This is a genomic window from Flavobacterium sp. MR2016-29 (genome assembly GCF_015350695.1).
GTDB lineage: Bacteria > Bacteroidota > Bacteroidia > Flavobacteriales > Flavobacteriaceae > Flavobacterium.
In genome coordinates, this window is the sequence record NZ_JADKPU010000001.1 from 865,069 (window position 1) to 980,411 (window position 115,343).

At 32.2% G+C, this 115,343-nt stretch carries 102 protein-coding genes (2 of these 102 only partly in view); 36 read left to right on the plus strand and 66 right to left on the minus strand.

Annotated features, from left to right (window positions below):
- Positions 1 to 79: the 5' portion of a DUF1003 domain-containing protein gene (locus IR010_RS03930; protein WP_194601767.1), read on the minus strand. It extends 623 nt beyond the left edge of the window; 79 of the gene's 702 nt are visible here — the first part of the coding sequence; its start codon is at positions 77 to 79; its stop codon lies beyond the left edge, outside the window.
- Between the two features lie 189 nt (positions 80 to 268).
- Here IR010_RS03930 and IR010_RS03935 point away from each other — a divergent pair, with 189 nt between their 5' ends.
- From IR010_RS03935 to IR010_RS03950, 4 genes are all read left to right on the plus strand, one after another.
- Positions 269 to 1,060, plus strand: coding sequence for a serine O-acetyltransferase (locus IR010_RS03935; RefSeq protein WP_029269248.1), 792 nt, complete (start codon positions 269 to 271; stop codon positions 1,058 to 1,060).
- Between the two features lies 1 nt (position 1,061).
- Positions 1,062 to 1,949: a cysteine synthase CysM gene (cysM, locus tag IR010_RS03940; protein WP_194566855.1), complete on the plus strand. Its 888-nt coding sequence runs from the start codon at positions 1,062 to 1,064 to the stop codon at positions 1,947 to 1,949.
- Between the two features lie 115 nt (positions 1,950 to 2,064).
- Positions 2,065 to 3,051 carry an aldo/keto reductase gene (locus IR010_RS03945; RefSeq protein WP_194566856.1) on the plus strand — a complete coding sequence of 329 codons (987 nt, stop codon included), beginning with the start codon at positions 2,065 to 2,067 and terminating at the stop codon, positions 3,049 to 3,051.
- A gap of 155 nt (positions 3,052 to 3,206) precedes the next feature.
- On the plus strand, positions 3,207 to 3,617 hold the full coding sequence (locus IR010_RS03950) for a hypothetical protein (RefSeq protein ID WP_194566857.1): 411 nt from the start codon (positions 3,207 to 3,209) through the stop codon (positions 3,615 to 3,617).
- Positions 3,618 to 3,690: 73 nt separating this feature from the next.
- Here the strand turns inward: IR010_RS03950 and IR010_RS03955 are convergent, their stop codons facing one another.
- Positions 3,691 to 4,677 (minus strand): sensor histidine kinase, encoded by a 987-nt coding sequence (locus IR010_RS03955; protein ID WP_228515080.1) that lies wholly within the window; start codon positions 4,675 to 4,677, stop codon positions 3,691 to 3,693.
- A 222-nt stretch (positions 4,678 to 4,899) separates the two neighbouring features.
- Here IR010_RS03955 and rlmD point away from each other — a divergent pair, with 222 nt between their 5' ends.
- From rlmD to IR010_RS03970, 3 genes are read left to right on the plus strand one after another with little or no spacing between them, the layout of a single operon-like run.
- The gene (gene rlmD, locus IR010_RS03960) at positions 4,900 to 6,312 is read left to right on the plus strand and encodes a 23S rRNA (uracil(1939)-C(5))-methyltransferase RlmD (RefSeq protein ID WP_029269238.1); all 1,413 of its coding nucleotides are present in this window, start codon (positions 4,900 to 4,902) and stop codon (positions 6,310 to 6,312) included.
- An 11-nt stretch (positions 6,313 to 6,323) separates the two neighbouring features.
- On the plus strand, positions 6,324 to 6,881 hold the full coding sequence (locus IR010_RS03965; protein WP_029269237.1) for a DUF6452 family protein: 558 nt from the start codon (positions 6,324 to 6,326) through the stop codon (positions 6,879 to 6,881).
- Positions 6,853 to 7,668, plus strand: coding sequence for a DUF6048 family protein (locus IR010_RS03970; RefSeq protein ID WP_029269236.1), 816 nt, complete (start codon positions 6,853 to 6,855; stop codon positions 7,666 to 7,668). Before IR010_RS03965 ends, IR010_RS03970 begins: the two co-directional genes overlap by 29 nt.
- Positions 7,669 to 7,744: 76 nt before the next feature.
- On the opposite strand, the gene IR010_RS03975 is transcribed toward IR010_RS03970, so the two are convergent.
- The 3 genes from IR010_RS03975 to IR010_RS03985 all read right to left on the minus strand — a co-directional run bounded on the left by IR010_RS03975 (position 7,745) and on the right by IR010_RS03985 (position 9,963).
- Positions 7,745 to 8,437: an aspartate/glutamate racemase family protein gene (locus IR010_RS03975; protein WP_029269234.1), complete on the minus strand. Its 693-nt coding sequence runs from the start codon at positions 8,435 to 8,437 to the stop codon at positions 7,745 to 7,747.
- A gap of 6 nt (positions 8,438 to 8,443) precedes the next feature.
- Positions 8,444 to 8,680, minus strand: coding sequence for a hypothetical protein (locus IR010_RS03980; protein WP_029269232.1), 237 nt, complete (start codon positions 8,678 to 8,680; stop codon positions 8,444 to 8,446).
- A 125-nt stretch (positions 8,681 to 8,805) separates the two neighbouring features.
- Complete coding sequence (locus IR010_RS03985; protein ID WP_029269230.1) at positions 8,806 to 9,963, minus strand: class I SAM-dependent RNA methyltransferase; 1,158 nt, start codon at positions 9,961 to 9,963, stop codon at positions 8,806 to 8,808.
- 132 nt (positions 9,964 to 10,095) lie between these two features.
- On the opposite strand from IR010_RS03985, the gene IR010_RS03990 reads away from it, so the two are divergent.
- Together IR010_RS03990 and IR010_RS03995 are read left to right on the plus strand one after the other, a co-directional pair.
- Entirely contained in the window at positions 10,096 to 10,860 is a 765-nt protein-coding gene (locus IR010_RS03990; RefSeq protein ID WP_029269228.1) for a class I SAM-dependent methyltransferase, read from the plus strand.
- Positions 10,861 to 10,903: 43 nt separating this feature from the next.
- Positions 10,904 to 11,572 (plus strand): ZIP family metal transporter, encoded by a 669-nt coding sequence (locus tag IR010_RS03995; protein WP_029269226.1) that lies wholly within the window; start codon positions 10,904 to 10,906, stop codon positions 11,570 to 11,572.
- Between the two features lie 61 nt (positions 11,573 to 11,633).
- Here IR010_RS03995 and IR010_RS04000 read toward each other — a convergent pair whose 3' ends face one another.
- From IR010_RS04000 to IR010_RS04010, 3 genes are all read right to left on the minus strand, one after another.
- Positions 11,634 to 14,015 carry a TonB-dependent receptor domain-containing protein gene (locus IR010_RS04000; RefSeq protein WP_194601770.1) on the minus strand — a complete coding sequence of 794 codons (2,382 nt, stop codon included), beginning with the start codon at positions 14,013 to 14,015 and terminating at the stop codon, positions 11,634 to 11,636.
- Between the two features lie 156 nt (positions 14,016 to 14,171).
- On the minus strand, positions 14,172 to 15,341 hold the full coding sequence (locus IR010_RS04005) for a helix-turn-helix domain-containing protein (protein ID WP_228515082.1): 1,170 nt from the start codon (positions 15,339 to 15,341) through the stop codon (positions 14,172 to 14,174).
- A 39-nt stretch (positions 15,342 to 15,380) separates the two neighbouring features.
- Complete coding sequence (locus tag IR010_RS04010) at positions 15,381 to 16,520, minus strand: helix-turn-helix domain-containing protein (RefSeq protein ID WP_194601772.1); 1,140 nt, start codon at positions 16,518 to 16,520, stop codon at positions 15,381 to 15,383.
- A gap of 186 nt (positions 16,521 to 16,706) precedes the next feature.
- Between IR010_RS04010 and murQ the strand changes: the two genes are divergently transcribed.
- The 7 genes from murQ to IR010_RS04045 all read left to right on the plus strand — a co-directional run bounded on the left by murQ (position 16,707) and on the right by IR010_RS04045 (position 22,380).
- A complete protein-coding gene (gene murQ / locus IR010_RS04015; RefSeq protein WP_029269218.1) occupies positions 16,707 to 17,519 on the plus strand; it encodes an N-acetylmuramic acid 6-phosphate etherase in 813 nt (270 codons plus the stop codon).
- Between the two features lie 81 nt (positions 17,520 to 17,600).
- Positions 17,601 to 17,822 carry a DUF6095 family protein gene (locus IR010_RS04020; RefSeq protein ID WP_194601775.1) on the plus strand — a complete coding sequence of 74 codons (222 nt, stop codon included), beginning with the start codon at positions 17,601 to 17,603 and terminating at the stop codon, positions 17,820 to 17,822.
- Between the two features lie 45 nt (positions 17,823 to 17,867).
- On the plus strand, positions 17,868 to 18,440 hold the full coding sequence (locus IR010_RS04025) for a pentapeptide repeat-containing protein (RefSeq protein ID WP_194566868.1): 573 nt from the start codon (positions 17,868 to 17,870) through the stop codon (positions 18,438 to 18,440).
- A gap of 2 nt (positions 18,441 to 18,442) precedes the next feature.
- Positions 18,443 to 19,018 (plus strand): DUF1572 family protein, encoded by a 576-nt coding sequence (locus tag IR010_RS04030; protein WP_194601777.1) that lies wholly within the window; start codon positions 18,443 to 18,445, stop codon positions 19,016 to 19,018.
- 236 nt (positions 19,019 to 19,254) lie between these two features.
- On the plus strand, positions 19,255 to 19,626 hold the full coding sequence (locus tag IR010_RS04035) for a DNA topoisomerase IV (RefSeq protein ID WP_194601780.1): 372 nt from the start codon (positions 19,255 to 19,257) through the stop codon (positions 19,624 to 19,626).
- A 206-nt stretch (positions 19,627 to 19,832) separates the two neighbouring features.
- Positions 19,833 to 21,752, plus strand: coding sequence for a DUF294 nucleotidyltransferase-like domain-containing protein (locus tag IR010_RS04040; protein WP_194601783.1), 1,920 nt, complete (start codon positions 19,833 to 19,835; stop codon positions 21,750 to 21,752).
- 1 nt (position 21,753) lies between these two features.
- Entirely contained in the window at positions 21,754 to 22,380 is a 627-nt protein-coding gene (locus IR010_RS04045) for a PolC-type DNA polymerase III (RefSeq protein ID WP_029269206.1), read from the plus strand.
- Positions 22,381 to 22,392: 12 nt separating this feature from the next.
- Here IR010_RS04045 and IR010_RS04050 read toward each other — a convergent pair whose 3' ends face one another.
- The 26 genes from IR010_RS04050 to IR010_RS04175 all read right to left on the minus strand — a co-directional run bounded on the left by IR010_RS04050 (position 22,393) and on the right by IR010_RS04175 (position 48,910).
- On the minus strand, positions 22,393 to 24,249 hold the full coding sequence (locus IR010_RS04050) for a type VI secretion system baseplate subunit TssF (RefSeq protein WP_194601786.1): 1,857 nt from the start codon (positions 24,247 to 24,249) through the stop codon (positions 22,393 to 22,395).
- A 37-nt stretch (positions 24,250 to 24,286) separates the two neighbouring features.
- Entirely contained in the window at positions 24,287 to 24,622 is a 336-nt protein-coding gene (locus IR010_RS04055) for a hypothetical protein (protein WP_194601789.1), read from the minus strand.
- Between the two features lie 70 nt (positions 24,623 to 24,692).
- Positions 24,693 to 25,712 carry a DUF2931 family protein gene (locus IR010_RS04060; RefSeq protein ID WP_255526309.1) on the minus strand — a complete coding sequence of 340 codons (1,020 nt, stop codon included), beginning with the start codon at positions 25,710 to 25,712 and terminating at the stop codon, positions 24,693 to 24,695.
- Between the two features lie 73 nt (positions 25,713 to 25,785).
- The gene (locus IR010_RS04065; protein WP_194601795.1) at positions 25,786 to 27,183 is read right to left on the minus strand and encodes a T6SS phospholipase effector Tle1-like catalytic domain-containing protein; all 1,398 of its coding nucleotides are present in this window, start codon (positions 27,181 to 27,183) and stop codon (positions 25,786 to 25,788) included.
- 1 nt (position 27,184) lies between these two features.
- Complete coding sequence (locus tag IR010_RS04070) at positions 27,185 to 28,276, minus strand: DUF2931 family protein (protein WP_194601799.1); 1,092 nt, start codon at positions 28,274 to 28,276, stop codon at positions 27,185 to 27,187.
- A complete protein-coding gene (locus tag IR010_RS04075) occupies positions 28,276 to 28,449 on the minus strand; it encodes a hypothetical protein (RefSeq protein WP_194566881.1) in 174 nt (57 codons plus the stop codon). Before IR010_RS04075 ends, IR010_RS04070 begins: the two co-directional genes overlap by 1 nt.
- Positions 28,450 to 28,457: 8 nt before the next feature.
- Complete coding sequence (locus IR010_RS04080) at positions 28,458 to 30,311, minus strand: type VI secretion system Vgr family protein (protein WP_194601802.1); 1,854 nt, start codon at positions 30,309 to 30,311, stop codon at positions 28,458 to 28,460.
- Positions 30,312 to 30,329: 18 nt separating this feature from the next.
- Complete coding sequence (gene tssD, locus IR010_RS04085) at positions 30,330 to 30,722, minus strand: type VI secretion system tube protein TssD (protein ID WP_194566885.1); 393 nt, start codon at positions 30,720 to 30,722, stop codon at positions 30,330 to 30,332.
- A 137-nt stretch (positions 30,723 to 30,859) separates the two neighbouring features.
- Positions 30,860 to 31,246, minus strand: coding sequence for a type VI secretion system tube protein TssD (gene tssD / locus IR010_RS04090; protein WP_194601804.1), 387 nt, complete (start codon positions 31,244 to 31,246; stop codon positions 30,860 to 30,862).
- Between the two features lie 146 nt (positions 31,247 to 31,392).
- On the minus strand, positions 31,393 to 31,824 hold the full coding sequence (locus IR010_RS04095) for a GPW/gp25 family protein (protein WP_194566886.1): 432 nt from the start codon (positions 31,822 to 31,824) through the stop codon (positions 31,393 to 31,395).
- A gap of 5 nt (positions 31,825 to 31,829) precedes the next feature.
- Complete coding sequence (locus IR010_RS04100; RefSeq protein WP_194601806.1) at positions 31,830 to 32,543, minus strand: hypothetical protein; 714 nt, start codon at positions 32,541 to 32,543, stop codon at positions 31,830 to 31,832.
- Positions 32,544 to 32,602: 59 nt separating this feature from the next.
- Positions 32,603 to 33,121, minus strand: coding sequence for a hypothetical protein (locus IR010_RS04105; protein WP_194601808.1), 519 nt, complete (start codon positions 33,119 to 33,121; stop codon positions 32,603 to 32,605).
- A gap of 92 nt (positions 33,122 to 33,213) precedes the next feature.
- Complete coding sequence (locus tag IR010_RS04110; protein WP_194601811.1) at positions 33,214 to 34,581, minus strand: DUF5458 family protein; 1,368 nt, start codon at positions 34,579 to 34,581, stop codon at positions 33,214 to 33,216.
- Positions 34,582 to 34,598: 17 nt separating this feature from the next.
- Complete coding sequence (locus tag IR010_RS04115; protein ID WP_194566889.1) at positions 34,599 to 35,048, minus strand: hypothetical protein; 450 nt, start codon at positions 35,046 to 35,048, stop codon at positions 34,599 to 34,601.
- A gap of 49 nt (positions 35,049 to 35,097) precedes the next feature.
- Entirely contained in the window at positions 35,098 to 35,610 is a 513-nt protein-coding gene (gene tssO / locus IR010_RS04120; RefSeq protein WP_194601814.1) for a type VI secretion system TssO, read from the minus strand.
- Positions 35,611 to 35,632: 22 nt separating this feature from the next.
- A complete protein-coding gene (locus IR010_RS04125; protein ID WP_194601817.1) occupies positions 35,633 to 36,802 on the minus strand; it encodes a hypothetical protein in 1,170 nt (389 codons plus the stop codon).
- Positions 36,803 to 36,825: 23 nt separating this feature from the next.
- Entirely contained in the window at positions 36,826 to 37,992 is a 1,167-nt protein-coding gene (locus IR010_RS04130; RefSeq protein WP_194601819.1) for a tetratricopeptide repeat protein, read from the minus strand.
- A gap of 366 nt (positions 37,993 to 38,358) precedes the next feature.
- Positions 38,359 to 39,213, minus strand: coding sequence for an SH3 domain-containing protein (locus IR010_RS04135; protein WP_194601824.1), 855 nt, complete (start codon positions 39,211 to 39,213; stop codon positions 38,359 to 38,361).
- Between the two features lie 120 nt (positions 39,214 to 39,333).
- Entirely contained in the window at positions 39,334 to 40,263 is a 930-nt protein-coding gene (locus IR010_RS04140) for a hypothetical protein (RefSeq protein ID WP_194601827.1), read from the minus strand.
- A gap of 513 nt (positions 40,264 to 40,776) precedes the next feature.
- Positions 40,777 to 42,027 carry a hypothetical protein gene (locus IR010_RS04145; protein ID WP_194601829.1) on the minus strand — a complete coding sequence of 417 codons (1,251 nt, stop codon included), beginning with the start codon at positions 42,025 to 42,027 and terminating at the stop codon, positions 40,777 to 40,779.
- Positions 42,024 to 44,765 (minus strand): hypothetical protein, encoded by a 2,742-nt coding sequence (locus IR010_RS04150; protein ID WP_194601832.1) that lies wholly within the window; start codon positions 44,763 to 44,765, stop codon positions 42,024 to 42,026. Before IR010_RS04150 ends, IR010_RS04145 begins: the two co-directional genes overlap by 4 nt.
- Positions 44,766 to 44,776: 11 nt before the next feature.
- Positions 44,777 to 45,268, minus strand: a complete 492-nt coding sequence (locus tag IR010_RS04155) for a DUF4280 domain-containing protein (protein WP_194601835.1) — start codon at positions 45,266 to 45,268, stop codon at positions 44,777 to 44,779.
- Between the two features lie 60 nt (positions 45,269 to 45,328).
- Positions 45,329 to 46,390: a peptidoglycan-binding protein LysM gene (locus IR010_RS04160; protein WP_194601838.1), complete on the minus strand. Its 1,062-nt coding sequence runs from the start codon at positions 46,388 to 46,390 to the stop codon at positions 45,329 to 45,331.
- Between the two features lie 33 nt (positions 46,391 to 46,423).
- Positions 46,424 to 47,359: a TssN family type VI secretion system protein gene (locus IR010_RS04165; protein WP_194601842.1), complete on the minus strand. Its 936-nt coding sequence runs from the start codon at positions 47,357 to 47,359 to the stop codon at positions 46,424 to 46,426.
- 2 nt (positions 47,360 to 47,361) lie between these two features.
- Entirely contained in the window at positions 47,362 to 48,312 is a 951-nt protein-coding gene (locus IR010_RS04170) for a hypothetical protein (protein WP_194601844.1), read from the minus strand.
- Positions 48,290 to 48,910 carry a C40 family peptidase gene (locus IR010_RS04175; RefSeq protein WP_317174422.1) on the minus strand — a complete coding sequence of 207 codons (621 nt, stop codon included), beginning with the start codon at positions 48,908 to 48,910 and terminating at the stop codon, positions 48,290 to 48,292. The genes IR010_RS04170 and IR010_RS04175 overlap by 23 nt, the downstream gene beginning before the upstream one ends.
- Before the next feature lie 254 nt (positions 48,911 to 49,164).
- Between IR010_RS04175 and IR010_RS04180 the strand changes: the two genes are divergently transcribed.
- Together IR010_RS04180 and IR010_RS04185 are read left to right on the plus strand one after the other, a co-directional pair.
- Positions 49,165 to 50,220 (plus strand): PKD domain-containing protein, encoded by a 1,056-nt coding sequence (locus IR010_RS04180; RefSeq protein WP_194601850.1) that lies wholly within the window; start codon positions 49,165 to 49,167, stop codon positions 50,218 to 50,220.
- A gap of 5 nt (positions 50,221 to 50,225) precedes the next feature.
- On the plus strand, positions 50,226 to 52,685 hold the full coding sequence (locus IR010_RS04185; protein ID WP_194601853.1) for an AAA family ATPase: 2,460 nt from the start codon (positions 50,226 to 50,228) through the stop codon (positions 52,683 to 52,685).
- 83 nt (positions 52,686 to 52,768) lie between these two features.
- On the opposite strand, the gene IR010_RS04190 is transcribed toward IR010_RS04185, so the two are convergent.
- From IR010_RS04190 to ychF, 9 genes are all read right to left on the minus strand, one after another.
- Entirely contained in the window at positions 52,769 to 53,509 is a 741-nt protein-coding gene (locus IR010_RS04190) for a hypothetical protein (RefSeq protein ID WP_194601856.1), read from the minus strand.
- Positions 53,510 to 53,720: 211 nt separating this feature from the next.
- Positions 53,721 to 56,441 carry a DNA gyrase/topoisomerase IV subunit A gene (locus tag IR010_RS04195; RefSeq protein WP_194566913.1) on the minus strand — a complete coding sequence of 907 codons (2,721 nt, stop codon included), beginning with the start codon at positions 56,439 to 56,441 and terminating at the stop codon, positions 53,721 to 53,723.
- A gap of 71 nt (positions 56,442 to 56,512) precedes the next feature.
- Positions 56,513 to 57,703 (minus strand): DUF3298 domain-containing protein, encoded by a 1,191-nt coding sequence (locus tag IR010_RS04200; RefSeq protein ID WP_194601859.1) that lies wholly within the window; start codon positions 57,701 to 57,703, stop codon positions 56,513 to 56,515.
- Positions 57,704 to 57,707: 4 nt separating this feature from the next.
- Positions 57,708 to 59,576: a DNA topoisomerase IV subunit B gene (locus tag IR010_RS04205; RefSeq protein ID WP_194601862.1), complete on the minus strand. Its 1,869-nt coding sequence runs from the start codon at positions 59,574 to 59,576 to the stop codon at positions 57,708 to 57,710.
- Positions 59,577 to 59,738: 162 nt separating this feature from the next.
- A complete protein-coding gene (pncB, locus tag IR010_RS04210; RefSeq protein WP_194601865.1) occupies positions 59,739 to 60,914 on the minus strand; it encodes a nicotinate phosphoribosyltransferase in 1,176 nt (391 codons plus the stop codon).
- 86 nt (positions 60,915 to 61,000) lie between these two features.
- A complete protein-coding gene (locus tag IR010_RS04215) occupies positions 61,001 to 61,981 on the minus strand; it encodes a transglutaminase domain-containing protein (RefSeq protein ID WP_194601868.1) in 981 nt (326 codons plus the stop codon).
- 4 nt (positions 61,982 to 61,985) lie between these two features.
- Positions 61,986 to 62,510, minus strand: coding sequence for an NADPH-dependent FMN reductase (locus IR010_RS04220; protein ID WP_194601871.1), 525 nt, complete (start codon positions 62,508 to 62,510; stop codon positions 61,986 to 61,988).
- On the minus strand, positions 62,507 to 63,472 hold the full coding sequence (locus tag IR010_RS04225; protein WP_194566920.1) for a YihY/virulence factor BrkB family protein: 966 nt from the start codon (positions 63,470 to 63,472) through the stop codon (positions 62,507 to 62,509). The genes IR010_RS04220 and IR010_RS04225 overlap by 4 nt, the downstream gene beginning before the upstream one ends.
- Before the next feature lie 458 nt (positions 63,473 to 63,930).
- Entirely contained in the window at positions 63,931 to 65,025 is a 1,095-nt protein-coding gene (gene ychF, locus IR010_RS04230; protein ID WP_194601875.1) for a redox-regulated ATPase YchF, read from the minus strand.
- Between the two features lie 321 nt (positions 65,026 to 65,346).
- Between ychF and IR010_RS04235 the strand changes: the two genes are divergently transcribed.
- Positions 65,347 to 68,001, plus strand: coding sequence for a TonB-dependent receptor (locus IR010_RS04235; RefSeq protein ID WP_029269136.1), 2,655 nt, complete (start codon positions 65,347 to 65,349; stop codon positions 67,999 to 68,001).
- Positions 68,002 to 68,079: 78 nt separating this feature from the next.
- The gene (locus tag IR010_RS04240) at positions 68,080 to 68,826 is read left to right on the plus strand and encodes a class I SAM-dependent DNA methyltransferase (RefSeq protein WP_194601877.1); all 747 of its coding nucleotides are present in this window, start codon (positions 68,080 to 68,082) and stop codon (positions 68,824 to 68,826) included.
- A gap of 33 nt (positions 68,827 to 68,859) precedes the next feature.
- On the opposite strand, the gene IR010_RS04245 is transcribed toward IR010_RS04240, so the two are convergent.
- Both IR010_RS04245 and IR010_RS04250 read right to left on the minus strand, forming a co-directional pair.
- Positions 68,860 to 70,023, minus strand: a complete 1,164-nt coding sequence (locus tag IR010_RS04245) for a hypothetical protein (RefSeq protein WP_194601880.1) — start codon at positions 70,021 to 70,023, stop codon at positions 68,860 to 68,862.
- A 166-nt stretch (positions 70,024 to 70,189) separates the two neighbouring features.
- Entirely contained in the window at positions 70,190 to 70,543 is a 354-nt protein-coding gene (locus IR010_RS04250) for a 4Fe-4S dicluster domain-containing protein (RefSeq protein WP_029269133.1), read from the minus strand.
- 155 nt (positions 70,544 to 70,698) lie between these two features.
- Here IR010_RS04250 and IR010_RS04255 point away from each other — a divergent pair, with 155 nt between their 5' ends.
- From IR010_RS04255 to IR010_RS04280, 6 genes are all read left to right on the plus strand, one after another.
- Positions 70,699 to 71,772: an acyl-CoA reductase gene (locus IR010_RS04255; RefSeq protein WP_194601884.1), complete on the plus strand. Its 1,074-nt coding sequence runs from the start codon at positions 70,699 to 70,701 to the stop codon at positions 71,770 to 71,772.
- Positions 71,773 to 71,864: 92 nt separating this feature from the next.
- Positions 71,865 to 72,935 carry a 3-phosphoserine/phosphohydroxythreonine transaminase gene (gene serC / locus IR010_RS04260; RefSeq protein WP_194601887.1) on the plus strand — a complete coding sequence of 357 codons (1,071 nt, stop codon included), beginning with the start codon at positions 71,865 to 71,867 and terminating at the stop codon, positions 72,933 to 72,935.
- A gap of 123 nt (positions 72,936 to 73,058) precedes the next feature.
- Complete coding sequence (locus tag IR010_RS04265) at positions 73,059 to 74,009, plus strand: D-2-hydroxyacid dehydrogenase (RefSeq protein ID WP_194566929.1); 951 nt, start codon at positions 73,059 to 73,061, stop codon at positions 74,007 to 74,009.
- 102 nt (positions 74,010 to 74,111) lie between these two features.
- Positions 74,112 to 74,675 carry a hypothetical protein gene (locus tag IR010_RS04270; RefSeq protein ID WP_194601890.1) on the plus strand — a complete coding sequence of 188 codons (564 nt, stop codon included), beginning with the start codon at positions 74,112 to 74,114 and terminating at the stop codon, positions 74,673 to 74,675.
- Positions 74,676 to 74,879: 204 nt separating this feature from the next.
- On the plus strand, positions 74,880 to 75,320 hold the full coding sequence (locus tag IR010_RS04275) for a DUF6146 family protein (RefSeq protein WP_194566931.1): 441 nt from the start codon (positions 74,880 to 74,882) through the stop codon (positions 75,318 to 75,320).
- A gap of 33 nt (positions 75,321 to 75,353) precedes the next feature.
- A complete protein-coding gene (locus IR010_RS04280; RefSeq protein ID WP_029269122.1) occupies positions 75,354 to 75,656 on the plus strand; it encodes a DUF6787 family protein in 303 nt (100 codons plus the stop codon).
- Here IR010_RS04280 and IR010_RS04285 read toward each other — a convergent pair.
- Positions 75,653 to 75,952, minus strand: a complete 300-nt coding sequence (locus tag IR010_RS04285; protein ID WP_029269120.1) for a hypothetical protein — start codon at positions 75,950 to 75,952, stop codon at positions 75,653 to 75,655. The two genes, IR010_RS04280 and IR010_RS04285, sit on opposite strands and share 4 nt — an antisense overlap.
- Positions 75,953 to 76,244: 292 nt before the next feature.
- Here IR010_RS04285 and IR010_RS04290 point away from each other — a divergent pair, with 292 nt between their 5' ends.
- The 3 genes from IR010_RS04290 (at position 76,245) to IR010_RS04300 (ending at position 79,161) form a co-directional block, all read left to right on the plus strand.
- Positions 76,245 to 76,910 carry an ABC transporter ATP-binding protein gene (locus IR010_RS04290; RefSeq protein ID WP_029269118.1) on the plus strand — a complete coding sequence of 222 codons (666 nt, stop codon included), beginning with the start codon at positions 76,245 to 76,247 and terminating at the stop codon, positions 76,908 to 76,910.
- A gap of 25 nt (positions 76,911 to 76,935) precedes the next feature.
- The gene (locus IR010_RS04295; RefSeq protein WP_194566935.1) at positions 76,936 to 77,700 is read left to right on the plus strand and encodes a TIGR02757 family protein; all 765 of its coding nucleotides are present in this window, start codon (positions 76,936 to 76,938) and stop codon (positions 77,698 to 77,700) included.
- 102 nt (positions 77,701 to 77,802) lie between these two features.
- Positions 77,803 to 79,161: a DEAD/DEAH box helicase gene (locus IR010_RS04300; protein ID WP_194601894.1), complete on the plus strand. Its 1,359-nt coding sequence runs from the start codon at positions 77,803 to 77,805 to the stop codon at positions 79,159 to 79,161.
- Between the two features lie 148 nt (positions 79,162 to 79,309).
- Here the strand turns inward: IR010_RS04300 and IR010_RS04305 are convergent, their stop codons facing one another.
- Positions 79,310 to 80,422 carry a lactonase family protein gene (locus IR010_RS04305; RefSeq protein ID WP_194601896.1) on the minus strand — a complete coding sequence of 371 codons (1,113 nt, stop codon included), beginning with the start codon at positions 80,420 to 80,422 and terminating at the stop codon, positions 79,310 to 79,312.
- A gap of 285 nt (positions 80,423 to 80,707) precedes the next feature.
- Here IR010_RS04305 and IR010_RS04310 point away from each other — a divergent pair, with 285 nt between their 5' ends.
- The 4 genes from IR010_RS04310 (at position 80,708) to IR010_RS04325 (ending at position 85,017) form a co-directional block, all read left to right on the plus strand.
- Entirely contained in the window at positions 80,708 to 82,636 is a 1,929-nt protein-coding gene (locus IR010_RS04310) for a vWA domain-containing protein (RefSeq protein ID WP_194566941.1), read from the plus strand.
- Between the two features lie 68 nt (positions 82,637 to 82,704).
- On the plus strand, positions 82,705 to 83,958 hold the full coding sequence (locus IR010_RS04315; protein ID WP_194601899.1) for a dihydroorotase: 1,254 nt from the start codon (positions 82,705 to 82,707) through the stop codon (positions 83,956 to 83,958).
- A gap of 5 nt (positions 83,959 to 83,963) precedes the next feature.
- The gene (locus IR010_RS04320; protein WP_194601902.1) at positions 83,964 to 84,290 is read left to right on the plus strand and encodes a hypothetical protein; all 327 of its coding nucleotides are present in this window, start codon (positions 83,964 to 83,966) and stop codon (positions 84,288 to 84,290) included.
- An 82-nt stretch (positions 84,291 to 84,372) separates the two neighbouring features.
- Entirely contained in the window at positions 84,373 to 85,017 is a 645-nt protein-coding gene (locus tag IR010_RS04325) for an alpha/beta hydrolase (RefSeq protein WP_194601905.1), read from the plus strand.
- A 70-nt stretch (positions 85,018 to 85,087) separates the two neighbouring features.
- On the opposite strand, the gene IR010_RS04330 is transcribed toward IR010_RS04325, so the two are convergent.
- The 3 genes from IR010_RS04330 to IR010_RS04340 are packed head-to-tail and all read right to left on the minus strand — an operon-like array spanning position 85,088 to position 86,844.
- Positions 85,088 to 85,513, minus strand: coding sequence for a hypothetical protein (locus IR010_RS04330; protein ID WP_228515084.1), 426 nt, complete (start codon positions 85,511 to 85,513; stop codon positions 85,088 to 85,090).
- A gap of 49 nt (positions 85,514 to 85,562) precedes the next feature.
- Positions 85,563 to 86,066, minus strand: a complete 504-nt coding sequence (locus IR010_RS04335) for a hypothetical protein (protein ID WP_029269101.1) — start codon at positions 86,064 to 86,066, stop codon at positions 85,563 to 85,565.
- Between the two features lie 13 nt (positions 86,067 to 86,079).
- The gene (locus IR010_RS04340; RefSeq protein ID WP_194566946.1) at positions 86,080 to 86,844 is read right to left on the minus strand and encodes an MBL fold metallo-hydrolase; all 765 of its coding nucleotides are present in this window, start codon (positions 86,842 to 86,844) and stop codon (positions 86,080 to 86,082) included.
- A 90-nt stretch (positions 86,845 to 86,934) separates the two neighbouring features.
- On the opposite strand from IR010_RS04340, the gene IR010_RS04345 reads away from it, so the two are divergent.
- Positions 86,935 to 88,395: a nicotinate-nucleotide adenylyltransferase gene (locus IR010_RS04345; protein ID WP_029269097.1), complete on the plus strand. Its 1,461-nt coding sequence runs from the start codon at positions 86,935 to 86,937 to the stop codon at positions 88,393 to 88,395.
- 263 nt (positions 88,396 to 88,658) lie between these two features.
- Here the strand turns inward: IR010_RS04345 and bcp are convergent, their stop codons facing one another.
- Positions 88,659 to 89,111: a thioredoxin-dependent thiol peroxidase gene (gene bcp, locus IR010_RS04350; RefSeq protein ID WP_194566947.1), complete on the minus strand. Its 453-nt coding sequence runs from the start codon at positions 89,109 to 89,111 to the stop codon at positions 88,659 to 88,661.
- Positions 89,112 to 89,495: 384 nt separating this feature from the next.
- Between bcp and IR010_RS04355 the strand changes: the two genes are divergently transcribed.
- Entirely contained in the window at positions 89,496 to 90,152 is a 657-nt protein-coding gene (locus tag IR010_RS04355; protein ID WP_194601909.1) for an endonuclease III domain-containing protein, read from the plus strand.
- 17 nt (positions 90,153 to 90,169) lie between these two features.
- Here the strand turns inward: IR010_RS04355 and IR010_RS04360 are convergent, their stop codons facing one another.
- The 9 genes from IR010_RS04360 to IR010_RS04400 all read right to left on the minus strand — a co-directional run bounded on the left by IR010_RS04360 (position 90,170) and on the right by IR010_RS04400 (position 104,605).
- Positions 90,170 to 91,234: a tetratricopeptide repeat protein gene (locus tag IR010_RS04360; protein ID WP_029269091.1), complete on the minus strand. Its 1,065-nt coding sequence runs from the start codon at positions 91,232 to 91,234 to the stop codon at positions 90,170 to 90,172.
- A gap of 612 nt (positions 91,235 to 91,846) precedes the next feature.
- Positions 91,847 to 91,990, minus strand: coding sequence for a hypothetical protein (locus IR010_RS04365; RefSeq protein WP_194566948.1), 144 nt, complete (start codon positions 91,988 to 91,990; stop codon positions 91,847 to 91,849).
- A gap of 49 nt (positions 91,991 to 92,039) precedes the next feature.
- Positions 92,040 to 92,624 carry an RNA polymerase sigma factor gene (locus IR010_RS04370; protein ID WP_029269090.1) on the minus strand — a complete coding sequence of 195 codons (585 nt, stop codon included), beginning with the start codon at positions 92,622 to 92,624 and terminating at the stop codon, positions 92,040 to 92,042.
- Positions 92,625 to 92,930: 306 nt separating this feature from the next.
- On the minus strand, positions 92,931 to 93,689 hold the full coding sequence (locus IR010_RS04375; protein ID WP_194566949.1) for a family 16 glycosylhydrolase: 759 nt from the start codon (positions 93,687 to 93,689) through the stop codon (positions 92,931 to 92,933).
- Positions 93,690 to 93,770: 81 nt separating this feature from the next.
- Entirely contained in the window at positions 93,771 to 95,432 is a 1,662-nt protein-coding gene (locus IR010_RS04380; protein ID WP_029269086.1) for a family 16 glycosylhydrolase, read from the minus strand.
- Between the two features lie 12 nt (positions 95,433 to 95,444).
- Entirely contained in the window at positions 95,445 to 96,998 is a 1,554-nt protein-coding gene (locus IR010_RS04385; protein ID WP_194601912.1) for a hypothetical protein, read from the minus strand.
- Positions 96,999 to 97,010: 12 nt separating this feature from the next.
- Positions 97,011 to 98,510 (minus strand): RagB/SusD family nutrient uptake outer membrane protein, encoded by a 1,500-nt coding sequence (locus IR010_RS04390; RefSeq protein ID WP_194566952.1) that lies wholly within the window; start codon positions 98,508 to 98,510, stop codon positions 97,011 to 97,013.
- A gap of 11 nt (positions 98,511 to 98,521) precedes the next feature.
- Positions 98,522 to 101,563 carry a SusC/RagA family TonB-linked outer membrane protein gene (locus IR010_RS04395; RefSeq protein ID WP_194601915.1) on the minus strand — a complete coding sequence of 1,014 codons (3,042 nt, stop codon included), beginning with the start codon at positions 101,561 to 101,563 and terminating at the stop codon, positions 98,522 to 98,524.
- A 240-nt stretch (positions 101,564 to 101,803) separates the two neighbouring features.
- Entirely contained in the window at positions 101,804 to 104,605 is a 2,802-nt protein-coding gene (locus tag IR010_RS04400) for a triple tyrosine motif-containing protein (protein ID WP_317174425.1), read from the minus strand.
- Positions 104,606 to 104,994: 389 nt separating this feature from the next.
- On the opposite strand from IR010_RS04400, the gene uvrA reads away from it, so the two are divergent.
- A complete protein-coding gene (uvrA, locus tag IR010_RS04405; RefSeq protein ID WP_194566954.1) occupies positions 104,995 to 107,790 on the plus strand; it encodes an excinuclease ABC subunit UvrA in 2,796 nt (931 codons plus the stop codon).
- 92 nt (positions 107,791 to 107,882) lie between these two features.
- On the opposite strand, the gene IR010_RS04410 is transcribed toward uvrA, so the two are convergent.
- From IR010_RS04410 to IR010_RS04430, 6 genes are all read right to left on the minus strand, one after another.
- A complete protein-coding gene (locus IR010_RS04410; RefSeq protein ID WP_228515085.1) occupies positions 107,883 to 108,131 on the minus strand; it encodes a hypothetical protein in 249 nt (82 codons plus the stop codon).
- A 284-nt stretch (positions 108,132 to 108,415) separates the two neighbouring features.
- Positions 108,416 to 109,396 (minus strand): mechanosensitive ion channel family protein, encoded by a 981-nt coding sequence (locus IR010_RS20090; RefSeq protein ID WP_228515086.1) that lies wholly within the window; start codon positions 109,394 to 109,396, stop codon positions 108,416 to 108,418.
- Positions 109,333 to 110,064 (minus strand): hypothetical protein, encoded by a 732-nt coding sequence (locus tag IR010_RS20095; RefSeq protein ID WP_228515088.1) that lies wholly within the window; start codon positions 110,062 to 110,064, stop codon positions 109,333 to 109,335. Before IR010_RS20095 ends, IR010_RS20090 begins: the two co-directional genes overlap by 64 nt.
- A 94-nt stretch (positions 110,065 to 110,158) precedes the next feature.
- Positions 110,159 to 111,628, minus strand: a complete 1,470-nt coding sequence (locus IR010_RS04420; RefSeq protein ID WP_194601918.1) for an oligosaccharide flippase family protein — start codon at positions 111,626 to 111,628, stop codon at positions 110,159 to 110,161.
- 63 nt (positions 111,629 to 111,691) lie between these two features.
- Positions 111,692 to 112,978: a glycosyltransferase family 4 protein gene (locus IR010_RS04425; protein ID WP_029269068.1), complete on the minus strand. Its 1,287-nt coding sequence runs from the start codon at positions 112,976 to 112,978 to the stop codon at positions 111,692 to 111,694.
- Positions 112,979 to 113,035: 57 nt separating this feature from the next.
- On the minus strand, positions 113,036 to 115,343 hold the 3' portion of the coding sequence (locus IR010_RS04430; RefSeq protein WP_194601921.1) for a YfhO family protein. It continues 155 nt past the right edge of the window; only the last 2,308 of its 2,463 coding nucleotides appear in the window; its start codon lies off the right edge, out of view; its stop codon occupies positions 113,036 to 113,038.

Below are 115,343 nucleotides of genomic sequence, written 5' to 3' on the forward strand. Positions count from 1 at the left end.
TCGATTTGCCCCAAATTTTCTCACTTTCCGGAAAATCAAGATCAGAAATAGCACTTTTAAAAGTCAAATTGTTTTTCATTTTTATAAATTTTACTGGCTAATTTACGCATTTAACTTCTTAAGAATCATATAAAAAATGAGCATTTATAATTCTTTTATTTATCACAAATAGAATCGGCAATACAAAATTTCTTTAGTTAATTCGTGTCCTTATTTACAAAAAACGCCTTACTTTTAACGTTTCAAATATCCATTCAATTTTACAATTGTGACCAAAGACAATATCATACAAAATATTAAGGCTTTAAAAAGCCATTCTAATATAAATTACGGAATCAAAACCAAAACAGAAGATTTTACCGAGAAACTTTTCTATACCCTTTTTGATTCTAATGCCAATTTAGATTTAAGCATTGATGAACTCGAAATATGCTTTAAGGAAATTGCGGTTCTTGCCTGTAAAAAACCAGAAAATTTATGCGAATCGATTTGGGATCGATTTCTCGAAAAATTGCCAGGAGTTTTAGAAAAATTAAATCAAGATGCCGAATATATTTTAGAAAATGATCCAGCATCAAACAGCATTGATGAAGTTTATTTAGGATATCCAGGTTTTTATGCCATTGCTATTTATAGATTAAGCCACGAATTATACAAGTTAGATTTATTATTATTTTCCAGGTTAATGAGCGAATATGCACATAGAATTACCGGAACTGATATTCACGCCGGTGCTCAAATTGCATCGCCCTTTTTTATAGATCACGCGACAGGAATTGTTATTGGGGAAACTACGGTTATCAAAAAACACGTAAAAATTTATCAAGGCGTTACTTTAGGCGCTTTGAGTGTAAGCAAAGAAATGAAAAATGCAAAAAGACATCCAACGGTAGAAGCGAATGTCTGTATTTATGCCAACGCTACTATTTTGGGTGGAGAAACTGTCATCGGAAAAAATAGTATTGTTGGCGGAAATTCCTGGATTACCAAATCGGTTCCAGAAGATTCCATCGTTCTGAACACTACTACAACTGAAGTTAAAATAAAAGAAAAAAAATAAAATGGGTCCACAGAAATTGCTAAACCTAATTGGAAATACTCCATTGATGGAAACTGTCAATTTGGTTAAAAATAAAAACGTAAAACTTTTGCTCAAACTCGAAGGAAACAATCCCGGAGGAAGCGTAAAAGACAGGGCAGCATATAACATGATTGCTTCGGCTCTTGAAAGAGGCGAAATTAAAAAAGGAGACAAACTTATTGAAGCAACAAGCGGCAACACAGGAATCGCTTTAGCAATGATTGCGCAATTGTTTCAAATCGAAATAGAATTGGTTTTACCCGAAGATTCTACAAAAGAAAGAACACAAACCATGCGAGCTTATGGCGCTACAGTTATTTTAACGCCTGCTGAAGACGGAATTATTGGTTCGCGGGACTATGCCGACAAAAAAGTGGCAGAAGGCGGTTACATCATGTTAAATCAGTTTGCGAATCACGACAATTGGAAAGCGCATTATAAAACAACTGGACCAGAAATTTGGAATGATACCGAAGGAACCGTAACGCACTTTGTTTCGGCTATGGGGACAACAGGAACAATTATTGGAACTTCGACTTATTTAAAAGAAAAAAATCCAGCAATTCAAATCGTGGGCGCGCAGCCAAGCGATGGATCTCAGATTCCTGGAATTCGAAAATGGCCTCAGGAATATTTACCTAAAATATTTGATGCATCAAAAGTGGATACTGTTGTTGATGTAAGCGAAGAGGAAGCCCGCGAAATGACCAAAAGACTAGCACTAGAAGAAGGCGTTTTCGCCGGAATGAGCAGTGGTGGCTCTGTAGCAGTTGCCCTAAAAATTGCCGAAAAATTAGAATCCGGCGTTATTGTAGCTGTCATTTGTGATCGGGGTGATCGTTATTTGTCTTCGGATTTATTTGATTGAAAAAGAGGAACAAAGGTTCAAAGTTACAAAGGTTCAGAAACAGAAATAAGTTCTTTAAAACCTTAAAAAACTTTGAACCTTTGTCGCTTATACCTTTTAACCTCAAAAAAAAATTATGCTCTACAGAAAACTAGGAAAAACGAACTTTAACATCTCTGAAATTTCACTTGGTACTTGGCAAGTTGGAGGAAAATGGGGATCAGGTTTTAATGATAAAACTGCAGATGAGCTTATACATACTGCAATTGATAATGGTGTTAATTTTATTGACACTGCTGATGTTTATGAAAATGGATTAAGCGAAACTGCTGTTGGAAGAGTGGTTCGTTCTCGATCTGAGCGTATTTATGTAGCTACAAAATGCGGCCGTTTTATTAATCCGCATGTGAGTGAAGGCTATCAGCCAAAAGTGCTTCAAAAATATATTGAAGACAGTTTAAAAAGAACGGGATTAGAAACTTTGGACTTAATTCAGCTGCACTGCCCTCCTACTGAAGTTTTTTACCGACCTGAAATTTTTGAATTATTCGACCGGTTAAAAGATCAGGGCAAAATTTTGAATCTGGGCGTAAGTGTAGAAAAAGTCGAAGAAGCATTAAAAGCAATCGAATATTCGAATGTAACGACAGTTCAAATTATTTTTAATTTATTTCGTCAGCGCCCGTCGCAATTATTTTTCTCCGAAGCTAGAAAAAAAGACATTGGAATTATTGCCAGAGTTCCTCTGGCAAGCGGGCTTTTAACTGGTAAATTTGATGCAAAAACAACTTTTGATTCGCAGGATCATCGCAACTTCAATAGAAACGGAGATGCTTTTGATAAAGGAGAAACTTTCTCTGGAATTGATTATGAATTAGGTTTAAAAGCCGTTGAAAAACTAAAAGCTTTATTTCCTGAAACTCCAAACCTTGCTCCTATTGCCTTGCAGTGGATTTTAAGTTTTCAAGATATAAGCTGCATAATTCCAGGTGCTTCGAAAGCAAGTCACGTTGAGTCTAATTTATCGGTTTATGATTTACCTAAATTAACTTCTGAGAAGATTGCAGCTATGAATGCAATTTATGAAGAATATATAAAACCTTCAGTACATCATTTATGGTAGCCTTCTAAGATACTAAGATACTGAGGTTCTGAGATTTAAGTTTTTTTTAATCTCAGCGTCTTAGAATCTCAGAACCTTAGCATCTTTAAAAAAATCCACGCAACTATTTTTGGTTTTATACATCTATGTATAAAACTAACCTTCAATCACTAACCATGAAAAAATTAAGTTTTATACTAACAACTCTTTGTCTATTTTTTGTTTCGTGCAGTAATGACCGCACTGATAATTCTGATGCTAAAGAAAATGACATGCAACAATTAGAAAAAATGTATCAGGAAATTTTAACGCTTTCTAAAGTTAATTCAGAAACCTGTACAGATTCAAAAGATTGGGATTTTACTGCAATTGGCGCAAAAGCATGCGGTGGACCAGAAAAATTTATTGTTTATTCTAAAAAAATAAACACAGCCGAATTTTTAGCTAAAGTAAAAACCTATACTGATGCAAGAGTAGCATTTAATGGAAAATGGAATATTTTTTCGACCTGTGATATTGTCTCGCCACCCGCCGGAGTTGGGTGTGTAGATGGAAAACCTACGTTATTAAGAAATACCGCTTTTTAAAACAAACTGAATTTTCTCATTTTAATCTTAGCAACTCAGAACCTTAGAACCTTAGCAACTCCTAAAAAAAAAACTATACCTCAAATTCAATTTTAAATTCGGCTCCTCTATTTTTACCTTCGCTTTTAGCACTAAGATCGCCTTTATTTCTTTCGATGATTTTTTTGCACAAGTAAAGACCAATTCCGGTTGAAAGTTCATTTGCAGTTCCTAGTCGGCTCATTTTGGTGAATTTTTTGAATAATTCTTCAATCTGATCTTTATTAAAACCAATTCCTTTGTCAGCAACTGTTATAATTAATTTAGAATCTTCGTTATAAATTCGGACTTTAATTTCACTGTCAAAATAAGAGAATTTAATAGCGTTGCTGATTAAATTTACTAAAACCTGAACCAGCAATCCCTCATCAATTCTAAGTTTAGCTTCAGTTGTTTCTAAACTTAAATTCATATTTATGTTTTTATCAATCAGTCGCTGTTCGACTTGTTCATTAATAAAAGGTACAATATTTGAAAAATTAACAAGTTTTGCTTCCGGATTTAATTTTACAACCTGATCCTGTTCTTTTAATAGTTTGATAAAATTTTCTATGTATCGGAATTGAAGATTGGTCGATTCGCAAATTAACTCGGCTAAATGCTTTACCGATTCTGATGGATTCTCACTTAATATTAATTGTGCCAAACCTTGCGGATTTCCAGCAAAATTTTTCAAATCATGCGAAAGCATATAAATTAAATCCTGTTTTTCATTTATAAAACTTTCAGATTCATATATAGATTCCTGAATATTACACATCAGCAAACCTGCTTCGTCCGTATATTCCGTAGGCAAAACAGATAATTTTCGATTGTTTCTATAATCGTCTAACGATTTTGAGGCAACAGCAATAGGCTTAATCAATTGGTTTAATACCAAAAGAGTTACCAAAGTTGCCAGCAAAGTCATAATGAGAGAAAAAACTAAAATAGAAGTTGGCGAAATAGTATGACTTGAATAAAGCACAAAAAATAAAATTCCGATCAAAGGAATATGAATACCTATAAAAGCTACAAACAAAAATTTAAACGCATAACTTTTTTTTAGAAAGCTTATTTGTGAAAGATTATGATACAACTTCATAAAAAAATAACAATACTATAGGTTAAAAATGTAGCTTTTAGGGCAATTGCTAAAAACAAAGTTAACTTATAAACGCAATTAAACTAGTAAATTGAAGAATTTGATAAAATATTTTAAAATTTAAATTTATAAAAGTTTACAAACCCTTATTTTTGCGCTATGGGAAGAAAAAATACAGACAAAGTTGTCTTTCATCAAATCCAGGTTCTTGATGCTGGAGCAAAGGGAGTATCAGTAGCGAAGGCTCCTGACGGAAAAGTAATCTTTATTCCGAATGTAGTACCGGGTGATGTAGTTGACGTACAAACTTTCAAAAAAAGAAAAGCCTATTATGAAGGCAAAGCCGTAAAATTTCATGAATTTTCAGAACATCGCATCGAACCAATATGCGAGCATTTTGGAGTTTGTGGAGGATGCAAATGGCAAAATATGAAATACAGCCAACAATTGTATTACAAACAAAACGAAGTGAAAAATCATTTACAGCGTATTGGAAAAGTTGAACTCCCTGAATTCGAAAGTATTTTGGGTTCAGAAAAGCAGTTTTTTTACAGAAACAAAATGGAATTTTCGTTTTCTAATGCTCGTTGGTTAACAGAACAAGAAATTGGAAGTTCAGAAGATTTAGGAAACAGAAATGCGCTTGGATTTCATATTCCGAAAATGTGGGATAAAATTCTTGACATTCAAAAATGTTATTTGCAGGAAGATCCGTCGAATGCTATTAGAAATGAAATCAGAGATTTTGCTAACGAACATAATTTAGCATTCTTTAATCCAAGAGAACAATCTGGATTATTAAGAACTTTTATGATTCGTACGGCTTCTACTGGCGAAATCATGGTTTTGATTCAGTTTTATGAAAATGACAAGAAAAATCGTGAATTGATTTTAGATCATTTATATGAAAAATTTCCACAGATAACTTCATTGCAATATGTGGTAAATTCAAAACAAAACGATACCATTTACGATCAAGACATTAAATTATATAAAGGTAGAGATTATATCCTTGAAGAAATGGAAGGTTTAAAATTCAGCATCAATGCTAAATCTTTTTACCAGACTAATTCTGATCAAGCTTACGAACTATACAAAATTACACGTGATTTTGCTGGACTTTCTGGCAATGAAACCGTTTATGATTTATATACTGGAACTGGAACTATTGCACAATTTGTTTCTAAAAAAGCAAAAAAAGTAATTGGAGTAGAAAGTGTTCCAGAAGCAATTTTAGACGCTAAGGCAAATGCAGAACGCAATAATATTACAAATTGCGAGTTTTTTGTTGGAGACATGAAAGTTGTATTTAACGAAAGTTTTATTGCACAGCACGGAAAACCAGATGTTATTATTACAGATCCGCCAAGAGACGGGATGCATAAGGACGTTATTGAGCAAATCTTGAAAATTGCTCCTAAAAAAGTAGTTTACGTAAGTTGTAATTCCGCAACACAGGCGCGCGACTTGGCTTTAATGGATGAAAAATATAAAGTTACACGTGTTAGGCCGGTTGATATGTTTCCGCAGACACATCATGTTGAAAATGTTGTACTTTTAGAACTTCGATAACAAAATTATAGATGAAAAAAATAATTGCTTTTCTATTGCTCTTCACTTTTGGATTGTCAAGCTGCGAGAAAGATGACATTTGTGATCCAGATACACCAACAACGCCACGGTTAGTAATTACTTTTTATAATGCTAATAGTCCGTCAGAACTGAAAGAAGTAACTGATTTGAAAGTAACTGGAGAAGGACAGCCAAACGGAATTATTTTTAATGAAAGTGGAATTGATGACGCGAAATATCTTGCAAACGGAAGCACTATTTCTATCCCGCTAAGAACAGATGCCACATCATCGACTTTTAAATTTGTTTTAGATTCTGAAAATGATAATCCGGCAGCAATAAATGAAGATGAAATAACATTTAATTATAAAACTCGAAATGTATATGTTTCCAGAGCCTGTGGTTTTAAAACAATTTTCGAATTAAATCAAGATGAAGTTGGACCACCAGCAACTACGCCTTTTACGCAGATCGATTCAGACGCTAAGGGATTATGGATGCAGCAAGTTTATGTAAAACAATATAATGTTGAATTTGAAAATGAAACACACATTGAAATATATTTCTAGTTTTTGCTTATTGTTTTCAATGTTTTTGGGTCAGGCTCAAGAAACGTCAACTACAACAGTAACAAAAGAGATTGTTCCGGTTAAATCAAAAACAGAAGCTGCAAAACCAGTTTTGCAGGAAGTTAAACCTGACAGTATAAAAACGGATCGTTATGGTCTTCGCGTAGGTCTCGATTTGTACAAATTGACCCGCGGATTATACGACAATGACTATAAAGGAATTGAAGTTACAGGTGATTTTCGTTTAACAAAAAAATACTATTTAGCGGCAGAACTTGGGTTTGAAGACAAAACTACTGATGACGACAGATTAAATTCAACTGCAACAGGAACTTATATTAAAGGTGGTTTTGATTACAATTTGTACCAAAATTGGCTCGATATGGAAAACTTAATTACAATTGGTTTACGAGGCGGATTTAGTACTTTTAGTCAGGAATTAAATAGCTATAAAATTTACAATCCAAATCCATATTGGGGCGAACAGCCTGCAATTGCTGACGGTCAAAAATATAACGGATTATCTGCAAGCTGGATTGAGGTTGCAATGGGCGTAAAAGCAAAAGTTTTTAATAACGTATTTGTAGGCTTTGGCGTGCAGCTGAAAATGTTGGTTACCAATAGCAAACCTTCTGGTTTTGATAATCTCTATATTCCAGGATTTAATAGAACTTACGACGGAAGTTTTGGAATTGGCTTTAACTATACGGTTTCTTATTTTATTCCGATTTATAAGAAAAAAACAATAATACCAGCCGTAACTAAAAAGCCAGCACCTAAAAAATAATAGATTTTACAAAAAATAAAATCCCCGAATTCATTCTTTAATAATGAATTCGGGGATTTTTATTTTTATTTTTATTTTAAGATAACTGAAAAGCTACTGCAGCATTTGAATGTATTAAAGCAGTATCAAAAACAGGAACTTTTAAATCCTCAGGTTTAATTACTAACGGAATTTCAGTGCAGCCTAAAATAATTCCTTCAGCTCCTTCTTGTATCAATTGATTCGCTATTTCTAAGTAACGTTTTTTTGTTGCATCTGTTACAAGTCCTCTACCTAATTCTTCAAAAATTGTAGTGTGAATAAAATCTTTATCTTCTTGATTTTGCGGAATAATGGCTTCAATTCCTTTTGCCGCTAGTTTATCTTTAAAGAAATCAAGCTCCATTGTAAACTTGGTGCCCAATAAACCTACTTTTTTTATTTCTTGCTTTTGAATTTCAGCAGCCGTTGCCGTTGCAATATGAATAATTGGCAAATCAATAGCTTTCTCAAGTCGGTCAGCTATAAAATGCATTGTATTAGCGCACAAAACAATTGCTTCTGCCCCGCCCGATTTTAAGAACTCACAGCCTTTCAAAAGCATATTAAAAGTAGAATCCCAATCGTTGTTTTCGTTATTTCTTTTAATATCAGCATAATTGAAAGAGTAAATCAAACATTCTGAGAAATTTAAATCTCCCATTTTTTCGTTTATTCCCTGATTTATAAGTTTGTAATAATCTGCAGTAGAAACCCAGCTAATGCCGCCTATAAGTCCAATTATCCTCATAAAATTTTATTTAATTTCTTTAACTCCTTTTAAGAAAATCCATTTCATAAAAAGTTTCTCTCCGTCTTTCGTTTTCACAGCTTGAAATTGAGGTGAAATTAAAGTCGCCACAATAAAAGCGGTAATCGGAATCCAATAACCTGTTAATTCTGTATAAGCCGCAATTATATATCTTCCTGAAATAAACAAAATTGCGAAACATCCTAATTGATATAAAAAAGCTCTTACTTGTAGTTTTGTCATTTTTTTTTAAGTTACTAAGGTTCTGAGATTCTAAGATGCTAAGTTTTTTTCTTAGACCTATATTTCTGAACCTTAAAATTATTATTACAAATCTTAGTATCTTAGAAACTTAGCGTCTAAGAACCTTAAATCTGAAATTTCGTTCTCTTGCTTCCTTCGTACATTTCGTATTTTACTAGACGCGCTTCTAAACTTGCGTTGAAAAGTTTGATTTTACGTGAAGGTTTTAAACCTACAAATTTCAAGGCTTCTAGATTTGCTGTAATGAACCAAGCGTTTGTTCCTGGGTAGCTTTTCTTTAAAGTATCTCCAATATTTTTGTAAAATTCTTCCATATGAATATCTAAACGCTCATCATAAGGAGGATTGAAAACCATATGCAGTTTTCCTTCAACCTCTTTTTCTGAATCAAAAAAGTTATCTTCTGAAATCGTTACATAATCGTCAAGATTTGCATTTTTGATATTGTCTTTAGCTTTGTTTACTGCACTTGGTGCTTTATCAAAACCTTTTATAGTATAATGAAATTCCTTTGTTTTCTTCATTAAACTGTTTACAATCTGATCAAATAAATCGTTGTCCCAGTCTTTCCATTTTTCGAAGGCAAATTCTTTTCTGTTGATGTTTGCCGGAATATTACACGCGATCATTGCCGCTTCTGCTAAAAAAGTTCCAGATCCGCACATTGGGTCTAAAAAGTGACTTTGGCCTTCCCATCCTGATAACAACAAAATTCCTGCAGCTAAAACTTCGTTTATAGGTGCAATGTTTGTTGCAGTTCTATAACCACGCTGATGCAATGAATTTCCAGAAGTATCTAAAGCGACGGAAACCTGATCTTTGTCGATATGAATGTTTATTCGTAAATCTGGAAAAGCTTTGTCAATACTAGGACGCTGACCAGTTCTTTCTCTAAATTGGTCTACAATTGCATCTTTACATTTTTGAGAAACAAACTCAGAGTGATTAAAATATGTAGAATGCACGGTTGCATCGATAACAAAAGTCTGGTTGGCATTTAATAACTTCGACCAGTTTACGCCAGAAATACCTTTATATAATGCCTGTTCGTTATTTGCTCTAAATGAGTAAATAGGTTTTAAAACTTTAAGCGCAGTTCTAAGTGATAAATTGGCTTTGTACATAAAACCTTTATCTCCTTTAAAGCTTACCATTCTCACGCCTTTTTCTACATCCTGAGCACCAAGTGCACGCAATTCCTGTTCTAATATTTCTTCAAAGCCAAAAAAACATTTGGCAATCATTCTAAAATTTTCTTCCATCTTTATTTTTGTATTAAAAAACAACTCCAATCGCAGGCGTACTTAGATTATTCAGGTATCCTAACGAAATAGTTATTTTTCGGCAAAAATACACTAAATTTGCGGTACTTTGAATTAATTGAAATAGAATAAATGTCTGAAGCACCTAACTCACCAACACCAAATCAGGAGCGTAACACCGAAAACTGGTTTACTTCTTGGTTTGACACTCCGTATTATCACATTCTTTATAAAGACCGAAACTACCGAGAAGCCCAGATTTTTATGGACAATCTTACGCATTATCTAAACCTTCCTGAAAAAGCGAAAGTATTAGATTTAGCCTGCGGAAAAGGGCGTCACTCGATTTATTTAAATCAACTCGGGTTTAATGTCTTGGGAGCCGATTTATCTGAAAACAGCATTGCCGAAGCCAGCAAGAACAGTAATGAAAACCTGCATTTTAAAGTGCATGATATGCGCGAGCCGTTTGACGAAAAATTTGATGCAATATTTAATTTGTTTACGAGTTTTGGTTATTTCGAAAGCGATGATGACAATCTCACAACTTTAAAAGCAATCAAAGAAAGTTTATCTGAATACGGTTTCGCCGTGATTGATTTTATGAATGTTGCACAGGTTATCGATACTTTAGTTCCTGAAGAAGTAAAAACTGTAGACGGAATCGATTTTAAAATTAAAAGATATGTTGAAGATGGGCACATTCTAAAAGAAATTGATTTTGAAGATCAAGGCAGAAAATATCATTTTACAGAAAAAGTAAAAGCCTTAACTTTGAAAGATTTCGAAGAATTAATGGCCGAAGCTGGTATTTTTCTATTAGATATTTTTGGAGATTACAAACTCAAAAAATTTCACAAAACCGAAAGCGAAAGATTAATCATGATTTTTAAATAGGTTTAACTGTTAAATAATTAAACAAAACCGATTAAACAAAATAATGAACTACTTACTACCCTTATTCTCTGTACTTTTAGGATATATTGTGGCTTTGTTTATAAAACCAGAAAACAAAACCAACTTAAAACTGCTGCTTGCTTTCAGCGGTTCATTTTTGTTGTCATTAACTGTAATGCATCTTCTGCCAGAAGTTTATAGTACTCACAATCATAATATTGGTGTGTTTATAATGGTTGGAATTTTGTTTCAGATTATTTTAGAATTTTTCTCAAAAGGTGCAGAACACGGGCACGTTCACGGGCATGCAAAAATGTCTCAAATTCCGTGGTTGCTTTTTATCAGTCTTTGTATTCATGCCTTTTTAGAAGGTTTTCCCGTAAGCCATCATCATGACTTAGCTTTAGGAATTGCCATTCATCATTTGCCAATTGCCGTAATTTTGACGACATTTTTCATTAATGCCGATTTAAACAAAAAAGCCATTTTTGCCTTTATGCTGACTTTCGCCATTATGACGCCGTTAGGCACAATTGCATCTCAATATTTACCATTTTTAAACGATTATTATACTGAAATAACTGCAATCGTAATTGGTATTTTATTCCACATTTCATCGACTATTATTTTTGAAAGCAGTGAAGGCCATAAATTTAATATTGCCAAAGTTTCAATGATCGTTCTTGGAATTTTACTGGCATTCTTCTTATAATAAATTTAGATAATGTGTCAATGAGATAATTTTCTAATTGACACATTATTTAATTATCTAACTAATTCGCTCTCTTTTTCTCATCCTGATTTCCAAAAGCACGCTCTTTTACATTGATTTTTTTGTTTCCAAAATTATAAACCACAGATAAACGAACAAATCGGTTGCTTTCATTTTGGCTGTAGACTTGTTTTACGCCATTGACAATTGAAACATCGTTTTTTAAGTATGAAGTATTAAAAATATCGTTTACTAAAAAGGCAATCTGCATTGTTTTGTTTAGCAAATCTTGTTTAAAACCAATATTTAAACTTGACGTATATCCTGTATCATATAAACCGCTTTTATAAGGCGTTGTATAATTAAAATCTATTTGCAATTTGCTTGCTTTACCCAATGAAAAGGTGTTATTTGTTGAAAAATCAACCTGAAGACCATTTGCTGGTGTTGCATTAATATCTTTAATAAATTTAATTTTAGACCCTAGAAAATACAATGAATTCTCACTCTCCCACCAATCTGCAAAATTAACTGAGTACGTTTCTCCAATTCCAAAATTAAGACCTTTAAAATAATTTTCTCTCGTTATCACCTGTGTCATTGTTTCTGGGTTTGCAGTAAATATTACGCCATAACCATCTGTAATCGAATTTAAGAAAAAACTGGTTCTCAATATCTTTTTGTATGAATGTGAAAATTCAAAATTGTCGCTAAAAGAAGGTTTTAAAAACGGATTCCCTTCTGAATAACTATTACTGCTTATATAAATTCGAAACGGGTTTAACAACGAAAAACTCGGTCTGCGAATTCTCCTTCCATAATTCAGACTAAAACTGTTGTTTTCATTTTTATCATAAGAAGCATAAAAAGTCGGAAATAATTTAAAATAATTATTTATGGTTTCCTGATTCATGTTTTTTGAAAAACCATTTGTTTGCGTATTTTCTAATCGCAATCCCGCTTGAAAATTCCATTTTTCATTGATTTTTTTAGCTGCACTAATATAGATGGCCTGGTTATTTTCGGTATATTTGAATTGATTTGATTGATTCGTATCTAGTTCTGGAGTTCCCGTAATAGTGTTAAAAAAAACAGCATCACTATTACTTTTTGTAAAACTCACTTTCGCTCCATATGACAAGTTTAAAGCTTGAAATGGATGTTCCATATCAGCCTTAAAGCTCAAATTATCAATATTCTGATTCGAAATATTTCGTCCTGATTGATTTACGTCAACAAAAGTTCCATCTGATGTATAATTATTAGCTATAAAATTTCTGTCGAATTTTGAATTATAAGTAAAGTAATCTGCATCAAATGATAATTTTCGGTTTAGAGAATCAAGTTTAGTAATCAAATGCAAATTATATGTTTGATTGCCCGTTTTCTTATCTAAAAAGCTCTCATTAACTATATAACTCTCTAATTCATTTTGAGTATTGTATTTATTAATTCTAATGTCCGAGTCAAAATCAGGATTGCTTTTATCTTTTAAAAATTGAAAACCAATTGTTGTTTTTTCTGAAAAATCATAATCCAAAGCTAGTTTTCCAGATAGGTTTTGCTCATTTAATTTCGTTCTTGCATTCATTTTCGATGGTCCTTCAACAAAATACATATCTAAGGCCTCATCAATATTTCTATAACCCGTTTTTCCGTTAACGCTGGCCGAAAGCCGAAATTTATTTTTATTGTAAAAGAAATTATTTCTTAAGGTAAAAATACCATATTTACTTTGATCATATGAAGCAGTGGTTGTGTTTTTCCATGAATCGCGAGCACCTTTTTTCATAATAATATTAATCAATCCGCCAGTTCCTTCGGCTTCATATTTTGACGGAGGATTAGTTATTATTTCGATATTCTTAATATCACTTGCCGAAATAGATTTAAGGAAATTATTTAGCTCTTCACCTGTTAATTCAATCATTCTTCCATCGATCATAACGCGAGAAGTTCCTTTTCCTAATATATTAATAGCATTATTTTGCACCACAACTCCAGGTGCTGTGTTTATAGCGCTTAAAGCGTCTCCGCCAACGGTTGTAACATTGTTTTCAAGATTATAAACCAAACGATCTGTTTTTTGTTCGATGGTTTTTTTCTTCGTTTGAATAACAACTTCGCTAAGATTTGTCGTATTTTGTTTTAAAATGATTGTTCCTAAATCAGTATCATTTTCTATTTTAAATTCTTTTTCATAATCTGCAAATTCTGAAAGGCTGATTGCAATTTTATAAGACCCATTTTTAAGATTGATTTCAAAACTGCCATCTTGTTTAGATGTAGTTCCGTCGATAATTTTTCCTTCTGAATTTGATATAGAAACATCAGCCCATTGTAATGGAGTTGTTTCGCGTGCTATTTTCCCTTTTAATTTAAATGATTGTGCTAAACAAAATAAAGGCAATAATAAAAAGATAAGGAGGTTTGCTTTTTTCATGATTTCTAATTTTAAAACTTGTTTCGATTAATTTGAAGCAAAGTTGCCTTAGAAGTTTTGATAATGCGACCGACAAAAAAAAGTCGAACCAATTTCTATTCAAGAAATCAGTTCGACTTTATCAGGCATGAAGTACGACTTTTTACAAACCGCTAATTACGAAGCATTTCGGAAAGCTGTAGGCGTTAATTTGGTGTATTTTTTAAAATAAGTATTAAAGGATGATTTAGAATTAAAACCTACTTCATATAAAATTTCCAAAACTGTCAAATCACTTTTTAAAGGATTTTTCAAAATAGCCATTGCTTTTTGAATGCGATATTCATTTACAAAATCAAAAAAATGCTGATCAATATGATGATTGATCAAGACTGATAAATCCCGAACCGGAATATTAATTTGATTGGAAAGTTCCTGAATAGTCAGCGACGGATCAAGATAAGGTTCTTTTTCTGCCATATACTGCTTCAAAGTCAAAATTTGAGCTGTAATAACCTCATTTTGATTGTTTTTTATTTCAGTACTGTTTTCATCTCTCTTCGGAAGGATATCTCTTGCTAATTGCAATTTTGAATCGATTCCTCTAAAAAGTTCAGGATGGTTGAGTGCCTTTAATACAAACCAACAGGTTATTGTTAAAACCAGAAACTGCATAATTACATTTGCCCAGATCCATAATACCTCAAGATCAATATATCTTAAAACATTCTTTGCTATTGACAAATAATACAAAATAAAGAGCACAGTAGCTATTTGAAATAACCATTTAAAAATAGACGTTTTAGGATTAGCATAATTTTCCTGGTAGATTTCTCTATATTTTTTTAAAACCAAAAAAACTGCAATGCTGTAAAATACAATTTGCATACCCAGCATCAATTGAAAACCATACAATTCAGGCAACTGACTTCGGTGGTCATAAAATCGTATTTTTTCTGCATTATCTAAAAAGTACAGTCTGATTATAAAAACAGCATTTGTGATTAAAAATGGAATTGCGTGAAACAAATGCTTGATTTGCAATCTAAAATCGGTAAAACAGACTGATAAAATATAGAGATAAAAAGCGGGAATTATCAGGGCACAAGTACTCCATCTGAAAAACTCTAAATTAAAATGATTTCTAATAAAATCCTCATTGATAAAAATACCGATATTGTCGATTGCAAAAACGATCAAATAGGAAGCAAATAGTCTGTTTGCTAATTTATTTTGAGTTTTTACAGTAAATAAAAATAATGCCAGTAATAATGAAACAAAAACTGACATCCCGCTCATAATACTTAAAAGACCATCTACATTCATTACTTTTATATTATTAAACAAATATATATTTAGTTATTTAACAGAAATCAGAGAAATACATTATGCATTTCTGTAAGCTGTCGGCGTTAAATTTGTATATTTTTTAAAAGAAGTATTAAATGATGATTTTGAATTAAACCCAACTTCATATAAAATTTCTAAAACTGTTAAATCACTTTTTAAAGGATTTTTCAAAATACGCATTGCTTTTTGAATCCTATATTCATTTACAAAATCAAAAAAATGCTGGTTCATATTATGATTAATCAAAACCGATAAATCCCGAACGGGAATATCAATTTGATTGGCAAGTTCCTGAATAGTAAGCGACGGATCAAGAAAAGGTTCTTTTTGATTCATATATTCTTTCAATGCCAAAATCTTACTAGAAACTACATCATCTTGAATATTAGATGATTGTAATTTTTCTTCAACTTCAGGCAGAATATCTTTTGTTAATTTTAATCTGGAGTTAATTCCTCTAAAAAGTTCAGGATGATTTAAGGCTTTCATGACTAGCCAGCAAGTAATAAACAAGGCCACAGTTCCTACTATTACATTCAACCAAAGAAAGATTTGCTTATAATCGCTATAGCGTAATAAATTTTTTAATGCCACTAAACAGTGCGCGATAAGAAAAACAGTAGTCATCTGAAAAAGATACTTATAAGTTGATGTACTAGGATTGGTATAATTTTCAAGATAAATCTCTCTATATTTCTTCAAAATTAAAAATGCACTCACAATATAAAACACATATTGAAATTCAATCAAAATCTGAATTAAATATATTTCAGGCATATGATCAAGATCTCCGGATAAAAGTTTCAAACCTGAATCACTAGCCATATAAAATCTTGGAAGAAATACTAAATTAACTATTATAATAGGAAGCAAATGCCCTAAATGTTTCCACTTTAATTTAAAATCAGAATAGCAGACTGCCAAAACATACAAGTAAAATAAAGGCATTGCCAGCAGGCAAATCGTCCATCTAAAAATAAAAAGATCAATATAATGCTGAATAAAATCAAAAACAAAAAATCCGCTAAGATCAATAGCAGAGACAATAAAGAACCAAGCAAATAAACGGTTAGCTAATTTATTTTCGGTTTTAACGGTAAATAAAAAAAACGCCATCAATAAAGACACAAAAACCGAGATCCGTGCAATCCCTTGCAGCAAGCTTAATCTATCCATTAATTTTATATATTTAACAAATATAATATTTTAGTTCTTTTATTAGCAAGGATTCAAGAAAGTCATTGTTTAGATGAGAATTACGACAAAAAAGAGAAAAGAAATTAAATCTTTATGACTTTGCTGTCTAAATTTCGAGATTGCAATAAAAAAGATTAATTTTGGCTAGTCCAATAACAGCGAAAAATGACATTTACCAAAACAACTGAACAAGCATCAAAGTATGAACATTTAGAAAAAATGTCTGTAAATGAATTGCTTACCAATATTAATCAAGAAGACAAAACTGTTCCTCATGCTGTAGAAAAAGTAATTCCACAAATTGAAGCCTTAGTAGAACAAGTTGTAGCCAAATTAAAACTTGGTGGAAGAATTTTTTATATTGGTGCCGGGACATCGGGCCGCTTAGGCGTGGTCGATGCCTCTGAATGTCCTCCTACTTTTGGAGTTCCTTTTGATCTCGTAAATGGAATTATTGCCGGCGGTGATACTGCAATTCGACGCGCAGTAGAAAATGCCGAAGATAATGCAACACAAGCCTGGCTTGACTTAAAAGCCTATCATATCAGTGAAATTGATATAGTTATAGGTATTGCAGCTTCTGGAACTACACCTTATGTTATTGGCGGATTAGAAACCTGCAATCAAAATAATATTGTTACAGGATGCATTACCTGCAATGCTGGTAGTCCTTTAGCGTTAACAGCTCAATTTCCAATTGAGGTGGTTGTTGGTCCTGAATTTATAACAGGAAGTTCTAGAATGAAAGCCGGAACAGCTCAAAAATTAGTTCTCAATATGATTTCGACCGCAGCTATGATTCAGCTAGGAAAAGTGAAAGGCAATAAAATGGTCGATATGCAATTAAGCAACATCAAATTGGTCGATCGCGGTGTTAAAATGATTATGGAAGAAGTTCCTGTTTCATATGATGAAGCATCAGAATTATTAAAAAAATACGGCAGCGTGAGAAATGCTGTTGATAATTATTTAAAGTAAAAGTCTTCGGTGAAATGTAAGATGTTGTTAACACAAAGTTTGACAACCTAAAACCTGAAACTTTCAAAACCTGAAACAAAAATGGCAACAAATAAAGAATTATTAGAAAAAGGAATTAAATACTTATCAGGTTCTTTGCCTCTTTTGTTTATTGGGCCTACACTGATTTATAATGCTTTTATGAATCAGCATACCAACTGGCATTATTTGGTTTTAGGAATTGGAATCGTTGCTTGCCTGAGCGCAATGTTTTTAATCTTTTACGGATTGAAAATTATTATGAAAGGTTTGTTTAATGACTAATTTAGTTCTTTAGTCACTCTTATTTAAATATTTATCCAAAATAAAATGGAAAGTTTAATTCACATTCAAAAAACCTTCGAGAAAGTCATTTATATTGACAAAAAAATAAACAATCGGGAGTTTGAAGATTGTGTTTTTAAAAACTGTGATTTCTCTAACAGCAATTTTGCTTACAATACTTTTTTAGACTGCGAATTTATCGATTGTAATTTGTCGATGACCAGTTTATTAGGTACCAATTTAAAAAATGTTATTTTTAAAAACTGCAAGCTTTTAGGGATTGCTTTTAATGAATGCGACGATTTTTTATTTCAAGTTTATTTTGAGGAAAGTACTTTAGATTATGCTGCTTTTTCGAATAAAAAAATGCCTAAAACAAAATTTATCAATTCATCTTTAAGAGATGTTACATTTATTGGAACAAACTTAACAAGTTCTGTTTTTGATAATTGTAATTTAGAAGGTGCTATTTTTAATGATACACAGTTGGCATCTGTCGATTTTAGAACGGCTTACAATTATAAAATTGATCCTGAATTTAATCCGATGAGAAAAGCGCAATTTTCTACACAGGGAATCGTGGGACTTTTAGATAAATACGATATTAAAATTGTATAATTATGGAAACTAAAGAATCTTATTTAGAAAGCGTTAAAAAACAGTTTTTATATTATAAAATGCTGGGCGAAAAATCGATAGATCAATTAGAGCCACAACAGCTTTTTGTTTCAATAAATGAAGATACAAACAGCATCGCTACTATTATAAAACACATTTCAGGAAATATGCTCTCTCGATGGACAGACTTTTTAACTTCTGATGGAGAAAAAGAATGGCGCAACCGCGATGCAGAATTTGAAAATGATCTTCAAGCAAAGGAAGAAGTTCTTGATATTTGGAACAAAGGCTGGAAAGTATTTCTTGACACTTTAAATAGTTTGAAACCCGAACAGCTTTCTGATATTATTTATATTCGAAATGAAGGACATACGGTTATTGAAGCCATTAACCGCCAGCTGGCACATTATCCTTATCACGTTGGCCAGATTGTTTTTTATGCCAAACAATTAAAAAACACTTCTTGGGAGAGTTTATCAATTCCGAAGAATAAATCTGGAAATTACAACGCTGAAAAGTTTGCCAAGGAAAAAGAAATTAAGAACTTTACTGACGATGAGTTAAAAAGGCTGCAATGATAAAATTTCATTCTGACTTAGGTGGGATTTGGTATTGGATTTTAATTAAATTCTGCGAAACAAAATTATCAGATGAACAATCTGGAAAAAACACAAGACGAAATTTATTCTTCCTGAGTTTTCTTAATATCGCTTTTGTCTTAATTATCACTGTTTTTCTTATTTATACTCTATAGTACTAGCCCTAATTGAAATGGAAAGCAGTAAACAGCTTCAAAAAAATAACATAATTTAAAATGAAAAAAATAACATTTCTACTTCCATTACTGGCATTAATATCTTGTTATGATGCTGAACACAATTGCAAAGATTTCAAAAACGGAAAATTCAAATTTGAATTTGAAGTAAACGGTGTAAAAAAAACAACCTTTTTTGAACGCAAAGACAGTATCGAAATTGAAACTTTTGACGGTAAAACAGATACATCGGTTGTACGCTGGGTAAGTGACTGCGAATATATTTTGCAGAAGAAACATCCCAAAAATATGGCTGAAGAAAAGGCAATCAGCATGAAGATTCTAACGACTTCTAAAGATTCTTATACTTTCGAATTTGGAATGGTTGGCTCTGACCAAAAGCAGCGAGGAAAAGTCTTTAAAACTGAATAATAAAATTAAGTTCCCATTTTGGGACTTTTTTTTTGATATGCCACGAAGGCGCTAGGACGCAAAGTTTTATTCTCACAATGCAAAACCTTTGTCACTTTGCCTCTTTGTTGATTTGAACCTTATATCAACTTATATCACAAAATAATGAAAGGTGTTTCTTTTACATTTCTATTTTATATAGTATTTTAGAACTTTAATCTAACCTAATGAAAAATACCATTTCGCATAGAGTTGCCGACTTTTTAAAGGGCTTCCCTCCTTTTAATTTCTTACATCAAAAGGATTTAGAAAAACTTTCTGAACAAATTTCTATTGTATACAAAGATAAAGATGCTATTATTTTTGCTGAAAACGAAAAAACACATGACTCATTTTATGTTGTGCATAAAGGTGCTGTCGCTTTAAAGAAAAGTACAAAAAATACTGTTTTAGACATGTGTGACGAAGGTGATATTTTTGGATTACGTCCGCTTTTGGCTCAGGAAAATTATATTATGGAAGCTGTTGCACATGAAGAATCAATTTTATACGCTATTCCGATTGCGGTTTTTAAGCCATATGCACTGGAGAACAGAACGGTTGGCAATTTCTTGATCGAAAGTTATGCTTCAAACACTCGAAATCCTTATTCCGATATTCATAAAGATAAGTTGTATGGAGATAATTTAATTCATGAAAACCTGCATTCTAGCAACGACTCTTTTGATTTACAACCCATTAAATATTCTAAAAAAATTGTTACCTGTTCACCGTCAACCACTGCGAGGGATGTTGCCAAGATTATGAACAAGAAAAAAGTCGGGGCGATATTAATTGTAGATGAAATGCTGCCTATAGGAATTATTACTGATAAAGATTTACGAAACAAAATCGTTACGGGCGATTATTCGATTTTGACGACAGCAGAAACGATAATGACAAAACCTGTTATTACGTATCCGAAAAAGATGACTGTGACTGAAGCTCAAATGGCAATGATGAAAAGTAACATTAGCTATCTATGCCTCACTAAAGACGGGACAACAAATACTAAAGCGGTCGGAATTTTATCGAAACACGACGTTATGGTAGCGTTAGGAAATAACCCGGCAGTTTTAATAAAAGCCTTAAAGAGAGCAAAAAAGGTGAAAGAAATTAAACCTATTCGAAACCGAATTATGCAATTGCTCCAAGGATATTTAGATCAAAATATTCCGATGACATTAATTTCTAAAATTATAACAGAATTAAATGAGGCCTGTACAACTCGTGTGATCGAAATGTCGATTGAAAAAATGAGCAGTCCGCCTCCAGTTAAATTTTCTTGGTTAGCTCTCGGAAGTCAAGGAAGAAGCGAACAAATGCTGCATACAGATCAAGATAATGCGATTGTTTATGAAAATGTTTCTGATGTTTTTAAAGATGAAACAAGAATATACTTTTTAAAATTCGCTGCCCTTGTAAATAAAGGTCTATTTGAGATTGGCTATGATTACTGTCCAGCGGAAATGATGGCTTCGAACCCAAAATGGTGCATGAGCCTTGACGAATGGAAAAACCAGGTAAAACATTGGATCACAAATCCGGGGAAAAATGAGGTTCTGTTGTCGTTCATTTTTTTTGATTACAGCGTAACTTATGGTGATACGGAGATAGCGAGTCAATTATCTGATTCTATTTTTGAAAATGTAAAAGCAAATCCTATTTTTTATGTTCATTTAGTCAGCGGTGCATTGCAAAGTCCATCGCCAACAGGTTTTTTTAGACAGTTTCTAGTTGAGCAAGATGGCGCCAACAAAGATAATTTTGATATTAAAAGAAGAGCATTAATGCCTTTGACTGATGCAGCAAGAGTTTTAATTTTGTCACATTCTGTTAAATCGATTAGTAATACAGCAGAACGATTTGAAAAATTAGCTGAATTAGAACCTAATAATAGAGAACTATATTTATCATGTTCGTATTCGTTTAAAGCTTTATTAAAATTTAGAACGAAACAAGGGCTTTTAAACCATGATTCTGGACAATTTATTGCTTTAGAAACCTTATCGAAAATGGAAAAAATAAAACTGAAACGAACTTTTAAAACTATTAAGGAACTTCAGGAACTTATTTCCGTACGTTTTAATATTTCAAATTTGGTATAATATGAGTTTATTCAATTTTTGGAAGAAAGAAGAAAATGTCTTCGATGAAAATACTACAATTGAAGAAACACGCTTTGTTGTATTAGATACAGAAACTACAGGATTTGATTACGAAAATGACCGAATTTTATGTATTGGTGCACTTGTACTGCAAAACGGTATTATTTCGATTCAAGATAGTTTTGAAGTTTATATAGAACAAGATCATTACGATAAATCTACTGCTCAGATCCACGGAATTTTAAAGGCTTTCGTGATTCAACGCCCGAGTGAAATAGAAGCTTTACAGCAATTTTTAACTTTTTTAGGAGATTCGATTATTATTGCGCATCATACTATTTTTGATGTTACTATGATCAATAAAGCCTTAGAAAGAAATGGTTTGCCAGAACTAACAAATAAAAGATTAGATACTGCCATTTTGTATAAAAAAACTTTAATAAAATCTCACTTATTTGAGCGCAAAGATCATTATACATTAGACGACCTTGCAGACAAATTTGATATTTCTAAAAAAGATCGTCACACTGCTCTAGGCGACGCTTATATAACTGCAATTGCCTTTCTGAAAATTGTAAAAAAATTAAAAGAGAAGAAGGAGATTAATTTGAATCAACTTTTTAAGTAATAAAAGTTTGAATTAATTCAAACTTTTATTACTTAAATTATCTATAAACAAGCGATATGGAAATACATTTGAAGATCTATTCTTAAGATTTTTCATGAAGCTATCGCATAGATATTCCCACTCCGAATTTGACAAATTTTCCTTTTCTTCTGGCTTTGTTTTTATGAAAATATCTACTGTTCTGCTAAAACCTGCTTTTACAGAAATTTCTTTTCGAGTTCCTTTTTCTATTTTAATATCACTGATCGAATTCTTAAAATGATTAAATCCGAAAGCTTTGATATCAGCAAAAGTTACGATTCTGCCACGGGTTAGTAATGCATTTCTGTACGCTAAAATTCTGTCCTTATTATTCTGCTTGTTTACGCCTCCTACGGTATTAGTCATCAGTGTAACTTTATTGCTTATAAAAAATAAATCTTTGCAATCTAAAGCGGTTCCTGCTTTAATATCATTTCCCTCTTCTGCGCAGGTTGACCAGTAGTTTATTTGGAATGTATTATCTGTATTTTGATCAGATTTAGGTTTGATCATTAAATAGGGATCATTATTTTTAAGAAAGCTGCTTTCTTTAGCTTGTTGCTCTACCGAAGCCAGCAATTGATTGATCTGAACCAAAGAGCTGTTCATAAAATCTTTTCCAAGACCAGAAAATGAGGATGTTTCATCTTTTAATAAGTCCAGCAAATTTTGGAGTAATTGAGCTGCTGTTCTTGAGTCAAATCTTGAAACACCACCAGCTCTTAAAACGGCATTTCCTTCTTCTACTACCCCTTCTTTGAACTCTTTGATTTCATAATGGCCGTTAAAGGGATCAATGACCGACTCTATGTCGAGATAAATATTGTTGCCTGTTTCTAAGATCACGTAAGACAGGAAATTATCCAAGCTTTTGCTTATAGAATGTATTTTTTTATTGATAACTGGGAAACAATTTGCCGTAAAAGAAATATTATCTATAATTTGCGGAATTAATGATTCTGGAAAAATCATCTTTATCCAGATTATAGGATTTGAAGCATTTTGGGTTATTTCCTCAAAACACTTATATTCAGCCGAATATTCATTAATACTCTTATATTTTAGAGTTCCTTTTAAGGTATAAAAATTATCAAAGTAAAAATCATTGACTTCCTGCATTATTTCACTCAGATGTGTATAATTTCGATTGATGATATTTTCAATATCGAGACTGTTTACAGGAGTATTATACCCTTCTTCAACCTTAATTTCAATATCATCATGAAAACATTTTGCCTGTTTTAAATAATAGTGAAACATCTCTTTTTGATGGATATTTTTAATATCAATGTAAAGCATTAAATCTTCTAATTCTAAAACATTTTGATCGTTTAATTCTATACCTAAAATAATTTCTCCTGCAGGCAATGTATGGTCATAAGCTCTTACAGTCTCTTTATAAAAAAGATTGGATACCGTATATAAATTTCTCTCATAAGCAATATACTTTACTTCACACGAAGCTAATTTTACTTCTAAGGTTGGAGAAAGCGTAATTTCTTTCATAATTGGTTCCAGCGGATTATAGAGATTATGAATTCTTCTATTAATTGTCATCTGGTTTTGAAGAGAAACTTTGATATTGTTTTCGACAGGAACTGCGTGTACAATAGCACGAGCAGGTTTTGCTCCCGATGCAACTTCAGGAAACATAATTTCCAGCACTCTTTCCACTACACGGGTTTTAGAATCTTCTAACTCATTGGCAACTTTTTCAAGTTCATAAGATAATGCATTTAACATCATGGCTACTACAGGATCAAACGAAGATTCAATCTGTACATCGGAGAATCCCCATGATCGTGCAGCTCTTTTTAGCACCCTGTCTTTTATACGTTCTTGTCTCATGATTTTTTTATTCCGAAAATGGTTTTATACTTTGTAATTATCTGATTTTGTTTAAAAAGTCACTATCTTTTTTAAACATGTAAATGATATCCTTCTTTGCTCCTTTATCATCATTTTTTTCTGATGAGTCTGGTTTTCTATTTACTTCTTTATCTGCATAACCTTCTTTTTTTAGGTATAAAATACAGCTCGAATTACAATTTACGTTGCTATTAAAATAACCTAAACTATCTGTTTGTGTTGTATTTCCATTAATATTGACTAATACATTTTTTATGGGTTTATCGGTATCAAAATCACGTACACTGCCTGAAAATTTATTATTAGTACAGCTGCAGAATATTATTATTATTAAAATGAGATTTAGTTTCATGATTGTAGTAAATTTTAAACAATGAAGATATTTTATTCTGCATCTTCATATATTTTTTTGTAATAAAAAATTAATACGGAGTTGGCTTCGTATATGATTCCTGAGAAACAATTGCTTCTTCCATATCAATTTCAGATGATGCTGTTTTTAGTTTTATTCTAATCCCTTTAGTTTCTCTTGGTTTTGTTTCTCTATCTATATTTATTATAAATTTGATAACTTCATTGTTTGTGATTTTCTCAAAAATTGCTTTTGATTTTTTTTCATCAAAAAAAATATCTGTTTCCATTCTTCTATCATTGATATCATGCCAAACAATATTTATTTTTCTGGGAACTGCACGCTCCTTAGCAGGCATGATATTATTATTCAAACTCAAAAAAATAGATTCAAACTCCCCATTTATATAATTAATTTCAATAGTTTCTACTTTATCTTCGGATTTAACCATTGGCATGATATTATATTTTTTAAAAATAGTTTCCCAATACACAAAAGGCAATTTTCCTTGTTTTATTTGGTCTTTTATTTCTTGGGGCAATCTATTAACTACATCTGCAACATATTCATCTGAACCTGCTTTGTCAACCATCAATGGATGTGCAACTTTCCAATCTACATTTTTATCCTCATAAGCCTGATATCTTCCAATAATACTCATGTTGGCTGGACTCCATACATATATAACTACCATTCCGCCTGGGAATAATCCAACGTTAACAACAAAAAGGTAATTCTTGACTATACCTACTTTTTTGGTTTTAATATCCCAATACGGGCTTTCACTGCCATTTATCATCAGCTCCTCTATTTTATCAGAATCAAGCTTAAAAATTCCTGAGTAACTTTTATTTTCGGTATAAGACATCCATGTTATATCTAATATTTTTGGAGGAATTCCTGTGGCTTCATCTGAAGTTGAATTAGTGTTATCTCCAAGATTATAACTATCTATAACTTCATCAAACGGCATATAAACATATCCACTTTTAGGCTTGTTACTTAATAATAAATGTCCCGAAAATACTTCTGCAGGATAGTTTTTTGGCGTGCAAACAGCCGAAGACCAACTGTATTTTTTTTGTTTCATATTGTTTTGGCATGACTTTAATGTAATAATTAGTACTATTGTTAGTATTACTAATTTTAAAATATTATTCATATTATCCTGATATTACTTTTCTTTTCCAATCAATATCGATTAAATTATATTTCTTATTAGGCTCCATACCAGCACCGTCCATACTAGCCGAGCAATGCAAATATTTTCTACGTAAATTCATCAACATTCTATGATCTTCTATCTGTAAATTTAACTCGTTGGATTTATTACCTAATCGTTTCTCTTTTTCCTCTAATTCTTTTTTAGTAAAAAAAGTCATTTTAGGTTTTCCCTCAAAAGCATATTCATCTAAGCGTTTTTTTATAGACAGTAATAGAGATGGAATTTTATAATCTTTATCCAAAACATTTTTATAATTCCAAGGTATATTGTATTTCCGTTTTCCAAATTCAGCCATCAAATGTAAAATTACGAGGCTATATTCATTGCTTAATTTTTTACGGGTTCCCTTTAAGTATTTAGAGTGCTCCTCAAGTTGATATTCTTGATACCAGCCATGGTCTAATGCTCTCTGCTTTTCAAATTTTATGGTAGAGGATGTTTCTGTTAAAATTACAATTTCACCTTCGTCTGCGTTATCATTAGTTAAATTTTTATATCCTCCTCCAATATCAGAATGAACTCCTGGCAGAATTAATTCTTTACTATTATAACCTGCACTATCAATATTGGTAAGTGGAAACTTTTTTCGATGCTCATCTTCTGCAGTTAGATGCACTGTGAAGCCCACATTAGGAATATGCAATGGTAGTTTGTCTTTTGTAATATCATCAAAAACGTTACTTCCATACGACGAAACAGTATCATACAATCCTAAAAATCGAATTTTTATACGCAGGGGTTTTATTTTATAATCCAATTCCTTGAAGGCTTTACCTAGATAACCTAAATTGTAACTATCATTGTTTTTAGGATTTTTTGTTTTATACAATTCATTAACAAAAATACGTGCAGCCGTTGCGCCACGACTAAAACCAAAAATATCAATATATAATGAGTCTATCTTTTTTTCACCTTCTTTTTTTAATATTTTTACTATATCAAAACAACCTTTTTCAACTTTTTCAAAAAGTCCTGTTTCTCCTGTACCGTATCCTTGACCTCTTGTAAAGTCACCATAATATCTTAGCGAACCATCTTCATTTTCTTCAGGATTTTTTGTTCCAATTCCTTCTACATAAATTGAATAATAGTGTTTTTCTTTGTCTTTAGGATATGCTTTTTGAAGCTTGTCAACATTGGTATGATCATTTCCATAACTGGTATTTGAACCATCATTATCAGACATTAGTGTATTTTTCAGCATTGGATCTTTCCTGCGACCTTCTATATTTTTTCTATTATTTGAGGTTCCATCAAAGAACACACCTATATAAACATCATTGAGATCTTTATTATCTTCTTTACTAGGAGTATAATCTCCGAATACTATACTCATCTTAATTATATTTACCTGTTCTGGTTACTTTTTCTTTTATAAGATATTGGTTTTCTGATTGTTCTACATAGAGCTTTGTAACCCTTTCTGATTTTAACTCAACATTAGGGTCAATTTTTATGACTATTTCAGCTGGTTTGTTTTTATCAATATGCTCTTTAAACAATCTTCTAATTTCATTTTTATCAAAATCTACCGGCATTTCATTGTCTCCTCCACCATCTTGAAGATATTTTGCCCAATATTGTGTATCTTTGGTAAAAGTGATTCTGGAGACAAATTGTTGTTCTTGTTTTCCACTGCCAATTGACCAGTATATTTCAAACTGATAAGGAACTGCCCTTTTTTTTAACTCCATAGGTCTATTAAAAGAGTCTTCAATTTCTCCATTACACATTTTAATGTATAACGAAGTTATTTTACAGCCTTCTGGCAGAATTATTTTTGGCTTCCAACTGTATTTTTCACGATACTGTTCATAAACCTCTGGAGGTGGAAAACCGTATTGTTTAATCTGTTCTCTAAGGTCTTTTGAGATAACAAAATCATTATTAAGATTGTCTTTAGCATAGTCTTTTCTAAACATATACTTTTCATCTTCACTAATAAGTCTAGGGTCAATAACTGTTTCATGAGCTTGGAATCGGCCTACTTCAACTTGTTTTCCATTTCCGGCAACCCAAACTATTACCATCCCTTTTGGGGCAAAGCCGATATTTATATATTTGTAAGGCTCTATTACCTCTTTTCCTCCTACGGTAGAATAAAAACCCAGATCAAAAAGTTCTTCTATTTTCTCTGTGGGAAGTTTCCATTCACCAGTATAAAATTTATTATCAACATACGATAGCCATGTCATATCGAAGCTATCGGGTAGTGGCGCTTCTATAAAATCAACACTTCCTGCATTTCCCCAACCAGCATTAGTAAAACCTCCCATTTGGCTAAAGAAATAGTCTCCTACTGCTCCTGTATAAACTTCTATAGGATATTCTCTTGGTGCAGATATATCTGCTGACCATTCATATTTTTTTTCCATACATGAACTTAGCATTATTCCAAAAAACAATAAAATGCTTATTTTTTTTATCATTACTTTTCTTCGCCGTGAGCTATTATTTTTTTTCCACTAACTAAATTCAAATTCTCTTTTGTCGCTTCAAAATTTAATTTATTGGCACTTTTCTCCAGTTTTTCGCCAACTGTTAATTTATAAGCATCTGTCACTTTTATTTGAATATTTTTTGCCTGCTTTGTAATTGCCATAACTTAAATTAAAAGAGATTGGATTTTTCTGAACTATTAATTAAGACTTGTTTGCCACTTTGTATTGTCATATTTTCTTGATGGCTATAAAGAGTAGCTTCGGCAGCAACTTCATTAGAAATATCAGAAGTTCTTTTGAAATCTTTTTCAATTATTTCTGTTCTATTATCTGATTGTTCTAAAATATTCCCTCGCACATCTACATACATATCGTGATTTGCTTCTTGAAGAATATCATTCCCTGCTACAATCTCAATATTTTCTTTAGCATCTATTTTAACATTTCTTCCTGCTGTAATAGTGAAATCCTCTCCTGCTTCAAACTCAATATTTTTTGGAGCTTTAAATCGTATATTACCATCACCATGAATAACAGCTATTGTTTTACCTTTTTGACTCTCAATTGTTATATCACCAGTTGCATCATCTAAAATTGCTCTATTCCCGCTTCTAGTTTGCAATACCTTATAATCATTATTTGGTGTACTATAGCTGCTTTTTTCATTTCGGCTTGTCATAGTTCCAACGACAATAGGCAGTTCGGCATTTCCTCCTTGAAAATCAACAAACACTTTTTCTCCTATTTCCGGAATCCAGTGAAAACCTTTTCCGTCCCCGCCATGTGTTTGAACCATAGGGATAAACGGAGTTGTTTCTCCTTTTTCTTCCTGCCATGGCATTTGTACTTTTATACCGCTCAAGCCGTCTGGCTCGTCGTTTGCAATAACTACGGCAGTCTGGCTTTTGCAGTGTGGTACTAAATCAGGATTGGTTTTGGGAGAAAATACAGATCCATTGAAGTTTACGGCTGTAAAATGATTTTCATATCCGCCTCCGTCGTCGCAGGTATGTGTAATTTGGGTTACCCTGTAAGAGCTTTCAAGCTGCATATCGACACCGCTTATCTGCACTGTGTTTCCAATCGTTATTCCAGGAACTTCACTCGAAGCTTTTACCTGCATCATGCTGCTCATAAGAGAGCGCATTTTATTTTTGGTATATTCACCAGAGGCTTTACTTCCATACCCACCAACAGCGTTTTGATTAAGCTGTATGACTGTTTCTTTACTAAAAACTTTATTCGATTTATTGATATAATTCTGATGAAATCCATCAAGTTCTTTTCTGTAATTTAATGTCGTATCAACTGAATAATCTCCTTCGCGATTGTCATTTTCTATTGTCTTAAACAATGCCGGAACCAGCTTCATATTATAACTAAAATCCTGCATGTTTACCCCATATACTAGTTTAGGCTGTCCGCCAATACTTCCTGGGCTTCCAAAAACTGTTGTTCTTCCATTATAATAAAACCACTGCCCGTAACGCCTTGCCAAACGGTTTAGAAAACTAAAACTGCTTTCATTGTACTGTACTGTATACGGCAGACTTTCTTTGTAAAATGGTTTAGCATCCATGTCAATATCAAAACCTGACTTTACTTTATTTGTAATATCGGCTAAAGACATGTCTGTAAAAGAATTGCAGTCTTGTCCGTTTTCTAAAACTATAGAACTGCTTTTCCCTGTTATCAATAGGGTCTCTTCCATATCTTTAGTACGGGATTTTCTCAGTTTGACTTTAGTCACAATTCCGTAAAACTGCATGATATAATCCTTTGGGTTTGTAATTACCATAAGATCGTCAAGATCTGGAATTGGCTTGATTTCGATACTTACCTTCTCTCCGTACAATTGCTGTGAAACCGGCATCACGCTTTTAAATTCGTCTACCAATATATCTTGTCGTACTTCCAGAGAAAAAGTATGATGGTCATGAATTTTCTGATTTACCTTTAATCTGCAAAAATTTGTAATTATGGTTTCGCCAATTTTAATTGTTGTTGTAGTCTGTAAAGCCATCTTGATTATTTTTAAGATTTATCCGTTTTTCCAATTGTTTTCAAATATTGTATTTCCAATTTTGACTTCATTGGAAGTAATCAAAATCTCCGTAATCATGGGTACAGCGCCTTCGCTTCTAAAACTTTTACGAAAGGAGATGCAATAACCTTTTTTAAAAGTTATATTTTTCATTGTACTCATAGCATCTCGGCGATAAAAAATAACCTTGCCATCTTTAACGCTTGTCTGCGAAACCATCCAATCAGAAAATAAATCTGTCTGTGTACTTTCAACTACCAGTTTAATTTGTCCGCCTTTGGTTTTATTAGCCGGCTTCCCGTTATTATCAACATTTTGTGTAAAGAGAATATCAAATTCTAAAACATTAAAAACTTCATTGTCTAATTCTAATTTTGCTAAGAAACTCATTCCTATATATTTTTGATTGTTAAAAGCGTTTGGTTAAAGATGTTTTAGAACATCGTTTTAATAAAAAAGGAAGCCCTAGTTACTGGACTTCCTTTAATAGTTTTCAAGCTTAATCAAGTTTGATAAAGTCCTAAATATTATACCCAGGCATTATCAAACTCACCTCCACCCATCGAAATTTTACGGGCAGAAATCATAAAAGTTTCCGTTAACGGGTTGTCACTGTTATGATCAAAGTTTTCTTTGTACTTAACCATGTAAGCTTCAGTAAATTTCAACTCTTTTAATGTAGCGTTAGAATCACGTTTAATGAATTTTACCGACCCGTCTTTTCTTTCGAAATTATTAGTCATCCATTCGAATAATTCTGTACTTCCAGTTGATTCCACTTCAATCATGATTCTTCCTCCACGTGTTACTGTCGACGGACGCCCAGAAGAATCTGTTTCCTGAGCTAAATCGTAGCTTACGTTAAGTACTTTGTAATCTTTACCTGCAACTGTCAATGATGTTAAAAACGACATAATGAAAAATTTTAGTTATTAATTTATTTAATCATACTGTAAATATATAATTATTTTCTTACAATTAAATATTTTTTACAAAATAAAACTTACAATTTTTACAAAACAGTGATATAGGGTTCATATTAAAGATTATTAAGAAAAAATTATTTATAAGATAAAGGTCCTACGAAAAAATATCCCCTAAAATCAAAGGTTCTATTGGTGCTTTTTATAGTAGCTGTAATAATGATGTCTACTCTTTTTTTAGATCTGCTTACATTATCAACGAAATATTGGGTTTCTGATAATTCGACTTTTAATTCGTTTACCTTAATTCTGTTTTCATGTAAAAGCAGCGACTGTTTCATTGTTTTTGAAATAGTTTCTTTTAAGGTATTTTCGTTCATCAGTAAATCAAAATCAATTTCCCAGATTTTTGATCCAAAGGTTTCGTCGAATTTGCATTCGCCAAAAGTAGTTGTGGCCAGTAAAATTACCTGCTGTGCAATAGAATGTTCAATCGAAGTTTTTTCGAGTTCTTTCTTTTGAATTATAGCATTAAAATCTATTGGCAGTTTATAAAAAGCTCCTTTCATGCAAGTTAAATGTAAATTAGTTTTTGTGTCTGACCTTGCTTGTTTGTTTCAATGGTCTTGGTAACCATTTTTCTTTTTACGATATGAAGGTTGACTTTTGGAGTAAGTTTTAAAAATTTCTCTCGGTACAAAATATCACCAATAAAACGCTGGCCTTTTTTTTCGTCCACAATTAAAAAGTAACTTGTTCCATCTTTAATTTCAAGATTGTTAATGTCACCTGCATAAATTTGAATTTGCTGTTCGCGTTTTTGAAAAGTATAGGTTAATTCATCGTGATTTAATTTCCTGTATTTAGAAATGTCAAAACTTTCTATAGCTTCTGTTAATGGTTCGAATGAAGTGTTGTCGAAAATAAAATTTTTAGCTGCTAAAAAATTTAGTCCCAAAAAACTCCATAGTCCTTTTTTTGATGATTGTTCTTTAAAAAAGTAAGTATCGCGTGTTACCAAATACATTTCTTTTTCATTTGTTTTACTATCCGTAACTATCATTTGGTAAGTTGGCACTTCAATTTCACTAGGAATTGAAGCAGAACCTAAATTTGTTTTCAAATGGACCGTTCCAATTTGTTTTTCAGAAATTACAATATCAATAGTATGCTGTTTTAAAGCCGAATCTGTTCTCACGATAACCTCTCCTTCTCCACTGCCGGCATAAAAAACAGAACCGTTGTTATCGGTAAGACTTAATGAAAGATTTAATTCTGGTATAGCCATGTTTGTTCAAAATTTATAATTACAAAATTCAATATCAATTTAAATAGACTTATAAAATGTTAGCGCTTTTTAATTTTATACAACTTCAAACAGTTTAAATATTCTTTTAAATTCTGATTATCTGCTCCATTCGGACTAAATTCATAGTCTCTTTTTAGTGTGAAAAATTTTATCGAGTTGATGTTATTAGCCATTATTTTTTTTATATCCTTTCTTCTTAATTGTAAGGCTGCTGTTCCGTCACAATTAACTGCAAATGAATTTTTTAATATATATAATTCTCCCGATTTAAAATAAAGCTCCAATGGCTGTTTTTGCTTTACGCATACATTATCTGTAAAAATTTTGAAGTATAAGTATATTTTTCGTTTTCGCTTTCCAAGCTGTAAAACGGCATATTCATAATCTTCATTAAATACGCGGAGTAATATTGGCGGGGCACTTGCAAAATTCTTTTTATCAAGCAATAATTCATTTTGCGAAACAGGACAGTATAAAGTATCAATTGGATTTATTTGTTGTGCCGAAATTGAATTAGAAAATAATAGGACAAAAAATAAAATTTTAAGTGCTTTCATGAATTGAATTATTTGGTTTGATCATTCAAAAGATCAATGTTTTGTTTAAAAAGGAAACACAAAATGTGTTTCCTTTTATCATCATTTAAGTATTACTTTTGTTCGTAATCTGTATCCCATTCTGTTCCGTCATCTCCTTTATGTCCATCCATTTTTATAAGGAAGTTTTTAGCTGGAAAATAAGGCTTCATGTGAATATCCATGTAAATTCTATCTTTTTGAATTGGATCCTGCTCAAATCTTCTGATCTCAAAATTCTCGATAAGTTTATCCGGTCCAGTGATTCCGTCAAGGAAAGCAACTATCTGATTCATAATTTCTTTACGAGTTTTTGCAGTGAAGTTTTCGAAGGCACGACGATTAAGGAAATCCATTAATACTTTTGTCACATAATCAAAAACACGAACAACAGAATACGTTTGAAGACCAAGGTTATCGCCGCTAAATAATGTTTTTGCAGAGAAAGCCATTACTTTTCCGTACTCGTTTACCATTGGCACTAAACCAAGGTTTTCCAAATTAGCAATCTCACTTTTCTTAAGGTCAAATTTTACGCCGTCAACTTCGTTGATTCCACCAAATTTTTTACCTGCCGTAACCTGAGACATCAAAGTTTTATAAATTTTTCCTGCCAACGCTGCCGATGGTGCAATATGCAAATCTTCGTTTTCACCAATCTGATCAAATCTACCGCGCCCAACCAGCCAGTTGCAAGTCATAATTACGTTGGAACGATAAACATCTCCTCCAGTTAAAGAGGCAGCATCGAACATTTCCATAACATCATCTGGTTCATCAAGGTGTTCAAAATCTGTAACCAGCATTACTTTATTTTCGTGTGCGATTTTTGCCCATTTCTCAATCACTTTATTGGAACCCAAATATCCTGGAATAACTAAAATTCCGTAGTTGTTTTTAAGATCCAAACGATCGTAATTATCAACTAATTCAGAATGAATTGCATCAATAAAACGAGTATTATCAAGGTCTTTTAACTGCTCAATATCTGCATTTACGATGGTAACATTTTTAACTTTATCTGTTTCTGTGTTTTTGAAAAACAATGCAACGGTTCTGTAAGCCGCTTCAATTTCTCTGGTGTCTTGAACAGCTTTTGCAAGGTTCTTTTTTAATAATACTTCAGATTCTTTGCATTTATCTTCGCATTGCGCAACCATATCTGTCAGAGCTTCATTGTTGCTTAAAATCGAAGACCATAATTCTAAAGTCTTTTTTAGTGTTTCTCTTTCTTTGGTTTTGTTTACTTCTCCAAGAAATATTTTTCTTCTTGCTTTTCTTTCTGGATTAAGATTTTGAATGCCTTCAATAGACATTTCCAGCAAATCGAATCCTCCATATTTAGCCAGTTTTTCTACATTTTTTTCAATAGAGACACCAGATATTTTACGTTCTAAAACTGCTGTATCTGCATCATTTTGATGTACTTGTTTGTTTGACATATCTTTTTATTTTAGTATTATTTATTTTCTTTCAATTCGTTAATTAATGTTCCCAAACTTTCCAGCAGTGCTTTCTTTGCTTCGCCATCTTCCAAAGCTGCTTTCAAGATTTTATTTGATTTTAATTGACGAATGATTTTTTGATATTGGTCTTTTTCTGTTTCAAGATCAGATAGAAAACTGCTTTGTGCGGTAATTCCTTTTACGCCGAAGTCTCCTAAATTTTTAAATTTTAAGGCTTCTACTTTTGTTGCTCCATCAGCATTTTCGAAATTCACTTTTACTTCTGGTTTAAAATGCTCAAACGCTTTTTCGATATTTGTAATTCCCTCAACCAATTCTGGCTTAATAGGTGCATCAACCGTTAATTTTTGAGCTACAAGTGTTCTGTTTTGAGGTATTGCACTGATCGCTTCATCTGCATCCAGTTTTACTTCATTTCCTCCAATTCCATAGTTTGACAACATAATTTTAAATTTTAATGGTTATTATTTTTATTTTTAAAGTGAGTATACATTACTGATTTTGATAGATCTGACGGCATACGTCTAAATCCCTGCTTACTTTTTCTAATTCTTCTTTGTATGTTTTAGCCGATTGGTTTAAACTGTCTATCAAATGTGAATTATGGGTTAGACTTCTAATTTGTTTTTTATAGTCAATAATGTTTTTGTATGCCAGAATTATATTGTTGTATAATTTTTTATTGTCTGTGCTATCTTTTGGTATTTTTTGATAAATATTGGCCACCATAACATTTGCCAGACGCTGCTGAAAATCATTATCTACTTTTGGTGAATTAATCGAGTCAATTGTCATTCTGACACTGTCAATTTTAATTGAAAAACTAGTTTGATAATCGTATTCTCTTTTCATCATTTCATTCTCTGCCTTAAGCATTTTATTTTCTGCAATCGGCATATAAAAATTAAAGGATACTGCAACCAGCATTACTAGAAAAGTGACAATGAATGCTGCCAGGAAAGCCAAGAATGCTTTTTGACGTTCTTTTTTATTTAATACTTCCATAATTTGTATTTACTTTTTATAATTAATCTTTAATGAAAAAACCGTGTCTTTTCGGATTGTGCACGATATCTTTCTTTTCTGTTTCGGCTACAAATAATTCGATGTTTTCTTTTTTCTTGCCGATGTAATCCAGTTTGCTTAAGGTGTCAAACAGCTTCTCAATTTTTGAAAGGAAATTCATTGTAAGTGTCGCTGTTTTATCTATGTGAACGTGATCGTAATTGGTATTGATTAAGGTTGTAAATAGTATTTCTAAATCACCTTGAGATAAGTCACACCATTCAGCAAAATAATTTAGAAGCTCTTCTTTACCCGCACCGGCTTTAGAATCAATAAAATTCTTCATTACTCTGGCAAAAGAAACTACTGTACTTAACATTGCTGCCGGATGCTGGTGCAATGAAAACCAGCGAAACTGTGTTAAACAATTGCCTAAAAAATAGCTTGTATTATCTGAAAGCTGCATTACTGCATGAGCCAAAAGTCCCGTTTGTTGAAATCGATTGATTTTTTGAGAAATCTGAACTGAATAAATCTCAATCTGACCAAACGATCTTGCAATTTGCGCCTGCATGTCTGCCAATTTTGGATTACAGCCCGCAGTAACCGATGCCGGAATATAATTTTCGTCAAGTACAGTGGTATCTCCCACTAACACTTTACCTATTGCCAGGTAAAAACCTCCATATCCTATTCCGGAACGAAATTCTTCTGATTTAATTAAATGGAGTTTATATTCTGGCTGTGTGTAAGGATATCTCGGCGGAACCTCATCTGGATCAGGCTCTCCAAACGGAATTCTTTTTCTTGAATTAACCGAAATACAAGCCAGTAATTCTAACTGTTCTCCATCTTTTATTTCATAAGTTTCCTCTGGATATGGAACCTGAAGATCTAATGTATCAGTACTGCTTTTACTTATTTCGATTCTCGATCCATTTGGCGTAATAGCGTGACATTCTTCTACGCGAACGCGCAATAGTTTGTGATTGTCAATTCCTAAAGTAATCTTGGTCGATTCTTTACTGTGGTTTCCCGAATCCAGCAAACCATAACTTATAGGGGTAGTATGAATTCCGATTGCATCATTTACCAATTCAGAAACATTGTCCTGCATAGCCAAAAAATGACTTTTGTTGATCTTCATTCCATCAATCCAGTTTACCGGAAAATGATTTAATTTTTCTATCATGATTTTTATTTTTAAACAAGTGATTATTGTCCGCCCATTTTACTTTTGACTCTATTTATCGCATTATCATAAACCACATTCTCTTTTAACTGTTTTGCAAGTCTGTAGTAATTCAATGCTTCTTCAAAATCGTTATCATTTTCAAATATTTTGGCTATATTATAATATGCACTTGCCTGAGTAGTATTGATAGAATTACCAGATGCATAGGTTATTGCTTTTCTATTTGCATAAATAGCTTCTGCTTTATATCCTTTTTTTATAAACATTAAACCTAAATTTCCATAGGCTTGTCCAAAAGTCGGATTATACTCAATTGCTTGTTTGTAGTAGCTTACAGCTCCATCTATATCTTTCTTTTGGTATGCTAAATCTCCTTTTTGATTTAAAAGAAGGGCTTTCTTTTTATCTTCATTTGAAACATAGACTTCTTCCTCAGTATTATCATAGGAATTTTCAATACCGATTTCCTGCTCTGTTTTAGAAACTATATTATTGATATCTATTATTTCTCCGTTCCCATTTATTTTAAATAAGTTCCAAACATTCCCTTTTTTATTTTTAGGGATATAATAAGTTTTTACCAATGATTGCCCTACGTAAACAAATACTTTTGCATCACTTGCTGATAATTTGTTAGAATTCAGGTCATTTTTATTGGAGTAATCATGCACAAAATAGTGATAGGTTTCTCCAAATTTTTTATTTTCAATAGTTATGGTTTCAGGGCCATAGCTATCAATATCATCGACATCAAGATTAGATTTATTACCTTTTTTGTGTTGGAAGAATATATGATTTCCCGAAAATGTTAAATGTGAATCTAAGTCTTCAGGATATTTTCCCCAATTTAATACAATTCGCATTCCATCTAAATTTTTCATAATGGGACTTAATGCATAGGTCAAATCGTTGCAGGGACATTTTACCACAAGGCTTGAGTAGTTTTCTTTTTTAATGATTAATAATGTATTCAAGTCATCTTGAAAACTTCCATTAATAATTACTTTTCCCTGAGTATTTGTAAACTTTTTTGCAGATGTTTCTCCATTTCGCTGAATCATAACTTCTGCATTTTCTACTACTTTATCTTTTTCAACGGCAGATAAAACCTGAACAGAAATATTCTGACCAATTGCATGGCTTGTAAGCATCAGAACTAAAAAGGACTTAACTAATTTTATTTTCATTATATAATTTTGTTTAATTTATTCCATAGCAAAATGCCTCATGTAATTAGATTACATAAGGATTTTATTAATTATTAGTGGTTACTAATAATTACTTTTTATTTGTTTTTGGATTTTTTTAAAGTGTGGTATTTTTGAGATGGATTGTCTTAACTATTTGGTTACAAGATTGTCTAAAAAAATTAGATCTGGTTATTTATTCATTTAAGATTATTGTTATAAAATAAGCCTGATCTGTTGTGATCGCTTTATACTTTGTTGACATTATTTTTCTTTATATAACTTTTATTATGGCTTATTTTATTGGGCACGGATTGCAAATCCGCGCAATCGGGTTTTAAAACTGTTTTGTTTTTTTTGAACCGTTTAATTAGATGCAATTCTACTTTTGTGTATATATCCTTTCAAACCTTCTTCAGTTTGAATATAACACCATCCTTTTTGAGATTCTATTACATTCTTTTCGATATTATCTAAAACCATAATATGCTTTCCAGAAGCAATTTTTGAAATCACTTTAGAATTTACATTTGCATCTTCTCTCAAGTTCGTGTAACCGTCCTTATCGTAAATTTTATTTTTATTATATTTTTCTTCAATAAATTTTAAAATATCATCAATCATTGATGCATTACTATCGTAAAATGTTGGATCTCCATTTTCATGCAGACCATCATTTTTCAAGTTGATTTTCTTTATTTCATCTGCTTTTATTTTAGCATCTTTTGCTATATTAAGTTCTTTTGAAGAAATAATATATCCATCTTTCAATAATACTTTAACTGCATTATAATCCTCTTGCTCAATAGCAATTTTCATTATGTCTTTAAGATAATTTTCTAAATGATACTTCTTGATATAGTAATCCAACCATTCGCTATTTACAAAATGGTTACTTTCAGAAAAAGTTTCATCATTAACCAGTATTTTTAAATTTTCAGGTTCAAAATCCTCTAATACTGTATTTTGATCTTCATATAAATCTAACTTCTCTTTAAAATCTAATATTTCATCATCACTTGGATTCACCAATTCTTTAGGAGAAAATTTTATAATTGAACCCTCATTAAACAAATCAGAAAATTTAATAGTCTCTAAATTGACTTTATTACTATTAATAACTTGTGCTTGATTTCTCAATTGATTTTTTCCAATTTTCTTTTCACAACTTAATATCGCAATCGATATTAAAATCAGAAATATTATGTTCAAATTTGTCATTCTAATTATTTATTAAATCTTATAATTCTCTCAGTTAACAAAAGTCTAAAACTTTGTTAGCTCGGGCTTTTCTTTTACAATATGGCAAGGATCTTGTTTTAAAATTATTTTACCAACGTGCTAAAGATCACACCTCATCAATATCACATGATTGTCTTCATGTTTTTTATTACTTTCTTGCTGAAATTCACATTCAGTAAATTCTCGTTTTCTCGTTTGATTATTAAAAAAACCATACCAATAAAAATATAAAGTACTACTATCAATAATTTTTATATAAGCAATTGGCTTATCATTTATAAAATTTTCCCAATCAAGTTTGATTCCAAAATTACCCAAATCTTCGGGTTTCTCTCGTAGTTTATAAGCAATACCTTTCTCAGAATTATACCTTTTAACTTCTTCTAATTCGATATATATTTGATTAAAAAGAACAATCAGTGACGCTTTTTTATCTTTAATTATCATACTTCCAACACTATTTTCACAGTCAATTTTCCATTTCCCATTTTCAAGATAATTATTTGAGTTTATTTCCTTTGTGTCTTCATCACAATTTTCTTTTTCTAAATTAGCTTCTTTTAGTCTTTTACTATCAATTGTATAAAAAGAAAAATCATTGTCAATTTTGTTACCTTTTACAGACAAATTTCTCCAATATAAGATTCCTAAATTATTATTAATCAAGGAAACACTATAGTAAAACGATTCTTCTTTAAAATATAGGTTGATACCTATATCAGTTTTTTCAATTTTTTCAATTTTATAATTTATTGGCTCTACAACTTCTATGCTTAAATACTTTTTTTCTAATCTTACTTTATTATATTTTTTAGCACAGCTTAATTTAAAATCGCTTTCAACTTTAATGATTTCAACTAAATCTTTTCCTAAAATGTTATTAATTAAATTTTCATCTAATCTTTGATTTCTTATCTCTACATTTTTAGAATCTATTACTTTTTCTAAAGTACCATCCTTGTCATTTTTACATGAAAAGAATAAAATTATTAGTACACTTGCATTAAAAAACTTTCTTATATTTTTCATAACATCTTATTTGTTTTTTCTGACTTGTGCTATTTGAAATAATTTAGATGTGTTATATGAAGTTTTACCATCTATTTTGTTGCTCAAAATATATAATTTGATCGCTTGTTCCCGATCGATCGGATTTACAATCCGTGCCCATAACGTAAATCAAAATAAATCTAAAATGACAACTCCCTATTCGTTTTCTAAACCTGCATAATTTCTGGCTCAACTACAATAATAATCTTCTGGAAGTGTCAATATGTTAGCTAGTATACGCCTGATCCGTTGTGATCGCTTGTTGACATTATTTTTCCTTAGATTTTCAACTTTTATTATGGCTTATTGTAGTGTACACGGATTGCAAATCTGCGCGATAGGGTTTTTCAAGCACTTGTAAATTTTTTCTAAAAAGCTCCTTGCCCAATATTTCAAGGACTTGATCTTCATTTTAAAAACTCACAACCTTTTATTGTGCAATTATTTCTTATCTATTACAGAATCTTTACATAAATAACTTTAAGAAAATTATTACCAATATAGTTTATAAGTATCCATTTTAACTTCTTTTGACTCATCAAGAAAATAAAGAGAATCCTTTTTTATACTGCCATCTTTTTTAATAACACTATTCATGTACAAAATAATTTCAGTACCCGTTGCAAAATACTTTAGTTGCCAAATTTTATTGTTTTTTACATCCAAATACGAAAGACAAGTGTAATTTGGAATTTCTTTATCAACTGTACTTCTGTAGAATTCAACTGAATCCTTCTTTTTATCATTTAATAAAGTATATAAAATTATTCTATAGTCATTTTTGTTTTTTAAAATTTGTTTTACAAACTGATATTTTGCATTTATTAAATTGGATTTGTCAAAAGATAAAAATTGTTTTTTATATAAATTGTTTTGATTTTCTAGTACTAAAGAACCATTATATTTAATAATTGGCTTAAAATATTTTTCATAGCCTAAACCTATTGCTGAATCTCCAAAAAAAACATTATCTTGTTTAGATTCATCATCTAAGGATTTCTCGTTTGTATTCTGGGACAAAATATTACTCTTATAATATTTAAATTTTTTTCCATTGTCAGAAGATGTTTTAATTAGAAGAACATCATTTTCACCCCATGCGATTTGATAGATATTGAAATTTTCGGAAATCAGACTTCTGTATTCTTTTAATTTATTCTTCTCATCAAACTTCAATATTCCTAAAAAGCTATTATTAGATGCATAAACTTGATTATCAAAATATGCTAAATATTGCTTTTTTGAAGACGGTATTGGGTTTTCTATTCGTTCGTCACCCGAAGAAATTATATTTATTATTTCTCCATTTGATTTATTCAGTAACATAAATTCACTGAAATTTAAACTTTCACTAACCGAATTTCTAGAAAATGCATACATATTTAAAGTTGGATAAAATCCCAAAAAATCATACCAGTTAGTTGCACTACCATTTGATTCTACTCTCTTTCCTCTTTTTAACTGAATAATTTTATCATTTGTTTCTAAATTATAATAGTTTGCATCATAATTTACAGGAATTTTGATAATCGGTCTTTTTGTTACATTTAATCTCTTATATTCACTCACAGAAATTTCCTCAATATCTATTTTTGGGAGAGCTTCATATTTATCAGAAAAACCAATTGATTTCTGTTCTATCTTATCAACATTTATAATTGTTTTGCTATTATTGTCTTTTTTTTGACAATTAATAAAGTTTAAAAACAATATTGATAAAAGTAATAGGTTTATTTTTTTCATTCTTTTACTATTTTTACGATATTTAAATTGAATTCTCCAGAATGTAAATGATCTTCATGACCAGATGAATAAATAGTCCCAACCAAACTTGCATACCAACTTCCACTCCCCCTATATATTTTTTCAAAATGAAAATCTTTAAAAGCATTTACTTTCTTTTGCTCCAATGATAATGTTGAATAATATGCAGTATCAGCACAATCTCCATTTGGATGTGTAACACTCGGATAACTTGTCGCATCAGCAAAACACATACCTGTACATAAAACGTCTTCTCTTCCTAATTTTGCTAAAGCACCAATAAAACCAGCATATGCATCGGGATTGCAATATCTTCTTTGTGAACTTCTAAATGAATAAAATATTTTAACATTATCCTTTTCGTAACTTAAATTATCCATCATTCTTACTAAAGGAACTTTTCCTTCTGCTTTTGGATATTTTCTATAACCATAAATAGTACCTGAAACACAAATATCTCCATTGTCATAAACATAAGCTACTTGGGCATTTCCTCCTGATGGGTAGTTATACGTATGTATATAACCTTGCGGGATACTAGAAATTTTTTTTCCATTACCTCTCTTATCTATCATAAACCATTTAACGGTACAAATCTCATGTTCATTTTTACTTTCATCATGATACACATATTTGTATTGATCTTTATATTGCTCTTTAATCTCCTTAGGAATATGTTTTTCAATATCTCCGTTGGCATAAATATGGTAGGTAACAATGTCCTTGGCGTTACAAGTTTTGGAATGAGTTCCATGATACTTATCGTACATGAAAAAAAATGTTTTCAATAAATTATAATTAATTTGTCTTTTCTTATAATTATTAGGCATACCATCACTTCCTCTGCCATTTAACAGTACAGAAATCAACTCGAAGTATTTTTCACCGAAAAGAGCTAATTCGTTAAGAGATTTCCCTAAGGTCTCTTTTCCCCATCTTGCTATAGCCTGAGACTTTGGATTACTTGTCATCTTTTTATTGATACTCCAAATCCATGCACCGCTGTCTATACAATAATCGACTTTATTAGCTACAATTTCTGGTTTTGTTACAATTTCCTGATTTCCTCTATAATCTGCATAATCCTGATAAGGTCCTGGTTTATCATAATAAGATCTATCATTATTAGGGTCAACCCTCACACCTGTTAATTGCAATAAACCACGTCCTTTATAAACACTTTGGCTTGAAATAAACTCACCTCTTGTCTCTTCGGATGAAGCAAAAGTTCCTGTTTCTTCACAAACTTGTGCTAAAAAATGTATTTTTTGAATACAAGTACTTATTTGATACCTTTTAAATGATTCATTTAGTGATTTTGTCAGCGTCCCAAAAGTTTTATCACTTAGGTTACATGGTGCTCGACGACCTCCTCTTAATGCTTGACCTTCCCAAATAGTTTCTGATCCTTTTAAAAGTTTGACTAATTTCCTAACATCTTTTTCTTCAAAATCTTTATTACAAAAACAAACTCCCTTTTCTACATTTTTATCTCCCTTACCAACCTTCGCAACCTTATTTACAGCTTCAACTGGATCCGGTTTAAAAACTTTTGCATCTACATCTACTACTTCACTCTTTGTATGATCTTTAGTTTGAATTACTTCAACATCAGCGAACAATTCCTGTTCAGCACCTTCTCCATTAATTCCTCCTTTACTTCTTAATATTCTATCTAGATGAACAGTTATTGGAAATATATTACTGGCAATGGTAAACTCTTGATCAATTAGTAAATCATTACTCAGATAATCCTCATCATATAATTTAAAACGAATTTCTTTTCCAATAAGTCCCTGCGAATCTATCCAGACTATAATTTGTTTCTCTGTATGAACTCCTTTTATAGGTTGTTTGGCAGAATTTGTAATATGTACTCTGGTAATTTCTGCTTTAACTTTAGGAGCAGGAGAAGAATCAGAAGGTGGAGTCTTTGCTTTTGATTGTGCTGGCTCTGGTGATGAAACTGTCGGTTTAGCTGGCGCTGGCTTTTGTACCGAAACTTTACGTTTATAAGGTGCTACAGGCGCATCAAGATCATTTACATTTACATTATTACTTGCAATTTTATCTTTGTTAAAATCTGTCGTAACATAGTATTCATGAATATCCCCCTCATCTTTACTCTTATTTGCAATTTTAGCAAAACTTGGTCTTAGCAAAAATTCAACATCCGCTTTGCCATTTCTAACAATTCCTGAAAGTGTCTGTATTATATTTTTTTCATTTGCTTTATTATGTCCCGCACCAATAGCATCATCTTCCCATAGCGTTACAAATATTTTCTGCTTTTCCATGTGCAGGCAGTGAACTCTTGCTTTAAGAGTCTGTCCGTACGAAAGCGGTTTCGCTGGTTTTTGTCCGTTTTTATCAAGCAATTCAATACTTTCAATTTTTGGTTTTTCCGCTGGATGTGTTTTTATATTAAGGCGTGCTATATCCTCTCCTCTTTTTGCTAGAATACGAATGCCTTTTCTATTTAAACTTTTTTGCAGGAAAGTATAGGATATTTTCTTTCCTGTTTTATCATTTTCTTTTGTCTTACGCCATCTGCCATTTTCGAGTATATAAATTTCCCATTTTACAGGCTGATCAAAACTATTATCAGAAGCTGAATTTTGGGAAGGCAGAACATTTGGCAAAAAAGTATTTACCGAATAGAATTCTTCCTTGCCTACAACGGGATCTGGATTTCCAATTATTTTAAAATCTGACATACTACAATATTTTATTTACAAATTGAATCACTATCTTCTAAATCTTCCTGAAACTCTGATGTATTTACAAGAGGATTTAACTGGTTGCTTATTTGTGGTTTAGCTTTTTTAGCATTTTGTTTACTCACTTCTGCTTTTTGACCATGTTTCACTACTTCTATACAATCTGGTCCTCCAATTGGACATGTCGCTTTACTATCTTCCAGTAATATTTTACCTTGATTACTCAGAGTTACCTTTTCGTAAAAAGCGCTCCATTTAGTTATTACAGCTTGACAAGGTTTAAAACTATTGCCCGTGGGTTGTAATTTGCAATTGCCAAAAGTATTTTTTTCTAGAGTCTGTCCTATTTCTTTATCAGTAGCAATGAGTTTTTTTGCTGCATCTTTATCATTAGCATAATGCTTCTGTTGCGTTTTTACTTTTAATATATCTGTTTTCGGATCTACACTAAACTTACATTTTAACGAAGCTCCCTGCACTACTATATGTTTCTCACTCATTGCTTTATTATTTTTGAATATTGTATTCTCTGTTTACTACTCTTTGCTGTTAATTTGAGTTTACTCTTTTTTTAAAGATTCAATTTGTATGACTGCTTTCATTTCTTCACCATACTTTATACTGCATTCTAAATTCACCTTTTCAATACAATAAGAATGTTGATCTAAAAAATAATATGCATTATAATTCCCTGTCCAGGGATCAGTTTCAAAACTGGCTTCACTCTCAGTAGCCACATAATGACCTTTTTGTTCTATCCTTACCAAATTTGATTGATCTAAAAACTGATCAATCTTCTGTTCTATTTTATACTTCGACTCTTCATCTTTTTCTAATGGAAATAGAACTTCATTTTGAAATGAATAACTTGATGTATAACTGACATGAATTCCGTTAAAAAAAGTTCTTAAAAAATAATCTGAGGCAAGATATTTAAACAAGGTTTCTGTGTTTTCTAAAGCATATTCTGTCTTCTTAACATATTTTTCAGCTACCTCTCCTTCAAAATAGCCTAAAATCGCCTCCTTTTTATCTTTCCAACGACTATGAATTTCATCATAATTATAAATGTCAATCCACTTACCCGATTCATCAACCACAATTTTTAGCGGATATAAAACCTCTGCCGTTTTAACTGCGAGTTCATCCATAATTATATTGGGTTTTGTATTATTTATATAAACAGATCTTCTATTTATCTCAAACAAATGAAAATTATTTTTGTCAGTAGCAAGCCATTTTACACGTACATTCATTTCCATTACATCACTCTGATCATCAACATTTGAAATATATTTTACTTTATATTCCTTATCAATACCCCTAGGTAAAAATGGCAATTTGTTATCCTTTCCTAAGCTTACTTTTTTGGGTGTTTTTGCTATGACTTCATTTGCATCGGAAATACTTTTTTCTGGAGCTAGAATTAAAAATTTAGAATAGCGTTTAAAATCATGTTCTATTAAATCTGCTACCATACAATACATATTGTGATATCTTCTGAGTTCTCTCGCATCTATTCCTAACTTTTGAGCTACACTTTGCAGTGTGTCTCCTTCCATTATTTTATAAGTGCGAAACTTTCCGTAATAAGAAAATTCAGATTCTTCTGTGTAATACATTTCAAATAATTTTTGATTCTTAAAACTATCTTCCTATTCTGCTTTCTTAATTTTAGGTTCGTATGTAAAACCTTCACCGTCAGATTTACTTATTTCTTGTTTCTGTCTCTTACAAATAATAACCGAATTCTCTGTTATACCATTCATTCCTAAAGTATAGTCAGCATCTACATATTTTGCATTTTGATACCATTTTGGCTGTAGAAAAAAGACCCAGTTGTAATTTTCACCATTATGCTGTAAAGCTATTTTGCTATCCGGATATTGAGTATTATAGCCTGTAATTGTATTATAAAATAAAGGCCCGAAATCTATTCTTACAGGTCCTTTTGATCTAATTGAAGTATAAATTTTGCTGTCTTCCTGTTTTTGAATTAATAATGTAATGAGTAAAAGGTCCTTCATTTCGACATCTTCAATTTCTGGGAAAGGATTTTCACCTGGCGGAATTTTCCATGTTACAAATTCTTTTGGCGGTATCTGCATCATAAATTCAAAAACTATGTAAATTCCCGTTGGAACAATAAATACCAGAAAATGCGAGCACATTAAAAAAGTCAAGTTTATACCGTTTAATGCCGTGTAAATAATGGCGAATAAAACACTTGAATAAAGTATAACCAACAGGGAAAACAAAAGTTCGATGCTCATGTTTTTTTGGTTAAATTCATGCAAATAAAATCGGTAAAGCCAGACATGGAGTACACCAAACAACGCAGAAACTATTTGATAAAAAAGGAATTCATCTGATAGTTCATTAAATAATTTATTGTTGCCCAAAAATGCTGTTAGAGCATAGATAAGAACAAAAGAGAAAACATATATATAGAATGTTTTTTTATGTTTTGTCCCAAATTCTTTTATCTTATCGCTAAATAATAAGGTAAGAATACCGCATAATGCTATTATTATTACCAAAAACACGATGAGCTTAACATCAATAAGTGCTAATAAGTTTTTTTTAACCATTTTTAAATACGTGTTGTATACCCTAACACAGGCTGTTTATTAAAATTGAATTTTTCTGTTTCATGATTCATGATCAAGATTGTTTTTGGCTCGACTTCCATCGGAAAAAAATGCTCGTAAAAACAATCAATAAATCTTTTTATTGATCCGTTATGAATATAATTTTCAAATGAATTATTTACTATTGGACCTATCTCGATTGTCAGGTTCATTGAATAATCCATGTATTTGTTACCGCAAATAAAATCGACCCCTAACCTATTTTCTCCTAAATTAATTTGTTCACTTTCTTCGCTGTATTCTTTAGAAGTTGTTGTTTTATAAGACACTTTTTCTTCAATTATACTTGACAAACAACGGCACGATAAATCAATATCGCCTACAATTTTATAAGCGTATGGCAGCAGCTGAATAAATTTTGAAACCAAAACTGCCGGGTAATTATGTGATAATCCCCAAAAATCATAGAAAAAACCAAGTGGTTTACTGCCATTTAGTTTATATAAAAAATCTCTCTCTACACTTTCAATTTTTGTTCGGTAATGAAAAATTTCATTTTCAAACGGATTAAAAAAGTTCCTTGCTTCGTTCTCCTGTTTCTTTTGATGTTTGTGTTCCTTAATCATCTGGTGAACAGACTTATCAGCATTGTTTTCATTTAAACTGTGAACAAATCCTTCCGGAAGAGCATCATACATACTATCCCGAGACAAAAGCAGCGAAATATAATCGCGCCTGATATAATTATCATCCTGAATTACAGCACCTAAAACATCACTTCTAAAAGCTCTCGAAAATTGTCCCTGATTTAAAATCATAATTTCATCGGCAGAGACTTCATCATTCTCAATTAATTCATTGGCAATAATTTCTGCCCGAATGTCATACGGAATACTTTCAATTTCCTCAATTAAATTTTCAAGGCTTTTTTTATTTTTTCTTTGTGTCTTCATTTATACGTCCTGCACCTATATATCGCAACTGAAAATATTCATCATTAAAATTATAAATCCCTAATCCTTTGTCTGTACAAGCTAAAATTCTGTCATTGTGCAGGTACAAGGCTACATCTGATATAGGATGGTCTTTATCGTATCTAAAAAACACTAAATCCCCTTCAGCTAAAAAGGTACGGCCTGTAAAGATTTGAATCGATTTCGACTTCCACATTCCAGCTGGGTCTTTCGGAAGCGTTACTTTATAAACATCACTATATAATGATTGTAGAAAATAAGAACAATCAATTCCCTTTTTAGAAAAACTCTTTTCTTTATAAGGAGTATTAATCCACGGGTCGAAATAAGAATACAATTTGTAGTTCGTAATTTTATTAGGTGTTACTGCTAATACAATTGAATATTTTTCTTTTAAATACAAAACTTCATCACTAAGGTTTTCAGAATTATCATTGACGATAATTTTATTTTTTAACCCAGTTTCTTCCATTTTTGACTGCTTCTTTAAAAGTTCTAAAGAATAGTCATATTTAAATGGTATTTGAGCAATGTATTTTTTATTACCACAAGAGTTCAGCAATACAATTGCAGACAAAAAGAAAACCATTTGGCTTATAAAAAAAACAAAACATCTCTTTTTGATAAATGAATTGCTAGTAAGGTAAAATTTCATCATAATCCAGTAAAACAACTTTTAGACATTTAATAAATTAAATATGTAAGTATATATTTACAAACATAAAAAATATTTTCTTATAATTTAGAAATTTTTATAGTATTTATTTTACATTTTTAAAATATTTGAATTTATATTTGTAAATATTTTCTCATTTTAAACATAAAGTAATAATGCTAGATAAAAAGAATATTGATATTAAAGTTGTATTAGTCTTCGTTGTTCTATTTCTAATAGGAATAATCTCTTTTCTTATTCAATTTTTTAAACATGTCAACTGCGAAGATGTCAAGTATTTTATCTTATCAGATCATTATCAGAGTGAAGAACCAATTGAATTCTATGATAAAACTCATAATGCGAAATCTTGGAAATGGGATTTTGGTGATGGTTCTCCCACAGATATTCGAAGACATACCTTTCATACTTACAAAAATCCAGGAAAGTATATCATTAGCTTAACTATAAATGGAGAATGTGTACATACTCGAGAACTTATCTTAAAAGACAAATATATTCTAGACAAATTAGGTACTCCTCAAATTATTACTTCAAAAATTATTACTGTTGGACAGCCAACTTATTTCAATTCTATTTCACAAAACGCTAAAACTTGGGAATGGGCATTTGGAGAAAATAAAGGCATCGATGAAACGTCTTCAAATCCTGTATTTACTTTTTCAACTCCTGGAGAAAAAACGATTACGCTTGTTATAAACGGAGATTTTAGCCGAGTTGCTAAAAAAGTAATTTATGTGCATCCGCGAGTTATTAAGAAAACAAACCCTCTGGATGTAACCTCTTATGTTTACGAGAAAAATGCAGAAGCTTTTGCCTTACCAAGAGGAACAGCAAAAAAAGATCCGCTTGAAGACATGTTGCAATATGTGCCAGTAGCCCCAAAGAATAAATCTCAAAAGGACAGCATTGCTCCTATTAAAAAAGCACCAAAAATATCTGAAGATCAATTTGAAATTTTATTAAATAAAGTAGCAGAAGGCAGTAAAGTTAAAGATGATTTTGCCGAATTTTTATGTGATGATCTCGAAATTCCGACAGTAAAAAATGACAAAGATTTATTGACCTTCGCACAATTATGTGCTAATATTAAAGGAAAAAAAATAAAAATAGAATCTATCAGACTCAATAAAGACAAAACTGATAATTGTATTAAAGGAATGTCCATAAATTATAAAGTAAAAAAATATCTGATCTGGGTAAAAGACTAATTGTTATGAAACAAGAAAATATTTTCAGTACTGAATTGCTGACTGCGTTTGAAATTGCTAAAAAAATTGCCAAAAATAATTCTAATAAATATTACACAGGATCGCATTTACTTAAGGCTATCTTGAATAGAGACTTGTCACTTCTAAAACGTTTGGAAGCAATGGGAAAAGATGTTTATTTCCTTGATGAATGGGCAGAAGTAAGAATTGAAGAGGAATCGAAAACATCTCATGTTTTGGATGCCGAACCAGCTAATGTAATTGATCAAATTATAAATGAAGCTGAAGCCGTTAGAAACTTATTAAACGAAGATGAAATTAGTTTATATGCTATTATTGTCGCTTTAAGTTCGCCTGGTGTTGGTTTTAATTTTGACCAGATGAAAAGTTTTCCTATTTCAAGGAATGAATTATTAGAAAATGAAACTACAACTTCTGCTGAAAATTTATCAAGCAAAAAAGAAATTAAGAAAGGATTTTTAGGTAAGTATTCTGTGCATAAAAACCTTGAAAAGAAACCCAATAAACTAACTGCTATTGGACGTGAAGGGGAATTAAACACTATAAAAGAAATTCTTTGTCGGTTCTCAAAACCCAATGTATTATTGCTTGGAGATCGTGGCATTGGTAAAACAATTTTGATAAATACTTTAGTTGAAAATATCATTGCGGATCAAGTACCTGATACACTACATAAAGTGCAGTTATTTGAGCTTGATTTATCTTCTTTAATTGCCGGCGCATCTTATAAAGGTGAAATTGAAGACCGCCTAAAGAACTGCATTCAGGAATTAAAACAATTTCCTAAAGCCATTTTAATAATTGAAGAAATCCATACTTTATTAGACAAAAACGGCGGTGACTCTGGAGTTGCAAATATTTTAAAAAGCGAATTAGCGAAAGGGTTAAATATTATAGCCACTTCTACAATCGATGAATATTCAAAAAAAATAGAAAAAGAACAAGGTCTTTCGGGAATGTTTGAAATCGTAAAATTGGAAGAAGCAGATAATGAAACTTTGTTCCGAATGATTCGTGAATCGATTAAAATGTATCAGGAACATCATAAACTAAAAATTGATGATGAAATTATTTCTGAATCTATTAGATTATCCAGAAGGTATCTAAAAGAAAAAAGCCTGCCTGAATCTGCCATTAATTTGATAGACCATACCATGTCTGTTTTAAAAACCTCTGGAGAAACTTTTTTGAAAGGGAAAGAAGCACTTTATGATAAACTGGAAGTTTTAAAGCTGAATAAAGCTAATTTATCAGAAGAACAATTGATTAAAGAATGTAATTGGTTTTTAAGTGATGTAATGCAGAAAACTACTTTTTTAATGGTCATTGAAGAAGAAAACAAAGAACTTTTTAAATATTCAGATGCTATCATAAATCATATTGAAACACTATTAAAAACTCTGGAGGAAAAAGCATTAGATAAACGCAGTCACATTGAAGCTTTTGATTTATCTTTGATTATTGCACAAAAAACAGGAATACCAGCAGGAAAATTAAACGAAGAAGAAAAACAAAAACTTAACAACATCGAGCAAGTTCTTAACCAAAGAGTAATTGGTCAGGATCATTGTATTGCAACAGTCGCAGGTTCAATTCTAGAATCAAGATCGGGATTGAGTAAAGCTGGACAACCAATTGCTTCTTTCTTTTTCTTAGGCCCAACAGGAACTGGTAAAACAGAATTAGCCAAAAGTTTGGCCGAATTTCTTTTTCAGGACGAAAATGCAATCATACGTTTTGATATGTCTGAATTTAAAGAAGAACATTCTGCTGCATTGTTGTACGGTGCGCCCCCAGGCTATGTAGGCTATGAATCCGGAGGGTTGCTAGTAAATAAAATTCGTCAAAAGCCATATTCTATTGTTTTATTTGATGAAATTGAAAAAGCGCATCCTTCTGTTTTTGATGTTTTTCTTCAAATTATGGACGAAGGAAAACTGCACGACCGACTAGGAAAAGAAGGTGATTTCTCTAATGCTATTATTCTTTTTACTTCGAATATTGGTGCAGACCATATTGTTGAAACTTTTAATAGTGGTAAAATTCCTTCCTCAACTTCTTTAATGGAAATTATGGCGAATTATTTCAGACCAGAATTTTTAGGACGTTTAACTGAAATTGTACCTTTTGCGCCTATCAGTAAAGAAAATGCGTTGAAAATATTTGAGATTCATTTGAAAAAAGAGTTTATGGATTTACTCAAAAACATCAATATTAAAGTCGATATTCCAATAGAAGCTAAACTTTATCTGGCTGAAAATGGGTATAATGCTAAATACGGAGCAAGACCGATTAAAAGTATTATTCGAACACATTTAAGAAGACCTTTAGCTAAAAAAATAATCGCTGGAGAAGTAAAAGACGGAGATACTATTTTTGTTAGTATTGAAAACAATGAAGTAAAATGGATAAAACAAGAATTAATCTCTATCTCAGAAAATTAATTCTAAAAACTTCAATACAAAAAAGCCGCTAAGATTAATTTCTTAGCGGTTTTTATTTTTAATTGATGTTACAATTTCTAATATTAATAAAAAAATTGAGTTGTTTCCTTAGCGTTTCGATTTACTAAACTTTTAATTTTTTCAGTTGGATAATCTTTAGCATTATATTTATAAGCGTTTGTAAATTCAGTGGTTACACCTGAATTTGAAATACAAGTTTGTTTAACTACATTATTAACAGATACATCATGATCTAATAATAAATTAAATCCTAAAATATTTTTACTTGGATTATTTTTATTGTCATATTCATAATATACACCTGTAGTCATAACTCCATTCTCATACTTTTCACTACTTAATAAATTGCCATTTGAAAACTTATAAACTCCTAAAACTGTAACTATTTGAGATCCTGCTTTAATAGATTCCAAATAACTTATATTTCCATTATCAAAATAAGTATATTCTGTTTCGCTTATTTTTTCACCATTAGGCAACATGTTACTTTTAGAAACCAATTTTTCATTATTATATGTATAATCTATATAACTTTGAAGCATCCCTTTTTCGAAGAATTCTAGTTTTGTTATTTTAGTTCCTGTGTAAATATATCGTAGTTCATTTTCATTATTCGATGTATTACTAACTATCTTATTTCCATCGTATAAACATTTCACTTCAGAAAAGGAATTATCAGCCCCTGTAATAATTGTTTTTTTAAGTAAAACTTCAGAAGTTTTATCTATGCTTTGTGCATCATTACTTGAACAAGAATTTAATACCAATAAAATGGCACTAACTAGACATAAAATTTTTTTCATAATTTGATTTTTAAATGAATTGCTAATTTAAAAATCAAAAAAAGTTATAAGTAACCACAATAAGTTAATTTTATAACAATATAAGACTTATTAAAAATATGTTAATCGAATAAAGTAATAAGCAAATAAGATTAAAAAAATAATCATTTAAAACTAAAACATTAATCTCGATAAAAAAACGCTAAGAAATTAATCCTAGCGGTTTTTATTTTTAATCTAAAACCAAACCTATTTGACCGTCATCATCTAATTCTGTTTCTACAGATTCATCATCTGGCATTTCTGGTTTTTCAGGAATTTCTTCGACTGGTTCTTGATATGGAAGTGGTTCTAATAAGTTGACTTGTTTTAACTTATCTGCAGTCAATTGATTTCCTAAAGCTTTGAAACCTTTTACTGCTATAAAATCTTCTACATCAATATGTAAATCTTCTTTTTGAACTCCTTTTACTTTTGCAAATACCAATTGCGCCACAGGACGATAATCTGTCGATACAATCTCTAATTGCGAATTTGGATGGTCTGTGATAAAGCTTTCTTCCTTCCCTTCATTTTCAACAAGAAAACGTTTCAAGAAATAACGTTCTTTTTCTCCGTCGTAATAAATGGCCGAAATTGGTTTTTTAGGTTTCCATTTTTCCAAAACAATCATATCTTCATCAAAATGAGTTGACAATTCCGGAATAATAACTTTTAATTTACCAGACTGGGTGATAATTAAAATTTTATCACTTGGTTTAAATTCCCCTAACAGCTCTCCTCTTGCATCAACATTTAAACGTTTCACAGTATCATCAAACCAAACTTTTCTTGGCAATAAGGTCGAAATTCCTTTTTCTTTTAACTCTATTTTTTTGATTGGATATTTAGTTACCAAATTCCCTTTTGAAGCACGGCCTTTAATAGCTAATTTAGCAAAATCAATATCGAATTTTAGTTTCTTGATCGTTCCAACCTGGCGTAATAAGATCGTAATTACTTCTGCTTCTCCATTCGGATTATGCGAAAAATAAACTACTTGTGATCCAGCCGTTTCATTGGTTAAATCATAAGGTTTATCACGAGTAACTCCCGTAACATTAAAACGTTTAATATAAGATGGCCCTGATTTTCCGTCACGATAAATCATGTTGTAAATCGTGCGTTTATCGCTCTTGTCAAAAATAGCAACGTGAATAATATCTTTACCTACAAAAGTCTTAGCATCTACTTTTGTAATCATCATTTTACCATCGCGCAAAAATACAATTACATCATCAATATCAGAACAATCAGTAAGGTATTCGTCTTTTTTTAAACTTGTTCCAACAAAACCCTCTTCGCGATTTACGTATAGTTTTGTGTTACGCAAAACTACTTTTGTAGCCTCAACATTATCAAAAACACGAAGTTCTGTCTGACGTTCACGGCCTTTTCCGTATTTCTCTTTTAATTTGGTAAAGTAAGCAATTGCAAAATCTGTTAAATTTTCCAAATTATGCTCTACTTCTTTCATTTCATCTTCTAATTTCGCAATAAAATCATCAGCCTTATCAGAATCGAAACGGGTAATACGAATCATTGGAATTTGAGTCAGTCTTTGTAAATCATCATCAGTAATTTCTCTGACGAATGATTTTTTGAAAGGCTCGAATCGATCGTATAAATATTTGTAAAGTGATTCTCTGTCAGAATATAATTTGAAATCAATGTACATTTCTTCACGAATGAAGATTTTCTCTAAAGTAGAGAAATGCCATTTATTTTTTAATTCTTCTAATTGAATTTCTAATTCTTGCTTAAGCAGATCAACTGTTCTATGAGTTGAAATTTTCAACATTTCAGACACTCCAATAAACAATGGCTTGTTGTCTTCAATCACACAGCCTAAAGGTGCTACAGAAGTTTCACATGCTGTAAAAGCAAACAATGCATCTATCGTTTTATCTGGAGAAACGCCTGGGAAAAGGTGAATTAAGATCTCAACATCTGCCGCAGTATTGTCTTCAATTTTCTTGATTTTGATTTTGCCTTTATCATTGGCTTTCAAAATACTATCAATCAAAGTCGTGGTATTGGTCGAAAACGGAATTTGAGTAATGACCAATGTATTTTTGTCTAATTGTGCAATTTTTGCACGCACACGCACGCGTCCGCCACGAAGTCCGTCATTATAATTCGACACATCGGCAATACCTTGTGTCATGAAATCAGGATATAGTGTGAATGCTTTTCCTTTTAAAATCTTAATCGAAGCATCAATTAATTCATTGAAGTTGTGAGGTAAAACCTTTGTAGAAAGTCCAACTGCAATACCTTCTGCTCCTTGCGCCAAAAGCAATGGAAATTTTACTGGAAGATTGTTTGGTTCTGCACGACGACCATCATACGAAACACCCCAATCTGTAATTTTTGGAGAATATAAAACCTCTAAAGCAAATTTTGATAAACGTGCCTCAATGTAACGCGAAGCTGCCGCTCCGTCACCAGTTAAAATATTACCCCAGTTTCCTTGGCAGTCAATTAATAAATCTTTTTGACCAATTTGTACCATGGCGTCACCAATACTTGCATCTCCGTGTGGGTGATACTGCATGGTGTGTCCTACAACATTGGCAACTTTATTATAACGGCCATCATCCAGCTCTTTTAAAGAGTGCATAATACGACGCTGAACCGGCTTAAATCCGTCCTCGATAGCAGGAACTGCACGTTCTAAGATTACATATGAAGCATAATCCAAGAACCAGTCTTTGTACATGCCTGTTACTTTTGTAATAACGTCTTCTCCTTCTTCTTCCTGATTCTCGTAAAAATGCTGGCCTTCAAAATGCTTGGCATCTACGTTGATAATTTCATCATCTTCTCCGTCGTGATTTTCATCAATAGGATTTTCGTCTGAATTATTCTCGTCGTCGTTTGGAATTATGTTATCGTCTTCTTCGTCTTTCATTATTTATATTCGAAAATTATAAATTTAAAATTGTTGTGATAAACTTTGATTTAACTCAAGTTTGATGTTTTTTAATTCGAATTGTATTGATCTAAAATTGTGTTTTTCAAAATAAAGGGTTTTAATTCTTCGTAACTAAAAAAAATCTTAGGCTCTCCGCCTGCAAAACCAACGAGTTCATATGGTGCATACGAAAAAGTAATTCCTGTAGGCAAAATATAAAAATTATGGGTAATTGGTACTTCATTAGATAATAAGCCATCTGCATATTCTGATCTAACTTTATCTTCATAAAAACTTATAAACTTGTCATCAGACAGATTTATTAATTTTTCAATATCTATCGTTTTCCCAGTTGTCAAATCATAGTTATCATATTCTGTATGCATCATACCATGAGCTCCTCCCATATAACTGTATGAGAAATCAGAAACTACATAAATATTAGCATCAATAAAAACTGGTGACACAACTGATAAAGTTTCAGAACTATAATTTTCTTCTTCTTTTTTAGATTTTTCAACACTAAAATTATGTTTCCATTTTTTATAATTATTAATGCTCAACGAATCGGTATACAAATACTTTAATTTTGTTTCCAGAATATCAAAATTTACATCATTGGAAATAATTTCAGCAAAAAAATTATAATCTCTTGAAGGAGTAAATTCCCTCATAGCTTCATCCTTTTTAAAAGCCTCTCTTGAATCAAACAATGTATAATCGATTTCATCGTAACATTTGTATGCTGGAAATGCTTTACTTGGATAAATTTTATAACTTTTTTTATCCAATATATATTCTATATACATTCCTTCTGTTGAAGGATTGTACAATTTTAGTTTAGAGATAACCTTATTATCATGATCATAATCATAGATTGTGGCTGTATAATAATCTTGCTTTTTCTCTTTTTCAAAATAACAATAAAGTATATCATTACTTCCTTCAATATAAAGAGATGCAGATTTTACATACCCGCCATACTCTGATGATAATTGATTAGAAAGATGTAATTGTATTTTTTTTCCGTCCTTAATTGATCCTTCAAAAGAATATATAAATGGGCTTTCTAACTTTAAAGTATCCTCAGCTATTACAACAGTATTTTCATTTATCTTGTAAATTAAACTATCATTGTTTTTTTCAATTTTAATTTCGTTTACAGGCTTAGTCGTAACAATTGATTTTTTCTCATCGTTTTTTGACTGACAAGAAATAACTAGCATCATTATTAATAAACCTAGAATAGTTTTTCTCATAAATTTAAACTTCTTCAACCGCATCCAATTCTACTTTCAAATTCTTGATAATAAACTCTTGTCGGTCCGGCGTGTTTTTTCCCATATAAAAGGACAATAATTGCTCTATCGAAGTGTTTTTATCCATCATAATCGGGTCAAGGCGAATTGTTTCTCCAATGAAATTCTTGAACTCATCTGGCGAAATTTCTCCCAAACCCTTAAATCGTGTAATTTCTGGTTTTGGTTTCAGTTTTTCGATCGCCTCTTTTCTTTCTTCATCAGAATAACAATAAATAGTTTCTTTCTTGTTTCTAACCCTGAAAAGAGGTGTCTGTAAAATATACAAATGCCCTTCTTTTATCAATTCTGGGAAAAACTGAAGGAAAAAGGTAATCAGCAACAAGCGAATGTGCATTCCGTCGACATCGGCATCGGTTGCGATTACGATATTGTTGTAGCGTAACTTTTCTAATCCGTCTTCGATATCTAAAGCGGCTTGCAGTAAATTGAATTCTTCATTTTCATACACAATTTTCTTCGTCATTCCGTAAGAATTCAAAGGCTTACCACGTAAACTAAAAACAGCTTGCGTATTTACGTCGCGCGACTTTGTAATCGATCCGGAAGCCGAATCTCCCTCGGTGATAAAAAGCGTACTTTCTAAGTTTCTAGGGTTTTTAGTATCTGGAAGATGCGCTCGGCAGTCTCTTAATTTTTTATTATGAAGATTGGCCTTTTTAGCACGATCTGTAGCCAGTTTTCTAATTCCTGATAATTCTTTACGTTCGCGTTCTGCCTGCAGAATTTTACGCAATAAAGCTTCGGCAGTTGGAGGGTTTTTATGTAAATAATTATCAAGTTTATTTTTTACAAAATCATTTACAAACGTACGTACAGAAACGGCTGGTGTTCCGTCATCAGAACCCATATCTGTAGAACCTAATTTGGTTTTGGTCTGAGACTCAAAAACTGGTTCCATTACTTTAATGCTGATCGCACTTACAATCGATTTACGAACATCTGATGCTTCAAAATTTTTGTTATAAAACTCACGAATGGTTTTTACAATTGCTTCTCTGTAAGCCGCTAAGTGAGTTCCTCCCTGTGTTGTATTCTGACCGTTTACAAAAGAGTGATATTCTTCGCTGTACTGCGTTTTACTGTGCGTTAAAGCGATCTCGATATCATGATCTTTCAAATGGATAATTGGATATTCAAGATCATCTTCGCTGATTGTTTCTTCTAATAAATCACGAAGTCCGTTTTCTGAAATGTATTTTTCTCCATTAAAAATAATTGTCAAACCATTGTTTAAGTAACAATAGTTTTTTACCATTTTAATAACGTATTCTAAACGGAATTTATAATTTTTGAAAATCGTTTCATCTGGTGTAAAAGTAACTTTCGTTCCTTTTCGTTTTGTTGTATCGATTATATCTTCTTCAAGAACTAGATTTCCTGCAGAAAACTCTGCTCCTTTTTGTTTATCATCACGTACCGATTCTACACGGAAATAATTCGAAAGTGCATTTACCGCTTTTGTTCCGACACCGTTTAAACCAACTGATTTCTGAAAAGCTTTAGAATCGTACTTTCCACCCGTATTCATTTTTGAAACTACATCGACTACTTTTCCTAACGGAATTCCACGTCCGTAATCACGAACAGAAACCGTTTTGTCTTTTATCGTTACTTCAATAGTTTTTCCAGAACCCATTACGAATTCATCGATACAGTTGTCTAAAACCTCTTTTAGAAGAATATAAATACCATCATCCGGTGAAGATCCATCTCCCAATTTCCCGATATACATTCCGGGACGCATACGGATATGTTCTTTCCAATCGAGTGATCGAATATTATCTTCGGTATATTGATTTTGCTCTAGCATAAAGTAAATTGGATTTTTGGCTAATGTACCATTTATAGTCAAAAAATGAAAGCGTATTTTTTTTTTGTTACGAATTATAACAGCTTTGATTTCTATTTAATTTGATTTAAAAAAAATACGACCGTTAAAAATATAAAAAAACAGCTATGAAACAAAAAAATCTTATTTTATTCCGAGGACTTGTTTTGCTAAAGCAATCATTTCGGGCGTTCCCGTGTTTTTGTTTTTTTCGTCAGAAAGTTTTACAACACCTTGCCAATGCGTATTATCGGGTTTTGTATCTGTTAGTTTTATGACCATATTCATAGATGGAAGGCCAACATCATTGGTAAAATTTGTTCCAATGCCAAAAGACATTTTTATTTTATCTCTGCAGAAATCGGCTATTATTTTTACCTTCTCAAAATTGAGCGAATCCGAAAAAACAATTGCTTTAGATTTAGGGTCAATTCCCATTTTAGTATAGTGCGAAATTACCTTTTGTGCAAACTCTACGGGATCGCCGCTGTCATGTCTAACACCATCAAAAAGTTTGGAGTATTTTTTATCAAATTGATTGAAAAATATATCCGTTGTGTAAGTATCAGTCAGCGCAATTCCGAGATCGCCTCCGTAGACTTGTGTCCAATGTTCGAGGCTGATTAAATTTGCCATTTTAAAACCATATTGCGCCGCATGAAACATAAACCATTCGTGTGCATGCGTACCTAAAGGTCGTTTGTTGTTAACCATTGCAAAATGCACATTACTAGTTCCTAAAAAACTACTATTACCATAAGCGCTCAAAATTTCATTTACTAAAACATGCACATCATAAGAATGGCGTCGTCTTGTACCAAATTCTAAAACAGAAACTCCGAGTTTATTATAATTGTCAATCTTGTTTTTGGTCAGCTCTTTTATAGCTTCATCATTTAAGCGAATTAAATGATTGGCTTTATAAAAGAGTTCTGAGATTAAAGCCATTAATGGCACTTCCCACAAAATGGTTCTGTACCAAAAACCTTCAATAGTAACTTTTATTTCTGAGCCTTCTTGACTGATTTGAACTTCAGATGGATCATAAATATATCCTTGGAGAAAATCTAAATAAGTGGGATCTAAATATGGACAGTGATGTGACAAATAATTTTTCTCGTCCTTTGTCAATCGTAAATTAGCCATTGCATCAACCGATTTTCGAAGTAAATCTGCAAAGCCTGAAGGAAAAACATGTTTTCCTCGATTAATAAAACCATAACGTACCTTAGCTTTTGGAAAAAGTCTAATTACAGCATGCTGCATTGTAAATTTATAGAAATCATTATCTAAGATTGATTTCAGAAAGGTAGTTTCCATGGCGTATTAATTCAGATCATGAATTGCTAAGATACGGCAATTCGATAAAAGAAGAAAATTCAATAAAGCAAACATACTGAAAAATACTACTTTGAAACTACTTTAAAAGAAACGATACTGTTTGTATCCAGAAAAAAAGTAAGATAATCTCCGATCATATTATCAAAAGTAATTTGAAATTCTAAACCTCCTCTTTTTTCCTTAGAATTTTGAATTTTAACAGGCTGATTCTTTTTATTCAGATAAAAAAATAAATCTGATTTTGAAACGTTTTTAATCTCAAAAGTTATTTTATCTCCTCTTTTAACTTCAAGTATTCCAGCAGTTGGTTCTTTAACTTTATTATCTCCTTCAATTGCTTTATTATAGATTAAAGGTCCGTTTAAGAATTCATTTCTATCTAATTTATTTCCTAAATAAGACCCCGAATCAGGAAAATGTTTAGCAAAAAAATAATCTGGATCTGTATCAAAATAAACCGGGGCAAACTCTTTTATCATTTTGCCTTTACTGCTGTCATAATAGCCCTGTGCCCAAGTTACATCAACAAGCCGCCATTTTCCGTCAATTAAAACAGTATTCCACGCATGATTTGAAGTGGTGTTTTTTCTTCCAATGTCAGCTAATCTCGTTTTAGAATCTCCTCTGATAATTTCAGATTTTAAGCCAACCAGAGAAGCTAAATGTTGATATAAAGCTGTAAAACCTTCACAAACCGCTTTCTGAGATTTAAATGCTTTTTGAATTAGTTTATCATTGAGCTGTTTTATTTTTCTTTGTTTTTCTGCTTCGCTGCTATAAGTAAAACCTTGTTTTCTTGGAGGATTTAAAAAAGTGGCAAAATCGTATTTTATATTGAAGGCCATCCAGCTGAAAATGGCTCTTGCTTTATCGTGTTCTGAGGTAAAATCTTTTTGTATTCTTTCTGCCAAATCTTCAGTTGTATCGAAGTTTTTAGGATATTTTGAAACAATATTATCTACAGCAGTATATTTTTGCGCAAATGAAGATTGCAGCAAAATTAAATTTATAGAAAGGAATAAAAAAAGTATTTTTTTTGTTGGCATGTACTTAAAAACTAGATTTAATAATGTCTTTCAGCTCTTTATCTAACTCTGTATTTGAAATTTTATTTTCTTCTAAATCAAAATTTGCATTAAAAGCAGGCAATGAAAAACTGCCTTTTATTTGAGCTCCGTATCTTGGCAAGGCATTGCGGCCAATTTCTAAAACTGACGCTCCTCCTCTTGATCCAGGCGAAGTTGCCAATAATAACATTGGTTTTTGCTGAAAAACTTCTTTGGTAATTCTAGAACTCCAATCGAATAGGTTTTTAAATGCTGTTGAGTAGTTATTGTTGTTTTCTGCAAGCGAAACAACTAAAATATCTGCACTCTGCAGTTTAGCAAGAAATGCTTTTGCAAGTTCATGCTGTCCTACTTGTTTTTCAAGATCTACGCTAAATAATGGCATTGCGAAATCATTTAAATCTAAAACTTCGACTTCGGCATTTTCGAATAAACTTGCTGCGTAAGCCGCTAATCTTTTGTTGATCGAATGTTGACTGTTACTTCCTCCAAATGCTATGATTTTCATGGTTTTTGCTCTTTTAATAATTTGTCTTCTATTGGTTTGTTTTTGGGTGTATCAATTTCAAAAATCTCTTTTGCTATTTCTACTGAATATTCATTCGGATAAATTTTACCTCCGTATGATTTTGCATATACTTTGGTAAATTCTGCTCCAAAATACAGAATAATTGCCGAATAATAGACCCAAACCAGAATAATTATTACAGAGCCGGCTGCTCCGTATACAGAAGCAACTGTAGAACTTCCTAAATAAAAACCAATGGCAAATTTACCAATCATAAAAAGTACAGCAGTAACTCCTGAACCTATAAAAGCATCTTTCCATCTTATTTTTCCATCAGGCAATGTTCTAAAAATAATTGCGAAAAGTATCGTAATACTTGCCAGCACAATTACGGTATTAACAATGTAAAACAAGTAAACGGTGCTTTCTGGAAAATATATTTTTAAACGTGAACTGACTACATCAAGTGTTGTATTTATAAACAAACTGACAAGCATTAAAAAACCAACCGAGGCAATCATTGAGAATGACATCAATCGGTTCTGAATGAATTTCTTTAATCCTTTATCGGGTTTGGCGCGCAAACCCCAAATAAAATTGATAGAACTTTGGATTTCAGCAAAAACTCCTGAAGCTCCAATTAACAGCATCACAATTCCGAATACGGTTGCAAAAACATTGCTTCCAGAAAGCTGTACATTTTTTATAGCTTCCTGAATCTGGATTGCGGCTCCATTTCCTACTAACCCGTTTATTTGTCCGTACAATTGTCCTGTTACAGCATCTTCTCCAAAGAAAAATCCACAGATTGTAATAATGATAATTAATAATGGAGGTAGTGCAAATATGGTATAATACGCTAATGCAGCACTAAGTTTAATAGCGTTGTCATCATTAAATTCTAAAAAAGTATTCTTGAGCAGAAACCAAGATTTGGCGAATATATTTTTGATTTTTACCATATTTTTTGATTTTTAATATGCTATCAAATTTAGCAAATAAGGAAAATTTTAAATTCTCGCTTTTTCGTTAAAGTTTACATTTTTACCATGTGAAATTATTTTGAAAAACCATTATTTTGAAACTTTTTATATTCATTAAAATTGATTTTAAGCATTTTACGTCTACCCAGATTGAAACGGAAAGCATTTTTTATTAATTTATATTTTTTGCGGTGATAAAAAAGCGACCGGAGGAAGCTCTTTTTATGCCGGACAAAAAAATAAATTAAGGAAAAATCTTGAAGAGTAAAGCTGGAAATAGGTTCTGAACAATGGCTCGCGGATGACACGGATTTGAACTGATTAGTTTGTCATTTCGATAAGCCTCACAATCGTGATTTTTAGAGCATAAAAAAACTGCTGAATTTCTCCAGCAGTTCAAGTCTATTCTCTTTATTCTTTATTCTATTTTCTAGAATTTATACGTTGAAACGGAAGTGCATTACATCACCATCTTTTACGATATATTCTTTTCCTTCAACTTTGAATTTTCCTGCTTCTTTTGCTTTTGCTTCAGAACCGTATTGAACGTAGTCTTCGTATGAAATAACTTCAGCACGAATGAATCCTTTTTCAAAATCAGTGTGGATAACTCCAGCGGCTTGTGGCGCTGTTGCTCCAATATTGATGGTCCAGGCACGAACTTCTTTTACACCTGCAGTAAAGTAAGTTTGTTGTTTTAATAATTTGTAAGCTGCACGAATTAAAACTGATGCTCCCGGCTCTGTTAATCCCATATCTTCAAGGAAAACCTGGCGCTCTTCGTAGCTTTCTAATTCTGTAATATCAGCCTCTGCTCCTACTGAAAGAATGATAACTTCAGCATCTTCGTCTTTTACTAATTCACGAACTTGGTCTACATACTTGTTTCCGTTTACAGCTGAATTTTCATCAACATTACAAACGTATAAAACTGGTTTTGCAGTAATTAGTTGGAAAGATTCCATTAAAACTTCCTCATCGTTACCTTGAGGTACAATAGTACGAGCAGATTTCGTCTGTAATAATGCTTCTCTGATTCTGTCTAAAAGTGCTTTTTCAGTCTGCGCTTCTTTATTTCCAGTTTTAGCTGCACGATTTACTTTTTCTAAACGTTTTTCAACTGTTTCTAAATCTTTTAGCTGTAATTCGATATCGATAGTTTCTTTATCACGAATTGGATTTACATTTCCATCTACGTGAACAATATTGTCATTATCAAAACAACGTAAAACGTGAATAATAGCATTACACTCTCTAATGTTTCCTAAAAATTGGTTTCCTAAGCCTTCGCCTTTGCTCGCTCCTTTTACCAAACCTGCGATATCTACAATATCTACAGTTGCCATTTGCACGCGCTCTGGTTTTACCAATTCTTCTAATTTATTGATTCTCGGATCCGGAACGTTTACAACACCAATATTAGGTTCGATTGTACAAAACGGGAAGTTCGCACTTTGCGCTTTTGCATTAGATAAACAATTAAATAATGTTGATTTTCCAACATTTGGCAATCCTACAATTCCTGCTTTCATATGTAGATAAATATTTATTTTTTATTTGAATTTAATCTTCTCAGACGCTTATTTTATTGACTTTAAATCAAATATTTAGCATATAAACTGATTGTTTTTTCTTATAATTTATTTTTTGACAAAATCATATATTTTGCCTCTAAAATTTTGCAAATATAAGATTTAATAGCTCGTAACTAAACAAAAAATGACGATATATGTTTTTTTACTACTTTTCCTAAAAAAAAATAAACTTTTTACTAATATTTTGTTAAATAAGACTACTTTTATCGCAATATTTAACAAACCGCTATTAAAATTTTAACCAAAACAAGTTTTAACATGAGAAAAATTGCATTACTATTATTTCTATTTAACACCTTATTTATTTTTGCGCAAAAGCAAGTTACAGGTGTTGTCAAAGACAATACAGGAACACCGCTTCCGGGAGTCAACATTTTAGAAAAAGGAACTAACAACGGTGTTTCTACCGATATTGACGGGACATATAAAATAACAGTAAAAGAAGGTGCTTCTTTAATTTTTAGTTATATGGGCTACAGCAGTGTTACAAGAGTTGCTTCTACTTCTACAATTGATGTTTCTTTATCTGAAGAAAGTGGTCAAAATCTTGACGAAGTAGTAGTTACAGGATCAAGAACAGCAGCCAGAAGTAATACAACAAGTGCATTGCCTATTGATGTTTTGTCTTCAAAGGATTTAACTTCGACGGGGCAAGCTACATTTGATAAGGCACTGCAGTATAAAATTCCTTCCTTTAATACTGTACAAACTCCTGTAAATGATGCAACTTCCTTACTTGACCCTTACGAAATCAGAAATATGGGACCTAGCAGAACTTTGATCCTTATTAATGGTAAACGTAAAAATTTAAGCTCTTTGCTTTACGTACAGACTTCTCCGGGACGTGGAGAAACGGGTGCAGATATTTCTGCAATACCTACAGATGCAATCGAAAGAGTTGAGATTCTTCGTGATGGAGCATCTGCTCAGTACGGTTCTGATGCAATTGCTGGTGTAATGAACATCATTTTAAAGAAAAACGCAACTGATGGCTCATTAACGGTAAGAAGCGGTATCACTTCTGAAGGTGATGGAGAAATGTTAGGCGTTAGCTTAAACAATGGAACTACAGTTGGTGAAAAAGGATTCTTAAATTATACTATTGACTTCTCTAAAGTAAATTTAGCAAACAGACCAGGAACAGTTGATGCTGCTGGAGATGCTGGAGATTTTGGCGCTGATATTGCTGATGTGCAAGCTTTTCTTGCCAAACATCCTGATGCTGGAAACATTAACGGTTCTCCGGAAACAGCTGCTGCTAAATTCCTTATTAACGGAGGCAACGACATAAGCGACAACACAAAAGTATATTACAACGCTGCTTATGTGTACAAAAAAGTAAACTCTTTCGCGAATTACAGAACGCCTTACTGGAGAACTTTAGCAGATGATCCTTATCTTATTGATTTTTTCGGAAAAGGTACTGGTGCTAATAGAGTTTACGAAGGCTACGTACCCACTTTTGAAGGTGACTTAACAGATTATAACGGTACATTAGGTTTCAAAAATGTAAAAAATGGATGGAATACTGATGCGAGTATAACTGTTGGAGGAAACAAACAAGTATACTCTGTAAACAACTCTGTAAACAGATCTAATATCGTTGACGAAAATGGCGAAAATGTATACAGAGAAAATAGCCCTATTTCGTTTAAACCAGGTGGAACTTCTTTTAATCACGTAGTTGGAAATATTGATATCTCTAAAATTGTTTCAGACAAAATCAGTATTGGTTTTGGATCTGAGTTTAGAAGTGAATATTTCACCGTTATGGAAGGAGATAAAGCATCTTGGGACGGAACTGGAGCTGACTCTTTTGCAGGTAACAGACCTGAAAATTCAGGAAAATGGAATCGCTACAATGTAGGTGTTTATTTAGATGTTGCTTTTGATATCACAAAAGACTTCTTAATTAACGGAACTGTGCGTCACGAAGAATATAGTGATTTTGGTGGAGCAACGGTTTGGAAAGCAAGCACAAGATATAAATTCTTAGATGATAAAATTACTTTAAGAGGATCTATCTCAACTGGTTTCAGAGCGCCTACTTTACACCAAATTTATACTCAAAAATCGCAATATTCTTTCGTAGCTGGACAAGGAATTCAAGTAAGCGGTATTATCAATAACGTTTCTCCTCAAGCACGTCAATTAGGAATTCCATCATTAGATCCTGAAAAATCTACAAACATTACTGTTGGTATTGGTGCAAAACCTTTCAGAGATTTTAATATTACTTTAGATTACTATAACATTAAAGTAGAAGACAGAATTGTATTAGGAGACAGACAAGACACTCCATTTGGTAATGTGGCTTGGTTTTCTAACTCTTTCGATTCAAGAACTTCTGGTTTAGACGTAGTTACTGGATACAATAATATCGGAATTGGATCAGGTAAATTAGGGATTAACTTATCTGGAAACGTTACTTTTCAAAATGAAAGAATTTCTCCTGTAACAAATAACTCATTTGGAGATATTTTAACTTCTTTGACTTTTACATCTAGACCTAAAACAAAATGGATCTTAGGCGGAAATTACGAAATTGGTAAATTTGGTTTCTCTCTTAACAATACTTATTTTGGAAAAACAACCTTCAATCAAGATGGTTTAGATGCTAACTTAAGAACAGAATTTATTCCTAAAGTTGTTACTGATTTAGGTATTAATTTTAATGCCACTGAAAAATTAACTTTCGCGCTAAACGTAAACAACTTATTTAATGTTTTACCAGAATGGGAATTTAAAGCAGACAATGCTGCCGGAACTGCAATATTAGCAGATCCAGCTCAAACAAAAACACAATACAACTTAATTACTTTTAATGGACGTTATTCTCAAATGACATATGACGGTTTCCATTTCAGCCAGTTAGGTACTATGTTTAATTTATCTTTAAACTATAAATTCTAATCTAAAACACAATTAAATATTTAAAAAGACTGTCATATGACAGTCTTTTTTTTACTTTTATAATTAAAAATCAAGGCAATGGCAAATTTATATGATGGCAAAATGGCAAAGATTTACGATGCGATGTATCAGACATTTGTAAATTATGACGAAGAATATACTTTTTACAACAAACTTGTTCAAGAAAACAATGCTTTTTCAATTTTAGAAATAGGAAGCGGAACAGGAAACCTCGCCAAAAGATTCCAAGAAAACAAACAAAATTATACAGGTCTGGATTATAGTGAAGATATGATTTCAATTGCGAGAGAACGCAATAAAGATTGTACATTTCTTCAAGGCGATATGCGTGAATTTAAATTGAGCAGTTCTGTAGATTCAATTTTAATTACCGGAAGATCTACCAGTTATTTGATTACGAATGATGACATCAACAGAACTTTTGACTCCGTGCATAAAAACCTGACTGAAAATGGTGTGCTGATTTTTGATTTTATCGATGCAAACCGCTTTATTCCTTTTACAAAAGATAATCCCGTAATTATTCATCAAGCAGTTTATGAGAACATCAATTATATAAGAGAAAGCCATTGGGACACTAACAATTCACTGGAGAACTTTATGCTAGAATGGACAGCACAGTATTATATTATTACAAATGGAGAAAAAGAAATTCTTGAAAATGATTTTTCGACTGTACGCGTTTTTACACTCAATGAAATACAGCTTTTTTTATATTTGAACAACTTCGAAATACTAAAAACTATAGACCGAAAAACCTATGCTTATGATACTTACGTTATTGTAGCAAAAAGAAAGTCCTAAAAAAAAACCTGAGTTTAAACTCAGGTTTTTTAATTACATTTTAAATTCCAGCCCATTTATAATTCCTTTTTCTTCTTCGGTGGCTGTAAATCCAGAAATATCCCAATAGTTGGTCAATACTTTATTCTTTTTATTGAATAGTGATTTTTCTTTAAAAACATCACTCTCTTTATAGGTAAAATTTTGCCTGTTGAAGTTGGTCGTAATAAAATTATTCCGAACCTGAATATTTTTAATTTTATCTTTTAAAATAAGATCATATGCAATCTCTTCGTTTGAAGTCAGTAAATAATAGTCTTCGCCATCAACTCTATAACTTACCTTGACAACAGATTTGGTTACATTTTTAGAACCTATTTTTGTTTGTTCTTCAATTTGAGCAAGATTTCCAGGAGTAATAGTTATGCTGAATTCCAGAATTAGCTTTTTTATCGGATCATAGATAATTTCAAAAGTATCCAGCGCTTTTTTAGATTTGTCTAGAGGCGAAATAGACATTATATAATATTCTGGATTGGTAGGATGTCCCTTTGTGCTAAATTCATATTCTTTCTTGGCTTTTGAATCTAAAATAGGATCAAAATAATTTAGGTTTGCATAATTTTCCATAATATTATTCAAATTATACCCCATTAAATCCGCACTCACATCTGTTTCCAACAAACCATAAGATCTATTTTGTTCTACTAATAATGTGGTCGATGATTTTTTTTGATTACCTGTAAACTGAAAATTCACTAATCCGTCGTTATAATAAGAATATTTGCTGTCAAGCATAAAAAACTCTCTCACATATACTTTTAACCGATAAGAAGCCGCTAATTTTTGTCTAGAATTAGAAACTATTTTTTGAAGCATTTTTTGTGGAGATTGTTTGGATACCACAATTTCGTCGAGTTTTGTGTTCTTATTATTTAAATAAACTACAAAATCATTTTCTTTTAAAGATGCCCAGCGAAGTGTTAGAGGCTCATAATCAGTTTGAGAAACCTCAATGTTTGAGCCACCTTTGAGAACAAAAGTTACTTTACCTTCTTTATTACTCATTAAAATCTGTTTGGTTTTTAAAACAACAACCATTGCATCTTCAATAGGCAATTGTGTTTCTATATCTTTTACAATTATAGAATATGTTTCATTTTGACCAAAAACAGCGTTGCTAAATAATACGACAAATAAAATTAACAGTGTTCTCATTTGCTATTATTAAATTTTCGACTAATATATTAAATTATTCTTTATAAATTAACATTTGTTCACCAAAACATTGATCATCAAAAACAAAACTCCCATTAAACCTGCATAAATGCTAAAAAAAAATCCTGAGCTTAACACTCAGGATTTCAATATTTTACTTTAAATTTTATTCATCACCATGCAAAAACGCTTGTCTGTTCAACAAGGTTTCTTCGTCTTCAACATGATTATCGTCTGGTACACAACAATCAACAGGACATACAGCAGCACATTGCGGTTCATCATGAAAACCCTTACACTCCGTACATTTTCCTGGAACAATATAATATACTTCGTCAGAAATTGGGGTTTGAGCATCATCTGCATCAACTTCAGTTCCATCTGGTAAGATTACTTTTCCTTTAAGACTTGTACCATCTTTATATCTCCAATCATCAGCGCCTTCATAAATTGCTGTATTTGGGCACTCTGGTTCACAAGCCCCACAGTTTATGCATTCGTCAGTTATAATTATTGCCATTTTTCTTAGTCTTAAAATTAAAAGTCTTAAAGTTATAAAGTCAAAAAAATATAAAAAGACATTTTCGGCTTTTGACCGGATGACTTTTGACTTTCGACTTATTTATGCTTATTTTTGTGCAAAATTACAATCAAAACAATTCATAAGCAAACATTATGACATTAGAAACAAAAAAAAGTGTTTTTGTTGAATTAGGAAATTTTTTAAGTCAGTTCTCTGAAGAGAAATCTGAAAAAAAATCTGCCGTTTTATACAACGAAATCTTTTTTGATGATTTTGAAAAATTAATACATTTATCTCAATCTCATAACGGATGGTATACACCTGGACAAGTTTATTTTGCAATAAATTCTTGGGCAGAGGCCTTGACAGAAGAAAACATTGATAAATGGCTTTCTAAATATGTCACAGAATTTAATCAAGCAGATCATAAAGAGAAAACGGTTGCCTTAATTTTAGCTGGCAATATTCCGCTTGTAGGTTTTCATGATTTTTTGTCTGTTTTAATTACTGGAAATAAAGCATTAATTAAAACTTCTTCTAACGATCAGCATTTATTGCCTTTTTTAGCTAAATATTTAATTGCTGTTGATGAAAATTTAAATGATAAGATCACTTTCGTGGAAGGAAAACTGGAAAACTTTGATACGGTTATTGCCACTGGAAGCAACAATACTTCACGATATTTTGAATATTATTTTAAAGATAAGCCTTCAATCATTCGAAAAAATAGAAATTCCGCAGCAGTCTTAAGCGGAAAAGAAACCCACGAACAATTAGAAGCTTTAGGCGAAGATATTTTTCGGTACTTCGGTTTAGGATGCCGCAATGTTTCGAAGCTTTTTGTTCCGAAAGGCTACACATTTGATGCATTTTTTCAAGCTATTTTTAAATATCAGGATGTAATTCATTACGAAAAATACGCTAACAATTATGACTATAACAAGGCTGTATTTTTAATGAGCAATTTTAAATTATTAGATAACGGCTTTTTGACTTTAAAGGAAGATCCGAGCTATGCCTCGCCTATTTCGAGTGTTTTTTACGAATTCTATGAGAATATAGACGATTTAAAAGCGCGTCTTGAAGCTGATTCTAAGCAAATTCAATGCATTGTGAGCGGTGATTTAATTCAAAACAGCATTCCCTTCGGACAAACCCAAAATCCTCAATTGTGGGATTATGCAGATAACGTAGATACTATAACGTTTTTGTTAACAACAAAGTAAAAATATGTTTAATTATTTCGAATAATTTATCGCTTTTTCAGCTCCTATTGCCGAAATTTGCGTCTTTAAAATTTCGACTATTAACAACAACCATGAAAAAACACAACTACAGCGCAGGACCAAGTATTTTACCTCAGGAAGTTTTTGAGAAGGCATCAAAAGCAATTTTAAATTTTAATGATTCAGGACTTTCTATTCTTGAAATTTCGCACCGAAGCAAAGATTTCGTTGCTGTTATGGATGAAGCTCGTTCGCTTGCTTTAGAATTATTAGGACTTCAAGGAAAAGGATATCAAGCCTTATTTTTACAAGGCGGAGCAAGTACTGCATTCTTAATGGCTCCATATAACTTGATGAAAGAAAACGGAAAAGCGGCTTATTTAGATTCAGGAACTTGGGCAACTGCTGCAATAAAAGAAGCTAAGTATTTTGGAGAAACTGTTGTTGTAGCTTCTTCAAAAGAAGAAAATTACAACCATATTCCAAAAGGATATACAATACCAAGTGATGCTGATTATTTTCACTGTACAAGCAACAATACCATTTTTGGAACTCAAATGAAAGAATTCCCGGCAACTAACATTCCTGTTGTTTGCGATATGAGTTCTGATATATTTTCACGTGATTTAGATTTCTCAAAATTTGATTTAATTTATGCCGGAGCTCAAAAAAATATGGGTCCTGCAGGAACTACTCTGGTAGTGGTTAAAGAAGAAATTTTAGAAAAAAACGGAAGAACAATTCCAAGTATGTTAGACTACGCTAAACATATCAAAGCAGAAAGTATGTACAATACGCCACCTGTTTTTGCAGTTTACGTTTCGTTATTAACTTTACAATGGATTAAAGAAAAAGGCGGAATCGCTGCTGTCGAAAAATTAAACGATGCAAAAGCAGATTTACTTTATGCTGAAATCGACAGAAACCCATTATTTAAAGGTGCTGCTGCTGTTGAAGACCGTTCTAAAATGAATGTTACTTTCTTATTAAACAACCTTGATCATACAGAAACTTTTGATGCTTTATGGAAAGCTGCAGGAATTTCAGGATTGCCAGGACACCGTTCAGTAGGTGGCTACAGAGCTTCTATTTACAACGCTATGCCTATAGAAAGTGTTCAGGTTTTAGTTGATGTAATGAAAGCATTGGAAACAAAGATTTAAATTGAAATATTGAATGACTTAAAGATTTTTTTATATCTAAATCATTCTGTTTTTTCATTCTAACAATTCAGATTGAATATTTCAATTATGAAATTTTTCAATCTTTAAATATCAAAAAAAAAAATGAAAGTATTAGCCAATGATGGAATTTCTAAAAGTGGAATTCTAGCCTTAGAAAAAGGCGGATTTGAAGTTATAACTACAAAAGTAGCTCAAGAACAAGTTGCTAATTTTGTGAATGAAAACAATGTAGACGTAGTTTTAGTTCGTAGTGCAACTAAAGTTCGTAAAGATATTATTGATGCTTGCCCAGGTCTTAAAGTTATCGGACGCGGTGGTGTTGGTATGGATAATATTGACGTTGATTACGCTAAAAGCAAAGGGATTCATGTAATTAATACACCTGCTTCATCATCAGAATCTGTTGCTGAATTGGTATTTGGACACTTATTTTCTGGTGTTCGTTTTTTGCATGATTCTAACAGAAATATGCCTCTTGAAGGAGATTCAAACTTTGATGGTTTGAAAAAAGCTTACGCAAATGGTGTTGAATTAAGAGGAAAAACACTTGGTATTGTTGGTATTGGACGTATTGGTCAGGCAACTGCAAAAATGGCGCTTGGTTTAGGAATGAAAGTTATCGCTGCAGATAGTTTTATTCCAAAAGTAGACATTAAAGTAGAATTTTTTGACGGACAATCCATTACAACTACAATCGTTTCTCAATCATTAGAATCTTTGTTTAAAGAAGCTGATTTCATTACATTGCACGTTCCAGCTCAAGATGGTTATATTATTGGTGAAAAAGAATTTGAGATCATGAAAGATGGTGTCGGAATCGTAAACTGTGCACGTGGCGGCGTAATTGACGAAGTTGCTTTAATAAAAGCTTTAGATTCAGGAAAAGTTGCTTTTGCTGGATTAGACGTTTTTGAAAGCGAGCCAAAACCAGAAATGACAATTTTAATGCATCCAAAAATCTCTTTGACTCCACACATTGGAGCTGCAACTGGAGAAGCACAAGACAGAATTGGTACAGAACTAGCATCACAAATTATTTCTTTGTTGAGCTAAGTAATCAAAAAATAGATTAACTTTAGAGGGATTTACTACTTATTTGTAGTAAATCCCTTTCTTTTTTGATTAATTTTGTCGTCTAATCTAAATCTAAATATCATGTTTGAACAATTGACCCAATTAGTACAGCAATACGGAGGCGATGCCGTTGTTAAAAATACTGCTGTCCCAAATGAACATAATGAAGCCGTAATAAGCGAGACCGGCAATTCTATTTTTGCGGGACTACAAAAAATTGCTTCAGAAGGAGGAGCTGAACAACTAGCAGGTTTATTTAACGGAACTTCTAAATTAGACAGTTCAAATCCCGTTGTACAGCAAATAACACAACAGTTAACCGGAAGCCTAGGTGAAAAATTCGGATTAAGCAGCGCTGACTCTGCGGGTGTAGCTTCAAGCATGATTCCACAGGTTTTGAATTCTTTAATAAACAAAGCTAAAGATCCTAACGACAACAGCTTTCAAATTTCTGATATCATCAATTCAATTTCAGGAAACAGTGGCCAAGCGTCAAGTATAATGGATACAATCTCCAAATACGGAATGCAGTTTGGCCTAGACCAAAACGCCGACGGAAAAGTTGATGTTGCTGATGTTCTAGTAGTTGCCAAAACCAAAGGTGGCATCTCAGGATTTATTGGGAGATTGTTTGGAAGTAAATAACTTTTAAAGTTATAAAGGATTACAGGTTCAAAGGAACAAAGGTTTTTAAAATCTTTGTCACTTTGAACCTTTGTCGCTGTGAACCTTTGTCACTTTGAACCTTTGTCACTTTGAACCTTTGTCACTTTGAACCTCACTATAAACTGTTAAAAAATAAAACTCTTTCCTGATTTATTTGTAAATTTAGATCTGATAATCAGTATTATGAAAAATTGCATTTACATATTAATAGTTCTATTTACGATAGTTGCTTGTTCTACAGCATCAAAAAATACTGTAGCAGAGGCAAATGCGGGTAAAGCAAACAAAAATATAAATGATACTGTAAGAATTGCAAATGACTCTTTAGAATATGAAGTAATTATTATTGATAGCGGTTTCAGCACTTGGCTGGCATCTATGGCACAGCCCAGAAATTATTATTCATTGTCTTATCTTGAAAACAAAAATTATCTGTATGTAACCGAGTGGAATAACAGAGTCAATCAGCCACAGCGATATAATCCAAATTTGTATGAAATGCGTATTGATTATCAACCTCAGATTCATTACGGTTATGAAGTAAATTACCTGATTTACAATTATATGATTTATTTTCAAAATACATACAAACAAAAGCTAGGCGGATATGTACCAATACGATAATGTTCTTATATTTGTAATTGTTATAAATAAAGAATGAACAGATTAAAGAAACGCTGGGGAATTACCTCAAACTTACAAGCCATTATTATCTTTATCGTTTTTGCGATCACCGGATCGGCATCTGCATGGCTGTCTAAGCCTTTTTGCGTTTGGCTGGGTATTAGCAAGGAAGATTTTGGAGGTTGGTTTACCTTAATCCGCTTATTGATTATTTTTCCTATCTATCAAGTTTTATTAGTTATAATTGGGAGTATTTTTGGGCAATTCCGCTTTTTTTGGAATTTTGAAAAGAAAATGCTAAAAAAAATGGGATTAGGTTTTCTTTTTAAAGACTAAATTTCCTTATCCTGTTTTTGAAAATAGTAAGTGTAAATCCACGTAAGTGTAAATGAAGGAATAACATCTGTAAATGGAATTATTTCCTCAACAAATGTCAAAATACTAGCCACTTTCCCTACTCTGCCTTTGTACATTCTTGTCATTATAAATGCGGCAATAGGCGCCCAAATGACATCTGAGAATTCTCCAATTAACGGAATACTGAACGAAATCATTCCGATTCCATCCAAAAGCAAACCTAATAGTAGTTTTCTAGTTCTATCGTCTTCTCTTATTACTTTAACTTCCTGCATTTTAATTGAATTTAGATTGTTCTAATTTAAAAGTTTTACTTTTAATCAGCTTATTTATTTTTTCAAATTTATTTCTTAATTACCACGTTTCTAAGTGATTATTTTTCTAGAAACTTGATATTTGCAAAACTTATTACTCAAAAGTCATTCCATTATTAAAATACAATTATTTGAAGAACATTGACACGTAGGTTTTCTTTAGCTCTTACCGCTAAATACTTTCATAAATTTCTGTTAGAACGAATTTTTATATCGGCAGAATCTTTGTTTCTTTGTAGAAACAGTTTCAAAAATGATACACGCAAAAAATATACATAAATTCTACGACCAGCTTGAAGTTTTAAAAGGAGTTGACCTGCACATTAAAAAAGGAGAAATTGTTTCGATTGTAGGGGCTTCTGGAGCTGGAAAAACCACTTTACTGCATATTTTAGGAACGCTTGACAAACCATCAAAATCAAATACTGAAACTTCATTAACTATAAATGGAGAAAATATTTTAGGCCTTAATGACAAAGCTTTGTCGAAATTCAGAAATATGAATTTAGGCTTTATTTTTCAGTTTCATCAGCTTTTGCCTGAGTTTACAGCTTTAGAAAATGTTTGCATTCCTGCTTATATTGCAGGTAAGAAACCATCTGAAACAGAAGATGAAGCTAAAAAACTGCTGACATATTTAGGATTATCGCATCGCATAAATCACAAACCAAACGAACTTTCAGGAGGAGAACAGCAACGTGTAGCTGTTGCGAGAGCTCTAATCAATAAACCAGATGTTATTTTTGCCGATGAACCGTCTGGAAATTTAGACACTCATTCTGCTGAAAATTTGCACCAATTATTTTTTCAGCTTCGTGATGAATTCGGACAAACATTTGTAATCGTAACACACAACGAAGAATTAGCCAATATGGCAGATCGAAAATTAATTATGGTAGACGGACAGATTAGCAATTAAAACTAAATCGCTGTTCAACATTATTATGAATAAATTAGAACTCAAAGAATTTCTAGACGAAAAAGTCATTCAATACAACAATCAAGATTTTATTGAAAGTGATCCAGTGCAGATTCCACATTTGTTTTCATTAAAAGAAGATATTGAAATTGCTGGTTTTTTAAGCGCTACAATCGCTTGGGGAAATCGTAAAATGATTATCAAAAATTCACATCAAATGATGGAATTAATGGGAAACACACCCTACGATTTTGTGATGTCTCATTCTGAAGAAGATCTGGCGAGATTGGAAAATTTTGTACACAGAACTTTTAACGGAAAAGATTTTGGAAGCTTTATAAAAGGATTGCAGCACATTTATAAAAACCATAATGGCTTAGAAACTGTTTTTTCTAAAAACCAAGAACTAAACAGTTTACAGAAAAGCATTCATGAATTCAAGAAATTATTTTTTGAAATCGATCATTTGCCTCGAACCCAAAAACACATTTCAGATCCGTTAAACAATTCGGCCGCCAAAAGAATTAATATGTATCTGCGATGGATGGTGCGTCAGGATTCTAAAGGAGTTGATTTAGGAATTTGGAAAACTATTTCGCCTGCAGCATTATCTTGTCCGCTGGATGTTCATTCAGGAAATGTAGCGCGCAAACTTGGAATACTTTCGCGAAAGCAAAATGACGCAAAAGCATTAGCTGAATTAGATTTACAACTTCGTAAAATGGATGCAAGAGATCCTGTAAAATATGATTTTGCCTTATTTGGTTTGGGTGTTTTTGAAGGGTTTTGATTTTGATAATTAGATTATTAGATGAACCGATTATTAGATGATTCGAAAAATCTAGTGATCTAACCATCAATTTAACGTACATTTGCACAAAATTTAATGCAAATGAGCACTTTCGAAAAATTCAATCTTCCAAAATCAGTACAAAAAGCAATCGATGAATTAGGCTTTGTTACGCCTACTCCTATTCAGGAAAAATCCTTTTCTGTGATTATGTCTGGCCGAGATATGATGGGAATTGCACAAACTGGTACCGGTAAAACTTTTGCATATTTATTGCCTCTTTTAAAACTATACAAATTTACACCAACCAATACGCCTAAAATTGTAATTCTTGTTCCAACCCGCGAATTAGTAGTTCAGGTGGTAGAAGAAGTCGAGAAATTAACCAAATACATGTCGGTTAGTACGCTTGGTATTTTTGGTGGAGTAAACATCAATACGCAAAAAAAAGCAGTTTACGAAGGAGTTGACATTTTAGTAGGAACCCCTGGCAGAACAATGGATTTAGCACTAGATGCTGTAATTCGTTTTGATGAAACTCAAAAATTAGTTATTGATGAGTTTGATGAAATGCTGAATCTTGGCTTCCGTACACAATTGACAGCACTTTTGGCGATGATGAAAACCAAGCGTCAGAACATTTTATTCTCTGCAACAATGACAGATGAAGTTGATGCTGTTTTAAATGACTTTTTTGATTTTCCAGAAGAGGTAACACTTGCTGCTTCAGGAACACCACTTGAAAACATTACTCAAATCACCTATAATGTCCCTAATTTCAATACAAAAGTAAATCTGTTAAAACATTTATTACAAACAAACGAAAGCATGGAACGTGTTTTGGTTTTCGTGAATAATAAAAAGATTTCAGACATGCTTCATACGCGTATTGAGGAAGATTTTGAAGGTCAGTTTGGAGTTATTCACTCTAATAAATCTCAAAATTATCGTTTGAGTACAATGGCAGAATTTCAAGAAGGAAATTTACGTGGATTAATTACTACTGATATTATGGCGAGAGGTTTAGATATTTCGAATATCTCTCACGTTATTAACTTTGAGCTTCCTGAATTTCCAGAATTGTATATGCACAGAATTGGCCGTACAGGTCGTGCAGATGCAACAGGAACTGCAATAAGTTTCATCACGCCTCGTGAAGAAGAATTTAAAGTAGAAGTAGAAGTTTTAATGAATCAGGAATTAGAAGTTGCGGCATTTCCAGAAGAAGTAGAAGTTTCATTAAAACTAATTGAACCTGAAAAAGACAAACAGCCGATTAAGTTTTTAATGAAAAAAGTGAAACTTGATGGTGATGGTGCATTTCATGATAAAGCTAAAAAGAATAAGAAAGTCAATTTAGGAGGGCCTTCAAAAACAAAAAAGAAAACCCACGGTTCTGTCAATCGAAATATGTTGAAAACGAGAGATAAGAAAAGAAAGGATAAGGATAAGGATAAATAGATTTAAAAAGGTACTGAGTTTCTAAGATGCTAAGATTCTGAGGTTTCTTATTTTATAAAAGAGGGTTGAGTTTTTTTTGAAACTCAACCCTCTTTTATATTTTAAACTTAGTCCCTTAGCATCTTAGAAACTCAGTACTTAAAAAAAGCTATATCTTAGTAAAAATCAATCCTACAGGTGAACACAGTTCAATCTTTTTTCCTGTATCAGTAAGCTTTCCGGTAGTTTTATCTCTTTTAAAAATAATTATATCATTTGTATATTGATGACCAACTAAAAGGTAATTTCCTGTTGGGTCAATGGCAAAATCTCTTGGGCCTTTTCCTAAAGTACTTTGCTGTTCAACTAATTCGATACTCCCATTTTTAAGAATTTTGTAAACTGAAATAGCATTGGCATCAACTCGGTCAGAAACGTATAAAAAGTTTCCGTCAGGTGAAATTTTTATCGCTGCAGCGCCAGTTCCGCCTGTAAATCCTTTTGGAAGAATACTTGTTTCGGCAAGAACCTTAAGATTTCCTGTTTTATCGTAACTAAAAGTCGTTAATGTAGCATCTAATTCTTGAATTAAATAGACAAATTTTCCGTCTTTGCTAAAAGTCAAATGTCTTGGTCCGCTTCCTGGCTTTACATCGACAGTACTTTTTAAAGTCAGCATTTCGTTCTTAGAATTCGGATTGTATTTGTAAATGAAAATTTTATCTAAACCTAAATCGTTCGATAAAACAAACTTTTTATCTGGAGAAAAAACTACCATATGCACGTGTGCTTTTTCTTGGCGCGCAACATTTGGTCCTTTTCCTTCATGCTGAATCAACTGTTGTACTGGTGTAATGCTTCCATTAGGACTCTTTTTAAAAACTACTATGCTTCCACCTGAATAATTCGCAACAATTACATTTTGACTGTCATTAATTAAATGACAAGGATCTGCACCCAATGCATCATTTTTATTTAAAAAAGTAAGCTTTCCGTTTGGCGAATTGTATCTAAAAGCACTTACAGTACTTTGAGTTCCGTTTTCGTTTACTGCATAAATAAATTTATTATCTGCTGAAACTGACAAATAACTCGGACTCAAAACGCCCTCAGAAGAATTCTTTAACTTAAATTCTCCCGAATTTGAATTGAATTCGTAAACGTAAATTCCGTCGCTCTTGCAGGTATTTGTGTAAGTTCCCACTAATAAATTAAATTTATTTTGGGCTTGTAAGTTTGTAAAAGCTAAAGCTGAAAAAAGCAGCATATATAATCTTTTCATAGTTTTTAATTGTTTTTTGAATACGCTAAAATACTCAATATTATCAATAGAAATTGCATTTTTTGTTATAAATGAATTTCCAAAAGTTACATATTTCAAACTATTTTTTTTCCTTTTTTAGCTATACAAGAAATATAACTTTATTTAATTTTATGCTTATAAAGACTAGCTTATAATCTCTTACATTACTTATATGGTTTAACTAAATATAATACAAGGTTTGAGTAAAAATTTGTATTTTTGACCAGTATCTACAAAACGTAGTGAAGTTAAATCGAAGCCAGAATGCATTTTAAACATCCCGAAATTCTATACTTTCTGTTTTTATTGATTGTTCCAATTTTGGTTCATTTATTTCAATTACGACGTTTCAAAACTTCTTATTTTACCAACGTCAAATTCTTAAAAGAACTCGCTGTTCAGACTCGTAAAAGTTCGAAAATCAAAAAACGATTATTGCTTGCTACTCGTTTATTACTGCTGACTTTTGCCATTATTGCTTTTGCACAGCCTTATTTTGAAGCCAAAGACAGCAAAAATGCCACAAACGAAATGTATATTATTCTAGATAATTCGTTTAGTATGCAGGCTAAAGGAAAAAAAGGTGAATTGCTAAAGCGTGCGGTTCAGGAATTATTAGAAAACACACCAGAAAACACTCAATTTTCGCTTTTAACTAATACCGAAAATTACTGGAATACCGATATTAAATCTTCGAAAGGCGCTTTGCAAAACTTAAAATACAGCGCAACTCCTTTTGAACTTTCATCGATTATGGCTAAGATTAAAGCGCATAAGTCAGCACATAAAAAAGATATTGTCATTATTACAGATGCTGTTGGTTTAGCAGAAAAAGATGTAAAAAACATTGATACAGAAGAAAAACCATATTTTATTATTCCGGAAGCCGAACAAAAAAACAACATTGCTGTTGACAGTGTTTTTATCAATCAGACTTTAGAGAATTTTTACGAAATAAGTGTTGCATTATCGGCCTATGGAGACGATTTTAAACCTATTTCAATGGCGCTTTACAATCAAAATAAACTGATAGCCAAAACAATTATTAATTTTGATTCGAAGAAAAAGAAAATCAATTTTACTATTCCGAAAGAAGCTTTTCACGGGTATGTAACCATTGAAGATAATGGACTGAATTATGATAATAAGCTTTATTTCAGTATTTCTAAATCTAAAAAAACAAATGTTATCAGCATTGGAGAACCTGAAAAAAGCAACTTCTTATCTCGAATTTATACATCGGCTGAATTCAATTACAACAATTACTCAATCAGCAGTTTAGATTACAATAGTCTAGAAAAACAAAATACTATTATTCTGAATGAATTAATCGAAGTTCCTCAAGCACTTCAAACTACTTTAAAAGCATTTGTTTCAAAAGGCGGTAATTTAGTTGTAATCCCTTCTGAGAAAAGTTCGATCTCAAATCTGAATTCATTTTTAGGAAATTTTGGAAAAGTTCAGTTTAATAATTTAAGAACCGACAGCAAATTAATTACCAAAATCAACTTTGATCATCCTTTATTTTCTGGTGTTTTTGAGAATAAAATTACGAATTTTCAATATCCTAAAACGAGCAGTTCATTTGCTATTTCTACTCCATATCCAGCAGTTATATCGTATGAAGATCAAAGTGTATTTGTAACTTCAATTCAGAATCCAGTTTCTGGAATTACAGTATTTTCAGCACCAATTAACAGTGAAAATTCAAATTTTCAGCAATCGCCATTAATTGTTCCGCTGTTTTATAAAATGGGACAAAACAATCAGAAAACAGGTGTAAACGCATTAACGATTGGCAATAATCAACCTTATTTTGTTGATGTTTTACTGACAAAAGACGCAATTTTAGAAGTAAAAGGAAATGATGATTCGTTTATTCCGATTCAGCAAATATTAAATAATAAAGTAAAATTGACATTTAATGATTTCCCTGAAACAGCTGGAAATTATAGTATTTATGACAAAAAAGAATGGGTTGAAAATCTGAGTTTTAATTATAAACGAAGCGAAAGTGATTTGAGTCAAGTAAATACAAATGTAGTTTCAGATTTTAAAACTGCAGATACCATTTCGACCATTTTCAACACCTTACAAACTGAGCGAACTGACAGCCAAATTTGGAAATGGTTTGTTATCTTTGCTCTGTTATTTTTAGCATTAGAAATGGCAATTATAAAATTTGTAAAATAGAATTCGCGTTTGTTTTAAGGCATTTTACTTTTTACAAAAATCATTTTACGACAAAAAAATATCTACATATGAAAATAATCATCAAAAGCGCCAAAATTATCGACTCGAAAAGTCCGTTTCATAACCAGACCGTTGATCTTTTAATTGCAGATGGTTTAATAGAAAAAATAGGCGTTTCACTTCCAAACGATGACGCAGAAATTGTACGATTCGATGATCTTCACATTTCTCAAGGCTGGTTTGACAGCAGCGTTTCATTTGGAGAACCAGGTTACGAAGACCGGGAAACCATTGCAAACGGATTGAATGTTGCCTCAAAAAGTGGTTTTACAGCAGTTGCATTACAGCCAAATTCCTTCCCTGTTATTGACAATCAGTCTCAAGTAAATTTTGTAAAAAACAAAGCAAATGGTTTTGCCACAGAAATTTTTCCAATTGGTGCGCTAACCAAAGCCAGCGAAGGAAAAGATATGGCAGAGCTATACGATATGAAAAAAGCCGGAGCAATTGCTTTCGGTGATTATAATAAAAGTATTGACAATGCTAATCTGCTAAAAATAGCATTGCAATATGTTCAAGATTTTGATGGATTGATAATTGCTTATTCACAAGATCCAAACATAAAAGGAAATGGAGTTGCCAACGAAGGAATTGTTTCAACAAGATTAGGTCTAAAAGGAATTCCGAACTTAGCAGAAGAACTACAAATTTCAAGAAACTTATTCTTATTAGAATACACTGGCGGAAAACTTCATATCCCGACGATTTCTACAGCTAAATCAGTTGAATTGATTAGAGAGGCCAAAGCAAAAGGCTTAAACGTAACAGTAAGCGCCTCTGTACATCATTTGGTTTTAACGGATGAAAAATTGGAAGGCTTTGATACTCGATTTAAAGTAACACCGCCATTGCGAACTGAAGTTGACCGACAAGCTTTATTAAACGGAATTGCTGACGGAACTATTGATATGATTACTTCAGATCATAACCCAATTGATATTGAATTCAAGAAAATGGAATTTGATACCGCTAAAAACGGTACAATTGGTCTTGAAAGTGCTTTCAGCGCATTATTAACGGTTTTGCCACTAGAAACTGTCGTAGCTAAATTAACTTCGGGAAGAATTGTTTTTGGTCTTGAAAACAATATAATTGAAGAAGGCGCAAAAGCGAACTTCACATTTTTTACTCCGGATGGAAAATCAACTTTTACAAAAGAAAACATACTTTCAAAATCTAAAAACTCAGCTTTTTTAGGAACTGAAATAAAAGGTTCTGTTTACGGAATTTTAAATCAAAATCAACTTGTTATCTCTAAATAATTACAATGAATAATTCAATCGAAGAGGGAAAATCTATCGCAATTACCAGTTATATTTTAATAATTGGAGTACTGATTGCAATGTCGATGAACTCTGAAAATAAAAATAGTTTTGCTTCTTTTCATATTCGTCAGGCGCTAGGATTGTCTTTGACGTTTATTTCTTTTGGAGCTATAATCAGCAATTTTGACAGTTTTTTTATAACTTTTCCAATGTGGATTTGTATTTCAATTCTTTGGAATTATGGAATTTTTACTGCTATTCAAGGACAAACAAAGCCAATTCCGTTAGTTGGAGAATTATTCCAAAAATGGTTTAAAAAGATTGGCTAATCTTTTAAATTTCATTAAAAAATTCCAAATTCCAAATTCGGAAAATTCGGAAAATTCACAATTCACAATTCACAATTAAAAAATGAATCTATCTTTAGAATATAAAATACAAGACCCAAAAGTTATTTTAGATAAAAATCCTGTGTTGCTTTTATTACACGGATATGGCAGCAATGAGGCTGACTTGTTTTCGTTTGCAACAGAACTTCCTGATAATTATTATATTGTTTCAGCACGCGCACCTTATGATTTGCAATATGGCGCTTATGCTTGGTACGCGATCAATTTTGATGCTGATCAGAACAAATTTTCAGATAACGAACAAGCAAAAACTTCACGCGATTTAATTGCCACTTTCGTAGATGAATTAGTTGCAAATTATCCGATTGACGCTCATAATGTGACTTTAGTTGGCTTTAGCCAAGGTTCTATTTTGAGTTATTCTGTTGCACTTTCTTATCCTGAAAAAATTCAGAGAGTTGTGGCAATGAGCGGTTACTTTAATGAAGAAATTATCAAAGAAGGTTTTGAGAAAAACGATTTCAAAAACCTAAAAATATTCGCGTCACACGGAACTGTAGATCAAGTTATTCCAATTGACTGGGCAAGAAAAACGCCTGCTATTTTAGAAAAATTAAATATTCCAGTTACTTATAAAGAATATCCTGTGGGTCACGGCGTAGCGCCGCAAAATTTCTTTGATTTTAAGAATTGGCTGGCTTTGTAGTTCTCAATTTTCGGTATTCAGTCGCAGTTTTCAGTCAAACAAACTTTAAACTGCGACTGAAGACTGTAAACTATTTCCCCGTATAAATAATCTTCCCGTCTTTTTTCAGGACATATCCTTTCCAAGGAATTAACTCCCAATCGCCGTTAACCCACGAATCGCCTTCAGATTTTCTTTCTAAAATAATAGATTCTTTTTGAGTATCCAGAAAAAGTTCTGCTTTATTTCCTTCGAAAATTACGTATGATGCAGTAGTGTATGTTTTTCCGTCATCAAGGTGAGACAATTTTGTGCCTTCAAACACACGTATGCATTCTTTTTTAAGAGTTGACCAAGTATAGCCAGCAGATGCTTTACAACCGTGAGAATCGGCATCTGCTCCTACAACAGCTTCTTTTACTGGCTCTTTCGGAATTGTATTTACATTTTCTTGAGAAACTCTTTTGGCGCAGGAAAACGCGCTCACTATAATCAAAAACAAAAACATCTTTTTCATAATCCTATATATTTAATTTTAATCAAAAAAAAAATAGGATTAAAAAATCCTATTTTTGATATAACCAAGTTTGGTTAACTTCAAAAGTAATACTTTCATCATCATTAACAAAGTATTTTAACAAGACTTCTCCCCATAATTCACCATTGCTGTAATCTGCAATGATCCATCTGTGGTTTAAAATTTTTACTTTATTAATGATAAATTTACTAGCGCCAATTTTATCCTGACCCGTATAAGGATTTCCGTTTGGATTTGAATTTAGATCCAATAATTTTTCAGTTACAACCGGAATCAATTTTTCGTATAAAATGACTTTACCGCCAGAAGCACTGTTATCAAAATAATTTTGTGCATTTTCGTTATGTTCTAAAGAAAAATAATTGGCATCAGCTAATTGAGTTTTCACTAAATTGATGCTATCTCTCAGTTTCTTAGTCGTTTTATCATATCTTTCCTGTCCAAATTTCACTTCATTACTGTAAAACATATAGGTAAAAACATTCATTAATATCGCAAGGATAAAAAGATAAAGCATTAAGGATTTTTTCATTTTTGTGGTATAATTAAATTGTAATTTCCAAATTATCGTAAGCCAAGAAAACATTTTTAGGCAACTTCTTTTGCACCTCTTCATGAAAGCCCAAAACGTGGCTGATATGCGTTAAATAGGCTACTTTTGGCTTGACCAAATTTATAAAATCGAGGGCTTCCTGCAAATTAAAATGTGTATCATGCGGTTCTACGCGCAAAGCATTCACAACCAGAACCTTTAGGTTTTTTAATTTTTCAACTTCAGCTTCTTCAATTGTTTTTACATCTGTCAAATAAGCAAAATCATCTATTCTATAACCAAAAACCTGTAAATCGCCATGCATTACATTAATTGGAATAGCTTTTTTGTCGCCAACAGCAAAAGTTTTATTATTTTGAACCTCAATTGTTTTAACGCTTGGTGCGCCTGGATATTTGTTTACAGTTTCGAAAACATATTCAAAACGGCGCTTAAGATTATCAATTACACGCTGGTGCGCGTAAACTGGAATTTCACCTTGACGGAAATTAAACGGACGAATATCATCTAAACCTGCAGTGTGATCTGCATGTTCGTGAGTAAACAAAATAGCATCGAGATGCCTGCATCCGCATGAAAGCATTTGCTGTCTGAAATCAGGCCCACAATCGATTACATATGAGTGATCGTCCCACGTAATCCAGATGGAAACGCGGAGCCTTTTGTCCTTAGCATCAGTGCTTTTGCAAACAGGATGATCGATTCCGATAATCGGAATACCTTGGGAAGTACCAGTACCTAAAAAATATACCTTCAATTGAACTTATTTTTTTTACAAAAATAGGATTATTTCTCTTTCATTAGAAGCCTAATTTGCTAACTTTGTAACAAATCTATTTAAAATAAAATGGGTACAGAAATAAAACTCAAAGGTGACAAGGTCATCGAACAGATTCCTTCTATAAAAGACAAAGCGTTACGCATTAATTTAAACGAGAATATTTACGGAACATTTGCTGAAATTGGTGCTGGACAAGAAACAGTTAGGCATTTTTTTAGATCCGGAGGTTCATCGGGAACAATTGCAAAAGCAATGTCTGCCTATGACAAAGATTTTAGTGATGCCGTTTATGGCATCGAAGGCGACGGAAGATATGTTACCGAAAACCGACTAAAAAAGATGCTTACGTTTGAAGGTGAATTGATCGAAGAACGTTTAAGCCGAGAAAAACACCCTAATAAACTTTTCTTCAGCTACGCCAATACAGTAGCAACAATAGATTTTGCCAAACAATTTAAAGGTCACGGCTGGGTCGGAATTAGATACCAAATAGAACCTGACGAAGCTTATAACGAAATTATTCTACACATTCGTTTTAAAGAAACTGACGCAAGACTTCAACAAGAAACACTAGGAATTTTAGGTGTAAACTTAATTTACGGTGCCTTTTACAAATACAACGATCCAAAACGATTACTTCGTTATTTATACGATCACTTAGATAAAGACCAACTCGAAATCGATACTATTAACTTCTCAGGACCACGTTTTGCTGATGTTGATAATCGTTTAATGAGTTTGCAATTGGTTAAAAACGGAATGACAGATGCCGTAATGTTTAACCCTGACGGGAAAAATGTTCTGCCTGCAGCTGTTTTGTACAAAAAAAATCTTCTTGCTTTTAGAGGAAGTTTCCGCCCGGTTACGAATGTAAATCTTGATATGTACGAGAAATCTTTAAAGATGTTTCTCGAAGAAAATAAAGTAGAAAAAGACAATACTCTAGTCGTTTTTGAAATTACACTTTCGAATTTACGTTCAGATGGTGAGATTGACGAACGCGATTTTATGGACAGAGCTGAATTACTTTGTTCTTTAGGTCAAACTGTAATGATTTCGAATTTTCAGGAATATTATAAAGTGGTTGAATATTTTTCTAATTATACTAAAGCCAGAATGGGATTGGCAATGGGAGTAAATAATTTAGTTGATATTTTTGACGAGAAATACTACCGTCATTTAAGTGGTGGAATTCTAGAAGCTTTTGGAAAATTATTCTACAGAGATATGAAAGTATTTTTATATCCGATGTTGGGCGATAATGGCGAAGTTATTACATCAGCTAATTTGAAAGTACATCCGAGAATGAAGGAATTGTATAAATTCTTTAAGTTCAACGGAAAAGTAGTTGACATTGTAGATTACAACCCTAATATATTAAACGTATTCTCTCGTGAAGTACTAAAAATGATCAGTCAGGGAAAAACAGGCTGGGAACCAATGCTTCCGTCTGGGGTTGCGGAAATCATAAAAGAACATCATCTTTTTGGATATCATCCGCAAAAGGAATTGGAACAAAACGCATAAAAAAAGTCCCAATTAAGGGACTTTTTTTTGTTTCAAGTTTTTTTTTGTTTCAGGTTTCACGTTCTGAACTTAATAACAAATTAACCGCAAAGCACGCTAAGTTTTTGTGACATACTAAGTTTATAAAACACAAAGTTCGCAAAGCTTTGTGTTGATTTAGCTTTGCGAACTTTGTGTTTTATAAACGCCATGGATAAAAAAAACTTGGCGTACTTTGCGGTAAAATCTACTCAGCTCGTAACCTGACACCTGAAACAAAAATTTTATTTCAAAATCTGAGCTGCGTGTTCTTTAGTTTTTACTTGCGAGATTACTTCATCAATGATTCCGTTTTCATCGATTACGAAAGTAGTTCTGTGAATTCCATCGTATTCTTTTCCCATGAATTTCTTTGGTCCCCAAACACCAAATGCATTGATTACCGATTTATCTTCATCTGCCAATAATGGAAAAGGAAATTCGTATTTATCTTTAAACTTTAATTGTGCTTTCTGGCTGTCGGCACTCACGCCTAAAAGTTCATAATTATTCTCTTTAAAACGCTCAAAATTGTCTCTTAAGTCACAAGCTTCTGCAGTACAGCCTGGTGTACTTGCTTTTGGATAAAAGAAAACAACTAGTTTCTTTCCGGCATAATCTGCCAGTTTATGCGTTTTTCCGTCTTGGTCTACTCCTGAAAAATTTGGTGCTTTATCACCTTTTTGTAATGTTGTCATTTTTATTTAGATTGTTAGATTGTTAGGTTGTTAGACTTCTTAGACTTCTTAGACTTCTTAGACTTCTTAGACTTCTTAGAATTCTTAGATTTCTTAGATTATTAGATTTACGATTACGCATAAAAGTATAGTTTAATTACAATTGACATTTCACATTTCACACTTCACATTTCACATTTCACAATTGACAATTACCATTGCCCCAGATTGTAGTGAAAACCCCGAAATTGTGACAGCTTTACATTTTTTGTATTTAAAAAGCGACCAGCGGAAGCTCTTTTTAATACTTAAAAATGTTGCTGTTGCAATGAGGAGTTGAAACGAAAAGCTGGATTAGGCACATCATTAAAATTATACTATTTTTACGGGATTAAAAATACGGAAATGAATAAAGAAGCTCGCGTACAATTTGTTATAAATACGTTAAAAGAACTCTATCCTACTATACCTGTACCACTTGATCATAAAGATCCTTACACATTATTAATTGCTGTTCTGCTTTCTGCGCAATGCACAGATGTACGTGTGAATCAAATTACGCCTCTTTTATTTGCAAAAGCAGATAATCCGTATGATATGGTAAAAATGTCGGTTAAAGAAATTAAGGAAATCATTCGTCCGTGTGGTTTGTCTCCAATGAAATCTAAAGGAATTCATGGTTTATCAGAAATTTTAATCGAAAAATATAATGGTGAAGTACCTCAGAGTTTTGAAGCTCTTGAATCTTTGCCAGCTGTTGGACACAAAACCGCGAGCGTTGTCATGTCTCAAGCTTTTGGGGTTCCTGCTTTTCCAGTAGATACTCACATTCACAGATTAATGTACAGATGGAATTTATCAAACGGAAAAAATGTAGTGCAGACCGAAAAAGATGCTAAACGATTATTTCCAAGAGAAATTTGGAACGATCTACATTTACAAATTATTTGGTACGGACGTGAATATTCGCCTGCAAGAGGCTGGAGTTTAGACAAAGATATTATTACGAGAACAATCGGGAAAAAATCTGTTATAGAAGAAGCTGCTAAAAAGAAAATCTAGCAGCTTCTATATATTTCTTACATACCTCCTTTTAAGGCATTGTATTCATTTTTCATATCGAGCGATCTATAAATACCTAAGAGCGATTTTATAGCGTCTTCATTTTTGGGTTCGATGGTCAGTGCCTGTTTCAAAATTGGAATAGCACTTTTTAAGACTTCATTTTTTTTAGCATCCAATATATCATATTCCTTCATTTCTTTAGGGCTGTTTCCAAGCATTGCCATTTGATCAACCAAAGCTTTTTTCATTTGTATTTTCACATAAGCAAGATTAATGTAACAGTCAATACAATTTTGATTTAGTTGCAGTGCCTCATTATAATATTTTTCTGCATTTGCAAAATCATTTCGCTCTAGATATGAAAAAGCTAAGTTTCCTAAAATTTCTGGTTTTTTTGAAGGCGGAGATACAGTTCTGGGCTTCTCATAGAGACCTGCTTTTACATTTGACTCTCTGGCACTTACAGACATAAAAGATTCTTCTACTTTTGTTTTTTTGTTTGTGGCATAATACACAACTCCTTTACCAGAATAATTTATTTTTTTAAGTTCCTCATAATATTTAATTGCAGCGACATAGTCTTTTCCTGTTAAGGAAGCAGTTGCAGCATTAAACAAGTTTAGAGTGTCTTTTTTATCAAACAAGTATACTTCATAACTCTTATCTGCGCTTTCTTTAAATTTTCCGCCTTGATAATCATTATAAGCTCCATCAACCAATTTAGATTTCATTTCTTTTAAAGCTAAATTTGCTTTCACAGCGTATCTGTAAATACGGGAATCATTTTCATATAAGAGTACATCTTGAAATGAACTGATTGCAGTAGTAAAATTAGCTGCAGCATCTATATTTTTAGAAGCTAAGTCTTTATAAACATTTCCTTTTAAGAAAAAGTAATCTGTTTTTACATCATCTGGTGCGTTTAGAATCTGATATTCTATTTTCTTTAAAATGGCAGCTGCCTCTTGAGATTTTCCTTTATCGTAGTTAGACTGCGCCTCTTTTATTTCATCTTTTTGAGCAAATGCTCCGATAGTAATCAATAGCAGGATTGATAATATCTTAATTTTCTTTTTCATTTTATCAGTTAGGTTTGGTTGTTAAATGATTTGATGGTTATTTGGGAGGGACTTGCAGAAGATTTAAAGTCTAGAATTAATTAATTCTTTTTTTAAAGAAAAACTTACAGTAAAATCAGCTTATTTCTTTCCTTTAAAAGAATTTGCAAAATCCACTCTTTTATGCCTTTGATCTTATTTTTTAGATTAAGACAGACAACAAACGAAACAAAATAAATAGGGGTAGTTTTTCTCCATAAATCATTTAGTTATTTAGTTAAACATCAATTTTATAAAAATTATTAATATTCTACAAATCGAATGAATTTTAATAAATAAAACTCTTATTCTTCGATTTAACTGAATAAACAATTACTTTTTAACTAAAATAAAATTAATTATTGAATAACAAAATAAAATATAGTCAAAACATGAAATTTTAACAATATCTAGCGGAAAACTGCCCAAAATCCTTATAAAAAAGATATTTTAATGCAGAAGAAAAAACTTACTTTAAAGTTAGTGAATAAAAAAACTCACTATTCATATTAAAATACGAATAGTGAGTTTTTTAAACCAAAACGACCATTTGGTTTTCTTTAGAAAACATCCGACCAATAGCAGCGGGGTGTTTTAATTAGCTATAATTTCAAAACTTTTATCTTCAATTTTCACAATTGTTAATGCTTGTGAATAATTTAATAAAAAAGAAACGACTTCTTTTTTAGGTTTTAAGTTCTTAGAAGCTAATGCTTTTTTAGAGTAAATTTTCGCCATACTGTAAATAAGTTATATTTAGTATAACGAGCTAATACTCAAAATAGTATTAATTGGTTAAAATAATTTGATGTTTATCAATTATTTTTCTCAAATTCATTAATGCATAACGCATTCTTCCTAATGCTGTATTGATGCTAACGTCTGTTAGTTCAGATATTTCCTTGAAACTCATGTCTTGATACATACGCATTACCAATACTTCTTTTTGATCTTCTGGAAGTTCTTCGATTAGCTTTTTTAAGTCAATCTCTACCTGATCTACGATCATTTTGCCTTCAATTGTCAACGAATCGTCAGACATTATAGAGAAAATCGAAAACTCTTCGGTTTCTCTGTACATTGGCATTTTTTTGGTTTTACGGAAGTGATCTACAATTAAATTGTGAGAAATACGCATAACCCAAGGCAAGAATTTGCCTTCTTCGTTATATGAATTACTTTTTAAGGTTTTAATCACCTTAATGAAAGTGTCTTGAAAAATATCGTTTGAAATATCTCTATCAGCAATCTTTGAATATATGAATCCATATATTTTAGACTCGTGCCTTTTAATTAATGTCGAAAGCGCTGTTTCATTGCCATCGATGTAATTTTTTACTAATAGAGCGTCTGGAATATGCAGATCAGCCATAATACTACTTTTTTAGGTTCTATAATTTGGAGTAATTTTTCTAAAAAGTAATTTTATTGTATAGGCGTATCTTTTTTTGAGTATGTTAATATTGTGACCAAATTTAACAAATTATTATTTTAAAAAGCAAATAAAATCGACATTAATTAACAATAAAATCTAAAAATTTGTAAGCAAAACTTAAATTTCATCGATTAAGTGCGTTAAAACATCAAATAAATAAAATATTTTTAGATGCAAAAAAAAGACATAAATAACTTACAATTAAACAATTAAGTCATTTATATCTTCTTTTTCACGTCTTTTTTATTGATACACTCGAACGTAATCTACAAAGTATTTTTGAGGCAAAATTTTATCATCTACTTCTGGGCCTCCAAAATTTCCTCCAATAGCTAAATTCACAATAATATAAAATGGCTTATTAAAAGGCCAGGTATCTTCATTTTTTACTGGCGGATTAAATGTATATGCCAATGTTTTATCAACATAAAAGTCTATTTTATCTTTTGTCCACTCGATTGCATATACATGATATCCTTCTTCAATATCAGGAAATGATGTTCTTTTTGTATTGATTGTATTGCCGTGACTGTCTTGTGTATGCAGTGTCGTGTAGACCATGTGAGGATCTCTGCCAATATATTCTAAAATATCTATTTCACCTGTTTTAGGCCAATATACTTCATCAATATTTGCACCTAACATCCAGAATGCCGGCCACAATCCATGGCCAATTGGCAATTTAGCCCGAGCTTCGATTCGGCCATACAGGAACTCTTTTTTGCCTTTTGTGGTAATTTTGGTCGATGTGTATTTATTTCCGTCTTTTTTGGCTTCTATAACTAAATTTCCATCTTTAAATTCGTGATTTTCTTTAGTATAAATTTGTCTTTCATTATTTCCGAAACCGCAAAGATCAGGACAGCCATCTCCAACTTCAAAATTCCAATCCTTCTCATTTAATTCTTTTTTATTGAAATTTTCTTCCCAGACTAATTTCCTTTTCACTTTTTGTGCGAAACAAAAACTGCTTATCAATAGTAGTATAATTACTTTTTTCATTGTCTTCTTAAATTACATAAAAACAAGAAGGCCAGCCTAAATCTGACCTTCTCATTTCATTCTTACTAATTAATTTATAATCTATTGATATACTCTGACATAATCAATCTCCATTGAAGACTGTGTAAAAGCTGCATCAATATTGCCACCAAAAGTACCTCCCATAGCCACGTTCAAAATCAAAAAGAAGTCACTATTAAAAGGCAAAGAACCGTCATTAGGAACTGAGTGAATCAGATCTTCATCGACATATATTTTTACTGAAGCTGGACTCCAAATCGTTTTATAAACATGAAATTCTGTTGAAACATTCGGAATCGTTTTAGAACCTGTATTTGCATTTCCTGCTGAATGTCCAGGATAATGAAGAGTTCCGTGAATCAAATTTTGGCTGTTTCCTACGTGTTCCATAATATCTATTTCACCGCACGCTGGCCACGCTTTTGTTGCATAATTTTGTCCCAGCATCCATATTGCAGGCCAAGTTCCTGCACCAATCGGCAATTTGGCACGAACCTCAACTTTTCCGTAAGTAAAGGCAAATTTAGCATCTGTTTTTAATCGTGCTGAAGAGTAATCTGCACCTCCAGAAGCTTCTTTTTTAGCTGTAATTTTTAGATTTCCGCCTTGTACAATTACATTCGTCGCGGCGTTGGTGTAATTTTGTTTTTCACTATTTCCCCAGCCATTATCTCCTCTGCCTAAATCATAACTCCATTTTGTGGCGTCAGGCGCTCCATCTGTATTAAACTCATCTGACCAAACTAACTTACTGTAATCCGTTACTGGATTTTGAGTTGGTTTTGTAGTCGTAAAAATATGATACCACGCTAATGCTGGATTTCCTCCCATAACAGCTCTAACCACCATTCTATTGGCTGTAATTGACAAGATTTCATATGAACTCTGTCCAATATAATACCCCATAAAGCCACCATCAGAGAAATTCATAGTTGTTCCTCTTGTTTGTGTCGTATGATCTGGATTTGCCATTACAACTGATTCTGAAGGACTTAATGAAACTGATTTTTTACCAGCCGTATTGTATGTCAAACAAGCATCAGAACCTGAATTTCCTCCTCCTACGCTTTCAAAAGCAGCGTTAAAGAAAGTTGCTCCGCCATTATTTAGTTCAAATTTAAGCTGATCTCCATCTAGAGAGAAAGTCAATACGTTTTCGTATAAACAGCTGCTTGACGGCGACCCCGCTTTTTCAAAAGCACCAGCCGAATAATAATTTGGATAATAATTTTTAGTAGCGTCATTATCATTTTGCCCCACTCCTAAATGTCCTGGCTCAGATGCAGACCAATACCATTTTTTAGATGTTCCGCCGGTTAAAAATGCAACTGCTTCAGCATCACTAAAGTTACTAACTACCTCAACATCGATTGTTGTATTGGTTGCAACACCGCCTTTTCCGGTTGCAATTACGGTTACTGTATACTTGTTAAGTCCTGTTTTGGTAAAACGTTTTGTAAATACACCGCTTGGAGCATTTTCTGAAGTACCATCAGTAAATACATATTTGTATGAAATGGCATCATCTGCTGCTGCTGTAAATTTTACCATTCCTGATCCGTCTCCATTTGGAGCAGTGGCAGTTTTTCCAACAATCTCGGCAGTCACTTTAAGATTGGTTGGCGAATTTATATCGCCGAATGCAAAATCATCTTTCTGACAGCTTACTGTCAAAAGAATAGTCAGCATCATTACTATATTTAGAATTATTTTCTTATTCATGATTTCGAATTTTTAGTTGGATTGTTTAATGTCATCAAAATAGTAGGTTTTCCCTGTGCCGTTAACTCCAAAGTCAAAAAACACAACTACTCTCTGAAACTGATTGGCCGTTGTGGCTCCATCAAAATCAAATGTGAGCTCTTCCCAGCCATTTGCAACTGTCGAGGTGGCATCTACTTCTTTATTAATAGAACTGTCTGCAAAATTTTCAAGTTTTAGCTTGACTACAATTCCGGCTTGAGGCGACCACACTTTTAATTTTAATTTTTTGAAAGAAGAAAAATTAAGCGGCGCTGCCAATTCAATAAAAGATCCAGCCCAAACTTCAGAACCATTTCCTTTTGTTAAGGCACCTACTTTTGCTGAAGTATTAATTCCTGTTTTATCTGGATTATCAGCTAATACAGAATTTGCTCCTCCAAAACTTGTAAACTTATATACCAAAGTAGAAGATTCAAAAGTCAATGGTAATTTTACCGTTTCTACACCAGAAGTCAATTGAATATCATCAAAATAATAATCAGCTCCAGTTCCATTCGTTCCAAAATCAAAGAAAACCACTAATCTTTGGTAATTTTTCGCATTATCTACTGCAGAGAAATCAAAAGTCAAATCTTCCCAGCCGTTTGCAACTGTATTAGTTACATCTACTTCTGTATTAATGTCTGGATTTGTTAAGTTCTCTAATTTCATTTTTACAACAATTCCCGCTTTTGGTGACCAAGTTTTGATTTTGATTTTTTTCAAAGTTGAAAAATCAATCGGAACTCCCAATTCTATAAATGATCCAGCCCAAACTTCAGAACCAGTATTTTTGGTTAATTTAGCCACTTTTGCGCTCGGATTATTTTCTCCAACACTCGGATTATTTGCTACAACTGTATTAGCTCCGCCAAAATTGGTAAAAGCATAATTAAGTGTAGGAGACTCAAAATCTACCGGCAATAATACAGGATTAGAGATCGTAATAGATTCTTCGTAAGTTGTTTTAGCTGCCCCGCCACTCAAAGCAATAACTTTTACTTTATAAGTTCCCACGTTTGCATACGTATGTTTTATCGTTTCCCCCTCCATAAAATTAACTGGAGTTTCATTGGCAGTTTCTCCAAAGAAAACCTGAAAATACGTTTCAAAATTTGCTTTCGCAGTAACGGTTGCTGAAAAATTATCACCCAAAACATGTGCTAATGTTGCCTGCAGATTTGTTGGTGCTAAAAACGAAACCATTACATCCTGAGTTGTTTCAGTTGTTTTTCCGTTAATTCCCATCGCAATAATTTTAGACTTGTAAACACCTTCTTTATAAGTGTGTGTCGTAGTGCCGCCTGGTGAAAAATAATCTGATTCTGGAGATCCGTCTCCGTAATTTATTTTGTATTGCGTAACGCCTTCGCCTTTAGGTAAAAAAGTAACCTTACCTGAATTATCTTGTGTTATCGTTGTCAAAGCAGATACGTTGGCCGGTGCACTTACACCGCCTAAATCTATATTGCCGCTTTCTTCGCTTGCACAACCTAAAAAGAGTATCAAGACGAAAAGACTTATAATAAAATGTATTTTTTTCATAATAGTGTTTTTTTAATATCCAGGGTTTTGTTGCCAGTTTCCGTTTGCGAATTGAATTTCTTCAATTGGAAGCGGAAATAATTCGTTTTTATTAGCTGTAAAACCCGCTATTTTTCCAACTGCTTTTCCAGTTCTTACTAAATCAAAGAAACGGTGTCCTTCTCCAAAAAGTTCTACTCTTCTTTCTGCCCAAATAAAATCAGTCAATGCTGCTCCAGAAGCTGAAATATCATGGTTATTGTCGCCAAAAGCACGTCTTCTGACTGCATTTAAATAGGTTTTAGCTTTTGCATCGTCTATTGCTCCACGATTGTAAGCTTCTGCTGCCATAAGTAAGACATCAGCATAACGAATTGCTCTGTAATTGTTTGGATTTGTTAAGTTTAAATCTCCAGCTGCACTTGCACTTCTTTTTCTAGGAAGGTATTTTCTATTGAAGAAACCAGTGTCTTCATTTCCTTTTCCGTAGCTCACGCCTTTTCCTCCATCAAATGAAGAATTGGCTGTCGCCCAAGCTGCAATATCTAATATAGCAACATCTTTACGCTTGTCTCCTACTTCAAACGCATTTACACCTTCCTGAGTTGGAATATTAAAACTAAATCCAGAAGAAAATAACGGACCTGAATAATTTCTTATACCGCTAAAACCAACTGCAACGTTCCCTTCAGAACATTGAAGACATCCAAAACCAGCTCCTTCTACATCTGTATACTGTACTTCAAAAACAGATTCGGGACCGTTTTCTCCATCTAACTCAAACATGGCGTTATAGTCTGCCTGAAGCGAATATTTACCAGAAGTAATTACACCGTCTAGAGCAGTTGCAGCCTGCGTAAATTTATTTTGATACAAATAAGCTTTTCCTAATAAAGCCAAAGCTGCACCTTTAGTTGCTCTTCCTTTTTGAGATGCTGTTGGAGATAAATTAGCTGCAGCAAAAATTAAATCAGCTTCAATAGAAGCATACACTTCTGCGACTGAAGAACGTGCTATCGTTTTTTCATCTCCAATTTTAAATCTAGCATCTCCTTTCATCGGGATTCCACCAAACCATTTCACTAACTCAAACTGGTAATATGCTCTCAGAAAACGTGTTTCTGCAATTAGCTGGTTTTTTCCCTCAAAATCGGTTTTATCTTTAAACTCAAGAATATAATTAGCTCTTTGAACGCCTGCAAACATCCAATTCCAGATATCTCTTAAATTGCTGTTTACAGGAGTGTGAATCATGTCGTCTATTTGCTGAAAACCAATAACATCTGTTGGACTTTCTCCTCCTGCCAATGTATTGTCTGATGCAATTTCGCCCAGCAAAACATTTACGTAAGAAGATTGAAGCAAATCGTAAGCAGCAATTAATGCCTGATCATAATCGGCTTTTGAATTGAAATAATTTTCAGAATCTATCGAATATTCTGGCGTAGGATCTACAAAATCATCTGAACAAGAAATACTTATTGTCGAGAACAGAATGATTGTTATAATGGTTGTAAATAAATATTTTTTCATTTTAATTGAAATTAAAAATTAATGTTTAAGCCCAATAAATAAGTTCTTGGAACAGGATAAAACCCATAATCGATTCCGCCTCCAATTGGGTTACCGTTTGAAGCGCCTGGATCAAAACCTTTATATTTTGTAAAAGTGTAAAGATTGTTTACACCTGTATAAAAGCGAACTTTTGTCATACCGGCTTTTTGAGCAACTTGAGAATTCAAACTATACCCTAATTGAATATTTTGAATTCTGAAGTAAGAAGCATCTTCGACAAAATAATCAGAGAAAACATTATTTGCTGTAGCGCCAGTTGTTACTCTAGGAGTTGTATTAGTTGATCCTTCTCCTGTCCATCTGTCTAAAACATAATTTAAACGATTGGCGTCAGATAATGTTCTTTCGTAGTTGCGTACCATATCATTGCCAACTGAAGCAAATGTGTAAACAGCAAAATCTAAATTTTTATAATTTAGCTGCATATTGAAACCCATTGTTGCATTTGGAATTGGATCTCCAATATTGGTTCTGTCTTTTGCATCTAAAACACCGTCACCATTATTATCTACATAACGAATATCACCTGGTGCGGCATTTGCTCCTAAAGCAATTTGAGAAGGATGTGCATCGACTTCGGCTTGATTCTGAAAAATTCCATCGGTTTTATATCCGTAAAAATATCCCATTGGTTTTCCTATTTCCATACGTGCCGGAGCTGGCTGTCCTACTCCAAAAGCACCGCTTTCTATAAATCCTGTTCCGTTGTTTACTTCTAAAACTTCATTTTTAAGGAAAGTAACATTGTATCCTACACTCATTGTAAAATTATCTGAGAATCTTTCTTTGTAATCAATCGCAAATTCAACACCTGAATTTCGAACGCTTCCTGCATTTAAAGTTGGAGAGCTTGCACCCGGTGCGCCTGTTCCATTAATTCCTGATACCGGAATATTCTGAATTAATAAATCACTTCTTGTATCAATAAAATAATCTGTAACGATAGAAACTTTATCATTAAAAAGTCTTAAGTCTAAACCAACATCAAATTTCTTTGCTTCTTCCCATTTTAAATCCGGATTTGGCACTTGTCCAGTTGCAGTTCCGTTTACTAAAGTACCGTCAAAAACATAAGTTGCTTCTCCGGTTAAAAGTCCTAGATAACCGTAATTCGGAATTTGGTCATTTCCTAAAGTTCCGTAGCTGGCTCTTAATTTTAAAAAGTTGATTGTTTTTGATTCTCCAAAGAAACCTTCATCTGAAACTACCCAGCCTCCTGTGAAAGATGGAAAATAACCCACTTTGTTTCCAGGACCGAATTTCGTAGAAGAATCACGGCGAATCATAGCTGATAATAAATACTTTCCTTTATAATCATATTGCAGTCTTCCAAAATAAGAAAGCCTCCTTTGATCGTAAACATAAGCGCTATTATTTAAAGCTTCGGATATTCCTTTTGTTAATGAAATATCTGCAAATTGCCAAGAATTATTTGGAACATCATAACCGGTTGCAAAAAGTCCATTGCCCCATTCTTTAAAAATAGTAGTTCCAAGTGTTCCTACAATATTATGGTTTTCGGCAATTTTTACGGTATAAGTTCCAAAAAGGTCAAATGAATAATTATTATCATTTACAGCTCCCTGTGTTACAGAACTTCTTTGAACATCAAAAACTTTTCCGCCATAGCTTATTTGCTGTGCAAATGTTTTAGATTCGCTGTTCGAAGTATTAAAACCAATTGCACTAGAAAGTACAAATCCTTTAAAGAGTTTGTAATCTAAACCAAAATTTCCGTTGATTTTTTTGTAATTGTAATCGTTATAAGTATTAGCAATCTGAGCTAACGGATTAATGATTTCTGTTCCTAAACCTGTTGTGCTTGGCACTAAAGTAAAATTACCATTTTGATCGTAAGGACTCAAAGTTGAGGGTACATTCAATGCGTTAAATAAAACAGATCCTAGTCCGTTTTCGTTTAACATATTTCTTGTAAAATACGTATAAATGACATTTGTCTTAAGTTTTAATTTATCTGTTAAATCAGCTCCAAGACTAATCCTTGCGGTATTTCTTAAAAAGCCAGATTTATCGCCACCTACAATACCTTCTTGATCTAAGTGTGAACCACTGATAGCATAAGTAACTTTGTCTGAACCTCCAGAAACGGATAAATCATAATTAATAATCGGAACACCTGTACCAAAAACTTCATCCTGCCAATTGGTTCCTTTTCCTAAACCTGAAACATTTGGATAAGGAAGTGCTTTGCCGCCGTTTGCATAACTTTCATTTAATAATAAAGCATATTCTGTAGCATTGAGAGTTGGTAAAGTTCTAGATGTTTCCTGAAAACCTGTATAAGTATTAAAAGAGAATTTTGTTTTAGAGTTTTTCTTTCCTGTTTTAGTGGTTACTAAAATGATTCCGTTTGCTCCAATTGTTCCGTAAATTGCGGCTTGAGCATCTTTTAGAACAGTTAAGGTTTCAATATCACTCGGATTAATTAAATTTAAATCTCCTACATATCCATCAATAATGGTAGTTGGCCTATTTTCACCATTTGTGGCTATCCCACGAATACGTATATCTAAAGGTGCGCCAGGCGCTCCAGATTGTGTAGTAACATTAACTCCAGACATTGTTCCTTGCAACGCCTGCTCTATTCTTGCTGGTTTCAAGATGTCGAGAGTTTTGCTGTCAAGTGTAGAAACAGCTCCGGTTACTTCTCTTTTCTTTTGAGTACCGTAACCAATAACCACAACCTCGTCTAATGATTTAGCATCATCACCGAGTCTTACTGTTATTTTTGTTCCTGAGACCACAACTTCCTGTGTCTTAAAACCAATGAAACTGAAAACAAGTGTCGTTCCTTTTGGGATTCCTAATAATTTAAACGATCCGTCAAAATCTGTAGATGTGCCTTGCGACGAATTTTTAACTTTTACATTTACTCCAGGCAATGAGAGTCCTGTAGAGGCTTCAAGTACCGTTCCGTTAACATCAAAATTCTGCGAAAACGCAAAAGATGTAAACAGCATTAGTACAATTAGTAATAATTTAGATTTCATAATTAGTTAGTTTTTATTGAAAGATAAAATTATCTGATAAGCTTAGGAATACCATAAATTTAACCTCAACAAAAAACATACATGACAAAAAAAATATCTCTAAATTGAATATATCACAAAAAACATCCTTATTTAACTATATTTAAGAATTGAGAATGTATTCAAAAAAGCAGTATAAAAACAGTGCAATTTCTAAATGTTGAGGTAATGTATAGTTTTTTCGAGCTGATTTTTTGATTCCTATACAGCGAGAATATATTCAACTAAACCGATTTCGTGCTGTAAATCCATTTTTTTACGCAAACGATATCTTTTTATTTCAACACTTCGCACTGAAATATTAAATAAAGGCGCAATTTCTTTTGAAGAAAGATTTAATCGCAGGTAAGCACAGAGACGAAGATCATTTGGCGTCAATAACGGATGAAGCTGTTTAATTCTTTTCAAGAAATCTTTATCAGCGTTATCAAACGCTTCTTTAAATACGTTCCACGAATCTTCTTCTGTAATATTTTTATTGATTGTACTAATCACTGATTTAATATTACTGCTGTCGTTTTGAGTCGTTTTCTTTAAATCTTCTTTAATAAAAGCCAGAAGTTCATTTTTGCTGTTCAAACTCATTGTAGAAACGGCGAGTTCTCGATTTTTGGTATCTACATCCTGCGAAAGCTGTTCGTTTCTCAATTTCATTAATTGCTGTTCATTTTCGAGTTCTTTAATTTCTAAAAGAAGGTTGTTCTCTTCAATTAATTTCTCTTTTTGCTTATGATAATAATTTCTATAGGCTTTGTTTATAAAATAGGCCATTATAACAATTAGCATAAAATAAATAAAATAAGCTAAATTGGTCAAATACCAAGGCTTTAAAACTACAAAAGTATACGCAGCTGTATTTTCAAGAATTGTATTGGCATATTTAGCTCTTACTTTAAAAGTATATTTTCCTGGAGATAAATTTTTAAAGTTAACTGTCGCTTTTGTGCTCCACTCACTCCAGTCATTCTGAAATCCTTCTAATAAATATTGATATTCAGAATTGATGTATTTATTATATTCTGGAACCGTATAATTTAAAGTGATGTTATTTTCATTCGAACTAAAGCTTCCTTCATTTCCAAGAGCTACATTTTTGAGGGTTTCATTTTGTTTGTTGATTGTAATATCAGTAATAAATACAGTATAATTTTTAAAGCTTAAATCCTCAATATTTAAAGTATAATAACCGTCTGTTGTACCAATTAAATAAGTAGACTTTGAAATTTGCGTAATATTTTCAAAACCGAGCATTGAGTTGGTTAACGAAGACGGAATCGGAATCACGTTTTGTTTTAATTGATTACTGAGTTTGCTCGCAGAGAAATAATGAATGTAATTTTTAGAAAAAAGCCAAATTTTATTCGAATTATCGACGATCAATTTTCCAGATGTGTATTCGTCTTTTTCGAAAATAGAACTTAATAGATTATCTTTTTCAAAAAGTTTATTTTTTGAATTTAATTTAAAAATACCTCCTTTAAATGCATAGTAAATAGCATTATTGAATTTTGTTAAACTTGCGTTTTTTCCTTTTTGAGGCGATTTGTAAGTATAAAACCCTTTAGTTTTCAACAAAGATTTGTCTAACTTTAATCGAAAAATACCTTTATACTCGTGACTTACATACAGCTCAAAATTATTTGTGATTTCAAAATAACGTGACGAATAATCAAAGCCTTCGATTTTATTTCTAAAAACCCATTGATTATTTACTTTTTCTAAAACCGAAATTCCATAATAATTTCCTTGAAGCAATTGGTTTTTAGTATTCGGAACAACTTCAAACTTCCAAGTTCCTGAAGATGAAAATATATTTTTAGCCGAATCATTAGAAATTATAAAAGTCCCTGAATCATGGCCGCAAAAAAGCGTATTGTCGTATACAAAAAGTGACCAAACCTGCCCTTTCGTTCCGTTTATGAATTTAAATTCTGAATTGCTTTGCATATTTTTACAGAACAAACCTTGATTTGTACCCACGTAAAGCAAACCGTTAAAACTTGCAGAAGCATACACCGTTCCTAAAACACCAGAATCATCTGTAAAACTATGAACAGGAGACTGAATGTTGATGCAATTTATACCGTTATCAAGACCAGCCCATAAATTCTGATCTTTATCCTCAAAAAGCGATAATGCCGTATTATTGCTCAAACCTTTACTTTGCGAAATATGATATTTTAGCTTTCCTGTATTTGATAAAATAAAAATTCCGTTAGAAACCGTTCCCAATGCAAAACTTCCATCCTGCAATAATTGACTACTATACACAAAACTCGATTTTAATTCTGCATCAACATCGGTAGAAAAACGCGTTAATGTATTCCCAGTCAATTTATAAATTCCGTCTAATTGTGTTTGAATCAGCAAACCATCATCTGTAGTAAAAACATTCACAATCGTAAACTTTTTCAGAATCGGATTATCTGAAACTAATTTTGATTTACCGCTTTCAATTTCAAAAAGCCCATCATTTATAGTCTGAAAATAAATAGCGTTTTTAGCAGAAAAAGATTTGATGACGCCATTTTTAGGTGCAATTATTTTAAATTTTCCAGTTTTAGTGTCGTAAATATAAATTCGGTTTAAGGATTGAAACAAAATCCATTGATCGTATTTCAGGATATTCCAAAATTGCTCATCATCTAAAATTTTGTCCTTAATGGTATTACTGAGCGAAGTATATTTTAATTTTCCATTGCGCTGTCTCGTCCAATAACCGAAATCCATATAACAGCCTGTGTAGATTTTATTTCCAATTACTTTTACAGAGCGAATAATTGTTTCATTGGGTGCTGGATATAATTGCCAATTTGTTCCGTTAAATTCTAAAAGTCCTTCATTATTAGCAAAATATAAGTAATTCTGATCGTCTTGTGAGATCATCCAACTCTGATTTCCAGCGCCATAAATTGACGAAGAGTATTTAATAATTGGTGGGAACTCCTGCGAAAACAGGATAAAGCTCATTAAAAGAAATAAAGTAGAAAGTTTAGTTTTCAAAATTTGGTCAGAATATTAAAATAGTATTAAAGCAGTTCTAAAATAGGATATTTTATAGTAAAACAATTCATTGAACATAAAATATATTTTAACACATAGAAACATAAATTAGATATTGGGAAAAATGCGTTCCTTTTAATTAAAATGAACGGTGACTCTTAAAGTTTTTATATACAGATTTAAAAAGATTAAGCTGATGAACGCAGATTATTATATTAAATTTAAATCTGCCCAAATGTGCAGAAACTGCGAGAAACAAATTATTGATTTATATCTGTTTAATTTAACTTATAATGAATGACACTAAATGATTTAGTTAAAATTTGGAACAATGTCCTTAACAAAATTCAATTCAAAATTGATTACTTTTGTAAAAATTGACTTTTTGTATGCAGATTGATCTTTCTACACTCGACCCAAAACATAATATTATAATTAAAGGAGCACAAGTACATAATTTAAAAAATGTAGATGTTGCTATTCCGCGAAATAAACTTGTTGTCATTACAGGTCTTTCAGGATCAGGTAAATCCAGTTTGGCATTTGACACTTTATACGCCGAAGGACAGCGCCGCTATGTTGAAAGTTTATCATCATACGCACGGCAGTTTTTGGGGCGCTTAGACAAACCAAAAGTCGAATACATAAAAGGTATTGCGCCTGCGATTGCGATCGAACAAAAGGTTAATACAACTAATGCGCGTTCAACCGTTGGTACTTCAACTGAAATCTACGATTATATAAAACTTTTGTTTGCCAGAATTGGGCGCACATATTCGCCTATTTCAGGGCAGGAAGTCAAAAAAAATACAGTGACCGATGTTGTTGCTGATGTAAAATCATTAGAATTAGACAGCAAATGGTTATTGCTTTCTCCTATTCATTTAGAGGAAGGAAGGCAATTAGAAGACAAACTAAAAGTACTTCTACAACAAGGTTTTGCCCGTATTTTAGTCGATAACGAAATGGTTCGTTTAGATGAATTTACACCGACGGATCTTCATAAATTAGACAATAAAGACATCCTCTTAATCATTGACAGAATTGTAGTTAAAGATGAAGAAGAATTCTACAACCGTCTGGCAGATGCGGTACAAACTGCTTTTTTTGAAGGAAAAGGAATCTGTTATCTGCAGGAATTAGGTTCAAATAAAAGATTCACCTATTCGAATAATTTTGAATTAGACGGCATTACTTTTCTAGAACCAAATGTTCATTTGTTCAGTTTTAATAATCCATACGGTGCTTGTCCGGTTTGCGAAGGATACGGAAATATTATTGGCATTGACGCAGATTTAGTAGTTCCAAATACTTCTTTATCTGTTTTTGAAAGTGCGATTTATCCTTGGCGAGGTGACAGCATGAGCTGGTACAAAGATGAATTGGTTAAACATGCTTATAAATTTGATTTCCCAATTCATAAACCTTATTTTGAACTTTCAGAAGATCAAAAGGATTTAATTTGGAAAGGAAACAAATATTTTCAAGGTTTAAATGGCTTCTTTAAGGAATTAGAAGAAAAAAATTATAAGATTCAAAATCGTGTAATGTTATCACGCTACAGAGGCAAAACAAAATGTTATGCATGTCGCGGGAAACGTTTGCGTGAAGAGGCTTCTTATGTAAAAATAAATGGCAAAACGGTCTCAGATTTAGTTGATTTGCCAATTAAACATTTGGTAACTTTTTTCAAAAATATCGAATTGAATGTTTACGAACAGCAAATTGCAAAACGATTAATGGTCGAAATCAACAATCGTTTATCCTTTTTGACAGAAGTTGGCTTAGATTATCTGACTTTAAACAGAAATTCGGCAACACTTTCTGGTGGAGAATCACAGCGTATTAATCTGGCTACTTCGTTAGGAAGCAGTTTAGTTGGTTCAATGTACATTTTAGATGAGCCAAGTATTGGTCTGCACCCAAAAGATTCTGAAAGATTGATCAAAGTTTTGCTTTCGCTTCGTGACTTAGGAAATACCGTTATTGTAGTTGAACACGACGAAGACATCATGAAAGCGGCGGATATGATTATTGATATTGGTCCAGAAGCAGGAACTTTCGGAGGAAATTTAGTCGCTCAGGGAACATACGATGAAATCTTAAAATCTGAATCGCTTACGGCTAAATATTTAAACGGAGATTTAGAAATTTCAGTTCCGAAGAAAAGACGAAAATTTAAAAATCATATTGATATTATTGGCGCAAGAGAAAATAACTTAAAAAATATAGATGTTACTTTTCCGCTAGATGTTCTTACGGTTATTACAGGTGTTTCAGGAAGTGGAAAAAGTACCCTGATAAAGAAGATTTTATTTCCTGCGATGCAAAAGAAGTTGGAAAATGCTTCTGAAAAAGCAGGACAATTTAGTGAAATAAAAGGTTCTTTTTCGCAGATCAAACATATTGAATATGTAGATCAAAATCCTATCGGGAGAAGTTCTCGATCGAATCCGGTAACCTATATTAAAGCGTATGATGATATTCGTGAATTGTATGCAAAAGAAAAATTATCGAAAATAAGAGGATATCAGGCAAAACATTTTTCATTTAACGTAGATGGAGGCCGATGTGAAACTTGTAAAGGAGAAGGCTCTATAAACGTTGAGATGGTCTTTATGGCTGATGTTTCGTTGCCGTGCGAAACTTGTGGAGGAAAACGCTTTAAAAAAGAAATTCTAGAAATTAATTTTGATGATAAAAACATCAACGATATTCTGACAATGACTATTGATGATGCGATTGCCTTTTTCGAAAAAAACAAACAGAGCAAGATAACGCAAAAGTTACAGCCTTTGCAGGATGTTGGTTTAGGATATGTTCAGTTAGGACAATCTTCTTCTACTCTTTCCGGCGGTGAGGCACAGCGTATTAAACTTGCTTCATTTTTAGTAAAAGGTGCCACAAAAGATAAAGCATTATTTGTTTTTGATGAACCAACAACTGGTCTTCATTTTCATGACATCAAAAAACTATTAGCTTCGTTTGATGCCTTAATCGAAAAAGGTCATTCAATAATTGTAATAGAACATAACCTCGATTTGATAAAATGTGCTGACTGGATTATTGATCTTGGCCCTGAAGGAGGTGAAAATGGCGGGCATTTATTAGCAGAGGGAACTCCGGAAGATATTGTAAAAGTAAAAAAATCAGTTACGGGAGTTTACCTAAAAGATAAATTGTAATTTTTTTTAAATAAAGCAGCCATAAATTACTTTATCTTAAAAGTAATTTATGGCTGTTTCTTTTTTTCATTTGGTTTGATTTGATTCTGACTCTAGGCAACTAGACATCTTTCTTCAAAAGGGAAACCATCTTCGTCGATGGCAACTAATACTTTTTTTTGCTTTGACGCCTCTAAAGTAAGATAAAGCCATGCAAATGACCACAATCCTAAGGTCAAGCAAAAAATGATAAAATTTAAGCCATGATTCACTACTTTTCCACCTTTAGAAAGGACAGCAAAAAGGAATTCATCATTTCTTTCTTCTAATGTAAATCCGTTATGAACCTTGCTTGATATCATACTAGAAAATACTTGAACGCTCTGTTCTTGACTCAATTGATTGCTCTTCATAATCCTCCATTAAAAAGTTAATCTAAATACTACTAATACTTTTCAGTATCCAAACTGAAAGTATTTTAATCTAAATAACAATTCGGCAACTGTTTTTATTGTCTTTTATATTATATTTTTTATGATATAAAGCAAAGTGCTGCTGAATTCTTAGCTAAAATTAGTTTTTATAAAATTAATAACAAAGTATTATACTGTTAAAATTTAAAAGTTAACAACTAAATATTAATAAATTAACTTTTATTAGCAACATTAAAAGATGGTGATTCGTAGTCTTTATTTAGATAATCTGCTGGAATTGTTGTTGTATTGCCGTCTCTCAGTGCGTTATAGTGTGGTGACATAATTTCAATTCCGGCTTCGTTAAACGAATCTTGAATGTTTTGGTGAAGGGAAGAATAAATTCGAGGCTGTCTTGTAGGTTCTTTCGTATAAACATTAATTTGGTACGATACATAAAAATCATCTAAACTGGTTTGAAGTACAAAAGGAATTGGTGTCTTTTCAATTAAATCAGTTTTTAGAGCTGCTTTAATCAAAGCTTTATGAATGTCTTTCCAAGGAACATCATATCCAATTGTAACTGTTGTATGAATTAATAAACCGTCAGTTGAATTTTTTGTATTCGAAGAAAAATTAGTAGAAGTACTGGATAAAACTGTCGCATTTGGAATGGTAATATCTTCAAATTTTGGCGTTCTTATTCGGGTAACCAGAGCTGTTTTTTCGATTACTTCTCCGCTGACATCGCCAATTTTAATAAAGTCGCCAATTTTAAAGGGACGCATATAGGTAATTACCAAACCGGCAACCATATTTGCAATAGCATTTGATGAACCTAATGAAAACAAAATACCAACAAAGACGGAAACTCCCTTAAATATATCAGAATCAGAACCAGGCAGATATGGAAAAATAATAACCAGCATAAAAGCATAAGCAAGAAGCCTAATAATATTGAACGTGGGTTTTGCCCAATCGCTATAAAATCCATCAACTTTTATATTTTCTTTATTGATTTCGTCTACAAAAAATTTAATTATTTTGAGTGTATATCTAAAAATCAAAATAATTACAATGATCGTAAATAGATTTGGCAGAAAGTCTACAAATCCCATTACAGCAGCTTTTATAGGAGTCAGTGTCCATTTTAGTATTGTAGTAGTGTAAGCCTGAGTTGCGGGGAAAATATTAAACAATAAAGGAAGAGCCAAATAAGCCATATAAACAATGAAATTATTTTTATAATACCAATAATGCGTAATGCAACAAACTCTTGTCTATCAGGCGTAAGTACATTTATATTGTTGTATGTAAATCCTTTAAAATATTTTTCTCTTCTTTTAGAAAAATAAGATTTTATAAAATTAAACACTTTCGAGGCAAGCAATAAAACTATGGTAAGAATTAAGATTAATAAAGCCGTATATCCGAGTCTTTTTGGCAATAAGGAATAGTTTTCATTCTGATAAACAACTGCTTTTTTTATAGCGTTAAAATTTCGTTTTGCTATATCTGAAACTGTTTTATTTTCAGATTTGGCATCAGCATCTAAAATTGACATTAAAACTAAATCCCCTTTATAAACAATATCTTGGCTTATATCAGAGGGAATAATTTTTAAAGAATCAGCCTTAAAGAGATCGTCTTCATAGAGAGAATGTATTTTTGCTGTAATTGCCTTTGCCCTATTTTCTGCAGAAAACGAACCTACTTTATTGTAGACATAAAAAAGAGTATCCTTAAAAGGACTGACCGGATATCCTTTTAATTTTGGCTTTACAGCAATTTGTGAAGTTTTTAGATTTTCTTTTTGGGCAAATAAAGACGAAGAAAGCAAAACAACTAAAAACACTAAAAAACAAATGAATTTCTTTTTCATATTCTACTAGAAATAAATTAGTTATCCTTTCTAACAAATATAAAAACAAAATAGATTCGATTTTAAATTACTTTTTAAATCTCAATAAGTCATATTAAATTTTGATTCCCACTTTTCTAAAAAGAGTATCTATAACCTTATTAATATCCGGGGATATATTAAACTTGTAGTTTAGATACACATACAAAATTGTTACTAAAACCGATTTTAATGCAATACTGATCAATTGGTAAAAAGGAAACTCCCAGAAATAAAACACTAAAAATAAAGCGAACGTCAACAGTATTGAATAGATAGTTTCTTTTGTAAAAGGGTATAAATGAAGTTTTTTAACAACAAAAAGAAGCTTTGCCAAACTGTATAAGGTAATAGACAATAATGTCGCAAATGCAGATCCGAAAATACCAAAGATCGGAATAAAAATCATGTTCAGTACAATGGTCAAAAACACTAATAAAAGTCCTAAATACAATACCATTCGGTAGTATTTTGTATTAAAAATAATAGCGTTGTTGTTCCCTAAAATCAAATCGAAATATTTAGATAATCCGATCATAAATACAACCGCAATTCCACCGCTATATTCTTTCGGAACCAATTCATATAATTGATTGATATTTACAAAAATGCACAGCATTACAAACCCTCCCACCATTTGCAAGTTGATTGATGTTTTCTTGTAAAGCTGATTTAGCTCATCATGCTTATTTTCATGCATTAATTTTGCTGTAATTGGATACACAATTTGATGCATTGCACGGCTTGGAACTGAAATTACCAAAGCAATATATGTAGCAACAGAATAATAGGCAATATTTTCAATTTTCATGTATTGGTTCAGCATCAATTTATCGCCGTCTAAAAGCAAGTTTGCTACACTTCCTGACAGGATAATGAAAAAAGTATATTCCATTACAGCTTTTACATTCTCTGGAATTGAAATCTGAAAGTTTGGCCTTTTAATGTAAAAAGCATAAAACATGGTTATTAAAAAGGCTACAAAATAAATTACCGCTGTAACGTATACAAATTCTACTAAACTGATCCACTTAAAGTAAAGACCAATTAAGGCGATGGTTGAAAATAATCTAAGTCCCACTTCTTTAACAAAATTTCCAAAAACAGAATGCATATGCACTCTCGCCCAGGCATAAAAAATTTCAAAATACGCCATACAAATTCCAATAAATGGAATTAGAAGCATAAACTCTCTGACTACAGGATTTTCTTTAGATACAAAATCAGTTATATCATCGTAAAAAAAGATACCGATTATCCCTAAAGGAATACACATCAAAACAGGAAATAAGGCTGTAAACGACAAAAACTGTTCGCGTTCTTGTTCTGTTTTATATTGAGAATAAAATTTAACTAATGTATTTTGCATCCCGATTGCAAATAGAGGCATAATAACATTTGCTGCAGAAAGAATATAATTCGTTAAAGCATAATAAGTTGCACCAAGAAAAACAGGATACAAATAAAGCGTATTGATGGCTCCAATACCGAAACCTATGTAAGTAATAATTGTATTTTTAAAAGACTGGTTTAAAACAATACCCATTTGTAAATTTTAGATTGTAGTCCCGATCCAGAAACTTCGGGACGGGATCAGATTTTAGATTAATTAGTCCTCAATCAACTGTGCTAATTGTTTGGTCAGGTTTTTTCTTGAATATTGCTGTAAACCAACGCCATTAGCTTGTAATTTTCCTTCCAAAAATTGATTATAAAAGTCCAAAATTACACTTTTTAATTTCGCTTTTTCAGAATAATCAAAAAATACTCCAGTATTGGTTTCTTTTATTATATCGGCAAAATCAGAACCATTAGGACCAATTGCAATTATCGGGCGATTTGAGACCATATATTCGAACAATTTTCCTGGAATAATACTTTTGGTATCTTCAGAATTAATTTCGATTAGAAGCAAAACCTGAGACTTTTTTTGATGAGCGATTGCTTCATGATGCGAAACATATCCAAGAAGATTCAAATACGCATTAAGATTAAATTCAGTAATACAATCTAAAACTTCCTGACTGACAGCTCCAATTAATTTAATTTCTAAGTGCGATTTAAAATCTGGGATCTCTTGAAGTAATTCGACTAAACATTCCCATAAAAACTTAGGATTTCTATCCGATAAAAAAGACCCGATATGCGCTAAAGTAAATTTGGCATCTAAAGTTTGTTTTTCGACATTTTCGATATCGTAACCGTTTGTAATAACCGAAATTGGTTTATCAGTAATAGCCTGAAATTCGGTCTTCGTAGTTTTGCTGGTCACAATAATAGTGTCGGCAGTATTTAAAACCTTACGTTCTAAATTTTTATGTTTTTTAGCCGCGTAAGATGACAAGCGCAATGCTTTATGATAACCAATCGTTGTCCACGGATCACGAAAATCCGCAAACCATTTTACATTTAATTTTTCTTTTAATTCTAAACCAATCAAATGCAGACTGTGTGGCGGTCCAGAGGTGACAATCGTATCTATATTGTTTTCTCTAATGTATTTTTCAAGATAAGCTACAGAAGGTTTTACCCAAAAAACACGCGCATCTGGAATAAAAAGATTTCCCCGGACCCAAAGAAATGTTTTATCTAAAAACGTCTGTTTTTTCTTTTGTGGAAAAATTCCAGAACTGATTTTCTTCGTTTTATTTTTTGAAAAAATTGAAGCTAATTGATATGGCTCCCAAATTTTATTTTTAAGAACAATGACTTTATCTGAAATTTCATTAACTAGACCTTCATCAACTATTGGATAAGTAGGATTTTCAGGAACATAAACAATTGGCTGAACATTAAATTCAGGCAGATACTTTACAAATTTCAACCAGCGCTGTACACCTGGACCTCCGGCTGGCGGAAAATAGTAAGTTATAATTAAGAGCTTTTTTTGTTCCATTAGGTTTATTCGGTTTCACAGAGACTCATAAAAAATTCACGATACTTCGCGAAGGTTTTAGATTTTATTTTGAGTGTCTTCGTGATTTTTTACTGAATCTTTGCGAAAGAATCTCTCAAAATAAATTCCACCAATTACAAGCAATAGCATTCCTATTGAGCTCGCTAAAGCAATTGTTCCTCCAGTTTTTATTACTTGAGGCTCAAATTTAAATTCAATAGTATGTTTTCCGCCCGGAACTTCCATTGCTCTTAAAACATAATCAACTGGAAAATGATCCGTCAATTTACCATCAACATAAGCATTCCAGCCATTTTTATAATAGATTTCAGAGAATACGGCTAAACCATCTTTTGCATTGTCTGATTCGTATTTAATATAATTTGGTTTGTATTCGACAACTTTGATAGTTCCAGTTGTATCCCATTGTTTTTTTAGTCGGGCACTTTTAAATTTGCCTTCGTGTTCGCGAACATTAAATACGGCTACTTTTTTAGTATCTAAATGATCTAAAGCTTTCATAACATCGTCTGGTTTATTTACCAGTTTTACTGAGCTTACAAACCAAGCATTTCCGTTGGCTTCAGGATTTGCAACAGGAACTTCTTTCCCCTCTTTATCTGTTTGAATAACATACTTAACATTTAACATATTAAGCACTTCAATATTTCCTTTTTGAATTTGATAATCCATTAACTGCTGCATTCTTCTTGGTCTTACAGCACTGTATCCTCCAATTGTTTTATGAAAGTATGACGATCTGCCTTGCAATTGTCCCTGTACATCAAATACGCGGTAAATCGATTTGTCTTCGAGAATTTTGGCATCAATTGGCGTTTCCTGAAATGGAGCTGCAATTTGCACCGGACTCACAAAATCTTTAGCCGAAACGTATCTTTTGTCCACAAAAAATAAATCAAATATCATTAAAATACCAACAATAATTAAAGTTGTATTTTGTGAAAATTTGTTTTTAATAAACAGCCATAAAATTCCAAAAGTAACCACAATAAAAAACCCTGAGCGCAATAGATCAGCAGAATACAAACTCATTCTGTCTTCTTTTAAAGCATCAACAAAAGCTGGTCCATACATTTGCATATAACTGCTGTCGCTCATTCCTGTAAAGTGGAACATGCTTTTAGCTATAACTAAAATGGCTAAAACTCCAAGTCCAAAAACGCCTGTCTGTACTAAAGCTTTTTGCTGCAGTTTTGGTTCGTCTTTTGCTTTAAAAAACGATTGTAAGCCCATAACTGCCAAAACAGGAATACACAATTCAAGAATGACCTGAATGGATGAAACTGCTCTAAACTTATCGTACATCGGAACATACTCAATAAAGAAATTTGTTAAGGTTGAGAAATTTTTCCCCCAAGAAAGCATCAAAGTAAATAATGCTCCTGCAAGAAATACGTATTTTATTTTTCTTTCGTCGATAAATAAAGCTAAAACAGCCAAAAAGAAAACCACAACTCCTATATAAGCGGGAGCCGAAACTATAGGCTGATCTCCCCAATATGTTGGCATTCCTGAAACAAAGTCTGCTGCTTGATCAGAAGGCACACCTTGTTCGATCATAAAAGAGTACATGCGACTGTCAGTACCAACATTTTCATGACTTGAACCTCCAAAAATTCTTGGCGCAATTAGGTTCAAACTTTCTGCAATTCCATAACTATATTCAGTAATATAATTCGTCGTCATTGACGCAGTGGTTTGATTTTTAGATCCATCAGGATTAAAAGTCAACTCACTTTTATCACGAATACTATATTTAGCGTATTCGCTTGTTGCCATTAAATTGGTCGCATTTGCGCCAACAGCAAAAATTCCGGCTACAGCTAAAGTACCAATCGAAATTAAAAGTGGCTTATATTGTTTTTCTTTAATAAAAGTAAAAGCAAAATAACCTGAAAGTATCAATAAGAATATCAATAAATAATAGGTCATTTGAAAGTGGTTGGCATTAATTTCTAATGCAACCGCAAACATGGTGAGCAAGCCTCCCCAGACATATTTTTTCTGAAAGACCAGTATAAAACCGGCAATAACCAGTGGCATATAAGCAATTGCGTGTGCTTTTGCATTATGACCAACTCCAAGAATTATAATTAAATAAGTAGAAAAACCAAATGCAATAGCACCAATAAAAGCTTTTAGCGGATCTGTTTTTAAAACCAGTAATAAACCGTAAAAGCCTAAAAAATATAAAAATAAATAATCAGCCGGGCGAGGTAAAAAACGCAAAGCATCATCTAGTTTTCCAATATAATCATTCGGGTAATTTGCTCCTAATTGATAGGTTGGCATACCGCCAAAAGCAGAATTTGTCCAATAAGGTTCAGCATTTTCTGCCGCTCTA

Coding starts and splice junctions, on each gene's coding strand:
- cysM (WP_194566855.1), top strand. CDS start 1,062: ATGGGTCCACAGAAATTGCTAAACCTAATTGGAAATACTCCATTGATG.
- IR010_RS03945 (WP_194566856.1), top strand. CDS start 2,065: ATGCTCTACAGAAAACTAGGAAAAACGAACTTTAACATCTCTGAAATT.
- IR010_RS03950 (WP_194566857.1), top strand. CDS start 3,207: ATGAAAAAATTAAGTTTTATACTAACAACTCTTTGTCTATTTTTTGTT.
- rlmD (WP_029269238.1), top strand. CDS start 4,900: ATGGGAAGAAAAAATACAGACAAAGTTGTCTTTCATCAAATCCAGGTT.
- IR010_RS03965 (WP_029269237.1), top strand. CDS start 6,324: ATGAAAAAAATAATTGCTTTTCTATTGCTCTTCACTTTTGGATTGTCA.
- IR010_RS03970 (WP_029269236.1), top strand. CDS start 6,853: ATGAAACACACATTGAAATATATTTCTAGTTTTTGCTTATTGTTTTCA.
- IR010_RS03975 (WP_029269234.1), bottom strand. CDS start 8,437: ATGAGGATAATTGGACTTATAGGCGGCATTAGCTGGGTTTCTACTGCA.
- IR010_RS03980 (WP_029269232.1), bottom strand. CDS start 8,680: ATGACAAAACTACAAGTAAGAGCTTTTTTATATCAATTAGGATGTTTC.
- IR010_RS03985 (WP_029269230.1), bottom strand. CDS start 9,963: ATGGAAGAAAATTTTAGAATGATTGCCAAATGTTTTTTTGGCTTTGAA.
- IR010_RS03990 (WP_029269228.1), top strand. CDS start 10,096: ATGTCTGAAGCACCTAACTCACCAACACCAAATCAGGAGCGTAACACC.
- IR010_RS03995 (WP_029269226.1), top strand. CDS start 10,904: ATGAACTACTTACTACCCTTATTCTCTGTACTTTTAGGATATATTGTG.
- IR010_RS04000 (WP_194601770.1), bottom strand. CDS start 14,015: ATGAAAAAAGCAAACCTCCTTATCTTTTTATTATTGCCTTTATTTTGT.
- IR010_RS04010 (WP_194601772.1), bottom strand. CDS start 16,520: ATGGATAGATTAAGCTTGCTGCAAGGGATTGCACGGATCTCGGTTTTT.
- murQ (WP_029269218.1), top strand. CDS start 16,707: ATGACATTTACCAAAACAACTGAACAAGCATCAAAGTATGAACATTTA.
- IR010_RS04020 (WP_194601775.1), top strand. CDS start 17,601: ATGGCAACAAATAAAGAATTATTAGAAAAAGGAATTAAATACTTATCA.
- IR010_RS04025 (WP_194566868.1), top strand. CDS start 17,868: ATGGAAAGTTTAATTCACATTCAAAAAACCTTCGAGAAAGTCATTTAT.
- IR010_RS04030 (WP_194601777.1), top strand. CDS start 18,443: ATGGAAACTAAAGAATCTTATTTAGAAAGCGTTAAAAAACAGTTTTTA.
- IR010_RS04035 (WP_194601780.1), top strand. CDS start 19,255: ATGAAAAAAATAACATTTCTACTTCCATTACTGGCATTAATATCTTGT.
- IR010_RS04040 (WP_194601783.1), top strand. CDS start 19,833: ATGAAAAATACCATTTCGCATAGAGTTGCCGACTTTTTAAAGGGCTTC.
- IR010_RS04045 (WP_029269206.1), top strand. CDS start 21,754: ATGAGTTTATTCAATTTTTGGAAGAAAGAAGAAAATGTCTTCGATGAA.
- IR010_RS04050 (WP_194601786.1), bottom strand. CDS start 24,249: ATGAGACAAGAACGTATAAAAGACAGGGTGCTAAAAAGAGCTGCACGA.
- IR010_RS04055 (WP_194601789.1), bottom strand. CDS start 24,622: ATGAAACTAAATCTCATTTTAATAATAATAATATTCTGCAGCTGTACT.
- IR010_RS04060 (WP_255526309.1), bottom strand. CDS start 25,712: ATGAAACAAAAAAAATACAGTTGGTCTTCGGCTGTTTGCACGCCAAAA.
- IR010_RS04065 (WP_194601795.1), bottom strand. CDS start 27,183: ATGAGTATAGTATTCGGAGATTATACTCCTAGTAAAGAAGATAATAAA.
- IR010_RS04070 (WP_194601799.1), bottom strand. CDS start 28,276: ATGATAAAAAAAATAAGCATTTTATTGTTTTTTGGAATAATGCTAAGT.
- IR010_RS04075 (WP_194566881.1), bottom strand. CDS start 28,449: ATGGCAATTACAAAGCAGGCAAAAAATATTCAAATAAAAGTGACAGAT.
- IR010_RS04080 (WP_194601802.1), bottom strand. CDS start 30,311: ATGGCTTTACAGACTACAACAACAATTAAAATTGGCGAAACCATAATT.
- tssD (WP_194566885.1), bottom strand. CDS start 30,722: ATGAGTTTCTTAGCAAAATTAGAATTAGACAATGAAGTTTTTAATGTT.
- tssD (WP_194601804.1), bottom strand. CDS start 31,246: ATGTCGTTTTTAACATCATTGACAGTTGCAGGTAAAGATTACAAAGTA.
- IR010_RS04095 (WP_194566886.1), bottom strand. CDS start 31,824: ATGAAAGGAGCTTTTTATAAACTGCCAATAGATTTTAATGCTATAATT.
- IR010_RS04100 (WP_194601806.1), bottom strand. CDS start 32,543: ATGGCTATACCAGAATTAAATCTTTCATTAAGTCTTACCGATAACAAC.
- IR010_RS04105 (WP_194601808.1), bottom strand. CDS start 33,121: ATGAAAGCACTTAAAATTTTATTTTTTGTCCTATTATTTTCTAATTCA.
- IR010_RS04110 (WP_194601811.1), bottom strand. CDS start 34,581: ATGTCAAACAAACAAGTACATCAAAATGATGCAGATACAGCAGTTTTA.
- IR010_RS04115 (WP_194566889.1), bottom strand. CDS start 35,048: ATGTTGTCAAACTATGGAATTGGAGGAAATGAAGTAAAACTGGATGCA.
- tssO (WP_194601814.1), bottom strand. CDS start 35,610: ATGGAAGTATTAAATAAAAAAGAACGTCAAAAAGCATTCTTGGCTTTC.
- IR010_RS04125 (WP_194601817.1), bottom strand. CDS start 36,802: ATGATAGAAAAATTAAATCATTTTCCGGTAAACTGGATTGATGGAATG.
- IR010_RS04130 (WP_194601819.1), bottom strand. CDS start 37,992: ATGAAAATAAAATTAGTTAAGTCCTTTTTAGTTCTGATGCTTACAAGC.
- IR010_RS04135 (WP_194601824.1), bottom strand. CDS start 39,213: ATGACAAATTTGAACATAATATTTCTGATTTTAATATCGATTGCGATA.
- IR010_RS04140 (WP_194601827.1), bottom strand. CDS start 40,263: ATGAAAAATATAAGAAAGTTTTTTAATGCAAGTGTACTAATAATTTTA.
- IR010_RS04145 (WP_194601829.1), bottom strand. CDS start 42,027: ATGAAAAAAATAAACCTATTACTTTTATCAATATTGTTTTTAAACTTT.
- IR010_RS04150 (WP_194601832.1), bottom strand. CDS start 44,765: ATGTCAGATTTTAAAATAATTGGAAATCCAGATCCCGTTGTAGGCAAG.
- IR010_RS04155 (WP_194601835.1), bottom strand. CDS start 45,268: ATGAGTGAGAAACATATAGTAGTGCAGGGAGCTTCGTTAAAATGTAAG.
- IR010_RS04160 (WP_194601838.1), bottom strand. CDS start 46,390: ATGTATTACACAGAAGAATCTGAATTTTCTTATTACGGAAAGTTTCGC.
- IR010_RS04165 (WP_194601842.1), bottom strand. CDS start 47,359: ATGGTTAAAAAAAACTTATTAGCACTTATTGATGTTAAGCTCATCGTG.
- IR010_RS04170 (WP_194601844.1), bottom strand. CDS start 48,312: ATGAAGACACAAAGAAAAAATAAAAAAAGCCTTGAAAATTTAATTGAG.
- IR010_RS04180 (WP_194601850.1), top strand. CDS start 49,165: ATGCTAGATAAAAAGAATATTGATATTAAAGTTGTATTAGTCTTCGTT.
- IR010_RS04185 (WP_194601853.1), top strand. CDS start 50,226: ATGAAACAAGAAAATATTTTCAGTACTGAATTGCTGACTGCGTTTGAA.
- IR010_RS04190 (WP_194601856.1), bottom strand. CDS start 53,509: ATGAAAAAAATTTTATGTCTAGTTAGTGCCATTTTATTGGTATTAAAT.
- IR010_RS04195 (WP_194566913.1), bottom strand. CDS start 56,441: ATGAAAGACGAAGAAGACGATAACATAATTCCAAACGACGACGAGAAT.
- IR010_RS04200 (WP_194601859.1), bottom strand. CDS start 57,703: ATGAGAAAAACTATTCTAGGTTTATTAATAATGATGCTAGTTATTTCT.
- IR010_RS04205 (WP_194601862.1), bottom strand. CDS start 59,576: ATGCTAGAGCAAAATCAATATACCGAAGATAATATTCGATCACTCGAT.
- pncB (WP_194601865.1), bottom strand. CDS start 60,914: ATGGAAACTACCTTTCTGAAATCAATCTTAGATAATGATTTCTATAAA.
- IR010_RS04215 (WP_194601868.1), bottom strand. CDS start 61,981: ATGCCAACAAAAAAAATACTTTTTTTATTCCTTTCTATAAATTTAATT.
- IR010_RS04220 (WP_194601871.1), bottom strand. CDS start 62,510: ATGAAAATCATAGCATTTGGAGGAAGTAACAGTCAACATTCGATCAAC.
- IR010_RS04225 (WP_194566920.1), bottom strand. CDS start 63,472: ATGGTAAAAATCAAAAATATATTCGCCAAATCTTGGTTTCTGCTCAAG.
- ychF (WP_194601875.1), bottom strand. CDS start 65,025: ATGAAAGCAGGAATTGTAGGATTGCCAAATGTTGGAAAATCAACATTA.
- IR010_RS04235 (WP_029269136.1), top strand. CDS start 65,347: ATGAGAAAAATTGCATTACTATTATTTCTATTTAACACCTTATTTATT.
- IR010_RS04240 (WP_194601877.1), top strand. CDS start 68,080: ATGGCAAATTTATATGATGGCAAAATGGCAAAGATTTACGATGCGATG.
- IR010_RS04245 (WP_194601880.1), bottom strand. CDS start 70,023: ATGAGAACACTGTTAATTTTATTTGTCGTATTATTTAGCAACGCTGTT.
- IR010_RS04250 (WP_029269133.1), bottom strand. CDS start 70,543: ATGGCAATAATTATAACTGACGAATGCATAAACTGTGGGGCTTGTGAA.
- IR010_RS04255 (WP_194601884.1), top strand. CDS start 70,699: ATGACATTAGAAACAAAAAAAAGTGTTTTTGTTGAATTAGGAAATTTT.
- serC (WP_194601887.1), top strand. CDS start 71,865: ATGAAAAAACACAACTACAGCGCAGGACCAAGTATTTTACCTCAGGAA.
- IR010_RS04265 (WP_194566929.1), top strand. CDS start 73,059: ATGAAAGTATTAGCCAATGATGGAATTTCTAAAAGTGGAATTCTAGCC.
- IR010_RS04270 (WP_194601890.1), top strand. CDS start 74,112: ATGTTTGAACAATTGACCCAATTAGTACAGCAATACGGAGGCGATGCC.
- IR010_RS04275 (WP_194566931.1), top strand. CDS start 74,880: ATGAAAAATTGCATTTACATATTAATAGTTCTATTTACGATAGTTGCT.
- IR010_RS04280 (WP_029269122.1), top strand. CDS start 75,354: ATGAACAGATTAAAGAAACGCTGGGGAATTACCTCAAACTTACAAGCC.
- IR010_RS04285 (WP_029269120.1), bottom strand. CDS start 75,952: ATGCAGGAAGTTAAAGTAATAAGAGAAGACGATAGAACTAGAAAACTA.
- IR010_RS04290 (WP_029269118.1), top strand. CDS start 76,245: ATGATACACGCAAAAAATATACATAAATTCTACGACCAGCTTGAAGTT.
- IR010_RS04295 (WP_194566935.1), top strand. CDS start 76,936: ATGAATAAATTAGAACTCAAAGAATTTCTAGACGAAAAAGTCATTCAA.
- IR010_RS04300 (WP_194601894.1), top strand. CDS start 77,803: ATGAGCACTTTCGAAAAATTCAATCTTCCAAAATCAGTACAAAAAGCA.
- IR010_RS04305 (WP_194601896.1), bottom strand. CDS start 80,422: ATGAAAAGATTATATATGCTGCTTTTTTCAGCTTTAGCTTTTACAAAC.
- IR010_RS04310 (WP_194566941.1), top strand. CDS start 80,708: ATGCATTTTAAACATCCCGAAATTCTATACTTTCTGTTTTTATTGATT.
- IR010_RS04315 (WP_194601899.1), top strand. CDS start 82,705: ATGAAAATAATCATCAAAAGCGCCAAAATTATCGACTCGAAAAGTCCG.
- IR010_RS04320 (WP_194601902.1), top strand. CDS start 83,964: ATGAATAATTCAATCGAAGAGGGAAAATCTATCGCAATTACCAGTTAT.
- IR010_RS04325 (WP_194601905.1), top strand. CDS start 84,373: ATGAATCTATCTTTAGAATATAAAATACAAGACCCAAAAGTTATTTTA.
- IR010_RS04330 (WP_228515084.1), bottom strand. CDS start 85,513: ATGAAAAAGATGTTTTTGTTTTTGATTATAGTGAGCGCGTTTTCCTGC.
- IR010_RS04335 (WP_029269101.1), bottom strand. CDS start 86,066: ATGAAAAAATCCTTAATGCTTTATCTTTTTATCCTTGCGATATTAATG.
- IR010_RS04345 (WP_029269097.1), top strand. CDS start 86,935: ATGGGTACAGAAATAAAACTCAAAGGTGACAAGGTCATCGAACAGATT.
- bcp (WP_194566947.1), bottom strand. CDS start 89,111: ATGACAACATTACAAAAAGGTGATAAAGCACCAAATTTTTCAGGAGTA.
- IR010_RS04355 (WP_194601909.1), top strand. CDS start 89,496: ATGAATAAAGAAGCTCGCGTACAATTTGTTATAAATACGTTAAAAGAA.
- IR010_RS04360 (WP_029269091.1), bottom strand. CDS start 91,234: ATGAAAAAGAAAATTAAGATATTATCAATCCTGCTATTGATTACTATC.
- IR010_RS04365 (WP_194566948.1), bottom strand. CDS start 91,990: ATGGCGAAAATTTACTCTAAAAAAGCATTAGCTTCTAAGAACTTAAAA.
- IR010_RS04370 (WP_029269090.1), bottom strand. CDS start 92,624: ATGGCTGATCTGCATATTCCAGACGCTCTATTAGTAAAAAATTACATC.
- IR010_RS04375 (WP_194566949.1), bottom strand. CDS start 93,689: ATGAAAAAAGTAATTATACTACTATTGATAAGCAGTTTTTGTTTCGCA.
- IR010_RS04380 (WP_029269086.1), bottom strand. CDS start 95,432: ATGAATAAGAAAATAATTCTAAATATAGTAATGATGCTGACTATTCTT.
- IR010_RS04385 (WP_194601912.1), bottom strand. CDS start 96,998: ATGAAAAAAATACATTTTATTATAAGTCTTTTCGTCTTGATACTCTTT.
- IR010_RS04390 (WP_194566952.1), bottom strand. CDS start 98,510: ATGAAAAAATATTTATTTACAACCATTATAACAATCATTCTGTTCTCG.
- IR010_RS04395 (WP_194601915.1), bottom strand. CDS start 101,563: ATGAAATCTAAATTATTACTAATTGTACTAATGCTGTTTACATCTTTT.
- uvrA (WP_194566954.1), top strand. CDS start 104,995: ATGCAGATTGATCTTTCTACACTCGACCCAAAACATAATATTATAATT.
- IR010_RS04410 (WP_228515085.1), bottom strand. CDS start 108,131: ATGATATCAAGCAAGGTTCATAACGGATTTACATTAGAAGAAAGAAAT.
- IR010_RS20095 (WP_228515088.1), bottom strand. CDS start 110,064: ATGAAAAAGAAATTCATTTGTTTTTTAGTGTTTTTAGTTGTTTTGCTT.
- IR010_RS04420 (WP_194601918.1), bottom strand. CDS start 111,628: ATGGGTATTGTTTTAAACCAGTCTTTTAAAAATACAATTATTACTTAC.
- IR010_RS04425 (WP_029269068.1), bottom strand. CDS start 112,978: ATGGAACAAAAAAAGCTCTTAATTATAACTTACTATTTTCCGCCAGCC.